Origin of the sequence: Microbacterium timonense (genome assembly GCF_900292075.1) — a bacterium.
Lineage (GTDB): Bacteria > Actinomycetota > Actinomycetes > Actinomycetales > Microbacteriaceae > Microbacterium > Microbacterium timonense.
Window position 1 is genome coordinate 689,247 of sequence record NZ_OLMV01000001.1, and the last position, 113,086, is coordinate 802,332.

112 protein-coding genes and 4 tRNA genes (2 of these 116 only partly in view) are annotated in these 113,086 nt (G+C 69.8%); 37 read left to right on the forward strand and 79 right to left on the reverse strand.

What is annotated here, in order from left to right:
- The 4 genes from C9992_RS03305 to rpsP form a co-directional block, all read right to left on the reverse strand.
- Positions 1-1,027 carry the start of a bifunctional nitrate reductase/sulfite reductase flavoprotein subunit alpha gene (locus tag C9992_RS03305; RefSeq protein WP_106814136.1) on the reverse strand. 3,017 nt of this gene lie to the left of the window's left edge, so only the first 1,027 of its 4,044 coding nucleotides appear in the window; the start codon lies at positions 1,025-1,027; its stop codon lies beyond the left edge, outside the window.
- A 101-nt stretch (positions 1,028-1,128) separates the two neighbouring features.
- Positions 1,129-1,719 carry a ribosome maturation factor RimM gene (rimM, locus tag C9992_RS03310; RefSeq protein WP_235008027.1) on the reverse strand — a complete coding sequence of 197 codons (591 nt, stop codon included), beginning with the start codon at positions 1,717-1,719 and terminating at the stop codon, positions 1,129-1,131.
- A gap of 82 nt (positions 1,720-1,801) precedes the next feature.
- On the reverse strand, positions 1,802-2,032 hold the full coding sequence (locus C9992_RS03315; protein WP_106814138.1) for an RNA-binding protein: 231 nt from the start codon (positions 2,030-2,032) through the stop codon (positions 1,802-1,804).
- A 4-nt stretch (positions 2,033-2,036) separates the two neighbouring features.
- Positions 2,037-2,468 carry a 30S ribosomal protein S16 gene (gene rpsP / locus C9992_RS03320; RefSeq protein ID WP_106814139.1) on the reverse strand — a complete coding sequence of 144 codons (432 nt, stop codon included), beginning with the start codon at positions 2,466-2,468 and terminating at the stop codon, positions 2,037-2,039.
- Between the two features lie 230 nt (positions 2,469-2,698).
- Here rpsP and C9992_RS03325 point away from each other — a divergent pair, with 230 nt between their 5' ends.
- The gene (locus C9992_RS03325; protein ID WP_106814140.1) at positions 2,699-3,862 is read left to right on the forward strand and encodes a glutamate--cysteine ligase; all 1,164 of its coding nucleotides are present in this window, start codon (positions 2,699-2,701) and stop codon (positions 3,860-3,862) included.
- A 57-nt stretch (positions 3,863-3,919) separates the two neighbouring features.
- Here the strand turns inward: C9992_RS03325 and ffh are convergent, their stop codons facing one another.
- Both ffh and C9992_RS03335 read right to left on the reverse strand, forming a co-directional pair.
- Positions 3,920-5,479: a signal recognition particle protein gene (gene ffh, locus C9992_RS03330; protein ID WP_106814141.1), complete on the reverse strand. Its 1,560-nt coding sequence runs from the start codon at positions 5,477-5,479 to the stop codon at positions 3,920-3,922.
- 81 nt (positions 5,480-5,560) lie between these two features.
- Complete coding sequence (locus tag C9992_RS03335) at positions 5,561-6,619, reverse strand: TetR family transcriptional regulator (RefSeq protein WP_106814142.1); 1,059 nt, start codon at positions 6,617-6,619, stop codon at positions 5,561-5,563.
- 105 nt (positions 6,620-6,724) lie between these two features.
- Between C9992_RS03335 and lipB the strand changes: the two genes are divergently transcribed.
- Positions 6,725-7,363 (forward strand): lipoyl(octanoyl) transferase LipB, encoded by a 639-nt coding sequence (lipB, locus tag C9992_RS03340; protein WP_106814143.1) that lies wholly within the window; start codon positions 6,725-6,727, stop codon positions 7,361-7,363.
- Complete coding sequence (lipA, locus tag C9992_RS03345) at positions 7,360-8,391, forward strand: lipoyl synthase (protein WP_106814144.1); 1,032 nt, start codon at positions 7,360-7,362, stop codon at positions 8,389-8,391. Before lipB ends, lipA begins: the two co-directional genes overlap by 4 nt.
- An 88-nt stretch (positions 8,392-8,479) precedes the next feature.
- Here the strand turns inward: lipA and C9992_RS03350 are convergent, their stop codons facing one another.
- The 3 genes from C9992_RS03350 to smc all read right to left on the reverse strand — a co-directional run bounded on the left by C9992_RS03350 (position 8,480) and on the right by smc (position 13,547).
- Positions 8,480-8,980, reverse strand: a complete 501-nt coding sequence (locus C9992_RS03350) for a DUF2004 domain-containing protein (RefSeq protein ID WP_106814145.1) — start codon at positions 8,978-8,980, stop codon at positions 8,480-8,482.
- 70 nt (positions 8,981-9,050) lie between these two features.
- Entirely contained in the window at positions 9,051-9,923 is an 873-nt protein-coding gene (gene ftsY / locus C9992_RS03355; RefSeq protein WP_106814146.1) for a signal recognition particle-docking protein FtsY, read from the reverse strand.
- Positions 9,924-9,938: 15 nt separating this feature from the next.
- Positions 9,939-13,547: a chromosome segregation protein SMC gene (gene smc, locus C9992_RS03360; RefSeq protein ID WP_106814147.1), complete on the reverse strand. Its 3,609-nt coding sequence runs from the start codon at positions 13,545-13,547 to the stop codon at positions 9,939-9,941.
- Positions 13,548-14,038: 491 nt separating this feature from the next.
- On the opposite strand from smc, the gene C9992_RS03365 reads away from it, so the two are divergent.
- The 3 genes from C9992_RS03365 (at position 14,039) to C9992_RS03375 (ending at position 16,551) form a co-directional block, all read left to right on the forward strand.
- Complete coding sequence (locus C9992_RS03365) at positions 14,039-14,293, forward strand: hypothetical protein (RefSeq protein WP_106814148.1); 255 nt, start codon at positions 14,039-14,041, stop codon at positions 14,291-14,293.
- A gap of 82 nt (positions 14,294-14,375) precedes the next feature.
- Entirely contained in the window at positions 14,376-15,458 is a 1,083-nt protein-coding gene (locus C9992_RS03370) for a GNAT family N-acetyltransferase (protein ID WP_106814149.1), read from the forward strand.
- The gene (locus C9992_RS03375) at positions 15,451-16,551 is read left to right on the forward strand and encodes a GNAT family N-acetyltransferase (protein WP_106814150.1); all 1,101 of its coding nucleotides are present in this window, start codon (positions 15,451-15,453) and stop codon (positions 16,549-16,551) included. The genes C9992_RS03370 and C9992_RS03375 overlap by 8 nt, the downstream gene beginning before the upstream one ends.
- Here C9992_RS03375 and mutM read toward each other — a convergent pair.
- The 7 genes from mutM to C9992_RS03410 form a co-directional block, all read right to left on the reverse strand.
- The gene (mutM, locus tag C9992_RS03380) at positions 16,541-17,488 is read right to left on the reverse strand and encodes a bifunctional DNA-formamidopyrimidine glycosylase/DNA-(apurinic or apyrimidinic site) lyase (RefSeq protein WP_106814151.1); all 948 of its coding nucleotides are present in this window, start codon (positions 17,486-17,488) and stop codon (positions 16,541-16,543) included. The genes C9992_RS03375 and mutM overlap by 11 nt on opposite strands.
- Positions 17,481-18,182, reverse strand: coding sequence for a ribonuclease III (rnc, locus tag C9992_RS03385; protein ID WP_106814152.1), 702 nt, complete (start codon positions 18,180-18,182; stop codon positions 17,481-17,483). The genes mutM and rnc overlap by 8 nt, the downstream gene beginning before the upstream one ends.
- 16 nt (positions 18,183-18,198) lie before the next feature.
- Positions 18,199-18,408, reverse strand: coding sequence for a 50S ribosomal protein L32 (gene rpmF / locus C9992_RS03390; protein ID WP_050721097.1), 210 nt, complete (start codon positions 18,406-18,408; stop codon positions 18,199-18,201).
- A gap of 32 nt (positions 18,409-18,440) precedes the next feature.
- The gene (locus C9992_RS03395) at positions 18,441-18,923 is read right to left on the reverse strand and encodes a YceD family protein (RefSeq protein ID WP_407662218.1); all 483 of its coding nucleotides are present in this window, start codon (positions 18,921-18,923) and stop codon (positions 18,441-18,443) included.
- Positions 18,924-19,018: 95 nt separating this feature from the next.
- On the reverse strand, positions 19,019-19,516 hold the full coding sequence (gene coaD / locus C9992_RS03400) for a pantetheine-phosphate adenylyltransferase (RefSeq protein ID WP_106814153.1): 498 nt from the start codon (positions 19,514-19,516) through the stop codon (positions 19,019-19,021).
- A gap of 42 nt (positions 19,517-19,558) precedes the next feature.
- Positions 19,559-21,721, reverse strand: a complete 2,163-nt coding sequence (locus C9992_RS03405; RefSeq protein WP_106814154.1) for an ATP-dependent DNA helicase RecG — start codon at positions 21,719-21,721, stop codon at positions 19,559-19,561.
- Between the two features lie 98 nt (positions 21,722-21,819).
- A complete protein-coding gene (locus C9992_RS03410) occupies positions 21,820-22,413 on the reverse strand; it encodes a DUF3558 domain-containing protein (RefSeq protein ID WP_106814155.1) in 594 nt (197 codons plus the stop codon).
- An 89-nt stretch (positions 22,414-22,502) separates the two neighbouring features.
- Here C9992_RS03410 and rsmD point away from each other — a divergent pair, with 89 nt between their 5' ends.
- Positions 22,503-23,066, forward strand: coding sequence for a 16S rRNA (guanine(966)-N(2))-methyltransferase RsmD (rsmD, locus tag C9992_RS03415; RefSeq protein WP_106814156.1), 564 nt, complete (start codon positions 22,503-22,505; stop codon positions 23,064-23,066).
- A gap of 18 nt (positions 23,067-23,084) precedes the next feature.
- On the opposite strand, the gene thiL is transcribed toward rsmD, so the two are convergent.
- Positions 23,085-24,080 (reverse strand): thiamine-phosphate kinase, encoded by a 996-nt coding sequence (gene thiL, locus C9992_RS03420; RefSeq protein ID WP_106814157.1) that lies wholly within the window; start codon positions 24,078-24,080, stop codon positions 23,085-23,087.
- Positions 24,081-24,167: 87 nt separating this feature from the next.
- On the opposite strand from thiL, the gene C9992_RS03425 reads away from it, so the two are divergent.
- Entirely contained in the window at positions 24,168-24,665 is a 498-nt protein-coding gene (locus C9992_RS03425; RefSeq protein WP_407662206.1) for a DUF3515 family protein, read from the forward strand.
- An 11-nt stretch (positions 24,666-24,676) separates the two neighbouring features.
- Here C9992_RS03425 and C9992_RS03430 read toward each other — a convergent pair whose 3' ends face one another.
- The 8 genes from C9992_RS03430 to C9992_RS03465 form a co-directional block, all read right to left on the reverse strand.
- On the reverse strand, positions 24,677-25,768 hold the full coding sequence (locus C9992_RS03430; RefSeq protein WP_106814158.1) for a D-alanine--D-alanine ligase family protein: 1,092 nt from the start codon (positions 25,766-25,768) through the stop codon (positions 24,677-24,679).
- The gene (locus C9992_RS03435) at positions 25,668-26,804 is read right to left on the reverse strand and encodes an NAD(P)H-dependent glycerol-3-phosphate dehydrogenase (protein ID WP_106814159.1); all 1,137 of its coding nucleotides are present in this window, start codon (positions 26,802-26,804) and stop codon (positions 25,668-25,670) included. The genes C9992_RS03430 and C9992_RS03435 overlap by 101 nt, the downstream gene beginning before the upstream one ends.
- Positions 26,794-27,558 (reverse strand): lysophospholipid acyltransferase family protein, encoded by a 765-nt coding sequence (locus C9992_RS03440; protein WP_106814160.1) that lies wholly within the window; start codon positions 27,556-27,558, stop codon positions 26,794-26,796. Before C9992_RS03440 ends, C9992_RS03435 begins: the two co-directional genes overlap by 11 nt.
- Positions 27,559-27,562: 4 nt before the next feature.
- A complete protein-coding gene (gene murA / locus C9992_RS03445; protein WP_235007955.1) occupies positions 27,563-28,945 on the reverse strand; it encodes a UDP-N-acetylglucosamine 1-carboxyvinyltransferase in 1,383 nt (460 codons plus the stop codon).
- A gap of 74 nt (positions 28,946-29,019) precedes the next feature.
- Positions 29,020-29,640 (reverse strand): 3-isopropylmalate dehydratase small subunit, encoded by a 621-nt coding sequence (gene leuD / locus C9992_RS03450; protein WP_106814161.1) that lies wholly within the window; start codon positions 29,638-29,640, stop codon positions 29,020-29,022.
- A gap of 1 nt (position 29,641) precedes the next feature.
- The gene (gene leuC / locus C9992_RS03455) at positions 29,642-31,123 is read right to left on the reverse strand and encodes a 3-isopropylmalate dehydratase large subunit (protein WP_106814162.1); all 1,482 of its coding nucleotides are present in this window, start codon (positions 31,121-31,123) and stop codon (positions 29,642-29,644) included.
- A 171-nt stretch (positions 31,124-31,294) separates the two neighbouring features.
- Positions 31,295-32,038, reverse strand: coding sequence for a hypothetical protein (locus C9992_RS03460; protein ID WP_106814163.1), 744 nt, complete (start codon positions 32,036-32,038; stop codon positions 31,295-31,297).
- A gap of 50 nt (positions 32,039-32,088) precedes the next feature.
- Entirely contained in the window at positions 32,089-33,120 is a 1,032-nt protein-coding gene (locus tag C9992_RS03465) for a TerC family protein (protein WP_106814164.1), read from the reverse strand.
- 237 nt (positions 33,121-33,357) lie between these two features.
- On the opposite strand from C9992_RS03465, the gene C9992_RS03470 reads away from it, so the two are divergent.
- Genes C9992_RS03470 through C9992_RS03485 form a run of 4 tightly spaced genes read left to right on the forward strand, consistent with a single transcriptional unit; the run spans position 33,358 to position 35,846 of the window.
- Complete coding sequence (locus C9992_RS03470) at positions 33,358-33,927, forward strand: RNA polymerase sigma factor (protein ID WP_106814165.1); 570 nt, start codon at positions 33,358-33,360, stop codon at positions 33,925-33,927.
- A complete protein-coding gene (locus C9992_RS03475; protein WP_106814166.1) occupies positions 33,924-35,093 on the forward strand; it encodes a DUF4349 domain-containing protein in 1,170 nt (389 codons plus the stop codon). Before C9992_RS03470 ends, C9992_RS03475 begins: the two co-directional genes overlap by 4 nt.
- A gap of 31 nt (positions 35,094-35,124) precedes the next feature.
- Entirely contained in the window at positions 35,125-35,487 is a 363-nt protein-coding gene (locus C9992_RS03480; RefSeq protein ID WP_106814167.1) for a YidH family protein, read from the forward strand.
- The gene (locus C9992_RS03485; protein ID WP_106814168.1) at positions 35,484-35,846 is read left to right on the forward strand and encodes a DUF202 domain-containing protein; all 363 of its coding nucleotides are present in this window, start codon (positions 35,484-35,486) and stop codon (positions 35,844-35,846) included. The genes C9992_RS03480 and C9992_RS03485 overlap by 4 nt, the downstream gene beginning before the upstream one ends.
- Before the next feature lie 44 nt (positions 35,847-35,890).
- Here the strand turns inward: C9992_RS03485 and C9992_RS03490 are convergent.
- Positions 35,891-35,963 (reverse strand) — tRNA-Glu (locus tag C9992_RS03490).
- Between the two features lie 43 nt (positions 35,964-36,006).
- A tRNA-Glu gene (locus tag C9992_RS03495) sits at positions 36,007-36,082 on the reverse strand.
- Positions 36,083-36,200: 118 nt separating this feature from the next.
- On the opposite strand from C9992_RS03495, the gene C9992_RS03500 reads away from it, so the two are divergent.
- Complete coding sequence (locus tag C9992_RS03500) at positions 36,201-36,839, forward strand: MBL fold metallo-hydrolase (RefSeq protein ID WP_106814169.1); 639 nt, start codon at positions 36,201-36,203, stop codon at positions 36,837-36,839.
- A 105-nt stretch (positions 36,840-36,944) separates the two neighbouring features.
- Here the strand turns inward: C9992_RS03500 and C9992_RS03505 are convergent, their stop codons facing one another.
- The 4 genes from C9992_RS03505 to C9992_RS03520 form a co-directional block, all read right to left on the reverse strand.
- The gene (locus tag C9992_RS03505) at positions 36,945-37,214 is read right to left on the reverse strand and encodes an HPr family phosphocarrier protein (RefSeq protein WP_106814170.1); all 270 of its coding nucleotides are present in this window, start codon (positions 37,212-37,214) and stop codon (positions 36,945-36,947) included.
- A 63-nt stretch (positions 37,215-37,277) separates the two neighbouring features.
- Positions 37,278-39,326 carry a PTS fructose transporter subunit IIABC gene (locus tag C9992_RS03510; protein WP_106814171.1) on the reverse strand — a complete coding sequence of 683 codons (2,049 nt, stop codon included), beginning with the start codon at positions 39,324-39,326 and terminating at the stop codon, positions 37,278-37,280.
- Between the two features lie 41 nt (positions 39,327-39,367).
- Positions 39,368-40,312 (reverse strand): 1-phosphofructokinase family hexose kinase, encoded by a 945-nt coding sequence (locus C9992_RS03515; protein ID WP_106814616.1) that lies wholly within the window; start codon positions 40,310-40,312, stop codon positions 39,368-39,370.
- The gene (locus tag C9992_RS03520; protein ID WP_106814172.1) at positions 40,309-41,088 is read right to left on the reverse strand and encodes a DeoR/GlpR family DNA-binding transcription regulator; all 780 of its coding nucleotides are present in this window, start codon (positions 41,086-41,088) and stop codon (positions 40,309-40,311) included. Before C9992_RS03520 ends, C9992_RS03515 begins: the two co-directional genes overlap by 4 nt.
- Positions 41,089-41,161: 73 nt before the next feature.
- On the opposite strand from C9992_RS03520, the gene C9992_RS03525 reads away from it, so the two are divergent.
- Positions 41,162-42,088, forward strand: coding sequence for an aminoglycoside phosphotransferase family protein (locus tag C9992_RS03525; protein WP_106814173.1), 927 nt, complete (start codon positions 41,162-41,164; stop codon positions 42,086-42,088).
- A 73-nt stretch (positions 42,089-42,161) separates the two neighbouring features.
- On the opposite strand, the gene C9992_RS03530 is transcribed toward C9992_RS03525, so the two are convergent.
- From C9992_RS03530 to C9992_RS03540, 3 genes are all read right to left on the reverse strand, one after another.
- Positions 42,162-42,233: transfer RNA gene (locus C9992_RS03530), tRNA-Gln, on the reverse strand.
- Positions 42,234-42,302: 69 nt separating this feature from the next.
- Positions 42,303-43,832, reverse strand: coding sequence for a glutamate--tRNA ligase (gltX, locus tag C9992_RS03535; RefSeq protein WP_106814174.1), 1,530 nt, complete (start codon positions 43,830-43,832; stop codon positions 42,303-42,305).
- An 11-nt stretch (positions 43,833-43,843) separates the two neighbouring features.
- A complete protein-coding gene (locus C9992_RS03540) occupies positions 43,844-44,833 on the reverse strand; it encodes a LysR family transcriptional regulator (RefSeq protein WP_106814617.1) in 990 nt (329 codons plus the stop codon).
- Between the two features lie 81 nt (positions 44,834-44,914).
- Here C9992_RS03540 and C9992_RS03545 point away from each other — a divergent pair, with 81 nt between their 5' ends.
- Positions 44,915-45,982 carry an aminotransferase class V-fold PLP-dependent enzyme gene (locus C9992_RS03545; protein WP_106814175.1) on the forward strand — a complete coding sequence of 356 codons (1,068 nt, stop codon included), beginning with the start codon at positions 44,915-44,917 and terminating at the stop codon, positions 45,980-45,982.
- Positions 45,983-46,011: 29 nt separating this feature from the next.
- Here the strand turns inward: C9992_RS03545 and C9992_RS03550 are convergent, their stop codons facing one another.
- The 5 genes from C9992_RS03550 to C9992_RS03570 all read right to left on the reverse strand — a co-directional run bounded on the left by C9992_RS03550 (position 46,012) and on the right by C9992_RS03570 (position 51,854).
- Positions 46,012-47,316 (reverse strand): MFS transporter, encoded by a 1,305-nt coding sequence (locus C9992_RS03550; RefSeq protein WP_106814176.1) that lies wholly within the window; start codon positions 47,314-47,316, stop codon positions 46,012-46,014.
- Positions 47,309-48,076 carry a fumarylacetoacetate hydrolase family protein gene (locus C9992_RS03555; protein WP_106814177.1) on the reverse strand — a complete coding sequence of 256 codons (768 nt, stop codon included), beginning with the start codon at positions 48,074-48,076 and terminating at the stop codon, positions 47,309-47,311. The genes C9992_RS03550 and C9992_RS03555 overlap by 8 nt, the downstream gene beginning before the upstream one ends.
- A 9-nt stretch (positions 48,077-48,085) precedes the next feature.
- Complete coding sequence (locus C9992_RS03560; RefSeq protein ID WP_106814178.1) at positions 48,086-49,192, reverse strand: branched-chain amino acid aminotransferase; 1,107 nt, start codon at positions 49,190-49,192, stop codon at positions 48,086-48,088.
- A 63-nt stretch (positions 49,193-49,255) separates the two neighbouring features.
- Positions 49,256-50,308: a 3-isopropylmalate dehydrogenase gene (locus C9992_RS03565; protein ID WP_106814179.1), complete on the reverse strand. Its 1,053-nt coding sequence runs from the start codon at positions 50,306-50,308 to the stop codon at positions 49,256-49,258.
- A gap of 7 nt (positions 50,309-50,315) precedes the next feature.
- On the reverse strand, positions 50,316-51,854 hold the full coding sequence (locus C9992_RS03570; protein ID WP_106814180.1) for an MFS transporter: 1,539 nt from the start codon (positions 51,852-51,854) through the stop codon (positions 50,316-50,318).
- A 66-nt stretch (positions 51,855-51,920) separates the two neighbouring features.
- Here C9992_RS03570 and C9992_RS03575 point away from each other — a divergent pair, with 66 nt between their 5' ends.
- Positions 51,921-52,466 carry a TetR/AcrR family transcriptional regulator gene (locus tag C9992_RS03575; RefSeq protein WP_106814181.1) on the forward strand — a complete coding sequence of 182 codons (546 nt, stop codon included), beginning with the start codon at positions 51,921-51,923 and terminating at the stop codon, positions 52,464-52,466.
- A gap of 574 nt (positions 52,467-53,040) precedes the next feature.
- Positions 53,041-57,216: an AfsR/SARP family transcriptional regulator gene (locus C9992_RS03580; RefSeq protein WP_160150822.1), complete on the forward strand. Its 4,176-nt coding sequence runs from the start codon at positions 53,041-53,043 to the stop codon at positions 57,214-57,216.
- A gap of 38 nt (positions 57,217-57,254) precedes the next feature.
- Here the strand turns inward: C9992_RS03580 and serA are convergent, their stop codons facing one another.
- The 11 genes from serA to C9992_RS03635 form a co-directional block, all read right to left on the reverse strand.
- A complete protein-coding gene (serA, locus tag C9992_RS03585; RefSeq protein ID WP_106814183.1) occupies positions 57,255-58,859 on the reverse strand; it encodes a phosphoglycerate dehydrogenase in 1,605 nt (534 codons plus the stop codon).
- 140 nt (positions 58,860-58,999) lie between these two features.
- Complete coding sequence (locus C9992_RS03590) at positions 59,000-59,365, reverse strand: bacitracin resistance protein (RefSeq protein ID WP_106814184.1); 366 nt, start codon at positions 59,363-59,365, stop codon at positions 59,000-59,002.
- Entirely contained in the window at positions 59,362-59,913 is a 552-nt protein-coding gene (locus C9992_RS03595; protein ID WP_106814185.1) for a DNA polymerase III subunit gamma/tau, read from the reverse strand. Before C9992_RS03595 ends, C9992_RS03590 begins: the two co-directional genes overlap by 4 nt.
- A gap of 20 nt (positions 59,914-59,933) precedes the next feature.
- The gene (locus C9992_RS03600) at positions 59,934-60,647 is read right to left on the reverse strand and encodes a copper homeostasis protein CutC (protein ID WP_106814186.1); all 714 of its coding nucleotides are present in this window, start codon (positions 60,645-60,647) and stop codon (positions 59,934-59,936) included.
- Positions 60,648-60,656: 9 nt separating this feature from the next.
- On the reverse strand, positions 60,657-61,508 hold the full coding sequence (locus C9992_RS03605; RefSeq protein WP_106814187.1) for a copper homeostasis protein CutC: 852 nt from the start codon (positions 61,506-61,508) through the stop codon (positions 60,657-60,659).
- A complete protein-coding gene (locus C9992_RS03610) occupies positions 61,505-62,845 on the reverse strand; it encodes an alpha-L-fucosidase (protein ID WP_106814188.1) in 1,341 nt (446 codons plus the stop codon). Before C9992_RS03610 ends, C9992_RS03605 begins: the two co-directional genes overlap by 4 nt.
- On the reverse strand, positions 62,842-64,419 hold the full coding sequence (locus tag C9992_RS03615; RefSeq protein ID WP_106814189.1) for a M81 family metallopeptidase: 1,578 nt from the start codon (positions 64,417-64,419) through the stop codon (positions 62,842-62,844). The genes C9992_RS03610 and C9992_RS03615 overlap by 4 nt, the downstream gene beginning before the upstream one ends.
- A complete protein-coding gene (locus C9992_RS03620; RefSeq protein ID WP_106814190.1) occupies positions 64,403-65,377 on the reverse strand; it encodes an ROK family protein in 975 nt (324 codons plus the stop codon). Before C9992_RS03620 ends, C9992_RS03615 begins: the two co-directional genes overlap by 17 nt.
- Positions 65,374-66,315 (reverse strand): carbohydrate ABC transporter permease, encoded by a 942-nt coding sequence (locus tag C9992_RS03625; protein ID WP_235007957.1) that lies wholly within the window; start codon positions 66,313-66,315, stop codon positions 65,374-65,376. Before C9992_RS03625 ends, C9992_RS03620 begins: the two co-directional genes overlap by 4 nt.
- Complete coding sequence (locus tag C9992_RS03630) at positions 66,305-67,210, reverse strand: carbohydrate ABC transporter permease (RefSeq protein ID WP_106814191.1); 906 nt, start codon at positions 67,208-67,210, stop codon at positions 66,305-66,307. Before C9992_RS03630 ends, C9992_RS03625 begins: the two co-directional genes overlap by 11 nt.
- Before the next feature lie 44 nt (positions 67,211-67,254).
- On the reverse strand, positions 67,255-68,514 hold the full coding sequence (locus C9992_RS03635) for an ABC transporter substrate-binding protein (RefSeq protein ID WP_235007959.1): 1,260 nt from the start codon (positions 68,512-68,514) through the stop codon (positions 67,255-67,257).
- Positions 68,515-68,702: 188 nt separating this feature from the next.
- On the opposite strand from C9992_RS03635, the gene C9992_RS03640 reads away from it, so the two are divergent.
- Positions 68,703-69,857 (forward strand): ROK family transcriptional regulator, encoded by a 1,155-nt coding sequence (locus C9992_RS03640; protein ID WP_106814192.1) that lies wholly within the window; start codon positions 68,703-68,705, stop codon positions 69,855-69,857.
- 15 nt (positions 69,858-69,872) lie between these two features.
- Here C9992_RS03640 and C9992_RS03645 read toward each other — a convergent pair whose 3' ends face one another.
- The 7 genes from C9992_RS03645 to C9992_RS18175 form a co-directional block, all read right to left on the reverse strand.
- Positions 69,873-71,135, reverse strand: coding sequence for an alpha-L-fucosidase (locus tag C9992_RS03645; RefSeq protein WP_106814193.1), 1,263 nt, complete (start codon positions 71,133-71,135; stop codon positions 69,873-69,875).
- A gap of 150 nt (positions 71,136-71,285) precedes the next feature.
- Complete coding sequence (gene ilvC / locus C9992_RS03650) at positions 71,286-72,311, reverse strand: ketol-acid reductoisomerase (RefSeq protein WP_106814194.1); 1,026 nt, start codon at positions 72,309-72,311, stop codon at positions 71,286-71,288.
- 90 nt (positions 72,312-72,401) lie between these two features.
- Positions 72,402-72,911: an acetolactate synthase small subunit gene (ilvN, locus tag C9992_RS03655; RefSeq protein ID WP_106814195.1), complete on the reverse strand. Its 510-nt coding sequence runs from the start codon at positions 72,909-72,911 to the stop codon at positions 72,402-72,404.
- 3 nt (positions 72,912-72,914) lie between these two features.
- Positions 72,915-74,723, reverse strand: coding sequence for an acetolactate synthase large subunit (locus C9992_RS03660; RefSeq protein WP_106814196.1), 1,809 nt, complete (start codon positions 74,721-74,723; stop codon positions 72,915-72,917).
- Between the two features lie 43 nt (positions 74,724-74,766).
- Entirely contained in the window at positions 74,767-76,485 is a 1,719-nt protein-coding gene (ilvD, locus tag C9992_RS03665) for a dihydroxy-acid dehydratase (protein ID WP_106814197.1), read from the reverse strand.
- A gap of 59 nt (positions 76,486-76,544) precedes the next feature.
- Positions 76,545-77,327 carry a trehalose-phosphatase gene (gene otsB, locus C9992_RS18170; protein ID WP_200826211.1) on the reverse strand — a complete coding sequence of 261 codons (783 nt, stop codon included), beginning with the start codon at positions 77,325-77,327 and terminating at the stop codon, positions 76,545-76,547.
- Entirely contained in the window at positions 77,324-78,787 is a 1,464-nt protein-coding gene (locus tag C9992_RS18175; RefSeq protein WP_200826212.1) for an alpha,alpha-trehalose-phosphate synthase (UDP-forming), read from the reverse strand. Before C9992_RS18175 ends, otsB begins: the two co-directional genes overlap by 4 nt.
- 135 nt (positions 78,788-78,922) lie before the next feature.
- Here C9992_RS18175 and C9992_RS03675 point away from each other — a divergent pair, with 135 nt between their 5' ends.
- A complete protein-coding gene (locus C9992_RS03675) occupies positions 78,923-79,189 on the forward strand; it encodes a hypothetical protein (RefSeq protein WP_106814198.1) in 267 nt (88 codons plus the stop codon).
- 74 nt (positions 79,190-79,263) lie between these two features.
- Here the strand turns inward: C9992_RS03675 and C9992_RS03680 are convergent, their stop codons facing one another.
- From C9992_RS03680 to C9992_RS03690, 3 genes are read right to left on the reverse strand one after another with little or no spacing between them, the layout of a single operon-like run.
- A complete protein-coding gene (locus tag C9992_RS03680) occupies positions 79,264-80,448 on the reverse strand; it encodes an acetyl-CoA C-acetyltransferase (RefSeq protein WP_106814199.1) in 1,185 nt (394 codons plus the stop codon).
- Positions 80,445-81,143: a CoA transferase subunit B gene (locus C9992_RS03685; RefSeq protein WP_106814200.1), complete on the reverse strand. Its 699-nt coding sequence runs from the start codon at positions 81,141-81,143 to the stop codon at positions 80,445-80,447. The genes C9992_RS03680 and C9992_RS03685 overlap by 4 nt, the downstream gene beginning before the upstream one ends.
- A 1-nt stretch (position 81,144) precedes the next feature.
- Entirely contained in the window at positions 81,145-81,918 is a 774-nt protein-coding gene (locus tag C9992_RS03690; RefSeq protein ID WP_106814201.1) for a CoA transferase subunit A, read from the reverse strand.
- A gap of 181 nt (positions 81,919-82,099) precedes the next feature.
- On the opposite strand from C9992_RS03690, the gene C9992_RS03695 reads away from it, so the two are divergent.
- Positions 82,100-82,888: an IclR family transcriptional regulator gene (locus C9992_RS03695; protein WP_106814202.1), complete on the forward strand. Its 789-nt coding sequence runs from the start codon at positions 82,100-82,102 to the stop codon at positions 82,886-82,888.
- A gap of 96 nt (positions 82,889-82,984) precedes the next feature.
- On the opposite strand, the gene C9992_RS03700 is transcribed toward C9992_RS03695, so the two are convergent.
- From C9992_RS03700 to C9992_RS03740, 9 genes are read right to left on the reverse strand one after another with little or no spacing between them, the layout of a single operon-like run.
- Positions 82,985-83,935, reverse strand: coding sequence for an alpha/beta hydrolase (locus C9992_RS03700; RefSeq protein WP_327316770.1), 951 nt, complete (start codon positions 83,933-83,935; stop codon positions 82,985-82,987).
- Positions 83,932-84,684, reverse strand: a complete 753-nt coding sequence (locus C9992_RS03705; protein WP_106814204.1) for a 3-hydroxybutyrate dehydrogenase — start codon at positions 84,682-84,684, stop codon at positions 83,932-83,934. Before C9992_RS03705 ends, C9992_RS03700 begins: the two co-directional genes overlap by 4 nt.
- Positions 84,684-85,355: a TetR/AcrR family transcriptional regulator gene (locus C9992_RS03710; protein ID WP_200826213.1), complete on the reverse strand. Its 672-nt coding sequence runs from the start codon at positions 85,353-85,355 to the stop codon at positions 84,684-84,686. Before C9992_RS03710 ends, C9992_RS03705 begins: the two co-directional genes overlap by 1 nt.
- Positions 85,355-87,016, reverse strand: coding sequence for a class I adenylate-forming enzyme family protein (locus C9992_RS03715; RefSeq protein WP_106814205.1), 1,662 nt, complete (start codon positions 87,014-87,016; stop codon positions 85,355-85,357). Before C9992_RS03715 ends, C9992_RS03710 begins: the two co-directional genes overlap by 1 nt.
- Positions 87,013-88,122: a branched-chain amino acid ABC transporter permease gene (locus tag C9992_RS03720; protein WP_106814206.1), complete on the reverse strand. Its 1,110-nt coding sequence runs from the start codon at positions 88,120-88,122 to the stop codon at positions 87,013-87,015. The genes C9992_RS03715 and C9992_RS03720 overlap by 4 nt, the downstream gene beginning before the upstream one ends.
- Positions 88,119-88,994: a branched-chain amino acid ABC transporter permease gene (locus C9992_RS03725; protein WP_106814207.1), complete on the reverse strand. Its 876-nt coding sequence runs from the start codon at positions 88,992-88,994 to the stop codon at positions 88,119-88,121. Before C9992_RS03725 ends, C9992_RS03720 begins: the two co-directional genes overlap by 4 nt.
- Positions 88,991-89,740, reverse strand: coding sequence for an ABC transporter ATP-binding protein (locus tag C9992_RS03730; RefSeq protein ID WP_106814208.1), 750 nt, complete (start codon positions 89,738-89,740; stop codon positions 88,991-88,993). Before C9992_RS03730 ends, C9992_RS03725 begins: the two co-directional genes overlap by 4 nt.
- Positions 89,737-90,552: an ABC transporter ATP-binding protein gene (locus tag C9992_RS03735; RefSeq protein WP_106814209.1), complete on the reverse strand. Its 816-nt coding sequence runs from the start codon at positions 90,550-90,552 to the stop codon at positions 89,737-89,739. Before C9992_RS03735 ends, C9992_RS03730 begins: the two co-directional genes overlap by 4 nt.
- A 19-nt stretch (positions 90,553-90,571) precedes the next feature.
- The gene (locus C9992_RS03740) at positions 90,572-91,774 is read right to left on the reverse strand and encodes a substrate-binding domain-containing protein (RefSeq protein WP_106814622.1); all 1,203 of its coding nucleotides are present in this window, start codon (positions 91,772-91,774) and stop codon (positions 90,572-90,574) included.
- A gap of 187 nt (positions 91,775-91,961) precedes the next feature.
- Between C9992_RS03740 and C9992_RS03745 the strand changes: the two genes are divergently transcribed.
- On the forward strand, positions 91,962-92,417 hold the full coding sequence (locus C9992_RS03745; RefSeq protein WP_106814210.1) for a MarR family winged helix-turn-helix transcriptional regulator: 456 nt from the start codon (positions 91,962-91,964) through the stop codon (positions 92,415-92,417).
- Complete coding sequence (locus tag C9992_RS03750) at positions 92,414-93,646, forward strand: MFS transporter (RefSeq protein WP_106814211.1); 1,233 nt, start codon at positions 92,414-92,416, stop codon at positions 93,644-93,646. Before C9992_RS03745 ends, C9992_RS03750 begins: the two co-directional genes overlap by 4 nt.
- Before the next feature lie 49 nt (positions 93,647-93,695).
- On the opposite strand, the gene C9992_RS03755 is transcribed toward C9992_RS03750, so the two are convergent.
- Positions 93,696-93,771, reverse strand: a tRNA-Lys gene (locus C9992_RS03755).
- Positions 93,772-93,898: 127 nt separating this feature from the next.
- Between C9992_RS03755 and C9992_RS03760 the strand changes: the two genes are divergently transcribed.
- The 6 genes from C9992_RS03760 to C9992_RS03785 all read left to right on the forward strand — a co-directional run bounded on the left by C9992_RS03760 (position 93,899) and on the right by C9992_RS03785 (position 98,106).
- The gene (locus C9992_RS03760; protein ID WP_106814212.1) at positions 93,899-94,693 is read left to right on the forward strand and encodes an inositol monophosphatase family protein; all 795 of its coding nucleotides are present in this window, start codon (positions 93,899-93,901) and stop codon (positions 94,691-94,693) included.
- 37 nt (positions 94,694-94,730) lie between these two features.
- The gene (locus C9992_RS03765) at positions 94,731-95,309 is read left to right on the forward strand and encodes a hypothetical protein (protein ID WP_106814213.1); all 579 of its coding nucleotides are present in this window, start codon (positions 94,731-94,733) and stop codon (positions 95,307-95,309) included.
- A gap of 61 nt (positions 95,310-95,370) precedes the next feature.
- Complete coding sequence (locus C9992_RS03770) at positions 95,371-95,910, forward strand: YaeQ family protein (RefSeq protein WP_106814214.1); 540 nt, start codon at positions 95,371-95,373, stop codon at positions 95,908-95,910.
- A gap of 10 nt (positions 95,911-95,920) precedes the next feature.
- Complete coding sequence (locus C9992_RS03775; RefSeq protein ID WP_106814215.1) at positions 95,921-96,139, forward strand: putative acetyltransferase; 219 nt, start codon at positions 95,921-95,923, stop codon at positions 96,137-96,139.
- A gap of 115 nt (positions 96,140-96,254) precedes the next feature.
- Positions 96,255-97,193 (forward strand): SDR family oxidoreductase, encoded by a 939-nt coding sequence (locus C9992_RS03780; protein ID WP_106814216.1) that lies wholly within the window; start codon positions 96,255-96,257, stop codon positions 97,191-97,193.
- A gap of 67 nt (positions 97,194-97,260) precedes the next feature.
- Positions 97,261-98,106 carry a helix-turn-helix transcriptional regulator gene (locus C9992_RS03785; RefSeq protein ID WP_106814217.1) on the forward strand — a complete coding sequence of 282 codons (846 nt, stop codon included), beginning with the start codon at positions 97,261-97,263 and terminating at the stop codon, positions 98,104-98,106.
- A gap of 78 nt (positions 98,107-98,184) precedes the next feature.
- On the opposite strand, the gene C9992_RS03790 is transcribed toward C9992_RS03785, so the two are convergent.
- The 3 genes from C9992_RS03790 to C9992_RS03800 are packed head-to-tail and all read right to left on the reverse strand — an operon-like array spanning position 98,185 to position 100,339.
- Entirely contained in the window at positions 98,185-98,598 is a 414-nt protein-coding gene (locus C9992_RS03790; protein ID WP_106814218.1) for a sigma-70 family RNA polymerase sigma factor family protein, read from the reverse strand.
- Positions 98,595-99,500 (reverse strand): RNA polymerase sigma-70 factor, encoded by a 906-nt coding sequence (locus C9992_RS03795; RefSeq protein ID WP_106814219.1) that lies wholly within the window; start codon positions 99,498-99,500, stop codon positions 98,595-98,597. The genes C9992_RS03790 and C9992_RS03795 overlap by 4 nt, the downstream gene beginning before the upstream one ends.
- A gap of 44 nt (positions 99,501-99,544) precedes the next feature.
- Positions 99,545-100,339, reverse strand: a complete 795-nt coding sequence (locus C9992_RS03800) for an SDR family oxidoreductase (protein ID WP_106814220.1) — start codon at positions 100,337-100,339, stop codon at positions 99,545-99,547.
- Positions 100,340-100,571: 232 nt separating this feature from the next.
- On the opposite strand from C9992_RS03800, the gene C9992_RS03805 reads away from it, so the two are divergent.
- Positions 100,572-101,516 (forward strand): alpha/beta fold hydrolase, encoded by a 945-nt coding sequence (locus tag C9992_RS03805; protein ID WP_106814221.1) that lies wholly within the window; start codon positions 100,572-100,574, stop codon positions 101,514-101,516.
- On the opposite strand, the gene C9992_RS03810 is transcribed toward C9992_RS03805, so the two are convergent.
- Positions 101,494-101,955: an SRPBCC family protein gene (locus C9992_RS03810; protein ID WP_106814222.1), complete on the reverse strand. Its 462-nt coding sequence runs from the start codon at positions 101,953-101,955 to the stop codon at positions 101,494-101,496. The genes C9992_RS03805 and C9992_RS03810 overlap by 23 nt on opposite strands.
- Positions 101,956-101,969: 14 nt before the next feature.
- Positions 101,970-102,704: a hemerythrin domain-containing protein gene (locus C9992_RS03815; protein ID WP_106814223.1), complete on the reverse strand. Its 735-nt coding sequence runs from the start codon at positions 102,702-102,704 to the stop codon at positions 101,970-101,972.
- 269 nt (positions 102,705-102,973) lie between these two features.
- Between C9992_RS03815 and C9992_RS03820 the strand changes: the two genes are divergently transcribed.
- Both C9992_RS03820 and C9992_RS03825 read left to right on the forward strand, forming a co-directional pair.
- Entirely contained in the window at positions 102,974-103,558 is a 585-nt protein-coding gene (locus C9992_RS03820; protein ID WP_146145286.1) for a hypothetical protein, read from the forward strand.
- A 205-nt stretch (positions 103,559-103,763) separates the two neighbouring features.
- Positions 103,764-104,489: an alpha/beta fold hydrolase gene (locus C9992_RS03825; RefSeq protein ID WP_407662207.1), complete on the forward strand. Its 726-nt coding sequence runs from the start codon at positions 103,764-103,766 to the stop codon at positions 104,487-104,489.
- A 366-nt stretch (positions 104,490-104,855) separates the two neighbouring features.
- On the opposite strand, the gene C9992_RS03830 is transcribed toward C9992_RS03825, so the two are convergent.
- Positions 104,856-105,095, reverse strand: a complete 240-nt coding sequence (locus C9992_RS03830) for a hypothetical protein (protein WP_106814226.1) — start codon at positions 105,093-105,095, stop codon at positions 104,856-104,858.
- Positions 105,096-105,220: 125 nt separating this feature from the next.
- Between C9992_RS03830 and C9992_RS03835 the strand changes: the two genes are divergently transcribed.
- Positions 105,221-105,895, forward strand: coding sequence for a hypothetical protein (locus C9992_RS03835; protein ID WP_106814227.1), 675 nt, complete (start codon positions 105,221-105,223; stop codon positions 105,893-105,895).
- A 104-nt stretch (positions 105,896-105,999) separates the two neighbouring features.
- Here the strand turns inward: C9992_RS03835 and C9992_RS03840 are convergent, their stop codons facing one another.
- Positions 106,000-106,500 (reverse strand): DUF805 domain-containing protein, encoded by a 501-nt coding sequence (locus tag C9992_RS03840; RefSeq protein WP_106814228.1) that lies wholly within the window; start codon positions 106,498-106,500, stop codon positions 106,000-106,002.
- Positions 106,501-107,904: 1,404 nt separating this feature from the next.
- Between C9992_RS03840 and C9992_RS03845 the strand changes: the two genes are divergently transcribed.
- The 5 genes from C9992_RS03845 to C9992_RS18475 all read left to right on the forward strand — a co-directional run bounded on the left by C9992_RS03845 (position 107,905) and on the right by C9992_RS18475 (position 111,623).
- Positions 107,905-108,897 (forward strand): helix-turn-helix domain-containing protein, encoded by a 993-nt coding sequence (locus C9992_RS03845; protein ID WP_106814229.1) that lies wholly within the window; start codon positions 107,905-107,907, stop codon positions 108,895-108,897.
- Between the two features lie 176 nt (positions 108,898-109,073).
- Positions 109,074-109,901 (forward strand): alpha/beta fold hydrolase, encoded by an 828-nt coding sequence (locus C9992_RS03850; protein WP_106814230.1) that lies wholly within the window; start codon positions 109,074-109,076, stop codon positions 109,899-109,901.
- 34 nt (positions 109,902-109,935) lie between these two features.
- Entirely contained in the window at positions 109,936-110,781 is an 846-nt protein-coding gene (locus C9992_RS03855; protein ID WP_106814231.1) for an alpha/beta hydrolase, read from the forward strand.
- Between the two features lie 180 nt (positions 110,782-110,961).
- Complete coding sequence (locus tag C9992_RS03860; protein ID WP_235008031.1) at positions 110,962-111,516, forward strand: Arm DNA-binding domain-containing protein; 555 nt, start codon at positions 110,962-110,964, stop codon at positions 111,514-111,516.
- Positions 111,489-111,623 (forward strand): hypothetical protein, encoded by a 135-nt coding sequence (locus tag C9992_RS18475; protein ID WP_268807166.1) that lies wholly within the window; start codon positions 111,489-111,491, stop codon positions 111,621-111,623. Before C9992_RS03860 ends, C9992_RS18475 begins: the two co-directional genes overlap by 28 nt.
- Before the next feature lie 670 nt (positions 111,624-112,293).
- Here C9992_RS18475 and C9992_RS03865 read toward each other — a convergent pair.
- On the reverse strand, positions 112,294-112,866 hold the full coding sequence (locus C9992_RS03865; protein ID WP_106814232.1) for a helix-turn-helix domain-containing protein: 573 nt from the start codon (positions 112,864-112,866) through the stop codon (positions 112,294-112,296).
- A gap of 64 nt (positions 112,867-112,930) precedes the next feature.
- Positions 112,931-113,086, reverse strand: the 3' portion of a protein-coding gene (locus C9992_RS03870) for a hypothetical protein (RefSeq protein ID WP_106814233.1). The gene runs 150 nt beyond the window's last position; the window shows 156 of its 306 coding nt (coding positions 151-306); its start codon lies beyond the right edge, outside the window — the gene reads right to left on this strand; its stop codon occupies positions 112,931-112,933.

Consider the following 113,086-nt stretch of genomic DNA (forward strand, 5'->3'; position numbering starts at 1 on the left):
TGGGCTGGCCGGTGAGCGAGAATGGGCCGCTGCCCGGCCGGCAGATGGCTCCGGTGGCCAGGTGGAGATTGCAGATGGCGTTCGTCGACCACGTGCCGTGTGTGGACTGGTTCAGGCCCATCGTCCACAGCGTCATCCACTCGCCTGCTTCAGCGATCCAGCGGGCGGCGGTGCGGATGTCGGCCTCGTCGAGACCCGTCAGCTCGGCGACGCGGGCCGGCGGGTACTCGGCCAGGAGCGGAGCCATGTGCTCCCATCCCTCGGTGTGGGCGGCGATGAACTCCTCGTCGATGTCGCCGGCAGCCACCAGAAGGTGCAGCAGGCCGTTCAGAAGCGCCAGGTCGGTTCCCGGGGTGATCTGCAGGAACAGGTCGGCCCGGTCGGCTGTCGCGGTGCGCCGGGGATCGACGACGATGAGCTTCGCGCCCTGCTTGAGACGATCGAGCATGCGCAGGAAGAGGATCGGGTGGCAGTCCGCGGTGTTCGAGCCGATGACGAAGAACAGGTCGGCGCGATCGATGTCGTCGTACGATCCGGGAGGGCCGTCGGCCCCCAGCGACTGCTTGTAGCCGGTTCCCGCCGACGCCATGCACAGGCGCGAGTTCGACTCGATGTGGATCCCGCCCAGATAGCCCTTCACCAGCTTGTTCGCCAGGTACTGCGCCTCCATCGTCATCTGTCCCGAGACGTACAGGGCGATGGCATCGGGCCCGTGCTCTTCGAGGATCGCGCGCAGCCTGGTGGCGGCATCCCTCACCGCGTCCTCGAGCGGGACGGGCGAGGTCGGCTCTCCCCGGCCGGCACGCACATGGGCGGAGATCATGCGGCCCGGCGCCCGCATGAGCTCGGCGTGGGTGGCGCCCTTCGTGCACAGTCGTCCGCCGTTGGTCGGATGCGCGCGGTCGCCGGCCACCTTGGCGATGGCGAGCGGATGCCCCGGCTCGGCATCGGTCGTGGTCACCGAGATGCCGCAGCCGACGCCGCAGTAGGAGCACACGGTGCGAACCGGGGATCGAGCATCACCCATGTCCCCGATGATCCGGCAGGCAGATTCCGGGACGTTTCCCGCCGTGTTTCCCGCAGATCACATCTGCTGCACGCCCGAGCGCGCGGTCTCGTGATGCGGTGTCAGTCGGTGGTGCCCGCGTCTCGCGGAGGCTCGTCGCGATCGGCGTGGACGTCGCCCTCAGCCCCACCGGTGTCGTCGGGCAGCTCCTCGAAGAGCCCCGCGGGCGGGGTGACGATGACGCGGCCCGCCGCGATGTCGACCTCCGGCACGATCGCCTTCACGAAGGGCACGAGCACCTCTTCGTCGCGGACCTTGACGATGAGGAGGTCCTGGGCGGGCAGGTGGTCGACGCGCGCGACCTTGCCGATGGACTCACCGTCGCGCACGACGTCGAGGCCGACGAGCTGGTGGTCGTACCACGCGTCCTCCTCCGACGAGGCCTGCTCCTCCTCGTCGACCCAGAGGATCGCCCGGAGGAGTTCTTCGGCCGCGGAGCGGTCGTCGACGCCGTCGAAGAATGCGACGGGGTGGCTGTTCATCCACTTGAACTCGCGCACGGTGAGGCGCTTGCCGTGCCACGGGGACGATTCCGGTACCTGCAGCGTGAACGTGGCACCGGGCACGAACCGCCCATCGGGATCGTCGGTGTACAGCTCGAGCTTGATCGCGCCCTTCAGTCCGTGCGCCTTGACGAGACGTCCGACACGCAGCTGCGTCTTGCCCGAGGGCGGGGCGGCGTTGACGGGCTTGCGCGCGTCTGCGCCCGAACCCGAGGGTGTTTTGCCTGCCACCTCAGTCGTCCGCGACGTCGACGCGCACGCGGCGTCCGTCAGCGAGGGCCGAGATGAGGGTACGCAGGGCTTTGGCCGTGCGGCCGCCGCGCCCGATCACGCGACCCCGGTCTTCGGGGTGGACGTGCACCTCGAGCACGTCGCCGCGGGGCGACGTGGACGAGTCGATGCGGACATCGTCCGGGTGATCGACGATCCCCTTGACGACGTGTTCGAGCGCGGCGGCGAGCAACGGATTACTCGGCGGAGTCGGCGGCCTCGTCGGCCGTGTCGGTCGCCTCGTCGGCGGGAGCCTCGACGGGCTCCTCAGCCTTCTTCTCTGCCTTCGGCTTGATGACCGACTTCTTCGAGGTGTCGGCCTCGAACGCGGTCTTGCCCTCGGGCGTCTTCACGGTCGAGACCGCGTTCTTGTCGCCCTTGAACTGGCCCCAGTCGCCGGTCAGCTTGAGCAGCGCGAGCACCTGCTCGGTCGGCTGCGCACCGACGGACAGCCAGTACTGCGCACGCTCCGAGTCGACCTCGATGAACGAGGGCTGCTCGGTGGGGTGGTACTTGCCGATCTCCTCGATGACACGGCCGTCGCGCTTGGTGCGCGAGTCGGCCACGACGATGCGGTAGTAGGGCGCACGGATCTTGCCGAGGCGCTTGAGACGGATCTTGACAGCCACGATTCTCCTGAATGTGTGGAAAGTGATTGAACCGATCGCCTGGAGCGTGGGGTGCACACCCGGCGGAAGCTCTGAAGGGAGGATCGCCGCGCTGGATAGAGGGTCGAGCGGGTGATCCAGCCCTCTATTCTGCCAGAACGCAGGAGCACCCGCGAACACCCCGCCCACCAGATGACAACGCGTGCCGTGAACAACGCGGAGCCGACGACTGCACATGCCAGACTGTGCGCATGACGGTGCCCTTCGCGACATCCACCCGTTCCTCCGTCGGGCTCGAGTGGGAGCTGATGCTCGCCGACCGCGACACCGGGGACCTGGTGCCGCGCGCTCCCGAGCTGCTGTCGAGCCTCGAGGAGGAGTCGACGCTCGAGCGGTACTCGGTGACCGGAGAGCTGCTGACCAACACCGTGGAGGTCACCAGCGGGATCGGCGCAACCGTGGCGGCGGCCGTCGACGACATCGCCGACGCGATCGCACAGGTGCGCACCTACACCGATCCGCACGGCGTCGACCTGCTGTGCGCGGGAAGTCACCCGTTCGCGCAGTGGTACGACCAGAGCGTCACCGACAAGACGCGCTACCACAAGCTCATCGAGCGAACCCAGTGGTGGGGACGCAACATGATGATCTGGGGCATCCACGTCCACGTCGGAGTGGATGACGTCAACAAGGTCTTCCCCATCATCAACGCTCTGGCCGTCTACCTGCCGCACCTGCAGGCGCTGTCGGCGTCGAGCCCGTTCTGGGCGGGTGAGCGCACCGGCTACGCGTCCAATCGCGCTCTGGTGTTCCAGCAGCTTCCGACGGCGGGACTGCCGTGGCCGCTGCACGACTGGGGCGAGTTCGAGGGCTACCTCGACGACATGGTCCGCACCGGGGTGATGGAGGATGCCACGGAGGTGCGGTGGGACATCCGCCCCGCCCCGCGCTGGGGAACGATCGAGGTGCGAGCCTGCGACGGGATGTCGACCCTCCCCGAGCTCGCCGCCGTCGCCGCACTGGTGCAGGTGCTCGTGGAGCATTTCTCGCGCCGTCTGGATGAGGGGCTCCCCCTCGAGACCATCCAGCCGTGGTTCATCCGCGAGAACAAGTGGCGCGCCGCCCGGTACGGGCTGGACGCCCGGGTCATCGTGGATCATGCGGGCACGCAACGACTGGTGACCGAGCACCTGCGTGAGACCCTCGACGAGGTCGCCGACATCGCTGTCGAGCTCAAGTGCGTGCGGGAGCTGGCGGGCATCGATGCGATCCTCAGCGGGGGCGCGAGCTACGCACGCCAGCTCGCGGTGGCCGACGCGGCCGACGGAGACCTCCGCGAGGTCGTCCGCCACCTGGTGGGCGAGTTCCGCTCGGGGCCCACACTCCGGGAGCACCTGGCGAGCTTCCGCCCCTGACGCGCGGCGCGCCGGCGCGCAGGAAGGCGACGATGCCGCAGCATTCTGCCGCTGATGTCAGCCGCGGCCGAGCATCTTCTGCAGCTCGGCGAGGTCAGCCTCGCTCGGGGCGCCCTTCGCTCCCCCGAGCCCGAATCCCGACCCCGTCGGTACCTGCGCGGCCTGAGCGGCCAGTCCCGCATTCTCGGCGGCCCGCTTGGCCGGGTTGCCCGACCGCGAGCCCTTGGACTTCTGCTGCTTTCCGCGCTTGGACGACGCGCCCGGCTTGCCGGCGCCGGGAATCGGCCCCATGCCCGGGATGTTCGGCACGCCGCCGCGGGCGACGGTCTTCATCATCTTCGCGGCCTGCTCGAACCGCTGCACGAGCTGGTTGACATCGGTGACGGTCATTCCCGACCCGCGCGCGATGCGCAGGCGCCGCGAGCCGTTGAGAAGCTTGGTGTTGCGCCGTTCCGCGGGCGTCATCGAGCGGATGATCGCCTCCGTGCGGTCGATCTCCCGCTCGTCGAAGTCGTCGAGCTGCTGCTTCATCGACCCCATGCCGGGAAGCATCCCGAGCATCTTCTTCATCGAGCCCATCTTGCGCATCTGCTGCATCTGCTCGAGGAAGTCCTCGAGCGTGAACTGCTCGCTCGCGAGCTTCTCGGCGACCTTCAGCGCCTCGGCCTCGTCGAAGGCCTGCTGCGCCTGCTCGATGAGGGTGAGGATGTCACCCAGGTCGAGGATGCGCGACGCCATGCGGTCCGGGTGGAACGCCTCGAGGTCGTCCAGCCCCTCGCCGGTCGACGCGAAGATGATCGGGCGGCCGGTCACCGAGGCCACCGAGAGCGCTGCGCCGCCTCGCGCATCGCCGTCGAGCTTGGAGAGCACGACACCGGTGAAGTCGACGCCCTCCTGGAAGGCCTTGGCCGTGTTGACGGCATCCTGTCCGATCATCGCGTCGATGACGAACAGCACCTCGTCGGGATCCGTCGCCGTGCGGATGTCGGCGGCCTGCTTCATCAGCTCGGCGTCGACGCCGAGGCGCCCCGCGGTGTCGATGATGACGATGTCGTGCTGCTGGCGCCGGGCGACCTCGACGCCGTCTCGGGCGACCTTCACAGGGTCGCCCACGCCGTTGCCCGGCTCGGGCGCGTAGATGGCGGCGCCCGCGCGCTCCGCGACCACCTGCAGCTGGTTGACGGCGTTGGGGCGCTGCAGATCGGCGGCGATGAGGAGCGGCGTGTGGCCGTCCTTCTCGAGCATCTTGGCGAGCTTTCCGGCGAACGTGGTCTTACCGGATCCCTGCAGACCCGCGAGCATGATCACGGTCGGCGGGTTCTTGGCGAACTGCAGCCGGCGCTGTTGACCACCGAGGATCGCGACGAGCTCCTCGTTGACGATCTGGACGACCTGCTGGGCAGGGTTCAGCGCGCGATTCACCTCGTCGCCGAGCGCGCGCTCGCGCACCTTCGCGGTGAAGTCCTTGACCACCGGCAGCGCCACGTCGGCGTCCAGGAGCGCGCGACGGATCTCGCGGACGGTCCCGTCGACGTCCGCCGGGCTGAGCTTGCCCTTGGTGCGGAGGTTGCGGAAGGTCTCGGTGAGCCGGTCGGAGAGAGTGCCGAAAGTCGCCATGATGCCCCGATTCTACGCGTGATCCACGCACGCGCCCGGCTGCGGGCCCCCGTCGGCGATGCGCTCCCGCCGGGTCCCGGCTCAGTCCTGGTCGGGTGCGTCCGGTCCGAGCTCCTGGAACAGCGTCAGCTGCAGAGCGGCGGGACCCCGCAGGCGGGCGTTGAGCGATCGCCAGGGGGTCTGGCGCACGGATGCCTCGACCGCCGCGCCGCCGGCGGCCAGGCGCGCCTGCGCGGCGGCGGTGTCGTCGACCTCGAGCGCGATCCTGATGCGGTCGCTCGGGGCGTCGCCGTCGGTCTCGACGCGGTCGATGAAGGCGACCTGTGCCGGGTTGGAGAGCTCGAGCGTGGCACGCCCGGCCTCCAGGATGGCCACGCGTGCGCCGCCCTCGGCTTCATACGCCTCGGACTGCGGCATCCCCACGACGTCGCGGTAGAACGCGAGTGCCTGCTCGAAGTCCGCGGCCTCGGCGACCACGCGGAGCTGACGCACTTCGCCCACGGGGGAGGTGCGCACCGCCGCGGCAGCGTCGGCCGCTCGTGTCAGGAACCGGGTCAACGAGGTTCGCCCGGCTCCGTCATGGGCCCACGCCTCGATCGCCGCGAGCACAGCGCCGCCCCACGCCGCACCCGCCACCTCAGCGCGCAGTCGATCGGCGCCGCCGCGCACCAGGCGTGCCGCGACCGCACGAGCCACACGCGAGCGCCGCACCGCGGCATCCCGTTCCAGCTCGGCTTCCAGCCCCATGGCCGCGGCGTTGACGATGCCGAGGGCGAGGCTGTCCGGCGCGAAGTCGTCCGCCACGGCGAGTACGGCCGCACGCACAGCCGGGAGGGCAGGCGCCGTCCAGCCGGCGCTTTCGGCCGCGGCGGCGCCGCCCGCGATCGCAGGCTGGGGTGCTGTCCCGGTGGCCAGGCGCCGCTCGAGTTCTGCCAGCCGTTCGTCCAGTCCCGCCCACAGGACGTCGGACTTCGACGTGAAGTAGTTGAAGAAGCTCGATCGACTCACCCCGGCGCGACGGGCGATGTCGACGATGGAGGTCTGCTCGTACCCCTGCTCGAGGAACAGCTCGCACGCGGCCTCGGCGATCGTCTCGCGCGATGTCGCCTTGGGTCTTCCTGCTCGCGGCTCCACGGACATGCCCCCACCCTATGGCTGCCGGCCGAGCGCGCGCTCGCGGCCGGACGGATGTATTGTTGGACGCGATCCATCAATCGCCATAAGCGTTCACCACGAAGGAGCGCGATGCTCGACATCCAGACGGTCGGCCTCTCCCCCGACTACGTGCCGTACCTCGAGGGCTGGGAGCTGCAACGGCGCATCCACGCCGAGGTGGTCGCCGGTGAGCGCCCCGACACTCTGCTGCTGCTGGAGCACGAGCCCGTCTACACCGCCGGCGCGCGCACGGCCCGTCACGAGCGTCCCACCGACGGCACGCCCGTCGTCGACGTGGACCGCGGCGGCAAGATCACCTGGCACGGGCCGGGCCAGCTCGTCGGCTATCCCATCGTGCGGCTGGCCGAACCGGTCGACGTCGTCGCCCACGTGCGCCGCCTCGAGCACCTGCTCATCGAGGTGCTGCGGCAGCACGGCGTCGACGGGTACCGGGTCGAAGGTCGCAGCGGGGTGTGGGTGCGACGACCCCTCGGTGAGGACAAGGTGGCGGCGATCGGCGTGCGCGTGCAGCGCGGGGTGACCATGCACGGCTTCGCGCTGAACTGCGACAACTCGCTGGCAGGCTTCCGCGGCATCATCCCCTGCGGCATCACGGATGCCGGAGTCACCACGGTCAGCGAGATCGTCGGCGACGATGTCTCCCCGGCCGACGTCATCGACAGCGTGAGCCGCGTCTTCGCGAGCGACTTCGCCGGGGTCGCGGTATGAGCGCCTGCGGCACGCCGGGTGCGGCATCCGCCCCCGCCACGGGGCCCGAAGGTCGCAAGCTCCTGCGCCTGGAGGTGCGCAACGCCCAGACGCCGATCGAGCGCAAGCCCGAGTGGATCAAGACCAAGGCGAAGATGGGCCCCGAGTATCAGGCGCTGCACACGCTGGTGAAGACGGAGGAGCTTCACACCGTCTGCCAGGAAGCCGGCTGCCCGAACATCTACGAGTGCTGGGAGGACCGCGAGGCGACGTTCCTCATCGGCGGCTCGCAATGCACCAGGCGCTGCGACTTCTGCCAGATCGACACCGGCAAGCCCGCCGCGTACGACACCGACGAACCGCGCCGCGTCGCGGAGAGCGTCGTCGCGATGAACCTGAGGTATGCGACCGTGACCGGAGTCGCCCGCGACGACCTCCCCGACGGCGGCGCATGGCTGCACGCCGAGACGGTCCGGCAGATCCATGCGATGAACCCGAACACGGGCGTCGAGATCCTCGCCACCGACTTCAACGGCGACTCCGCGCTGCTCGGCGAGGTGTTCGACAGCCGGCCCGAGGTGTTCGCGCACAACGTCGAGACGGTCCCGCGCATCTTCAAGCGGATCCGCCCGGCGTTCCGCTACGAGCGGTCGCTCGACGTCCTGACACAGGCACGCGACGCCGGCCTGATCACCAAGTCGAACCTCATCCTCGGCATGGGCGAGGAGCCCGAAGAGGTGGTGCAGGCCCTCCAGGACCTGCACGCGGCGGGCACCGACATCATCACCATCACCCAGTACCTGCGCCCGTCGCCGCGGCACCTGCCCGTCGCACGCTGGGTCAAGCCGGAGGAGTTCGTCGCGTTCAAGCAGGAGGCGGAGCGCATCGGCTTCCTCGGGGTGCTGGCCGGTCCGCTGGTGCGCTCGTCGTACCGGGCGGGGCGCCTCTGGGCGCAGTCGATGGTGTCGAAGGGGCGTCAGATCCCCACCCACCTCGCGCACATCGCGGAAGACGTCCACGTGGAGCGCGGGTTCGCCCAGGCGGTATGACGGCCGTTCAGGGGTCACGACACGCCGCATCCGCGATGGCGATGCCGCGTGTCGTGACACCCGAACGCGCCCAGGGCGGCGGCAGAGGCTAGTCGGCGCTCGTCACCGACAGCACCGCGCCGTCCGAGTCGAGGTTGACCAGCAGCACGTCGTCGGTGGCATCCGGGTCCAGCGCGTACTCGAGGACGGCGAACGGGTCGCTGCCGCCGTGCTCGTCAGCGAGGATCGTCATGCTCATCAGCTGCAGGGAGCGGATGACGTCGATGTGGACGTCACCGGAGATGTCGACCAGCGCGTCCTCCAGCGACTCGCCCAGTGCCTCCTGCTGCTGGAGGATGTACTCGGTGACCTCGCTGGTGCGGTCGTTCAACTCGCTCACCATCGCGTTGCGGGCGCTGCGGTCGATGTCTTCGAGCGAGGAGATGAGAGCTGCGGCGACGTCGAGCGCGGCCTCGGACACGTCGTCCTGATCCGGTGCGGTCAGATCCACCGTGACGGACTGGTCGCCCAGCTCGACGTTCTCCGACCAGAAGATCGATCCGTCAGGCCCCGATTCCAGGAGTCCGAAATAGTCGTGCTCGATCGCCATGTCCCCATGAAACCGCAACGCGAGGTCCGGCGATAGTCCGAAGCTGGCGTGGCGGCGATCCCGCCCGGATTCAGTCGACCAGGGATGCCGCGAAGACGTGCGGCGTGAAGCCCGTGAGGTCGCCGATGCCCTCGCCCTGACCCAGCAGCTTCACCGGAATCCCGGTGCGCTCCTGCACGGCCAGCACGAACCCGCCCCGGGCTGAGCCGTCCAGCTTGGTGATGACCAGGCCGGTCACACCGGCGTGCTCGAGGAACGCCTGCGCCTGCATGACGCCGTTCTGCCCGGTGGTCGCATCCAGCACCAGCAGCACCTCGCTGATCGGCGCCTGCTTCTCGATGACACGGCGGATCTTGCTCAGCTCATCCATGAGACCGCCCTTCGTGTGCAGGCGGCCGGCGGTGTCCACCAGCACGATCTCGGTGCCGGTCTGCTTGGCGTACTCGATCGTCTGGAAGGCGACGGATGCCGGATCCTGGCCTTCCTGCTGCGGCCGCACGATCGCGGCGCCGCCGCGCTCGGCCCAGGTGGCGAGCTGATCGACGGCGGCCGCCCGGAAGGTGTCGGCCGCGCCGACGACGACGGAACGGCCGTACCGCTGGAGGAACTTCGCGAACTTGCCGATCGTGGTGGTCTTCCCCACACCGTTGACGCCCACCACGAGCACGACGGCCGGGCGCTCGGTCAGCCGCAGCGTGGTGTCGAACTTCGCGAAGTGCTCCTCGAGGGTCTCCTTGAGCATGCGCTGCAGATCGCGCGGGTCGGTCGTGCGGTAGCGATCGACCTTCTCGCGCAGCTCGTCGACGATCCGTTCCGTGATGTCGGGGCCGAAGTCCGCCGTCAGCAGCGCGGTCTCGAGGTCGTCCCACGTGTTCTCGTCGATCGTGGGTTTGACGAACATGCCGCGCAGCGCACGGCCGAGCGACCAGGAGCTCTCTGCCATTCCTCCAGCCTAGGGTCAGGAGGCCACGCGCTCCGCGATGCGCTGACCGACGACGGCCGAGACGCCGTCCTGTCGCATCGACACGCCGTACAGCGCGTCCGCGATCTCCATCGTGCGCTTCTGGTGCGTGATGACGATGAGCTGACTGGAGGCGCGCAGCTGCTCGAACACGCCCAGCAGACGTCCGAGGTTCGCGTCGTCCAGCGCGGCCTCCACCTCGTCCAGGATGTAGAACGGGCTCGGCCGTGCTTTGAAGATCGCCGTCAGCAGAGCGACGGCCGCCAGCGACCGCTCGCCGCCGGAGAGCAGGGAGAGGCGCTCGATCTTCTTGCCGACCGGGCGGACCGACACCTCGATCCCCGTGGTGAGCGGCGAGTCGGGGTCGGTGAGGGCGATCGAACCGGTACCCCCGGGGAAGAGGATCGGGAACACCTCCCCGAACGCCGTCTTGGTGTCTTCGAACGCGGCCAGGAAGATCGTCTGCATGCGCTCGTCGAGCTCTTCGATGATCGTCAGCAGATCCTTGCGGGTCTGCGTCAGATCGGCGAGCTGCTCGGTCATGAACTTGTGCCGCTGCTCCAGCGCCGCGAACTCCTCCAGAGCCAGCGGGTTCACCCGACCGAGTTGGGTCAGCTTCCGCTCGGCCTCCTGCAGGCGCCGACGCTGCTGCGCGCGGTCGAACGGGATCGTGGCCGCCGGCCGCGCGCCCGCCGCGCCGCGGCCTTCGTCACTCCCGTCCTCGGCGTCGCCATCAGGCGAGGCCACGCTCGCCTCCTCGGACACGTCCGGCATCGCCGATTCGACGGGAACCGGCTGGTCGGGGCGATATTCCGAAACGAGAATGTGCTCGTCGAGGCCGAGCTCGGACTGCACACGTTCGAGCACACCGGTCACGTGCAGCCGCTTCTCGTGGATCTGCAGCTCGAGGCTGTGGACGCTCTCGGTGAGGCCCGCGAGACGCTCGCGCACGGCCGTCTCCTGCGCGCGCAGTTCGGCCAGCTCGGCGGTGAGCGCGGTGCGTTCGGATTCCGCGGCACTCAGCTCCGCGCGCGCTTGCGCGAGCGACCGGTCCACGGAGTCGATCACCGCCGGCAGCTGCCCTGCGACGCCGGCGGCGATCTCCCGCTGCGCCCGGCGGATCACCGCCCGTCGCGCCGCCTCGGCGGCCGCCTCGCGCTCGCGCTCGCGCTGACGCTCCAGGGCGATCACGCGCGCCTCGCCGGCGCGGATCCGCTCGCGCAGCGTCTCGACCTCGAGCCGCGAGCGCATCTCCCCGTCGCGTGCCTCCTCGAGCGCGGCCAGCATGCCTTCGCGGGCCGAGGCGTCGAGGATGGGTCGGGGGGCCTCGAGAGCGGCGGTGAGCTGATCCTCCGCCGAGCGGGCCGAGGCCTCCGCATCCTCGACGGCCGCCTCCGCCTGGGCCAGTCCGGCGGCCAGGCGCTCGCATTCGGCGACGGCCGCCTCGTGGCGCACGGTGGCCCGGTTGACCTGCTCGGCGTGCGCGGCCAGCGCCGCATCGTGCTCGCGCAGCGTGGTGAGCGCCGCCTTCGTGCGCTGCCGCGCCGACTCCAGCTCGCCCGTCGCGTCGGCGAGGGCCTCCCGCAGGGAGTCGGCCACGACGGCGATCTCATCGCGGCGTTCGGCGGCGGCATCCCGTTCGGCGGCGAGTTCGAGCCGGCTGCGGGACGACCCCGTCCCCGCTCGCAGCGAGTACGCGGTGTACACCTCGCCGCGCCGGGTCACGAGCGTCACCAGGCCGCCCGCGTCGGCGTCGGCGAGGGCCGCCCCTGCGCGGCGGGCCGCTTCCAGGTCATCGGCGACCACCACGTGAGAGAGCAGTCCCAGCACGCCGGGCGGTGCGGTGACGACGTCGCTCGCCGCGACCACACCGGGAAGCGGCGGACGCGCGGGCGCCGTCGTGCCGGCCGCGGCGATCACGATGTCGACGACGCCGGCGTCCGCGTCGCGGGCGGCCTCGGCGACATCGAAGGCCGCATCGCGGTCCTCGACGAGGATGCCCTCTGCCACCGGGCCCAGAACGGCGGCGATCGCGGCCTCGAAACCGGGCTTGACCTGCACGGCGTCGCCGACAAGTCCGCGCACGCCGGGTCGGCCCTGCGCGATGAGTGACGAGGCGCCGTTCTTGACATCGAGCGCGCGGCTCAGGGCGGAGGTCTGCGCCGTGAGCGCCTCCCGCTCGCGCTCGGCGGCGTGCAGGCGTTCGCGAAGCGACGCGACCGCCGCCTCGGCCTCGGTCGCCTCGCGCTGCGCGCGTTCGTACGCCGCGGCGTGATCGGCGGAGGACTCCTCGGGCACCAGATCCGGGTCGACGCCGGCGAGGATCTCCTCCGCCTCCGCGCGGCGAGCGAGCGCGGCATCCAGCGCCTTCTGCTGGCGCTCCACCGCCGTCCGCACGGCGGCGAGCGCGGATGCCGCCGCCTCGGCCGTGCCGCGCAGCGCGGTGATGCGCATGTCGTGCTCCGAAACGAGCGCGCTCTGCGCAGAGATGTCCGCGTCCAGCGCATCGAGTTCGGCCCGGGCGCGGATGACCTCCCGCGCCGCTTCGGCCGCGGCATCCTGTGCAGCACCCAGCCCGTCGGAGACCTCGTCGATCTCGGCCCGTGCCTCGTCGATCATCGCCTGCGACACCGTTGTGAGCTCGATGCGCTCCTCGTCCTCGGCATCGCCCAGGAGGGCCAGGCGCTGGCCCGCGAGGGCGTAGAGCCCGCGCAGTCGCTCCTGCACCCGCTCCAGCCCGTGCGCGGCCCGGCGTGCGCGATCCACGGTCTCGGAGCGCTGGTCGTTCTCGAGCTGCTCGATCCGCACCCGCGCGTTGTCGAGGCGTTCCTGCAGCACCATCCGCTCGGCGTGGCGCTCCTGCTCGCTCTGGGCGTACGACGCGAGCTCCGCGCGCAGTCCGACGATCTCGTCGGCGTACAGCCGCGCCTTGGCGTCCCGCACGACCGCGGCGATCGTGGCGGCCTCGCGGGCGATCTCAGCCTGGCGTCCCAAAGGCTTCAGCTGACGCCGGAGCTCGCCTGCGAGGTCGCTCAGGCGTGTCAGGTTCGCCTCCATCGCCTCGAGCTTGCGAAGTGTCTTCTCCTTGCGACGGCGGTGCTTGAGGATGCCCGCCGCCTCCTCGATGAAGCCGCGACGGTCCTCAGGCGTCGCCTGCAGAACGCTGTCGAGGCGGCCTTGGCCGACGATGACGTGCATCTCGCGACCGAGGCCGGAGTCGCTCAGCAGCTCCTGCACGTCCAGCAGACGGCAGGACTCGCCGTTGATCGCGTACTCGCTCGTGCCGTTTCGGAACAGCGTCCGGCTGATCGTGACCTCGGAGTACTCGATCGGAAGAGCGCCGTCGCTGTTGTCGATGGTCAGCTGCACCTCGGCCCGCCCCAGCGGCCCGCGCGTCGCGGTGCCGGCGAAGATGACGTCCTCCATCTTGCCGCCGCGCAGGGTCTTGGCCCCCTGCTCGCCCATCACCCATGCCAGGGCGTCCACGACATTGGACTTGCCCGAGCCGTTGGGTCCGACGATGCAGGTGACGCCCGGCTCCAGCGCGAACGTCGTCGGCTGGGCGAACGACTTGAACCCCTTGAGCGTCAGGCTCTTCAGGTGCATGGATGCGCCCTCCACCCCGGTCGATTACCCGCCTACGCTACCCGAGCGCCGGGCCGTATCCCGGCCGACCGGCCGAGTGCGCGGCGATCGCGCGACACGCCATGGGATCACCGAATCTGCGAATCAGCTTGACGCGGGTATCCGGAACACGGTAGCGTCACTCTCCGCGTCTGAAGTCGAGAAAGGAGGTCCACCGATGATGCACATGAACACCACCGGAATCGTCGCCCGTGATGGCGGCGCGATTCTCGTCTGCGCGTCGGGGACCGACTCCTTCAGCGCTGTGCTGAGCGGCCGCTTCCCCGCCGCCATCTGATCCCCGCAGGGGACGAGTCTGCCCACTTCCGGGCGACATCCGTCTGCTGCGCCGCACCCGCTTCCGGGTGCTGAGCGCGCGCCTCCTCCCCTGCACTCCCGCCCGTCGTGCTGCGGCACGGCATCTCCGCCTCCGGCGTCCGCCCGAGGCATCCCTCCCTCACGAAAGAGAAATCATGAACACTCTGCTTGCGCCGCAGCGCCCCTCGGGCGTCCCCGATACGCTGCGGCTCCCCAGCCGCGACCCCCGCACCTCGCTGGTGGACCGTGTGGCACTTCGCCTCGGTCTGTGGCTTCTGCTGTGGAGCACCCGCTCCCCGCGGCTGGCGGATGACCGCCTCCGGCACGCGCAGGCGTACCGGCATCAGGAGGAGAGGGCACGCCGCGAGCGCGCCTATCTCCGCGAGGCCAGCCTCGCTCCCCGGCCGTGACGGCCAACGGGTCCGCCGCCCGACCGCGGGCGGCGGACCCCCTCGACCCCCTCCCATCCACGAAACGCAAGGACGCATCGACATGACCACCCTGACCGGGCTGGAATTCCGCCCGCTGCCGATCCCCGACTCCATCTCCGCACCAGAGGCCGCCGACTTCGTTGAGATGGTGCGCGTGCGCAACGAGATCTACCGGCAGATCTCCGGACACGACGACCACCGCATCACCGCCGACGAGCTGCTCCCCCACTACCGCCCCAACGAGTACGAGACCCGCCTGTGCTGGGTGGTCGTCGACGACGGCCGGATCATCGGTCGCGTCGGCGTCGACATCCCGCACGAAGAGGGCTCCAACGCGGTGTTCTGGCTGATCGAGCTGCTGCGCGAGACGTGGGGACGCGGCATCGGGTCGGCGGCGCACGAGCTGGTCGAACGCACCGCACGCGAGCACGGCCGAACCGTGCTGCAGTCCTGGGCCGAGCACCCTGCCGCTCCGGGACCCCAGCTGGCACCGCCGACCGGATTCGGGGTGATCCCCGAGGACCACATCGCACGGTTCTACCTCCGCCACGGCCACACCCTGGAACAGGTGGAGCGCAACAGCGCTTTCGACCTCACCGGTTCGTTCGATGGAGTCGAACGGCTGCTGGCGCAGGCGCAGGCCGCATCGACGGACTACCGCGTCGTGCAGTGGTTCGCCCCCACCCCGGAGGAGTTCGTCGCCGGCTACGCGTGGATGAAGTCCCGCATGTCGACGGACGCACCGGTGGCTGCGCTCGAGTTCGCCGAGGAGAGCTGGGATGCCGCGCGCATCGCGGAACACGACAGCCGGTACACCTCGGCCGGCCGGACCATCCAGGTCACGGCCGCGCAGCACATCGAGACGGGCGAGCTGTGCGCCTTCAACGAGCTGGTCATCGGCAAGGACCGCACCGAAGCCTCGCACCAGGAGGACACGCTGGTGCTCAAAGAGCACCGAGGACACAAGCTGGGCACGCTCGTCAAGTGCGCGGGACTGCTGTCGTGGCGCGACGTCGCGCCGCAGTCATCGCGCGTCATCACCTACAACGCAGAGGAGAACAGACCGATGCTCGACATCAACGAGGCGATCGGCTTCGTCCCCATCGCCTACGAGGGCGCATGGAAGAAGGTGCTCGATGTCTGAATTGACCGCAACCGACGTGCTGACGGTGCAGCGCATCACCGTTCCCGAGACGACGGAGTCCGACGACGCGCGGATCTTCCTCGAGATGGTGCGCATCGCGAACGCGCTGTGCCTGCACGACACCGGGCACGACTACCTGCACGAAGAGCCGGGCGAGATGCTCCCCATGTGGCAGGACCAAGCCGACTGGACGCAGCTCGGATTCGCCGTGCTGAGGGGCGACGAGGTGCTCGGCGCCGTCAAGGTCGTGATCGCGAACCAGGACGACGTGAACTCTCTGGAGTTCGACCTGATGGTCGACCCGCCGCACCGCGGTATCGGCGCGGAGGAGCTGCTGCTCGCCGAGGTCGAGCGCGAAGCGCGCGAGCGTGGGATCGCCACCATCCAGACGTGGACGCTCCACCGCCCCGACACGCCGGGCGAGCGCCTGGCCCCGGCGACGGGGTGGGGCACCATCCCCGCCGAGGACGCGCAGACGCGAACCCAGGTCGACAACGGCTTCACGCTCGAGCAGGTGGAGCGGAACAGCGTGTTCGACCTGACCGGGTCTTTCGCCGAGGTGGAGCGCATGCTCGCCGAGGCGGTCGAGGCGGCCGGCACTGACTACCGACAGGTCGCGTGGACGTCGCCGACGCCCGACGAGTACGTCGACGGCTTCGCCTACGCTCTGTCTCGCATGTCCACCGACGTGCCCTCGGGCGATCTCGTCATCGACGAGCAGCACTGGGACGCGGCGCGCGTCCGGCGCCGCGACGCACGCTTCGCCGCCCAGGGTCTGACGGTGTCGGTGGCGGCGGCGATCCACATTCCGACGGGACGCGTCGCGGCGTACAACGAGCTGACGATCTCGGAGGACCGCACCGGCGCGACACAGCAGTTCGGCACCCTCGTGCTCAAGGAGCACCGCGGGCACCGGCTCGGCACGATCGTGAAGTGCGCCAACCTGCTGCGCTGGCGGGAGCTGGTGCCCCAGTCGCCGCGCGTGTCGACGTTCAACGCCGAGGAGAACCGGCACATGCTCGACATCAACGAGGCCATCGGCTTCGTGCCCGCCTCCTACGCGGGTGCGTGGAAGAAGGTGCTCACGGTGTGAGTGCAGCGGCGGTCCGCGTGGTCGCCCGACCTCTGCGCTGGCAGTGCGCGCAGAAGTGGCTCGAGCGGTTCGTGAACGACACGCGCACCAACGGCCGGCCGCACCGGGGACACGGCTCCCCGGTGCGGCCGTACGCGTTGAGCGAGTGCGCGAAGTATCCGGCTTGGCCGTTGACGTTCACGTACTGGGCGTCGAAGCTCGTCCCGCCCTCCGCCAGCGACTTGTCGAGCACATGACGGATCTCGGCGAGCAGGCGGTTCACCGCACGTGTCGACAGGGCGCTCGACGGTGTCTCGGGATGGATCCGCGCTGCCCACAGCGATTCGTCTGCGTAGATGTTGCCGACGCCGCTCACCACCGTCTGGTCCAGCAGCACGCGCTTGATCGCCGAGTCCTTGCGGGCGAGCACCCGGCGGAAGGCCGGGTCGGAGAAGGCGGGGTCGAGCGGATCGCGAGCGATGTGGCGCACCTGCGTCGGAACGGATGCCTCGGCCCAGCCGTGTCCGCCGGCGGCACCGTCCGGGGTGGGCACCAGCTCGTCGACTGCGAGGGAGCCGAACGTGCGCTGATCGGCGAAGACGACCGACAGCTCGCCGTGATCAGGATGCGTCAGATCGACCCGGATGCGCTCGTGACGCTCGGGCGCGGCGCCGGGCGCGCGCAGCAGCATCTGGCCGCTCATACCGAGGTGCCCGACGATGGCTTCGGCCCTGTGCCCGGTCGACGGGCCGGAGGCCAGCGGCATCCACAGGAACTTGCCACGGCGGACCGCGGCATCGATCCGGCGTCCCGTGAGGCGCGCTTCGAAGTCGGCACCATCACCCGCGTGCCGGGTGAGGGCCCGTTCGTCGAGCACGGTCACCGCCGTCACGGTGGCACCGCTCACCGCGGGCGCGAGGCCGGCGCGGACGACCTCGACCTCGGGCAGCTCAGGCACGCCCGCTGAGTTCCCGCCATGCGGTCAGCGCGGCGGCCATCTCGGCCTGCTTCTTGCTCGTGCCCAGTCCCTCGGTGGTGAGCTCGCCTACCGTCACCGTCGCAGTGAACCGGCGATCGTGGTCGGGGCCGGTCGAGGTCACGGAATACGCGGGCGGCTGCAGCGCGCGGCGCGCGGCGAGCTCTTGCAGCGCGGTCTTCGGGTCCATCGCCGCCCCGTACCGTTCGGGGTCTCCGAGCAGCGGCTCCACCAGCCGCAGCACCAGGCCGGTGGCGGCGTCCGCGCCGGCCGAGAGGTATGCGGCGCCGAAGACGGCCTCCATGGTGTCGGCGAGGATGGAGTCCTTGTCACGCCCGCCGGTGAGGATCTCACCCCGACCGAGCAGGAGGTGCTCGCCCAGTCCGATGCCGCGGGCGATCTCGGCAAGGGCGACGGTGGACACCACACTGGCGCGCCGCTTCGCGAGGGCGCCCTCGTCGAGGTCCGGATGCCCCGTGAACAGGCGCACGGTCACCGCGAGCCCGAGCACCGAGTCGCCGAGGAACTCCAAGCGCTCGTTGTGCGGAACCTGCCCGTTCTCGTAAGCCCACGAACGGTGCGTGAGCGCCAGCGACAGAAGCTCGGGGTCGATGTCGACTCCGAGCTTCTGTGCGAGGTCTGCGAGCGTGGCACGCCCGGCAGCGACGTCGGTCACGTCAGATGCGCGACGATCAGACGTCGGCGACCTTGCGGCCCTTGTACTCGAGGAACAGCTCCGTGCCCTGCGAGTCGGTGACGACCTTCGCCTGGTGCGGACGGCTGTAGACGACCTTGCCGTTCTCGACCGTCTTGACGAGGGCGGGCGCCTCGGCCTTCCACTGCGCGCGACGCGAGCGCGTGTTGGAACGGGAGACCTTCCGCTTCGGGGGGTTGCCTGCCATGGCTTGCTCTCTTCTGTGTTCGCGATGCCGGATCAGCCGCGGGTGCGCGGTGATTCGTCGTCGTTGGTCGTGGTGAAGTCCTGGAGCGCGGCCCATCGTGGATCGAGAGGCTGGCTCTGCTGCGGTCCGGCGCCATCGGCCAGCCGCTCGCCCGTGACCGGGTCGAGGCCGGGGCAATCCGGCTGACACACCGGTTGAAACGGAAGCGCCAGGACGAGCGCCTCCCTGACCAGAGTTTCAAGATCCACGTGGTCGTCTTGAACCTCGAAGTCAGTTTCTTCCTCCCCAGGATACGCGAAAAGCTCCTGAAACTCGACTTGGAGGTCCTCGGCGATGTCTCTCAGACAGCGGCTGCACACGCCTGTGAACCGCGTGTCGACCTCACCCGTGGCCAGAATCCCCTCGTGGACGGACTCCAGGCGCACATCGACCACGACGGGTTCACCCTGGTCGACGGCCACAAGACCCTCGCCCCATTTCTCCGGCGCGGCCACCTCGATGGTGTGCTCGCGCATCTCGCCCGGCCGGTGGACGAGGTCGCGGACCGGGAGGACGAAGGGACCCGTCACATGCTTTCTGACCACGACTCCAGCCTAGCCGCGGCCCGGAGTCAGATGCCCCGCGCGCCGGTGTCCAGGAAGCGGGCCACCGCACCGGGCACGAACGGCGACACATCGCCGCCGAGCGACGCGACCTGCCGCACCAGCGAGCTCGACACCAGCGCGTGGGCCGGGTCGGGAAGCAGGAACACCGTCTCGATGTGAGCGAGATGGCGGTTGACGATCGCCATGGGGGTCTCGTAGGCGACGTCGACCTGCGACCGGATGCCCTTCACCAGCACGCTCGCGCCGACGTCGGTGGCGTAGTCCACCAGGAGCCCCATGCTCCAGGAGGCGACGACCACGTCGCCGTCGATGTCGCTCTCGGCGATCGACTGCTCCAGCAGCGACTGGCGCTGCGCGATCGGGAGCATCGCCTCCTTGCCGGGGTTGTGGACCACCAGCACGTGCAGCTGGTCGTACAGCGCCGCCGCGCGGCGGATGACATCGAGGTGACCGAGGGTCGGCGGATCGAACGAACCAGGGACGACGGCGATCCGGCTGCTCATGGCACCAGCCTACTGGGGCGGCGTGAAGCCGCCCGTCGCAGGTCAGTTCTTGGCCAGCGCCGCGCGCTCGGCCATGCCGACGCTGCGCTCGAGGGCGGCGGACAGTCCGGGATGCCGCAGCAGCGCCGGATCGTCCGCGAGCACCTGCTCGGCAGCCACCCGGGCCTCGGAGATGATGTCGGCGTCCTTCACCACCCGCAGCAGGCGCAGCGACGACCGGGCGCCGGACTGGGCGTCGCCCAGCACGTCGCCCTCGCCACGCAGCTCCAGGTCGACCTCGGCCAGGGCGAAGCCGTCGAGCGTCGACGCGACCGCTTCCACGCGGTCGCGTGCCGGCGTGCCGAGCGGCGCCTCGGTCACGAGCAGACACAGTCCCGGCACACCGCCCCGGCCCACCCGGCCGCGCAGCTGGTGCAGCTGCGAGACGCCGAAGCGGTCCGCCTCGAGGATCGCCATCGTGGAGGCGTTCGGCACGTCAACGCCCACCTCGACCACCGTGGTGGCGACCAGGACGTCGATGTCGCCGCGCGCGAATGCCTGCATGACGGCATCCTTCTCATCCGAGGGCATCTTGCCGTGCAGGATCTCGACGCGGATGCTCTCGAATGACGGATGCCGCGACAGCAGGTCCGCGACCTGCACGACGCCCCAGCGAGTGCGCCCGGCCTCACCGGTGGCGTCGCCGGCGGGCTCGTCGGCGGTGTCGTCGACCGCCCGCGCCTCCGCGTCGATGGCGGCGCACACCACGAACGCCTGGCGGCCTGCACCGACCTCTTCGGCGATGCGCTCCCACACGCGCCCGAACCACCCCGGACGCTCGGCCAGCGGTGCGACGAACGTCTCGATGCCGGCCCGGCCGGCCGGCATCGTGCGGATGGTGGACACGTCGAGGTCGCCGAACACCGTCATCGCGACGGTGCGCGGGATCGGGGTCGCGGTGAGCACGAGCGCGTGCGGGGATGATCCTTTGGCGCGCAGCGACTCGCGCTGCTCGACGCCGAACCGGTGCTGCTCGTCGACGACCACCAGACCGAGATCGGCGAAGGTCGTGCTCTCGCTGAGGAGGGCGTGGGTGCCGACGACGATCCGCGCCTGTCCGGAGGCGGCGCGCAGCGCGGCCTTGCGGCGTTCGGCGGCCGGCAGCTGACCGGTCAGCAGCGTGGGCATGAGCTCCGGGGCGAGCTGGGGTCCCAGCATCCGCGCGATCGAGCGGACATGCTGAGCGGCCAGCACCTCCGTCGGTGCGATGAGGGCGGACTGGCCGCCGTCCTGCGCGACCTGCAGCATCGCGCGGAGAGCGACGAGCGTCTTGCCCGATCCCACCTCTCCCTGCACGAGCCGGTTCATCGGCCAGTCGCCCTGCAGATCACGGGCGATGTCGTCTCCGACGCTGACCTGGTCGGGGGTCCGTGGGAACGGGAGGGCCGCGTCGAAGCGCTCGAGCAGATCGCCCGCCACCCGCCGCGTCGCCGACAGCGCGCGCACGAACTGACGCTGCTGCAGAAGGGCGACCTGGAGCACGAACGCCTCCTGCACCCGCAGTGTCTGGCGCGCCGGCTCGATCTGCCCGAAGGACGCGGGACGGTGGATGTGCTCGATCGCCGCCCGCGCATCGAGGAGCCCGTGGCGCACGCGCAGATCATCGGGGAGCGGCTCGGGCACGTCGCCGAGGCCATCGAGCACGAGCGCCATGATCTTCTGCAGCTGCCAGCTCGCGACCGCGCTGGTCGCCGGGTAGATCGGGATCGGCAGGTTCGCTTCTGCTTCCGCCTGCAGCCTCGCCGTCTCCTCGTCCTCGAAGAGCTCGTAGTCCGGGTGCGCCAGCTGCTTGGCCCCGCGGTACTCCCCCACCTTTCCCGCGAAGATGCCGCGTCGGCCCGGACGAAGGTCGCGCACGCGCCATGCCTGGTTGAAGAACGTCAGCGACAGCTCGCCGTTGCCGTCGCTGATGACGACCTCCAGCAGCGAGCCGTTGCGATTGCGCATGCGGCGCTCGTTCACGCGCCGCACCTCCGCGACGATCGTCACCGGCTCGCCCACCGGCAGCGACGAGATGGGCGTCAGCTCGCCGCGGCGCGCGTAGCGGCGCGGGTAGTGCGCGAGCAGGTCGCCGACCGTCGTCATGCCGAACGCGCGCTCGAGCGCTGTCGCCGTCTTTCCGCCGATCGCGCCACCCAGGCTCGACTCGAGCGTGAAGGAGGCCACGAGTCGAGTCTAGGTTCGGCCGGCGACGTCCTCGCGCGTGGTGACGGTGCGTGCGTCATCGTGGTGCGGGCGACGGCCGATGCCCGGCGGTCGGCGGCTCAGACGAAGATGGACTGCACGATCTCGGAGAGCAGTGCCCGCCCGTTGCGATTGGCCGTCGACATGTAGATCCACACGCCGTCGCGGGCGACGATCATCTCCTCGGTGTCCTGGCCGGACCCCGGCAGGACGCAGAACTCGGCGCCGAAGTCGTCCGAGACCTGGCAGGTGTATCCCTGCGCGGGCAGCCCGGCGACGGCCGCGTCCACGGCGTCCGGCGTCGCGGTGCTGATGAGCAGGAGCACGCCCGTGGCGTCGCCCACGATCCAGTCGCAGCCCAGCGCGAGGGCGGCACCATCCGGCGCCGGCCGCACGAACCCTTCGCCGTCGCTCTGCAGCGTCATGTCGCCCACGGTCTGCTGCCAGGTCTCGGGCGTGCCGAGGTTCGCACAATCGGTGGGCAGCGTGGGCTGGGTCGAGCCGGTCTCGATCGGGGTGGGCGAAGCCGTCGACGTCGAGCTCGGCTGCGGCGCCGGCTCCACGGTGGCCGTGGCGGTCGGCGATCCGCCGCCGGTCGAACATGCCGAGAGCACGAGGACTGCCGCCACCAGCGCCCCCAGCGCCGTCGAGACCGTCATGCCGCTGCGATTCACCGTGGACTCCTTCCGAACGACTCCCCCGCCGCTGATCCTAGGGGTGCGCGCGGCCAGGCCACCCGCGCGACGAGCGATATCGTGAGAACGTGACGCGCATCATCGCGGGGAAGGCGGGCTCCCTTTCGCTCGACGTGCCCGATGCCGGCACCCGCCCGACCAGCGACCGCGTCCGCGAGTCGCTCTTCGGCGCGCTGGAGTCGGCGGACGCGGTACGCGGTGCGACGGTGCTCGACGTGTACGCCGGATCGGGGGCGCTCGCCCTCGAAGCGGTCAGCCGGGGCGCGACCCGCGCCGACCTCGTCGAGAAGTCCGCACGCGCGGCCACGGTCGCTCAGCGCAACGCGGCGCGGGTCGCCAAGGCGGTCGGTGCCGCCGCGACCATCCGGGTGCATCGCAGCTCGGCCGACGCCTTCCTGCGCACGGCATCGGGGCCGTGGGACCTCGTCTTCCTGGATCCGCCGTACGAGCTGGGCGAGACGGAGCTGACGGCGACCCTCGCTCTGCTGGCCCCGCTGCTGGCCCCGGCCGCGCATGTCGTCATCGAGCGCGCGGCGCGCTCCCCCGGGCCCACCCTTCCGGCAGGTCTCGTGCCGACGCGTGACAAGCGCTACGGCGACACCGCACTCTGGTGGGCGACGACGGCGGACTGAGCTGCGGAGTCGCGATGCTCACCCGGTGCGTGCGTCCCAGTCGCGGTAGGGATCCCACCCGCCACGCCCCGTGAACGGCTGCCCGTCGATGAGCACCGCCTCATCGCCGCGCGCCAGCATCCTGCCGATCGCACGGAAGCCGCGCGGCGGGGTCCGCTCCGGCGGGAAAGTGGCCAGCAGCGCATGGTCCTCCCCGCCGGTCAGAGCCGATTCCGCATCCGGCCGCAGCCGTGCCGAATCGATGGCCACCGTCACTCCGGATGCCGCGGCCAGGCGGGACGCATCGAGCACGAGCCCGTCGGACACGTCCATCATCGCCGTCGCGCCGGCGTCTGCGGCCTCGGGGCCCAGCCACACGGGAGGCGCCGGGCGCAGCTGACTGGCCACGGCGGCGCGCTCACCGGGATCGAGGCGGCTCTCGTCGACGGGGACCGGGTGACCGTCGGCATCCGTGAACCGCTCGAAGAGGATCCGCAGCCCGCGCGCCGCCGCGCCCAGCTCGCCGGCCACCGCCACGACATCGCCCGCGCGCGCCCCGGACCGCAGCACCGGCGTGCGCCCGGCGAGCGCGCCGAGAGCTGTGACGGCGATCGTGAGGGTGTCCGACACGGTGAGGTCACCGCCCTCCACGCGGCACCCGGGCGCGAGATCCCGGCAGGCAGCTCGCAGGCCGTCCGCGAGGCCGTTCACGAACGACAGCCGTGTCGCATCCGGCATCGCGAGCGCGACCAGCAGCGCCGTCGGCGTCGCGCCCATCGCGGCGACGTCAGCGAGATTGACGGCGGCCGCCTTGTACCCGAGGTCGAACGGGCTCGACCACGCGAGGCGGAAGTCCGGGCCGTGCACGAGCGTGTCGACCGTCGCGACGATCCGACCATCTGCGGCGGCGATCACCGCGGCATCGTCGCCCGGGCCCACCAGGGCCTGCGAATCGCCGAGCCTGTCGAGGATGCTGCGCAGGATGCGCCCTTCGCTGAGCTCGCCCACCGTCGGGTCGCTGTTCTGGTCGGCCACGCCACCAAACTACCGCCGGAGCCCGCCGGCCCACCGCCGGCGCCCGCCGGCGACGGCCCGCCGATCATCGGAGGTTAGCCTGGAGGGGTGCGTGTGCTCCCGCTTCTCCTGGTCGCCGGTCTCGTCTCGGTCGCCGCAGGCCTCAGCGGCTGCGCGACGACCGTCGACCTGGATGCGGCACCGGATGCAAACGACCCCGCGTGCGCGGAGGTGAGCGTGCGCCTGCCCGGCACGGTCGACGGTCAGCCCCGCCGCTGGACCGATGCGCAGGCGACCGGAGCGTGGGGCGACCCGTCGGCCGTGCTCCTGCGCTGCGGCGTCGCAGCGCCCGGGCCGACCGAGGCGAAGTGCATCACCCTGGGCGGCGTGGACTGGATCGTCGACGAGTCGCGGGCGCCGCGGTATCTCGTGACCACCTACGGCCGCACACCGGCCGTCGAGGTGTTCATCGACAACGAGACCGTCTCGCCCAACGAAGTGCTCAGCCAGCTCGGCCAGACGGCGGTGCAGAACGGGACGACCGTCGAACGCACCTGCACGCTCACCGAGGAGCTGCTGCCGGACGCCACCGCGTCGGGCGGCTGATCGCGCCGCGCTCAGGCCGCGCGCTCGAGCGCCGTGTCGATGAGCTCGCTGATGAGCTGCGGGTACGACATGCCCGACGCGAGCCAGCACTTGGGGAACATCGAGATGGGCGTGAATCCCGGCATCGTGTTGAGCTCGTTGACGTACAGCCCCTCGGACGTGAGGAAGAAGTCCACCCGCGCGAGCCCCTTGCCGTCCACGGCCTCGAAGGCGCGGACGCCCAGCTGCTGGATCGCGGTGATGTCGGCGTCCGACAGGTCCGCCGGGCACACCACGTCGGCGCCGTCGCCGCCGAGATACTTGCCCTCGAAGTCGTAGAACTCCCGGGTCGTGAGCACGATCTCGCCCGGCAGCGACGCCCGCGGCGCCGCCCCGCCGCGGCCCTCCAGGATGGCGACCTCCACCTCGCGGCCGATGATCGCCGACTCGATGAGGACCTTGTCGTCCTCCGCGAAGGCGAGAGCCAGTGCGGCGTCGAGCTCGGACGCGTCATGCACCTTCGAGACGCCGACGCTCGAGCCGGCGCGCGCGGGCTTGACGAACGACGGCTCACCCAGCGACGCGGCATCCGTCCGGACGCCCTCGGGGTCGCTCTCCCACCGCGCGCGCGTGACCGTCACCCACGGCGACACCGGCACTCCGGCGGCGGCGAGGACGATCTTCATGAAGTGCTTGTCCATGCACAGCGCCGAGTCCAGCACGCCCCCTCCGGCGTAGGGGATGCCGAGGGTGTCGAAGAAGCCCTGCACCGTGCCGTCCTCGCCGTGCAGGCCGTGCAGGATGGGCAGCACGACGTCCAGGCGCCCGAGCTCGTCGACCGTCCCGTCGGCGCGCCGTACCCGCAGCGTGCGATCGGCGCCTCCTTCCGGCCACAGCACGCGGGTGCCGTTGTCGACCACCTCAGGAAGGTGCTGTGCGTCCAGCCCGAACTTGTCGGGCTCGTCGTCCTCCAGGACGAAGACGCCGTCGCGGGTGATGCCGACCGGAATCACCCGGTAGCGGTCACGGTCGATCGCCCGCAGCACCCCGCCCGCCGTTGCGGAACTGATCGAGTGCTCGCTGGATCGACCGCCAAAGAGCACCGCCACCGCCGGCTTGTCCATTCGTCGTCCTCTCGCCCTGGGGGGTGTCGTCGTCGGTCGTGAGATGGGGAGCGATGTCGCGCGGGTTCATCGTGCCGTCCAGCACCATCTTCACCTGCTCCACGATGGGCATCTGCACGCCCACTTCGCGCGCGAGCTGCAGGATGGGCGCGACGGACGCCAGTCCCTCCGCCGTCTGGTTCATCTGCTTGACGACGTCGTCGAAGCGATATCCCTGGCCGAGCAGGCGTCCTGCGGTGTTGTTGCGGCTGAGCGGCGACTGGCACGTGGCGATGAGGTCGCCGAGGCCCGCCAGTCCCTGGAGGGTCTCGTGCTGTGCGCCGAAGGCGACCGCGAAGTCGGTCATCTCGACCAGACCGCGCGTGATGATGGAGGCCTTGGTGTTCTCGCCGTAGCCGACGCCGTCGACGATGCCGATGGCGACGGCGATGAGGTTCTTCAGGACGCCGCCGAACTCCGTGCCGATGACGTCGGTGTTCACGAACGTGCGGAAGTAGCGGTTGCGTGCCCGGCGGGCGACGGCGTCGGCCGTCTCCTGGCTCGTGGACGAGATGACCGCGGCGGTGGGCTGCTCGCGCGCGATCTCCAGAGCGAGGTTGGGTCCCGAGGCGACCGCGATGCGGGCCGGATCGCAGTGCAGCTCCTGCTCGATGACCTGGCTCATGCGCAGTCCGGTGCGGCGCTCGACCCCCTTCATGAGGGACACGATCGGCACATCGGTGTTCGCGATCAGCGGCCGGACGGCCTTGAGGTTCTGACGCACCGCCTGGCTGGGGATCGAGAGGTAGATCTGCTCGGCGCCCTCCAGCGCTTCGGACAGATGGTGCGTGGCGTGCATGCCGCGCGGCAGGTTGATCCCGGGCAGGTACTCGGTGTTGCGCTTGCCCTCCTGGATCTCGGTGGCCAGCTCGGGTCGACGCGCCCACATGGTGACGTGGGCTCCCCCGTCGGCGAGGATCTTGCCGAACGTGGTGCCCCAGCTGCCCGCGCCGACGACGGCGACGCGCGGGCATGCGGCATCCTGCCTACGACTCAAGGCGACCCGTCTCCTTCTGGCCGTGGTCGGCGGGGTTCCAGCGCTCGGCCGGAGCCGGCTCGCCGCGCAGCTGCGACAGCAGCCCCGCGATCTCCGCCATCACCTTGTCGGTCGCCTGGACCAGGGCGGTCTGGGAGGAAGCCCGCCCCTCGTACGCCGACAGGTCCACGGGGTCGCCGACGAGCACCCGCACGCGGCGGCGCAGCGGCCAGAGCTTGAGCTTGCCGTAGCGCGGCAGCACCTGCTGAGAGCCCCACTGCGCCATGGGGATGATCGGGATGCCGCCGGCCAGGGCGAGCCGCACCGCGCCGGTCTTGCCCCGCATCGGCCACAGATCCGGCTCCCGCGTCAGCGATCCCTCGGGATACACGATCACGCCCCGGCCGTCGCGCGCGAGCGTCTGGGAGGCCTGCAGTGTCGCCTTGGCCGCTGCCGCCGATGTGGCGCGGGCCACCGGAACCATGCCGGTGGCCCGCAGCGCCCAGCCGAGGACCGGCACGCGGAACAGGCTCTCCTTCGCCATGAATCGCGGTGCGCGACCCAGCCGCCAGACCGCGAGGGCGACCACCAGCGGATCGATCTCGCTGAGATGATTCGGGGCCAGCACGTACGCGCCGGTGCGCGGCAGCTTCTCGCCCCCCTCGATCTCGACCTTGAAGATCAGACCCATCAGGGGCACCACGATGGCCGCAAGCGGCCAGAAGGCGCTGGGGCGCGTCTTCTCGGCGGACGCGCGCGGGCGAGGCGAGGTCACCGGCTCATCCGATGACGTCGAAGTCGGCGCCGAGCATGTCGAGCTTGGCGAAGAACTTCTCGTAGCCTCTGCGGATGATCCCCACGTTGCGCACGATCGACTCGCCCTCGGCAGCCAGCGCGGCGATCACGTAGCTGTAGCCACCTCGAAGGTCGGGCACCACGACGTCGGCACCTCGCAGCGGAGTGGGCCCGTCGATGACCGCGGCCTGCTCGAGCGCGCGACGGGCGACGCGGCGGCCCGGGGTGTCCAGGCCCTGAGCGTGGACGACGATCGCGGCGCCCATCTGGTTCAGCGCGGCGGTGAATCCGAGCCGGTTCTCGTACACCGTCTCGTGCACGATCGAGGTCCCCTCCGCCTGGGTGAGCGCCACGATGAGGGGCTGCTGCCAGTCCGTCATGAACCCGGGGTGCACGTCGGTCTCGACCATCACGGACTTCAGCGGGCCGCCGCGGCGGAACTGGATGCCGTCCTCGCGGACGTCGAACCATCCGCCGGCCTTGCGGAACACGTTGAGGAAGGTCAGCATCTCCTGCTGGCGAGCCCCGCCGACGAAGATGTCGCCGTCGGTGGCCAGGGCCGCGCACGCCCAGGACGCCGCCTCGTTGCGGTCGAAGATCGCCCGGTGGTCGTAGCCGCGCAGAGAATCGACGCCCTCGATGAAGATCACGCGGTTGGGCTCGTACGAGATGATCGCGCCCATCTTCTGCAGCACGGCGATGAGATCCATGATCTCGGGCTCGATGGCCGCGTTGCGCAGCTCGGTGACGCCCTTCGCACGGACAGCCGTGAGCAGCACCTGCTCGGTCGCGCCCACGCTGGGGTAGGGCAGCTCGATGTTCGCGCCGTGCAGCCCGTTGGGCGCGGTGATGCGAATGCCCTCGTAGCTCTTGTCGACGACCGCGCCGAAGGCGCGCAGCGCGTCCATGTGGAAGTTGATCGGACGGTCGCCGATCCGGCATCCGCCGAGGTCGGGGATGAGCGCCTCGCCGAGCAGGTGCAGCAGCGGCCCGCAGAAGAGGATCGGGATGCGCGACGCGCCGGCGTGGGCGTCGATCTCCTCGAAGTGCGCCGCCACCGCGCCGCTGGGGTCGAGGTGGATGGTCCCCTCTTCGTCGCCGTCCCAGACCCGCACGCCGTGGACCTCGAGGAGCGAGCGCACCACCTGGACGTCGCTGATGTCGGGGACATCGCGCAACGTGCTCGTCGTCTCGCCCAGGAGAGCGGCGACCATGGCCTTGGTGACGAGGTTCTTGGCGCCCTTGACCTCGACCCGCCCGGTGAGCGGGCGCCCACCCCGGATCGCCAGCACTTCACCGGTCACTTCCTGGTCTCCCGCCTTTGCAGTTGCGCTTTCGCCCGCGGCGACGTTCAGAAGTGGCTTCATCCGGTGATCCTCACTTGGTGTGCACGAGGTGCTCTGCGGCGGTCGGGTCGCCCTCGTGGGGCGCCCGGCCCGGCTTACGGAACGGGGAGCGTCCGCGGCCGCCACGCCTCTCGGCGAGCCTCGAACTGCGCGATCTTGTCTTCGTCGCGCAGCGTGAGCCCGATGTCGTCGAGCCCTTCGAGAAGCCGCCACCTAGTGTAATCGTCGATCTCGAAAGCGAATTCCATGACGCGGCCGTCCGGACCGGACGGGTCTGCGAGCCTCGCGGTCCGCTCGTGGAGGTCGACGGTCATCGACGTGCCGGGATCGGCCTCCAGCGCCGCCCAGATCGCCTCGAGGTCGGACTCGGAGATGACTCCCGCCACCAGCCCCTGCTTGCCCGCGTTGCCGCGGAAGATGTCTGCGAAGCGAGGGCTCAGCACGACCTTGAAACCGTAGTCGCGCAACGCCCAGACCGCGTGCTCGCGGCTCGAGCCGGTGCCGAAGTCGGGGCCGGCGACGAGAATGCTCGCCCCGGCGTAGACGGGCTGGTTGAGCACGAACTCGGGGTCCTGACGCCAGCTGGCGAAGAGGGCGTCCTCGAACCCGGTCTTGGTGACCCGCTTGAGGTACACGGCGGGGATGATCTGGTCGGTGTCGACGGCGGACCGCTTCAGCGGTGCCGCGATACCGGTGTGCGTGGTGAACTTCTCCATGTCAGGCCTCCGCCCCGCCTGCCGCGACCGCGACCGGCGCGGGAAGATCACTGGGGCTGGCGAGACGTCCCATCACGGCGGTTGCCGCGGCGACGACCGGCGAGACCAGGTGGGTGCGTCCCCCCTTGCCCTGACGGCCCTCGAAGTTGCGGTTGCTCGTGGAGGCGCACCGCTCCCCCGGCGCCAACTGGTCGGGATTCATGCCGAGGCACATCGAGCAGCCGGCGAACCGCCACTCGGCGCCGAAGTCCTGGAACACCTTGTCCAGACCCTCCGCCTCGGCCTCCAGACGGACCCGCGCCGACCCGGGAACGACCATCACCCGCACGCCGTCGGCCTTCTTGCGCCCGGCGATGATCGAGGCGAACGCGCGGAGATCCTCGATGCGGCTGTTGGTGCACGAGCCCATGAACACCGCGTCGACCTCGACCTGCTTCAACGGGGTGCCCGGCTGCAGGTCCATGTACTCCAGCGCACGCTCGGCGGCGGCGCGCTCGTTCGGGTCCGCGAAGTCCTCCGGGCTGGGGACGGTGTCGCTCAGCGACACGCCCTGGCCCGGGTTCGTGCCCCACGTGACGAACGGCTCCAGCTCGTTCGCATCGAGGAAGACCTCGGCGTCGTAGACGGCGCCCTCGTCGCTGGGAAGGGTGCGCCAGTATGCGACGGCGTCGTCCCAGTCCTTGCCCTTGGGGGCGTGCGGCCGGCCCTCCAGATAGGCGAAGGTCGTCTCGTCCGGGGCGACCATGCCCGCCCGTGCGCCGGCTTCGATCGACATGTTGCAGATCGTCATGCGGCCTTCCATCGACAGCGATCGGATCGCGCTGCCGCGGTACTCCAGCACGTACCCCTGACCGCCGTTGGTGCCGATCTTGGCGATCACGGCGAGGATGATGTCCTTCGCGGTGACACCGGGCTTCAGCTCGCCTTCGACGGTGATGGCCATCGTCTTGAAGGGCTTCAGCGGCAGCGTCTGGGTCGCCAGCACGTGTTCGACCTCGCTCGTGCCGATCCCGAACGCCATGGCCCCGAATGCGCCGTGGGTGGAGGTGTGCGAATCGCCGCAGACGACGGTGATCCCCGGCATCGTCAGTCCCAGCTGCGGGCCGACGACGTGGACGATGCCCTGCTCCTTGTCGCCGAGGGAGTGCAGGCGCACCCCGAACTCCTCGGCATTGCGTCGCAGGGTCTCGATCTGCGTCCGGCTGGTGAGATCGGCGATCGGCTTGTCGATGTCGAGCGTCGGGGTGTTGTGGTCCTCGGTGGCGATCGTCAGGTCCAGGCGCCGGACGGGGCGGCCCTCGGCACGCAGGCCGTCGAAAGCCTGGGGGCTGGTCACCTCGTGCACCAGGTGCAGGTCGATGTAAATCAGGTCCGGCTGACCGTCCGCGCCGCGGACGACGACGTGGTCGTCCCAGACCTTCTCGGCCAGGGTGCGGGGGCGGTCGGGGATGTCGGCGATACGGGGCGCATCGGTCGTGCTCATTGCTTGTCGTTCTCCTCTGTGGGTCATTGCCCGCAATGGGTGGGGCCCGCGACGAACTCCGCGACGAGTGAGGCCTGGGAACTAGGACTCGTCGCGGCCGCTAAGGAGAAGGCGAGCGATCCGCACGAGGCCAGGCTACCACCGCGCGGCGGGGAGGCTGCCTCCGGAGCGTCACATGCCGCCGCTCCCGCCGGCGGGGCGCCGCACCGCGTGGCCCTCGTAGATCCAGACGTCGACGGTGTCGCCGACGAGCACGAACCGGACGGCGGTGCCGGTGGGGAACTGCTTGGTCCACTCCTCGTTCCAGGCCACCGGCACGTCGTAGATCTCCACCATCGGCTGCGCGGGCGGCGGGACGCACGCCACCCCGATGAGGTCGTCGGTGAAGGGCTCGAACACCAGCAGACACGAGTTGCCCAGGACGCTGTCCGCAGAGAACACCTCGAGGCCCAGCACGCGGTCGAACGCGCGCAGGGTCGATTTCATGACCAGCTGCCGTCGCGCGTAGTCGGTGAGTCGCAGCACCTGCTCGCTGGGCGCGGCGCCCGTCTGGTGCAGCGTCACAGCGGGTCGCGGGGCGGTCCACGCCGTCCAGCCGACGATACCCAGGGCGACGATGGTGGCGGCGATGACGCCGGCGAGGAACGCACCGAGTCTGCTGCGGCGCCACCATGGTCGGGTCACGGGAGGGGCAGCCGGCGGTGCGGGCGTCCGCGTCGGCGCGGATCCCGCCCGCCCGCCGGCGTCGGGCGCCGGGTGCGCCGAGGCGGCGAGGTGGAGCGCCTCGAGCTCGGCCAGCCGGGCGGCTGCGACGGGGTCGACGTCGATGTCGGCGTCCACCCCGTACGCACGAGCCCGGAGGGCGGTCAGCTCCGCATCGAGAGCGCCGTCCGCGGGGAGTTCCCCGCTCCGCATGGCGGCAGTATCGCACCGCGCCCCGCCCCGGGCAACGGGCTGTCGCCGGATCAGCTCCGGGCGTCCGGAGTGCCGGTGGAGGGGGCATCCGTCACGGCCTGCCGGCGGTCGCGCGCCGACGCGATGAGGCTCGCGATCGTGGCGACGGCCATCGACACGACGATCACGCCCAGCGACATCCAGGTCGAGATCTCGGGAGCCCACTCGATCGGCTCTCCGCCGTTGATGAAAGGCAGCTCGTTGACGTGCATCGCGTGGAACACGAGCTTCAGGCCGATGAAGGCGAGGATGAAGGCGATGCCGTAGTGCAGGTATCGCAGCCGGTCCAGCAGGTCGCCGAGCAGGAAGTAGAGCTGGCGCAGACCCATGAGCGCGAAGATGTTCGCGGTGAACACGATGAACGGGCTCTGGGTGATGCCGAAGATGGCCGGGATCGAATCGATCGCGAAGAGCAGGTCCGTGACGCCGATCGCCGCGAACACGATGATCATGGGCGTCCAGATCTTCTTGCCGTCCACGACCGTGCGGATCTTCGCGCCGTCGTAGTGGTCGCTGATGTCGATGGTGCGGCGGAGCACGCGGACGATGAAGTTCTCCTGCTTCACCTCTTCGTCGTGGTCGCCGCCCGGGAAGGCCTGACGCCATGCCGTCCACACGAGGAATGCCCCGAAGATGTAGAAGACCCAGCTGAACTGCTCGATGATCGCCGCACCGAGCAGGATGAACAGGCCGCGCAGCACGAGGGCGATGATGATGCCCACCATCAGCACCTCCTGCTGATACCGACGTGGCACCGCGAACTGCGACATGATCAGCACGAAGACGAAGAGGTTGTCGATGGAGAGGCTGTACTCCGTCAGCCAACCGGCGACGAACTGGCCGGCGTACTCACCCCCGGCGAAGATCCACATCAGCCCAGCGAAGATGAGCGCGAGCGTGACGTAGAACACGACCCACAGGGTCGACTCCCTGGCCGACGGGATGTGCGGGCGCTTCAGGATGAGCAGCAGGTCCGCCAGCAGGATGAGGGAGAGGATCACGAGCGATCCGATTTCGAACAGCAGGGGGAGTTCGAGGTCCATGCAGGGCCTTTCGGGTGCGAACGAGGGGTCGGTGGAATCCGAAAGTCTCTCCCCCGCCGGCCGTCCTGCCTGCGGTGCGCACCCGGGGTCGTGGACCCGTGATGACGGATGCGCGATACCGGGATACTCCCTCTCGCTCGCATCAGGATACAGGCTCGGGATGCCGCCTCCGCGCGCTGTGAGACGATTCCCGCGATGCGCACACTCACACGGTGAGAGATGATTCGGAGGATGGGGATGACAGCCGACGACACGCCGGAGGGTGCCTCCGGGGACGCCGCGCTGGTGGCATCGGCCGCGAGCGGGAGCGAGCGCGCCTTCCGCACGCTGTATCGCGCGTACGTGCGGCCGGTGTACTGGCTGGCGCACGGCCTCGTGGGCAATCCCGCCGACGCCGAGGAGGTCACACAGGAGACGTTCCTCGTCGCCTGGCGCAAGCTCCCCGGCTTCGAGCTCGCCGGTGAATCGCTGCTGCCGTGGCTGGCCACGATCTGCCGTCTGCAGTCGGCGAACCGCGTCCGCCGTCAGCGCCGTGACCGCGAGCACACCGCGGCGGCGGCCGACGAGAGCCTCCCGGCGACCGTCGACGTCGAGCAGCAGGTGATCGACGGCACGCTGGCCGAGCTGATCCTGACGGAGGTGGCGGGTCTCAGTGAGCTGGACCGGGCGATCTTCCGGCTGTGCGCCACAGAGGGGTACGGCTACCAGGCCGCCGCCGACGAGCTCGGCGTCGCGCACGGCGTCGTCCGCAATCGTCTCTCCCGCATCCGCACGCGCCTGCGGACCGTCGTGAAGGAGAGCACATGAACACGCATGTCCCGGGCGCAGGCGCGACGAGCGCTCTGCCCGAGCTGAGCGAGAAGCGGATCGACGAGATCGAGGAGGCGGTGTTCGCAGACATCGCCCGCGAGCGCAGCCGGGACGCGGCCCGCCAGCGCCGGCGTCGGCGCGCATGGATCGCGAGTGGCGCCGCTGCCGCCGTCGTGGCCGTCGCCGCCGTGATCGCCCCGGCGGTCGGGGGTCTGGTCGGCGGCACCGCCGGCTCCAGCCAGGACGCAGCGGTCGCGCCCGTCGCGCCGGCCGATTCCGGGCAGGGCTCGAGCGGCACGGAATCGGCCACCACGGACTCGCGCGGTGCGGCTCCCCTGTCTCTGGCGCCCGATGCCGCCGACGGCGCAGCGGGGTCGCTCCCCTCGGGTCGCGACATCATCACGACGGCGACGGCGACGGTCGCCGTGGACGACGTCGACGATGCCACCGGAGCCGTCGCGGAGGCCGCGACCGCCCACGGCGGCTACGTCGAGTCGATGAACGTCGGCTCCCGCGGCGCGGTGCAGCCGGTGACGCCTGCGGAGGGGGGCGTCGTGTACGACACGATGCCCTACCCCGTTCCCACGGACGGCGCGTGGATCTCCGTCCGCGTGCCCGCGGACCAGCTGTCAGTGGTGATGGACGGGCTGTCAGCGATCGGTGAGGTGACCGCGACGAACGTCAACCGGCAGGACGTCACGCAGCAGACGGTGGACCTCGAGGCACGCATCGACGCGGCCGAGGCGTCGGTGCAGCGCCTCACCGAGCTGATGAGTCAGACGCAGAGCGTCGCGGACCTCATCGCGGCCGAGTCGGCGCTGTCGGAGCGTCAGGCCCTGCTGGAGTCGTACCAGCAGCAGCTGGAGGCCCTCGACGACCAGGTGGCGATGTCGACACTGTCGGTGACCGTCCAGCCGCGCATCGAGACCGTCACCGCTGATCCCGCAGGGTTCGGCGACGGGTTGGCGGCCGGCTGGAACGGCCTGATCGCCACCCTGAACGGCATCGTGGTGGCGATCGGCTTCCTCCTCCCCTGGCTCGCCGTCGCTGCGGTGCTCGCGGTGATCGTCTGGGCGATCGTGCGCCTGCTCCGGCGCCGGCGCACGAGCCGGCGGTCGCGTCCGGCGGAGGCGGCGGCATCCGACCGCGACACGACCGACTGAGCAGGGTCTTCGCCCTCGATACTGTGGGACGGTGACTTCGCGCAGATTCCCCCGGTCGGTGTACGGCACGGGCGAAGAGCCGGACGCTCGATTCAGCCTCGCGAATGAACGCACGTTCCTCGCCTGGAACCGGACGGGCCTGGCCCTCATTGCCGGCGGCGTGGCACTGGAGGCGCTGGGGCTCGACCTCCAGCCGGGGCTGCGACTGGCCGCCTCGCTCGTGCTCATCGCCGCCGGCCTCGTGGTGCCCGTCCTCGCCTGGCTGGAGTGGGCGCGCACCGAGCGCGCGTTGCGGGTCGCCGCGCCGCTGCCGGGCTCGGCGACGAGCCTGGCGCTGGCGGCGACCATCGTGCTGGTCGGCGTGCTCGTGCTCCTCGGCGTCGTGCTGCGATGACCGGGCGGCAGCTGTTCGATCCCGGGCTTCAGCCCGAACGCACCGTGCTCGCCTGGCGTCGGACGGCCCTCGCGATCGGCGTCGGATCGCTCCTGGCGCTGCGGATCCTGCCCGCACTCGCACCGGCTCCCAGGTGGGGGCCGCTGTGGCTGCTGCCCGGGATTGTGGGACTCGCGTTCGCCGTGCTGCTCTGGACGCGCTCGCAGGCCCGGCATACGCGGATCACCCGCGCCCTTCTCGACGGGCGCCCCGCCGACCTCCCGGGTGCGGGGCTCCTGCTGCTGGTCACCCTGTTCGTCGCCGGCTGCGCCGTCGTGTCGGGTGTGGTCGTGCTGTTCGCCCTCGTCGGCAACGGATGAGCCCCCGCATCCTGGTGGACACGGGGGCTCATTCATCTGACGGGTGACCCCAGCGGGATTCGAACCCGCGTTACCGCCGTGAGAGGGCGGCGTACTAGGCCGCTATACGATGGGGCCGTACAGCTGTCGACAGCGGGTGCTGCGACCGGTGTTGCCTGACTGGTGACCCCAGCGGGATTCGAACCCGCGTTACCGCCGTGAGAGGGCGGCGTACTAGGCCGCTATACGATGGGGCCGTTCAGGCAACCGTTCGATTATGCCACGCGCCGTCTGCCCGCTCCAAATCGGCGGGAGGGCGGCGGGATGCCGCGCGGGCGGCTTGCCCGCCCGTCGCCGGGACGGTTGACTCGTGGCATGCGAGTCACCAAGTTCGAGCACGCCACGCTGACCATCCAGGACTCGGGGAAGACGCTCGTCGTCGATCCGGGGTCGTTCACTGCGCCGCTGGGCGAACTCGAGGGCGTCGTCGCCGTCGTCATCACGCACGAGCACGCGGATCATTGGACGGCGGATCATCTCGACCGCATCCTGGCGAAGTTCCCCGGCATTCCGATCTTCGGCCCGGAGGGTGTGGCTGCGGCGGCGGCGGACTACGACGTGACGGTCGTGCACCCGGGCGACGTCGTAGACGTCGACCCGTTCCGCCTGGAGTTCTTCGGCGGACGTCACGCGGTGATCCACGAGTCGATTCCTGTGGTCGACAACGTGGGCGTGATGGTCAACGACGCGTTCTACTACCCGGGTGACTCGTACGCCGTGCCGGAGGGCCGCGAGGTCAAGCTGCTGGCATCGCCGGTCGGGGCGCCGTGGCTCAAGATCGGTGAGGCGATGGACTTCGTGCTGGCGGTGGCGCCGCGCCGCGTGTTCGGCACGCACGACATGACGCTGTCGGTCGCGGGCCGCGACTCGGGACGAGCCCGGCTGCGGTGGGCGGCAGAGCAGCACGGGGGCGAACTGGTCGTGCTCGACCCGGGCGACGGCACGGACGTCTGACCGCGGCATCCGCGGGAACGTGGACGACGGATGCCGCAGCGGCTTCGATCCGCGGCATCCGTCGTCACATCTGCGCGGTCCGGTGCACCGGACCGGGGAAACGGCTTACTGAGCGTCGAGGTCGGTCTCGAGGAGCGTGACGAGGGCGTCCAGCGCCTCCTCGGCCCCCTCCCCCTCCGCCTTGAGCGTGACCACGGTCCCCTGCGAGGCGCCCAGGCCCATCAGCGACAGGATGCTGCCGGCGTTCAGGTCGGCGCCGCCCTCGACCGAGATGGTCACCGGCACCGACTGCTCCTGCACGGCCTGCACGAAGAGCTTCGCGGGGCGTGCGTGCAGCCCCGAGCTGCTGGCGATGGTCGCCTGACGTTCTGCCATGGTTCTCTCCTGTCTGCGTCGGACCGCGGCCGGTCGACGTCTCGATTCTGTCGGACGACGGCCTCACACCGCCACGGGTACCGCCGACTCGGCCTCTTCGAGCTCCTTGCGCGCCACCCACTTCTTCAGGGCGATCACCGCGAGCGCCGACACCACCGTCCCGGCCGCCAACGCGATCAGGAACCCCCAAATGGGGTCGATCGCGAAGAGCACGAAGATGCCGCCGTGCGGGGCCAGCGACTGCACGCCGAACGCCATGATCAGCGCACCGGTGACGGCGCCGCCGACCATCGAGGCGGGGATCACCCGCAGCGGGTCGGCTGCGGCGAACGGGATCGCACCCTCACTGATGAAGGAAGCGCCCAGCAGCCACGCCGCCTTGCCGTTCTCGCGCTCCACCGGCGGGAACAGGTCGCGCGCGAGGACGGTGGAAGCCAGCGCCATCGCCAGCGGCGGCACCATGCCCGCTGCCATCACCGCAGCCATGATGAGGTACGGCGTCGGGTTGTCGGCCGAGCCCGCGCTCAGCCCCGCCACCGCGAAGGCGTACGCGACCTTGTTGACCGGTCCGCCCAGGTCGAAGCACATCATGAGTCCGAGGATGACGCCCACGACGATGATCGCGTCGGTGGCGGCGAGGTCGGTGAGCCAGGCGTTCAGTCCCTCCATGAGTGTCGCGATGGGCCGTCCGAGGAACAGGATCATCAGCCCCGAGGCCACGATCGACGCCAGCAGCGGGATGATGGCGACGGGCATGAGGCCCCGCAGCCAGCGCGGCGCTCGGAACGTGCCGATCCACCACGCCACGACACCGGCGAGAAGACCGCCGATGATGCCGCCGATGAAGCCCGCGTTCATGAGCACGGCCACCGCCCCGGCGACGAAGCCGGGAGCGATGCCCGGGCGGTCGGCGATCGCGAAGGCGATATAGCCGGCGAGGGCCGACACCAGGAATCCCATCGACGTCGCTCCGATCACGAACGCGACCGACCCCAGATACTGAGCCAGACCGCCGGCCGGGAGGTCCCACAGCGCGTTTTCGACGATGACGGTGAACGCGTGGTTGTCCGCGTTGACGTTCACTCCGCCGATGAGGAAGCCGAGCGCGATGAGCAGGCCGCCGCCCGCGACGAACGGGATCATGTAGCTGACGCCGGTGAGAAGGATCCGCTGGATCCGTGCGCCCCACGACAGCTTGTCCGCCGATGCCGGCGCCGCCGCGGCGGCGTCGCCGCCGACTCGCGTGGCGTTCGGGGCTGCGGCGGCGGCGAGCGCCTCGGCGATGAGCTGATCGGGCTGCTCGATGCCCCGCTTGACACCCGAGCGCACGACGGGCTTGCCGGCGAAGCGCTGGGGCTCGCGCACATCCACGTCGGTCGCGAAGATCACGGCGTCGGCGCCGGCGATGACCTCCGGCGGCAGCGCCTGGTAGCCGCTCGAGCCCTGCGGCTCGACGACGAGGTCCACGCCGGCGTTCCTGCCCGCGGCGGTGAGCGCGTCGGCCGCCATGAAGGTGTGCGCGATACCGGTCGCGCATGCGGTGACCGCCACGATGCGGCGGGGCGCACCGCCGGAGACGTCCGGCCCTGCCGCCGGCGCCTCGGGGCCGGGAGCGGGTGTCGCCGGCGCGGTGGGCGCGGCGGCTCGGGGCGCCGCATCCCGCTCTCCGATCGCCTCCTCCACGATCGCCACGACGTCGTCGGCGGTTCCCGCCGCACGCAGGCCCGACGTGAAGTCCTCCTGCATGAGGCTGCGCGCGAGCCGGGAGAGCACGGCCAGGTGCGCCTCGGCGGCATCGGCGGGGGCGGCGATGAGGAAGACCAGGTCGGCGGGCCCGTCGGGTGCGCCGAAGTCGACGCCGGGCGCGAGCCGCGCGAACGCGAGCGACGGAGTGGTGACGGCCGGGCTCTTGGCATGCGGGATCGCGATCCCGCCGGGCAGACCCGTCTCATCCTTCTCTTCTCGGGCCCAGGCGTCGGCGTAGAGCGCGTCGGCGTCGTTCGCGCGTCCCTGCGCCACCACGCGGGCCGCGAGGGCGCGGATGACGGTGGACTTGTCGGTCCCGAGTGGGACGTCGAGGCTGACCAGGCCGGGGGTGATGGTCTCGGACACGGTGTCCTCCTGCGGTCGTGAGGGAAAAGGGGTGGCGGGGATCAGAACAGGCGCGTGATGGGCACGTCGCCATCGGGCAGGTCGTCGGGTGCGGGCGCCTGGGTGCCCGGGAGGGATGCCGCCGCCGCGCCGTAGCGCATGGCGAGGCGCAGCCGGTCCTCAGGGCCGGCCCCGCGGCTGTGGGCGAGCACATATCCGGCGAGCGAGCTGTCGCCGGCGCCGACGGTGCTCACGACGTCGATGGGCGGCGGCGTGGCGCACCACGCTCCCCCGTCGGCGACGAGGACCGCGCCGTGACCACCGAGGGTCACGAGCGCCGCACCCACACGCGCGGGCACGAGCGTGCGCACGGCCGCCAGAGCGGCGGCGACCACGTCGGTGCCGACGACGGCGGCACCGGTGAGCTCCTCGAGCTCGGTGTCGTTCGGCTTGATGAGATCGGGACGCGCGCGTTCGACGACTTCGGCCAGCGCCGCTCCCGAGGCGTCGACGGCGATGAGGGGGGCGAGATCACCGTGCGCGGCGCGCACGGCCTCGATGGCCCGCGCGTAGAGGTCGGGTGAAGCGCCTGGCGGCAGTGAGCCGGCGAGGACCAGCCAGCGGGCGTGCGCACTCGCGGCGACCACCGACGCGATGAGCTGCGACTCCTCGGCGCTCGTGAGATGTTCACCGGCGACATTGAGCTTGGTGGTCACCCCGTCGGGGTCGGTGATGGCGAGGTTCACGCGCACGCGCCCACCGATCGCCACAGGCCGAACAGTCAGCCCTGACGCGCGCAGCAGGGCGCCGAAGGGATCGTGGGAGGCCAGCGGAACGATCGCCGTGCAGTCCTGGCCGGCAGCCGCCACCGCACGGGCGACGTTGATGCCCTTGCCGCCGGCATCCTCTCGCGAGGAGAGCACCGTCTGCACCTCGCCGACCCGCAGTGGCGCGGTCAAGGCGATGGTGCGGTCGAGAGCCGGGTTGGCCGTGAGCGTCACGATCACGCGATCCACACCTCCACCTCGGCGTCGGCCAGAGCGGAGGCCAACTCCGGGTCGGGAGCGGCGTCGGTCACCAGGATGTCGATGTCGCCGAGCGCGGCGAAGCCGACGAGCAGCTCGGCGCCGTGCTTCTCGGCGTCGGCGACGACGACGACACGGCGCGCGGCCTGCACGATGGCCCGCTTGACGGCGGCCTCGTCGGGATCCGGGGTGCTGAGCCCGAATCCGGCGGACACGCCGTTGGTGCCGATGAACGCCACGTCCGGCCGGAGTCCCTCAATCGCACGGACGGTGTCGGCGCCGACAGCGGCGGCCGTGATGCCGCGAACGCGCCCACCGAGCAGGGTGAGCGATGCGCCCCGCACGCCGGCCAGCGCGTGCCCCAGGGTGAGCGAATGGGTGACGACCTCGATGCGGTCCGTGGCGAGGCGAGGTGCCAGCTGCGTCGCCACGGCGGCCGTCGTGGTTCCGGCGTCCAAGAAGACAGAACCGCTGAACCCGTCCGTGAGGGCGTCGAGCGCGCGCGCCGCGATGGCGGTCTTGGCCTCCCCGTGCCGCAGGAGCCGCTCCGTCAGCGACGGCTCACGGGTGCTCGCACGGTCCGCTGGGACGGCACCGCCGTGCACGCGGCGCAGTGCCCCCAGGGACTCCAGATGGTCGAGGTCGCGGCGGATCGTCTCGGTGGTGACATCGAATCGCTCCGCGAGTTCCACGACGCTGACCCGGCCCGCTTCCGCCAGCCGGCGCTCGATCTGCTCCTGGCGCTCCGTCGCGTACATGTGACAACCCCTCGTTGGATTCCCACACAGTACAACACACTCCAACATAAACACAACCCGATATCGTCGGAATGTGCCCGACAAGCCTGCCGCCGAGGTCGACATCGATGCGCATCTCATCCGCGCCCTGCTCGCCTCGCAAGCCGACGACGCCTTGCCTGGCGCGTCGACGCGCAGCCTCCGCAAGATCGCCGAGGGGTGGGACAGCGAGGTGTGGCGACTGGGCTCGGCTCATGCCGTCCGGCTTCCTCGGCGGGAGCTCGCGGCGCCGCTGGTCCTTCACGAGCAGCTCGCTCTGCCGAGCATCGCCGCCCGCCTCAGTCCGACAGGGGTGCAGGTGCCCGAGCCGCTCGTGGCCGGGAGGCCGGCGCTGGGCTATCCGTGGTCATGGTCGGTCGTGCCGTGGATCGACGGCGTGCGCGCTCTGGACGTTCCGCGGATCCAACGTGCGCCATGGGCCGCGACGCTTGCTCGCGCCCTGGATGCGCTGCACGTCGAAGCGCCCGCCGATCATCCCGTCAACCCGTTCCGCGGGCGCCCCCTCGCCGCGCGCGCCGGAGCGATCGATGAACGGCTGGAGGCCGCCAGGGCGTCCGGCGGCCTGGACGCCGCGAGTGCGCGTGCTCTGGAGACGGTATGGCGGGCCGGCGTGGACGCCGCCGCCTGGGACCGGCCGCCGGTGTGGATCCACGGCGACCTCCATCCCGGCAATCTGGTGGCACACGGCGACGCCTTGGCCGGCATCATCGACTTCGGCGACGTCACCGCCGGCGACCCGGCCTACGACCTCGCCGTCGCGTGGCTGGCCTTCGACGGCGGCGGCCGCGCGCGGTTCGTCACGACCGCCGGATCGCGCTACGACGACGCCATCTGGATCCGCGCCCGGGCGTGGGCAGCCGCGATCGCGATCATGCTGCTCACGCACAGTGACGACAACCCGGACTACTTCGCGCTCGGCAAGGCGTCCGTAGCCGAGATCCTCCTCGATGAAGGGCCGTGACGCCCTCGATGAAGGCCCGTGACGTCAGATGCACCTACGCAAAAACCCCCGCTGAGCGGGGGTTTTTCTACTGCTGGGGTACCTGGACTCGAACCAAGAACAACTGAACCAGAATCAGCCGTGTTGCCAATTACACCATACCCCAAGGCTGTCAGCCGAAGCCGTGCCGAGGAACGAGTCTACGCGACCGCGGGACGTCGTCCAAACCGAGCGGTCACCCGCGCGCGTCGACGAGGGCACCCAGACGCCGGATGGTCTCGGTCTTGCCGAGCAGCTCCATCGACTCGAACAGCGGCGGTGAGACCCGGCGCCCGCTGAGAGCCACACGCAGCGGACCGTAGGCGATGCGGGGCTTCAGCCCCAGGCCACCCTCTTCCACCGGAGAGACGAGCGCGCCCGCGAGCGCCTCCTGCACCGCAGCGGCTGTGAACTCGGATTCGGGTACCACCTCCAGCGCACCCACCGAGGCGACCAGCACCTCGGCGGCGTTGGCCGGCAGGGATGCCAGGGCATCCTCCTGGTAGCTGATGGAGCCCGTGAAGAGGAAGCCGAGCAGACCCGGCGCATCGCCGAGCAGCTGCATGCGCTCCTGCACCAACGGCGCGGCCGCCGTCAGCATCGCCTGCTGAGCGGGCGTCGGCGTCTCGTCGACGACGCCCGCCGCCGCGAGGTACGGCACGAGCCGCGCGGCGAAGTCGTCGGGTCGCAGCATCCGGATGTGGTCGCCGTTGATCGACTCCGCCTTCTTCTGGTCGAACCGCGCCGGATTGGGGTTGACATCCACGATGTCGAACGCCGCGACGAGCTCCTGCAGCGAGAACACGTCGCGGTCGGGCCCGATCGACCAGCCCAGCAGCGCCAGGTAGTTGAGAAGGCCCTCGTGGATGAAGCCCTTCTCGCGCTGAAGGAACAGGTCGGCCTTGGGATCACGCTTGGAGAGCTTCTTGTTCCCCTCCTCCCCCAGCACCAGCGGCATGTGCGCGAAGCGCGGGATGAACGTCGTGATCCCCGCGTCGACGAGGGCGCTGTACAGCGCCAGCTGCCGCGCGGTCGAAGGCATCAGATCCTCGCCGCGGATGACGTGCGTGATGCCCATGAGAGCGTCGTCGACGGGATTGACGAATGGGTACAGCGGCACGCCGCCCGCGCGCACGAGCACGAAATCGGGGAACGACCCTGCCGGGAAGGTGACCTCACCGCGGATGAGGTCGACGTAGGTGAGGTCCTCGTCGGGCACGCGCAGGCGCCAGGCCGGCTCCCGTCCCTCTGCCCGGAAGGCCGCCTTCTGCTCCTCGGTGAGGTTCCGGTCGAAGTTGTCGTAGCCGAGCTGCTTGGCACGGCCGTTGGCCTCATTGCGGGCGTCGATCTCCTCCGGCGTGGAGTAGCTCTCGTACACGGCGCCCGCCGCGATGAGCTTGTCGAGGATCTCGCGATAGATGTGGTGCCGCTGCGACTGGCGGTACGGCGCGTGCGGTCCGCCCACCTCGACGCCCTCGTCCCAGTCGATCTTGAGCCAGCGCAGCGCCTCGAGCAGCTGCTGGTAGCTCTCCTCGCTGTCCCGCGCCGCGTCGGTGTCCTCGATGCGGAAGACGAGCTTGCCGCCGTTGTGCCGCGCGTACGCCCAGTTGAACAGCACGGTGCGGATGAGACCGACGTGCGGAAGGCCGGTGGGTGACGGGCAGAAGCGCACGCGCACGTCCGCTCCGGTCGCCGTGGTGGTGCGGGGGTCAGGCGAAGAAGACATCGCCAGCCAGTCTAGTTGCGGGATGCCGCAAGCCCGGGCCCGCCGGCGGCGGACGCCGCGCGCCCTGTGCGTTGCGCGACGACGCGCAGCAGCGCGTCGAGAGTGGCGCGCACGGCGGGCACACGGTCGGCGCCGCGTGCGGTGACGGCGTGGAGCGTGCGCTGCTCCCCCGGCGGCAGGGGCACCACCGCCACTCCCGGCAGCTGCGGGAACGACTCCACCGCCATGCGAGGAAGAATGGCGACACCGATGCCCTGGGCCACAAGACCTTCGACGGCGACGAAGTTGTCGGTCTCGAAGGTGATCGCCGGCGCGAAGCCGGCGCGATCGCACAGCTCGAGCAGGTGCCCCCGGCAGCGTGGACAGCCCGCGATCCACTTCTCGCCGGCGAGGTCGGCCACCTCGAGCGTCGCGGCGCGTGCCGCGGGGTGCGCCGCGGGCAGCACGGCCAGCATCTCGTCCGTCCCGACGATCCTCACCGACAGGCCGCGGGCGCTCGTGCCGTGCGGATCATTCCGGTCGCCCGGGTAGCTGAAGGTGAGCGCGATGTCGGTGCGGTCCTCCCGCACCGCCGCGACCGCCTCGGGCGGCTCGGCCTCGACATACGTCAAGGCGATTCCCGGATGCCGGTCGCCGAGGTCCGCCAGGAGCCTCGGCACGATCGTTGGAGAGGCGGACGGGAAGGCCATCAGCCGCACGCGGGCGGACTGCAGACCCCAGAGCTCGGCGAGCTCGCCGGCGGCGGCATCCAGCGCGGTCGTCACCGCGGATGCGTGACGAGCAAGGATGCGACCGGCCTCGGTGAGGCGGACGCGGCGACCGACACGCTCGACGACGGCGACCCCCAGTCGCTGTTCGAGCCGTTTGAGCTGCTGGCTGATCGCGGGCTGGCTGTAGCCCAGTTCTCGTGCGGCTGCCGTGATCGAGCCCGTGTCGAACACGGCCTTCACCACCCGCAACTCCCGCGCATCGAACACGGGGTCATCGAATGGATCGGTCACGGCTGAAGCATAACTGCCCGTTATGTCTTCGATGGCGAACGTGCCGTAGATCTGCGGGGACGATGCGCGCAAGCTTGATCCATGACCGCGATCGCCTCTCCCGCCGCTCTGGCGGACGCGCGCGGCCAGTTCCCCGGCGGGCGCGGCTATCTCGCGGCCTGCACCGTCGGCCTCCCCCCGCGCGCCTCGCACCAGGCTGTGATCGCCGATCTGGATGCCGCCGCGGCGGGCCGGCCCGACATCACGGCATACTGCGCAGCAGCCGAGCAGTCCCGGGCTCACTTCGCGTCGCTGGTGACGGTGGACGCGGCGCGGGTGGCCATCGGCTCCCAGAGCTCGGTGGCGGCAGCGCTCGTCGCCGGCGCCGTGCCCGACGGGTCCGAGGTGCTCGTTCCCGACGGCGAGTTCTCGTCGATCGTGCTCCCCTTCGTGCATGCGGGCCGAGGTATCCGCGTGCGAACCGCACCGCTGTCCGATCTCGCAGCGCACATCGGACCGCAGACGCGATTGGTGGCGTTCTCACTGGTCCAGTCGGCGACCGGAGAGGTGGCCGATGCCGCCGCGATCGCGACCGCCGCTGCCCGGCACGACAGCCTCACGCTGTGCGACGCGACGCAGGCCGTCGGGTGGCTGAAGGTGGACGCCGCCATGTTCGACGCGGTGATCTGCCACGCGTACAAGTGGCTCTGCGCTCCGCGCGGGGTGTCGTTCCTGGCGGTGTCGGACCGCCTCGCGGAGCGGATGCGGCCGCTGTACGCCGGATGGTACGCGGGCGAGGACCCGTGGGCCTCGTGTTACGGGGCAGAGGTCGAGCTGGCCGCCGACGCGCGCCGCTTCGACGTCTCGCCCGCGTGGCAGGCGTTCGTGGGCGCCGCCCCGGCGCTCTCGCTGTTCGCGGCCCTGGACCCGGCGGACCTGTACGCGCACTCGGCGAGGCTCGCCGCCGCGTTCCGCGCCGGCCGAGAGCTGACCGAGCCGCCGCGTGCCTCGGCGATCGTGACGTGGGCCGATCCCGACGGCTCGGATCTCGCGCGTCTGACCGCCGCCGGCATCACCGCCTCCGGACGTTCCGGCCGGGCGCGGGTGGCGTTCCACCTGTTCAACGATGATGACGACGTCGACCTCGCGCTGGCGGCACTCGATCGCTGACGGCGCGGGGGCGCGCTGGGGTGGGCTTTTCAGCCCTCCGCCGACGAACCGGCGGCCGGTCGTGCGGCGGAGGCGCGCCACCCCAGTGGAGCCAGCACCACCGAAGCGACCACCAGCACCATCACCACGAGCGCAAGGCCGCCGTACCCAATCCAGCCGAGCACGCCGCCGGCCAGGATCGCGCCGATGCCGCCCACGATGCTCATGGTGAAGTCGCTGAGGCCCTGACGCCGGGTGCGCAGCTGTTCCGACGAGGACTCGGTGAGCAGCGTCGATCCGGCGACCGTCGAGGCGCTCCAGCCCAGGCCGAGCAGAACCAGGGCCACGGTGACCGAGGTCGTCGATGCCTGGCCGAAGGACGCCGTCAGCAGAGCCGCGGCCAGCAGCGCCTGACCGACGAGGATGGTCGGCACACGCCCGATGCGGTCGGCGAGGATGCCGAACACCGGCGACAGCAGGTACATGCCGGCGATGTGGAGGCTGATAGTCAGGCCGATGATCGACAGCGTCGCCGCGTCGGACTCGCCATGGGTCAGGTGCGTCAGATGCACGGGCGTCATCGCCATGATGGAGACCATCGTCCCGTGCGCCGCGGCGATGGCGAAGATCGCGTAGCGGGCGGCGAGCGGGCGGTCTGCGCGTGCGATGGGCCGGCTCTCGGCGGGCGTCCCGGCGACGACGCGCTGCGCGAGCAGCAGCGGGTCGGGGCGCATCGCGACCAGGTACAGCACGATGGCCAGCGCCTGGGCGACCACCGTGAACAGGTACGGACCGGTCAGCGGAGGCATGCCCACGGCGTCGCCCAGGACCTCCCCCGGACCGGTCAGATTCGGTCCCAGCACCGCGCCGACGGTGGTCGCCCACACCACGATCGACAGATCACGCCCTCGCGTGGCATCCGTCGCGAGGTCTGCGGCCGCGAAGCGTGATTGCAGGTTCGCCGCCTGGCCTGCGCCGATGATGAGGAAGCCGACCAGCAGCAGCGGGAACGCGCGCAGCGCCACCGCGAGGATCACCAGCCCCACGCCCGCGAGAGCCACCGCCATGCCCGTCGTCAGCGACACGCGCCTCCCGCGGCGCCGCGCGATCGCGGCCAGTGGCACCGCCGTGAGCGCTGTCCCGAACGTCACCGCCGCGGCCGCGAGGCCCGAGAACGCCTCCTCGCCCGACAGTTCCGCCGCCAGCACTGCCCCCAGCGACAGCGTCGCACCGAACGCCAGGCCGCCGAGCACCTGACCGAGCGAGAGCACGGCGACCGTGCGGCGCTGGACGCCCGCCACCGCTGCGGCGGTCGGCACGACGCCCGCCGCCTGAGGAGGCTCGGTGTCAGGCATCGCGGGCGGGGTTACGCAGCGTGCCCAGCCCGGTGATCTCGACCTCGACCGTGTCGCCGGCGGTGATCTGGCCGACCCCGGCGGGAGTGCCCGTGAGGATCACGTCGCCGGGCAGCAGCGTGAAGGCCGCCGACGCGTAGGCGATGACGTCGGCCAGCGAGAAGATCATGTCGCTGATCGGCCCCTGCTGCCGCACCTCGCCATTCAGCCGGGTGGTGATGACGGCCGGGCCGTTCACATCGAACTCCGTCTCGATGGCCGGTCCGAGCGGGCATGACGTGTCGAAGCCTTTCGCTCGCGCCCATTGGCCGTCCGACTTCTGCCAGTCGCGCGCGGTGAGGTCGTTGGCGATGGTGTAGCCGAAGACGTAGTCCAGCGCGTTCTCGGCCGGCACGTTCTTCGCGATGCGACCGATGACGGCGGCGAGCTCGCCCTCGAAGCTGATGAAGTCGGAGCCGCTCGGAAGCACGATCACGTCGCCGGGTCCGATCACCGCCGTGTTCGGCTTGAAGAAGAGCATCGGCGCGGCGGGGACGTCGTTACCCAGCTCGGCGGCGTGGTCGCGATAGTTCCGTCCGACCGCGACGATCTTCGAACGCGGGATCACGGGCGCGAGCAATGCCACATCGGCCAGCGGCACCCGCTCCCCCGTGGTCTCGTATCCGGCGAACATGGGGTCGCCGGCCAGCACCACCAGCTCCCCTTCGTCGACGATCCCGAACCTGATGGCGTCGTTGTGGCTGAAGCGCGCGATCCTCACCGGATCACACTAACCGTCGAGGCGGACGAGCCAGCCGTGCTTGTCCTCGCGGCGCCCGTACTGGATGTCGGTCAGCTCTTCGCGCAGCGACAGCGCCAGCTCACCCGTCGGCTGCTCGTCGAGGAAGTCCTTGCCCTTGAGCAGGCCGATGGGGGTGACCACAGCGGCCGTGCCGCAGGCGAACACCTCGACGATGTCGCCCGACGCGACGCCCTGGCGCCACTCGTCCAGCGACACCGGGCGCCCCTCCACCTTGTGGCCGCGGTCACGGGCGAGCTGGAGGATGGAGTCGCGGGTGATGCCTTCGAGGATGGAGTCGGATTCGGGCGTCACGACGGTGCCGTCCTTGTAGACGAACACCACGTTCATGCCGCCGAGCTCCTCGACGTTGCGGTCCTGATCCAGGAAGACGACCTGGTCGCACTCGTTCTCGTACGCCTCGGACTGCGGGAGCAGGCTGGCAGCGTAGTTCCCACCGGTCTTCGCGGCGCCCGTCCCGCCCTTGCCGGCGCGGGAGAAGTCCTCGCTCAGCCAGATCGACACCGGCTGCACACCGCCCTTGAAGTAGGCGCCCGCCGGCGACGCGATGACGTAGTAGCCGACCTTGTTCGCCGGGCGCACGCCCAGGAACGCCTCCTTCGCGAACATGAACGGCCGCAGGTACAGGCTCTGGTCCTCGCCGGACGGAACCCAGTCGCCGTCGACGGCGATCAGCTCACGCAGCGACTGGATGAAGTAGCTCACGGGGAGCTCGGGAAGGGCCAGACGCCGCGCCGAGCGCTGCAGTCGACGACCGTTCTGATCCGGCCGGAACGTGTGGATCGAGCCGTCCGCGTGCCGGTAGGCCTTGATGCCCTCGAAGATCTCCTGCCCGTAGTGCAGGACCGCCGCGGCCGGGTCCAGTGCGATCGGTCCGTACGGCTGCACGCGCGGGCGGTGCCATCCGCCGTTCACGGACCAGCAGATGTCGACCATGTGGTCGGTGAAGCTGGTCCCGAAGCCGGGATTGGCGAGGATCTGCTCGCGCTCCTGCACGGAGCGTGCCTGCAGGTTGCGGTTGACCGTGAACTCGAGAGGGGCGAGTCCGGTATCGGGGTCGGAATCGATGAGGGTCATGACGGGCCTGTGCTTTCGTGCGGTGACGTTCCGCTGGGTGGAGAGGCGCTTGCCGGTTCCAGGTTACGCCGAGAGCCGGGCGGCGATCGCGTCGCCGATCTGCGCGGTGGTACGGGATGACGCGCCCCGCGCCGCCAGATCCTCCTCGACGGCGGTCGTGATGCGCTGCGCCTCGTCCCGGAGCCCGAGGTGGTCGAGCAGCAGCGAGACGGAGAGGATGGCGGCCGTGGGGTCGGCCTTCTGCTGGCCTGCGATGTCGGGCGCCGAACCGTGCACGGGCTCGAACATCGAGGGGAACGCGCCGTCGGGGTTGATGTTGCCCGAGGCGGCGAGGCCGATGCCACCGGTGACGGCGCCGGCCAGGTCGGTCAGGATGTCGCCGAAGAGGTTGTCGGTGACGATCACATCGAAGCGGCCCGGGTTCGTGACCAGATAGATGGTGGCCGCGTCGACGTGCACATAGTCTACGGTCACGTCGGGGTGCTCCTGCGCCACCGCGTCGACGACGCGCTGCCAGATCCCGCCCGCGTGCACGAGCACGTTGGTCTTGTGCACCAGCGTGAGCTTGCGGCGACGGCGTTCGGCGAGGTCGAACGCGTAGCGCACGACACGCTCGACGCCGAACGCCGTGTTCACCGACGTCTCGTTGGCGATCTCGTGCGGGGTGCCCGTGCGGATGGACCCGCCGTTGCCCACGTACGGCCCCTCTGTGCCCTCTCTGACCACGACGAAGTCGATGTCGCCGGGCTCGGCGAGCGGTCCGGGGACGCCCGGGTACAGTCGCGACGGCCGAAGGTTGACGTAGTGATCGAGCTCGAAGCGGAGCTTCAGAAGCAGCCCGCGCTCGATGTTCGCGTTCTTCAGCCGCGGGTCACCGGGCACACCGCCGACCGCACCCAGAAGGATCGCGTCCTGCTCCTTGATCGACTGCAGGTCCGCATCGGTCAGCGTGTCGCCGGTCTCGAGGAACCGGCCTGCGCCCAGCGAGAACGTCGACTTCTCGAACGCGACGTCACTGGCCGCCGTCACGGCGTCGAGGATCTTCTCCGCCTCGGCGATGACCTCGGGACCGATGCCGTCACCCGGAATGACGGCCAGCTTCACGACACGCGACATGGTGCTCCTACGACTTCTGGCGGGACCCTCCCAGGGTAGTGGCCGCGATGACCCCGGCGAGGACGACCAGGACGGCGCCGATGAGGGCGGTCACGGTGACGCCCGCGTCGAAGGCGATCGCCGCCGCCTCCTGCAGCGCGGCCCCCGCCTCGCCGCCCACCCCGTGCGCGGCGTGGACCGCACCGGCGAGCGTCTGTGCTGCGGCCGCGGCTGCGGCATCCGGGACGCCGTCCGGCACCGCGAGGTTGGCGCGGTAGAGAGCGGTCAGGATGCCGCCCAGCACCGTCGTACCGAGCACGGCGCCGAGCTCGTACGCCGTCTCGGAGACCGCGCTGGCGGCGCCCGCCTTCGCCGGCGGGGCGCTGGCGAGCACGAGCTCGTTCGAGACGGTCTCGGCAGCGCCGATGCCGATGCCGAGCGAGATGAACGCGGCCACGAGGACGCCGACGCTGTCGGGCCCGGTGGCGAATGCGACCGTCACATAGCCCGCGAACGAGAAGACGAGTGCGACGGGGACCACCACACGGGCAGGCCACTTCTTGGCGATCGGCACGACCGCCAGTCCCGCCAGGATCATCATCGCCAGGCCCGGCACGAGAGCGAGACCGGCCTGCATCGGCGTGAGCCCCACGATGAGCTGGAGGTGCTGAGCGACGAAGAAGAGGAAGCCGACGAGGGCGATCACGCTCAGGAGGTTCACCAGAAGAGCGCCGGTGAAGGAGCCCCGGCGGAACAGCCGCATGTCGAGCATCGGCGTGCGGGCCTTCAGCTGGCGCCGCACGAACAGAGCACCGAAGCCGAGACCCACCAGCACCGGCAGCCACGCGGTGATCGCCAGACCGTGCACTGCAAGCTCCTTGATGCCGTAGACGATGGGAAGCATCGTGGCCACCGACAGCAGGATGCTGAGCGGGTCGATGCGCCCGGGGTGCGGATCGCGGCTCTCCGGCACGAGCAGGGGCGCGAAGACGAGGAGCGGTATCAGCACGGGCACCGACAGCAGGAACACCGATCCCCAAGCGAAGTGCTCCAGCAGCAGCCCGCCCACGATCGGCCCGAGTGCTGCGCCCGCCGAGAACATCGCGGCCCACACCGCGATCGCCAGGCGCCGCTGATCGCGGTCGGTGAAGATGCTGCGCAGCAGAGACAGCGTCGAGGGCATCAGCATCGCGCCGAACACTCCCATGGCCGCGCGCGCGGCGATGAGCCACGCCGCGCCGGGCGCGAAGGCAGCGAGCACCGATACGGCCGCGAACCCGGTGGCGCCGATGAGCAGCATCCGTCGCCGTCCGAAGCGGTCCCCGAGCGTGCCCATCGTGACCAGGAGCGCCGCCAGGACGAGCGGGTAGGCGTCGATGATCCACAGCTGCTGGGCGCTGGTGGGACCGAGCTCGAGGGCGATGGCCGGCAGCGCGAAGCTCAGCACGGTGTTGTCGACCGACACCAGCAGGACCGGCAGCATCAGCATCACCAGCGCCGCCCAGCCGCGCCAGCCGACCTTCCGGCCTCGGGCGTCGGCGAGCGAGAGTTCTTGCGTCAGTGTCATCGTTACTATACCGTCCAGCCGGTATAGTAACAGGGTGTCTTCCGCCGTGTCGATACGATCGAGGCCATGAGCCGCCCTCCCCTGGCCCGCGAGAAGGTGCTGGACGCCTTCGAGCAGATCCTCATCGAGGACGGGGAACGCGCGGCCACGATGGATGCCACAGCGAAGGCGGCCGGCGTGTCCAAGGGCGGCCTGCTCTATCACTTCGGCACCAAGGAAGCGCTCGAGGCGGCGGTCGTGGACCGGATGCGCGAGCTCGTCGACGCCGATGTCGCCGCGATGGCGGCGGCACCCGAGGGTCCCATCGCGTACTTCCTGCGGTCGTCGGCGATGGAGAACGACCCCCTGGATCACGCGGTGCTCGCGGTGTCGCGACTGGCGCAGGGCGGCAGCTCGGCAGCGGCCGAGGCGCTCCGCGGCATCCGTGAGCGATGGGCCGACGCGCTGCGGCATCGGACCAGGGACGACGTCGCCCTGGATCTCGTCATGCTCGTCAGCGACGGGCTCTATTTCAACAACGCGCTCTCGGGCGGTGCCATCCCCGGCCCCGTGCCCCGCGGACCCGCTATGGACGCCCTCATCGCCCTCGTGGAGCGCGCCGCACGCGGCTGACGAAGGATCGCCGGGCTCTTCCGGCGGCGCGCCATCAAGCAACACGCTGAGGACTTGGGATGCCGGCAGCCGAGCGATGACGGGTCCTCGATGTCACCGGTAGAGGTGGATGGTCCCCATCATGCACAGTTCGCGCACCTGCTTGACGGAGAAGCCGTACTCGCGAGGCAGGCGCTTCATGCACTCGCGCCGCGCCGCAACGGCGCGGGGTGAGAGCTTGGCCGGCCCGTCCGAGGACGTCGTCGCAACGGATTCGACTTTTCCGTGCGCCGTGGGTCTCGGAAGCGCCGACGGCGACGGAGTCGGGGCGGGGCCCTTCGGCGGAGCAGGTGCGTAGGTCTGAGTCGGATTCGGGGACGGCCGTGTCGCAGCGGAAACGTGACATGCCGTAAGCGGAGATGTGAGCGCGAAGGCGATCACGACGATCGTCGCGGTGCGCCGGCCCGTGGTGTGTGTGTTCATGAGTCCACCGTCGAATCGTCGGATACTCGGCCGGACGCCAAGACATACTCGCCGGATACTCCCCGTGCGCGTGCCCGTTGACGACGGCAGCAACCGGGCGGACACTGCAGGCATGGGCGTGGAGGTGCTCGGCCCGCTCGAGACGGGAGCGGTCTCGCTTCGGCCGCGGGAGCGAGCAATCCTGAGCGCGCTGATCGTCCGACTCGGCGCGTCGTGCAGCCTGGCAGAGCTTGCCGACGCGTACTGGGGCGACCAGGCACCGACGACGTGGGCCCAGCAGATCCGCACATCGGTCGCCCGTGTTCGGGAGCACCTGGGAAAAGACGCCGTGCTGACGACGACGTCGGGATACGCCTATGGTCTCGACGCGCAGACCGTGGACGCCGCGCGTTTCGAAACCGGCATCGCCCGCGCCCGCGAACAACTCCTTCAGGGCGAGGCGCCGCGCGCCGCTGAGACCTACCGCCGCGCTCTGGCCCTGTGGCGCGGGCCGCCATACCCCGATCTCGCCGAGTGGCCCCCCGCGGCGGCAGAAGCGCAGCGGCTGACGGAGATCCGGCGCAGCGCGGACGAGGAACTGCTCGAGGCGCGCCTGCGATCGGGCGAGCATCGCGCCGTCGCTGCCGACGCCGAGAGGTTGGTGCGCGAGGATCCACTGCGAGAGGAGCGCTGGGCGCTGTGGGCGCTCGCCGACTACCGCTGCGGTCGTCAGGCCGATGCGCTCGCGGTGTTGCGACGCGCCAGGGAACATCTGCGCGACGAGCTCGGCATCGAGCCCGGAGAACGGCTGACCTCCCTCGAGTCGGCCATCCTGCGCCAGGATCCGGGGCTCTCTGCACCTACGACCAGCAGCGCGACGAGCGCCGTCTGTCCCTACCGCGGGCTGCAGGCTTTCGGCCCCGACGACGCCGACGACTTCTTCGGACGGGATGCGGACATAGCGGCACTCCTGGATCGTGCACGACCCGGCGCGGTGGTCGTCGTGGTGGGTTCGTCGGGTTCTGGGAAGTCGTCGCTCGTGTACGCGGGTCTTCTGCCGCGCCTGCGAGGCCGCGAATGGCACGCCGTCATCGCCGGCTCGGGTCCGGCCACCATGGCCTCCATCCGAGTGTCGGTCGGCGGGCGCGGGGTGCTCGTGATCGATCAGGCGGACGCGCTGGTCGGCGTTCCCGGGGCCGACATGGACGAACTGGGTGAGCTGCTCGTCCGCCACTGCGAGGCAGGGGGCACGGTGGTGATGACGCTTCGATCGGATTTCCTCGATGCAGCGACGTCGTTGCCGGGAATCGGCCACCGGATCGCGCAGGGACTCTACGCGGTGGGGCCGCTCTCGCCCGACGGTCTCCGTGACGCGCTCGTGGAGCCGGCGCGCCGATCCGGGCTCACGCTCCAACCAGGCCTCGCCGAGATCGTCCTTCGCGACGCCGGTGACCGGCGGTCCACGCTGCCGCACGTCTCTCATGCCCTGATGGAGACATGGGCACGTCGTGAGGGCATCACGCTGACGGTCGACGGGTACGAGGCGGCTGGTGGCATCGCGGGCGCGATCGCGCAATCGGCCGAGTCGGTGTTCCTCTCGCTCTCCCCGCCCGATCAGCTCATCTGCCGTGACTTGATGCTCCGCCTCATCGCCCGTGGGACTGACGGCGCTTCGCTCCGGCATTGGACGCTGCTCGCGCCACTGGCCGAGGATCCGGCACGGCGACGGGTCCTCGAGCGGCTCATCGGTGCGCGGCTGGTGTCGGTCAACGGCGACGAGGTGACCGTGGTGCACGAGGCGATCGCCACGGCGTGGCCGCGACTCGATGCCTGGTTGGAAGAGGATGCGACGGGTGCGCGCGTGCTCGCGGCCCTCGCATCGAGCGCCCAAGCCTGGCAAACCGCGGGGCGCAGAGACGACGATCTGCTTCTGGGCGCCCGACTCACCATCGCGCTGGAGTGGCGCGATGCGGGTCCCCGTGACCTGACGACGATCGAGGCCGACTTCCTGCAGCAATCCGCAGCGCGGCAGGAGGACGAACGCCGAAGCCTCCACGAGCGGGCGGAGCGCGACCGGCACCAGAACCGCCGACTGCGCCGCGCTCTCGCGGGTGCCGGCGCGCTCCTGGTCGTCGCACTCGCCGCGGGCGGGTTCGCGGCGGTCCGCAGCGCTCAAGCCGTCGCCGCCGCCGAGGACTCCTGGACGGAGGCCCTTACCGCGACGGCAGTGGGCGTGCGAACCGAGGACCCAACGTTGTCGGCCCTCCTGGCGGCGGAGGCGTATCGCCGATGGCCCCTCGACGCCCGCACACGCCGAGCGCTGATGACCGTCATGGATGCCCCGGTCGCCAGCGTCTGGTCCGCCCCGATCCCGGAAGGCATCTACTCCGGCGCGTTGATCCCAGGATCCAGCGAGGCACTCGTCGTGACGAAAGGGCGCGTCGCTGTCACCTACGACGTCGAATCGGGCCGCCCGAACAACCGGCTCCAGATCGCCCTCGATCGGGTGGAGACCGGTTCGGGATACTCCGCGGTCACCACCGTCAGCCCCGACGGCCGCGTGGCCGTCGTCGCGGACTCCTTTCCGCGGGAGGCGAGGATGGCGTGGGAGTGCTGTGCGACCTCGCTGGCTTTCCTCGATCTGGTCGCCGGCGTGCCGATCGGTCCGCCGGTGCAGATCTCGCAGCATCTGCACCGGGTGGTGCGCTTCTCGGAGGATGGCAGTCTGTTGTATGCGACGGACTACGAGACCGGCGAGCTGCTGGCGGTCGACGTCTCCTCGGGGCTCGTCACCGGACGCGCCTCGGTCCTGCGCGACGGCGACCACGCCGCGCTGACCGGCAGCTTCCTCAGCAGCGTCACCCCGTGGGGGACGGATCGCATCGTCGTCGGGAGCGCACTTGCCGTCTCGGTGCTGAGGGCTGTCGACCTCTCTGTCGTCGCACGATGGGATGTGCCGGTCGCCACTGCGAACGAATCCGTGCTGCCCGTCGGAGAAGACACCCTGATCGGACTGGGTGGCGCGGGGGTGACGGCGGTGGACATGACCAGCGGCGGCGTGCTCTGGTCGCGCCCCCTGGCACCCTCGGCCTGCCAGTGGATCGTGGCCGCGCCAGAGCACAGAGTGTTCTTCTGCGGTGAGAATCTGGGGCGGATGACCGAGTGGCTCATCGCTACCGGCGAACCGACGGGGCGGGTGCTCGACGCGGGGGCCGGCGCCGTCAGTCCTCTCGGATACTCTGCCGACACTTCGCAGCTCGTCGTGGCTGACGCTTCGGACTCGACGCTGGTCGCCTGGCCCGTGGGCGGTTCGGGCCCCGCCTCTGAGGTCGTCGCAGCGCAGCGCTCGCTGATAGGCGGGTACGAACCGGGCGCTGGACGGTTCGTCGTCAGCGGGCGGACCCCGCAGGAAGCGGCACAGGTCATGTCCACGACGGAAGGAGGATCCGGCGAGTGGTCGCCCCTGCCGTCCGACAGAAGACCGGTGGGCTGGTCAGGTGCGGGCGCGATTGCGGCGCAAGATCCGTCAGGACGATTCGGGATACAGGTACTGGGCGGACGCTGGACCGTCATGTCCCGCGGTACGGATGCGATATGGCCGGGCCGAGATGGCGACCTCGCGTACGTCGTTCGTGCCAGGCAGCCGGGATCCGCCGAGGAGACGCAGGTCGCAGTCGTCGATCAATCCGGGCGAGAGACAGGGGTCTTCCTGTCCGCGGGGACCCGCGTCATGTCGATCTCGGACTCGGCCGCACTCGACCTCGTCGTCGTGACGACGTGGGCTCAGGCTCAGAACAGGTTCGAGACCCGCGTCTACGAGCGGAGCACCGGCCGGGAGTTGGCCCGAGGGCTCTTCGGCGCTCGCGTCACGGTGCTCGCGCCGACCGGCCAGGTGATGAGCACCGCCGGACGCGACCTCACGGTGAGCGAGGCCCGCACGCTGGCGCCGATCAGCGTGGTCGCCCTTGCAGGTGGCAGGCATGACGCCCTCCAGGTGAGCGACGACGGACGGACGATCGTGGCCGTGGATGCCGACTCCGCCCTCCTGTATGACCTGGCTGGGCGGATCGCCCTGGCGGACCTCGCCGTCGCGACGGAGGAAGGGGCGGCGCACGCCGTCCTCCGGCACGACGGCGCCGAGGTACTCCTGGATTCCCCGGCGGGGGTCGTGGCGTGGAACCTCGACCCGGCGGCTCAGTTCCGAGCGGCGTGCCGGGCGGCCGGACGCGAGTTGACAGCGGTGGAGTGGGCGACCCATGTCGGAACTGAGCCGCAGACCGCCACTTGTCGCTCGGTACTGAGGCGTTGAGGAATCGACTCGCGAGCGCTTCCCGCGCGCCGCACGGCTCACTCCTCGGTGAGCTCGATCCGACGGAACAGGTCGGCGCCGACGGACTCGCGCATCTCGTCGAGGAGGTCATCCGGCACGGGCGAGTCGACGGTGAGCACCGAGAGCGCACGACCGCTGGCGTCGGCCTGGGCGACCTGGAGCCCTGCGATGTTGATGCCGGCGCCGCCGAGCTTCTGGCCGTAGATCGCGACGATCCCGGGACGGTCGGCGTAGCGCATCACCAGGTGGTGACGCTCCATCGGAACCTCGATCTCGTAGCCGTTGATGCCGACGACCTTGGGAACCATCCGCGTCCCCGCGAGGGTGCCGGCGACGGTGAGGACCGTGCCGTCGGCCAGTGTCCCCCGCAGGATCGTGATGTTGCGGTAGAGCGGGCTCTCCGCCTCGACGATCAGTCGCGTCTCGATGCCGCGCTGCTCGGCGAACAGGGGTGCGTTCACGTACGACACGTTCTCGCTGACGACGTTCGCGAGGATGCCCTTGAGAGCCGCGAGCCGGTAGACGCTGACGTCGTAGGCGGCCAGCTCGCCGCGCACCTCGATGTCCAGGTTCGTCAGCGCGCTGTGGGACAGGCCGGTGAAGAACTGGCCGAGCTTCTCGACCAGGGCGATGCCCGGGCGAACGAACGGGTCGATGACACCGCCGGCGACGTTGACGGCGTCCGGCACGAGGTCGCCTTCGAGTGCGAGCTTGACGGACTTGGCCACCGAGACGCCGGCCTTCTCCTGCGCCTCCTCGGTGGACGCGCCGAGGTGCGGCGTCACGATCACGTTCGGCAGGCTGAGCAGCGGGAACGCGGTGCCCTCAGGAGCAGGCGGCTCGCTCGTGAAGACGTCGAGGCCGGCCCCGGCGATCTCGCCCTCCGACAGTGCCGTGTAGAGCGCCGCTTCGTCGATGAGGCCGCCGCGGGCGACGTTCACGACGTACGCGGACTTCTTCATGCGGCGGAACTGCTCGGCCCCGATCATCCCGGTCGTCTCGGGCGTCTTCGGCATGTGGATCGTCACGAAGTCGCTCTGCGAGAGCAGGTCGTCCAGTTCCAGCAGCTGCACGCCGAGCTGCTGCGCGCGCGCGGGCGTGACGTAGGGGTCGTAGGCGACGACCGTCACACCGAACGCCTGCAGCCGGGCGGCGATCAGCGCACCGATACGCCCGAGCCCGATGATGCCCACCGTCTTCTCGAAGAGCTCCGTGCCCGTGAAGGCGCTGCGCTTCCACGCCCCGCCGGCGAGCGAGGCGTGGGCGGCGGGGATCCGCCGCGCGAGGCTCAGGATGTGCCCGATCGTGAGCTCCGCCGCCGAGATGATGTTCGACGTCGGCGCGTTCACCACCATCACTCCGGCCGTGGTCGCCGCCTTGATGTCGACGTTGTCGAGGCCCACGCCCGCGCGGGCGACCACCTTGAGGACGGGGGCGGCGGCGATCGCCTCGGCATCCACCTTCGTCGCGGAGCGGATCAGCACCGCGTTCGCGTCGCCCAGCGCCGACAGCAGCGCCGGCCGGTCGGTGCCGTCGACGTAGCGCACGTCGAAGTCCGGACCGAGGGCGTCGATCGTGGCGGGTGAGAGCTCTTCGGCGATGAGGACGACAGGCTTCGGCACGGGTGTTCCTTCGGGGGCGGTGCGCGAACGCGCGGAGCAGGCCAGGATGCCGCGCCGCACGCCGTCGGGGGCGAGGCCTGTGCCAGCCTATCGCGGGTCCGCCGCCGTCCCCGACCGTGTGACGGCGCTCGAGCGCCGTCTCAGGCGAGGAACGACGCGGAGTTCAGCGTGGTGTACGCCACCACGTTCAGCCAGAAGACGGCGACCACGGCCAGCCCTGTGATCATGACGAGGAACAGCTCGTGGGCGGCACGGCGGTAGCCGATCGCGAAGGCCCCTCCCCACACCAGCAGGGGGAACAGAGCGGCGAAGATCCAGATGAACCAGCCGAGCGGGTTGAGGGTGAGGCCGGCGTCGGCGAAGACGCCCAGTGTGGCCACGAGATTCCCGATCGCGTTCCACACCGCGTAGGCGTAGAAGAGCCCGACGGCTCCGGAGATGGTGGCCACCAACCAGGTCGGCGTCGCCGCCTTGTTCGCCGTGACGGGGCGGGCGTTCTCGCTCATTGCCCGACCGCCCCGATCATCACGAACGGCCACGGGAGCAGCACCACGACCCCCGCCGCCAGCCACGCGAACCGCACCCACGGCCGACTGCGTCGCGTGAGGACGAACGCCGAGACGAACCACAGGACGGGCGCGAGGACCGCGAGCCACAGACTCCCCTGATACATGACGTCCAGCACCAGATACTGCGCCCGGCCCTGCAGGCGGAGGCCGCCGATCAGCCACCCGATCGCGTAGAGCGCGTAGACACCACCCAGGACACCCAGGGCCACCAGCGCGCCGTTGCCCAGCGGCGGCCGTTGCGGTGCCGGGACATCCCGCTCGGTGGTCTCTGCCTCGGATGCCGACGCACCCGCCTCCGCCGCGTTCAGGCCCTCACTGCCCCGGCCGACCGCGGTGAAGCCCGCCGGAAGGTCCACCGGCTCGGCGACCGGGTCAGGCGCCCCCTCGGGCGATGGCCGGTCATCCGAGGCGCCGGAAGACCGCAGGTCGAGTGTGGGATCGTCGTCGCCGTCCCACGTCAGGGCGTCGTCGTCGCGGCCGGTCACGGTCCCAGCGTAACGCCGGCTCAGCCGGCGGCCGCCACCGCCTGGGCGACGACGGCAGGATCGGTCGCATCGTGTCCGGCGGATCCGCCGCCCGGCCCGGAGGGGGCATCCGTGCCCACCCGCGAGCGCGCTGACAGGTGCACCGCGTCGACCCCGACGGCGAACAGCGCGGGGATGTCGGCCGGGCGCACGCCGCCCCCGGCCATGACCTCGGTCTCACCCGATCGTGCCGCGAACTGCCTGAGCAGTCCGAGGCCGTCCACGGACCGGGCGGCTCCCCCCGACGTCAGGACGCGGTCGACGCCTTCGGCCACGAGCACGTCGAACACGGCGGAGGGATCCGCGGCGGCGTCGATGGCCCGGTGGAACACGAGCGCGGCCGGCCCCGCGGCATCCCGCCACCGGCGTAGGGCGTCGAGGTCTGCGCGGCCCTTCTCGTCGAGCGCACCGACGACCACTCCCCCGGCCCCGCGGGTCACGCAGGCCCGGATGTCGGCCGCGACCAGCGCGACCTCCTCCGGGTCGTAGACGAAACCGCCGCCGCGCGGGCGGACCAGCACGTTGACCGCCGCCGGGTCGACGGCCGACAGCACGCCCTCCAGCACGGCGAGGGAAGGCGTCAGACCGCCGACCTCGAGCGCCTGGCAGAGTTCCAGACGGCTGGCGCCCGCGGCCATCGCCGCCCTGGCACCCGCAGGGTCCTGGACGGCGATCTCGACGGTGCGCGCAGGCATGACGTGAGCCTATCCCCCACTCACACACCCGTTTGTGCGGAGAACACGCCGTTCCGCGCGCGACGACAACGGCGTGTTCTCCGCACAAACCGACGCAAGAGGTTTGGGAGCGGAGTCCTGCGCTCCGGTGGCGTTCGCCCGGGCCGCGGCCGCCGCTGCGGCGACCGCTTCGGCGACGATGACGGGGGCGGTGACGTCGTGTCCTTCCGCGCCGCCGCCGGGTCCGGACGGATGCTCCGTTCCCGTGCGGCGACGGGCAGACAGGTGCACCGCTCCGGCGCCGGCGAAGACGAGGTGCGGGATGTCCTGCGGGGTCACCCCGCCGCCCGCGACGACCTGCGTTGTCGAGCCGGACAGCCGCGCGTAGGCGGCGAGGCGCTCCACGCCGTCGATGGTCCTCCTCGCACCGCCCGAGGTGAGCACCCGGTCCACCCGTTCCTCCAGGAGCGCGTCGAACACCTGCGCACTGCGGGGTGAGGCGTCGATGGCGCGGTGGAACACGAAGGCCGCGGCGCCGGCGGCATCCCGCCACCGGCGCAGGGCATCCACGTCCGCATCGCCGTGACGATCGAGCGCGCCGACGACGACACCTCCCACTCCCCGTTCGACCAACGCGCGGATGTCGGCGGTGACGACCGCGACCTCGTCGGCGTCGTACACGTAGCCGCCGCCGCGCGGACGCACGAGCACGTTGACGCGCGCCGCGCCGATCGCGGAGCACACCGCCTCCACCTGCGCGATGGACGGGGTGAGGCCGCCCACCACGAGGGCCTGGCACAGCTCGACGCGGTCTGCTCCCGCGTCGACAGCGGCGCGAGCGCCCGCCGCGTCCTGCACCGCGATCTCGACCGCGACCGTCACAGCACCACGCGGAGCGCCGCCGCCGCGTCGCCCCGCAATCCCTCGGGGACCACGGCCCTGGTGCCACCGTCCGGCCGCGTGTCGGCCTCGGCCTCGCCGTCGGCCCAGTAGGCGCGCGCGCCAGCCAGCTCGTGCGGCAGGTCGATGATCCCCGCGCTCGGATCCAGCGCGATGACGTTCACCACGCCCTCCGCGGCCGTGTACGCACGCGGCGCACCGGTCTGCTCGCACGCGCGGATCCACGGCCGGGTTCCGTAGACGGCAGCGCCGTCGCGGCGCAGCCAGGCACCGAGCTCACGCATCGCCGCCGCCTGCAACTCCGGGATGGAGCCGTCGGCACGCGGTCCGACGTTGATCAGCAGGTTCCCGTTCTTGCTGACGACGTCGGCGAGGAGGCGGATGAGAGCGGCCCCCGAAAGGGAGTGCCGGGCGTCCTCTGCCTGGTTGTAGCCGAAGGAGTACCCCAGTCCCCGCGTCGACTCCCACGGGTGCTCGATGATGTCGGCGACGTGTGTGTATTCGCGGGTGAGGAAGCCGTGCCGCGGCACGCCCCACCGGTCGTTGATCGCCCCGTCGGGCACGGCGTCGAAATAGCGCCGCAGCAGCGCGGCGACGCCGTAGTCCTCCCTGCCTTTTCCGCCGTCCGGCCACTCGATGTCGTTCCACAGCAGATCGGGACGGAACTTCTCCACGAGTTCATCCAGCTGCGCGGCCGCGTATCGCGAGAACCACTCGTCGGCGCGCCGGAAGCGGAACAGGTCGGTGTCGGACTGGATCGGCGGGAAGTCGCTGACATGCCAGTCCAGCGCGCCCGAGAAGTACACCCCGAATCGCGCTCCCGCCTGGCGCGTCGCGTCGTGCAGTTCTGCGATGAGGTCACGGCCGGGCCCGCGGCGGGATGCCGTGAAAGTCGTGGTGGCGGTGTCCCACAGGCAGAAACCGTCGTGATGCTTGGTCGTCGGGACGACATACCTCGCACCGGCGTCGACGAGCGCGTCCACGAAGGCGTCGGCGTCGAACGCCCCGGGGTCCCAGAGTTCGGCCAGGTCCTCATAGCTCGTGCCCGTGCCGTAGAGCCGCTGGTGGCGCTCCCACGTCGGGCTGCCGGGGATGCGCACCGTGTTCGCGTACCACTCGGCGTACTGGTGGTGAGCGTACGCATCCTCCGCCGGGACACCGCCCGGCGGGTGGGCGGGCGCCCAGGCGGGCACCGAGTACAGGCCCCAATGGACGAAGAAGCCCAGTTTGGCGTCGCGGTACCACTCGGGCACGGGCGCCTCCGGGTATTCGGGCGCCGCGTCGCCGAGGTCCGGCCCGGTCCGCGTCTCGAAGTTCATGAGCGTGCCTCCGCGCCGCGCCGCCGCGTGACCAGGGCGGTGAGATCGGGCTCCTCGTCCGTCACGTCGAACGGATAGGTCCCCGGCCGAAGCCGCGAGTGTCCCAGGCGCAGCAGATCCTGGTCGACTCCGCCCGGGGTGAGCGCCAGCGCCCAGCCGCGGGCCAGATCGTAGAGCTCCGGTTCGAGATACCCGATCTTGACGATGAGGATGTCGGCGGCGTGGGGATCCAGCCCCAGCATGCGGAAGTCGTCCAGGTGATGGAAGGGCTTGCGCCGCTCGGTGACGATGGCGTGGACGGCGCCGCTGCGGATCACGATCTGGGTCCCCGCGACCGGATCGCCCTCGGTGATCGAGAAGACCTCGCCGGTGACCGCCACAGGACCGCGCGGCCCGGCATCCACTCGGCCCCCCACCTCCACGGTGACCGTCGCACCGGCGCCCGCCGTCCGCGCGGCCTTCACGGCGTCGGGATCGAAGACGGATGCCGCGATGACGGTGCGCGCGGGATCGACGAGGTCGGCGCGCTCGAGCAACCTTCCGAGCGACCAGGAGACGTCCCCCGCGCCTCCGGCGGTGGGATTGTCGCCGGAGTCCGAGATCACGTAGGGGCGCGGCGCACCCGCCGCCAGCGCCGCATCGAGCGCCTCGTCCAGCGTCGCGGTCGGACCGACGAATGCGAAGTCGGCACGGGCGTCCCAGTAGCCGCGCGCCAGACGCTCGGCCTCACGGGCGACCACGTCCCGATCGTCGCCCGTGACGATGACGGTCGCGTGGCAGCGCGGTTCGTCCGCCCACGCGTACCCGACCCAGACCGCGGCGTCCGTGACCCCCTCGAGCTCTTCGACGTCGGGGACGGCGGCGTACAGACCACGGGCCGGCTCGAGGCGCGTGCTCGTCTTCTCACCGGGTAGCAGCACAGGCACCCGCACCCAGGCCTTCAACGGGCGGCGAGCGTCGGGGTCCGAGCCGGCAGGCCCTCGCAGACGCTCGAGCAGGTTGTGCACGGCGCGCTGCTTGGTGTTCAGCCAGTCCTCATGCGGCGCCATCCGGTAGCAGGTGAGCAGATCCACGGCGTCGAACAGCGCGTCCGAGACGTTGCCATGCAGGTCCATCGACGTCGACACGAGAGTGTCGGGACCGAGCGCGTCGCGCACGGCCTCGGCCAGGTCGCCCTCAGCGTCGTCCATACCGACCACGCTCATCGCGCCGTGGATGTCGAAGAAGAACCCGTCGAACGGACCGTGGGCACGGATGCCGTCCACGATCGCGGACTTCATGCGGGCGTAGGTCTGCGGGTCGACCGCGCCACCGGGCAGCGACCGCCCGTGCGTGAGCGGCACCCAGTCGGCGGCCTCCCGCAACTCCTCCCCCTCGGCGAGGAACGGGTAGTACGCCAGCAGGTCGGCGCCGGTGCGGATGGTGAACGCCTCGTCGCCGGAGACATGCGGGGAGAACGTGCTGGATTCGATGGAGATCCCGCCGATGCCGATGCGCGGCCGCGCGAGGCCGGCGGGATGGAGGGCGCCCAGCGGGCCCTTCCACACCTTGTCGTGATCAGGACGCGACGTCACGGAGCAGCTCGCTTTCTGGGGAGGAGATGGAGGAGAGGGAATGGTCGGATGCCGCAACCAGCGCCGCAGCGCCCAGCACCACGGCATCTTCGCCCAGCGATCCCGGGACGATTCGCAGCGGCGCTCCCGAGACCGGTGGATCGGACGCGAGCACCGCCGCCACGGCCGGGGCGAGGAGGTCCCATGCGGAGGCGACCCCGCCGCCCACCACGGCCAGCGGCACGTCGACCAGACTGGCCGCCGACACGCAGGCGAGCGCCACGGCGCGACCCGCGTCGGCGAAGACCTCGGCGGCGGCGGGGTCACCGGATCGCGCGCGTTCGGCCACGACGCGGGCAGAAGCCACCCCGTGCCCTGTCGCCGTCGCATACCGTCGGACGATCGAGGTGCCGGAGGCCAGGGTCTCGAGGTGCCCCCGCTGACCGCACGTGCAGACCAGGTCGCCGTATCCCGGCGTGTGGCCGATCTCGCCGGCCGCACCGTGAGGGCCGTGGCGGAGCGCGCCGTCGAGCACGAGCGCGCCGCCGACGCCGGTGCCGAGCATCAGGCCCAGCACATCGCGGCCCCGCCCCGCGCCCCAGGCGGCTTCGCCGAGAAGGAACGCGTTGACGTCGTTCTCGACCCGCACCCGCAGCTCGAGCCGTTCGGCCAGGTGCCCGCCGAGAGGGAAGCCCGCCCAGTCGACGAACATGTCCGACGCCGCTCGGATGGCGCCGCTGTCCGGGTCCACGACACCGGCGGCGCCCACGCCCACCGCCTGCGGCTGCACGCGCGCCTTCTCGGCAAGCTCCTCGACGAGCCGTGCGGCCGACTCCGCCATGGCCTGTCCCCCCTGACGCGCGGGGGTGTCGCACGTGCCGCGCGCCAGCACGCTGCCGTCGTGCGCCACCAGCGCGCCGGCGGTCTTCGTGCCCCCGATGTCGACGCCTGCGACGACGGAAGGTCTGGAGCCGCTCATCGGCCGCCCAACCCGGCCATCGCGATGCCCTTGACGAGGTGCTTCTGCAGGGCGATCACGAGGATCGTGGTGGGGATCATCGAGATGATGGCAGCCGCCATCTGAAGATCCCACCGCGTACCGGTCAGGCCCGAGAAGCTGGCGAGCCCGACGGGAAGGGTCCCGAGCTTCGCGTAGTCCACCGTGACGATGAGCGGCCACAGGTAGCTGTTCCAGAACGACAGGAACGTGAACACCGCCAGCACCGCGACGGCGGACTTCGACAGCGGAAGGATGATCTGCAGGAACGTCCGCACGGCACCGGCACCGTCGACGCGGGCCGCCTCCTCCAATTCGAACGGGATGCCGCGGAAGAACTGGCGCATGAGGAACGTGCCGAACGCGGTGAAGGCGAACGGGAAGATCAGCGCCTGGTACGTGTTCACCCAGCCGAACCACTGCATGACCTGGAACATGGGGATCACCAGGACCTCGGCCGGAACCATGAGGGTCGCCAGGAACAGCACGAAGACGGCGTCGCGCCCCTTCCAGCGCAGCCGCCCGAACGCGTAGCCGGCGGTCGTCGAGACGATCAGCACCACCAGGGTGCCGGCCACCGCGACGAACAGCGAGTTGGCGATGTACGTGACGAACGGCCCGTACGCGAAGACCTCGGCGAAATTGCCCCATTTCACCTGCGAGCCGACCAGGGTCGGCGGCATCGAGAAGATCTCCTCGTTGGGCTTGAGCGCCGAGAAGAACGCGTACACCAGGGGCGCGACGAAGATGAGCGCCGCCAGGTAGACGGACACGTGCGCGACGATCAGTCTGATGCGCTCGCCCCGGGTGCGCGGAGCTGTCCGCCGGCGCCGTGGCTCCTCGGCGACGAACTCGTCATCGGAGGTCATCAGAAGGGTCTGCTCGACGGCGGTGTCGAGATCTTCGACGTCAGTGCTCATAGTGCACCCACTTCCGCTGCGCGGCGAACTGCACGCCGGTGATGGCGATGATGATCGCGAAGAGGATCCATGCGGCCGCGGCCGCAAGCCCCAGGTCGCCGAAAGTGAAGCCCTGCTCCCAGATGAACATCACGAGCGGCTTGGTCGCGTTTCCCGGGCCGCCGCCGGTCAGCAGCTGCGGCTGGGCGAAGACCTGCAGCGCGGTGATCATCGTCATGATCGTGGCGAAGAAGATGGAGGGCGAGATCATCGGGATCATCACGCTCCACGTCAGCCGGAAGCCGCGCGCGCCGTCGATGCTCGCAGCCTCCAGCACGCTCTCGGGCAGCTGCTCGAGGGCCGCTGAGAAGATGAGCATGTTGTAGCCGAGTCCCTGCCACACGCTCATCGCCACCACCATGACCATCGCCCAGTACGGGTCGGCGAGGAAGTTGGGCAGCGTGATCCCGAACCAGCTCTCAGCGAGGCCGTTGAACAGCCCCTGTGGCTGCAGCATCATCTTCCACACCAGCACGTTCGCGACCATCGGCACGACGACGGGGATGAAGAAGAGCACTCGGAGGGCGCCGCGGCCGCGGATGCGCGGACCCAGCCCGATGGCGAGCACGAGCGAGAGCGCGATGCTGCACGGCACATACAGCAGCGTGTACACCGCGGAGTTGCGCAGCGCCGGCCAGAAGTCCGGGCTCTCGGTGAACAGCTTGGCGTAGTTGTCGACGCCGTTGAAGCTGCGGTCGCCGAACGTCGGCCAGTCGAAGACGCTCATCACGATCGACAGGCCGACGGGCACGATCGTGAACAGGGCCAGGCCCACCAGGGCTGGGCTTGCGAAGCCCAGCGCCTGGCGGGCCTCAGCCCTGGCGAGCGACCCGCGACGGGTGGTCGTGGTCGTCATTGCTCTGCTCTCTTGCTCCTGCGGGGACTCGTCACCGAGTCCGGTCACTCACCGAACTGCGCCTGCGCGTTGGCCAGCAGCTCGGACATCTCGAGCTGCCCGTTGTAGACGCTGACGAGGTTCGGCTGGACATAGCTGTCGAGCTTCTCCCAGTTCTTGGTCATGTACAGCGGCACGGTGGTCGCGAAGGCGGACTCGAAGACCGACTTCACCTGGTCGCGGTACTGCTCGTCGATCGAGTCGAAGTACAGCGGCTGCGACTCGGTGCGAGCCGGGTACGAGCGACCGGAGGACGCGATGTAGTCCTGAGCGTCCTTGCCGAGGAGGGATCCCATGACCTTCAGCGCCTCCTCCGGGTGATCGCAGGTCTTCGAGATGCCGTAGCCGGAGCCGAGGATCGGGCCGGCGTTGCCGTGGTCGCCGGTGGGAAGCGGCGCCATGCCCGCGGCGAAGCCGGACTCGTTGTTGAGGTAGCTCACGGCGTTCCAGGTGCCGTCCACCGCCATCGCGGCGTTGCCGCCGGTGTACTGGTTCTCACCCCAGCCGGTGTCGGACGCCGAGGCGACCGGCGCGGCGACTCCGAGGTCGGTGACGAGTCCGGCGTACCAGGACGCGGCATCGACGAAGTCGGGGTCGTCGATGTGCAGGGTTCCGTCCTCAGAGGCGGGCTGCTGACCGGAGTACGCGATGGGCATCGACATCCACTGGTATCCGCCCATCCCCATGCCGAAGCCGAACTTGCCGGCGGCGGTGGCGGTGGTCGCGATGTCTTCGAAGTCGTCGAACGTCCACCCGATCTCCGGCGTCTGCGCGCCCGTGGCCGTGAGCATGTTCTGGTTGTAGTAGACCAGCATCGTCGCCACGTCGAACGGAACGCCGTAGAGCGCGCCCTCGAAGCTCAGGATCCCGTCGGCACCGGGGTTGAAGTCGCCCAGGTCGATGCCCGCCGTCTCGAGGTCATCGGCCGTGAGCTCGCGGAACCCGTCCGTGAAGCCGCCGAGCTGCGCTCCGCTCATGCCGGTGACACAGGCCATGTTGCCACTGGCCATGTTGGTCGTGAGCTTGGTGAAGAAGTCGTTCCACGGCGCCGTCTGGAGCTTGATCTCCACGTCCGGGTTCTCCTTCTGGGCGATCGCGACCTGCTCCTCGAGCGCGGTCGTGTCAGCCTCGCTGCCCGACCACATGTCGACGACGATGGTCGGCTTGCCGTCGGACGAGTCGCCTCCGCTCCCGCTGGCGCACCCCGTCAACACCACCGCGACTCCGGTGGCCGCGGCCACCGCGCCGACGCGCATCTTCTTCATTGAATGCCTCCTCTGGCAGCCGGTCCCAAGAGGTTATTTCGATTGTCGAAACAACTTTGTACTCTTGTGTCGCAAGTCACCCTCGCAGGTTTCGATCGGTGACGCAACCTGAACATCGGATGTTTATCGACGTGTGATACTTCGTCACGTCCCGGAAACACCCCTCCCCCACAGACGCGAGAAGGAACATGACCCCGGACACCGACCGCCCCTCGCCGGACGAGGCCCTGTCCCGCCGCATCATCGATCTCATCTCGGCGGGTCGGGCGCGTTCGCGCACGGAACTCGCCGCCGCACTCGGACTCGCACCGTCGACCGTGAGCCTGCGTGTCCAGTCGCTCATCGACGCCGGACTGGTGACAGAGCGCGGGGAGGGCACGTCGCGCGGCGGACGCCGGCCGCGCCTGCTGGGCATCGACGACACGTCGGGCGTCATCCTCACGGTCGACCTCGGCGGCGGCCACGCGCGCGTCGGCGTGCACTCCCTCAGCGGCGCGCTCCGGGAGACCCGATCCATCCCCGTGACCCTGACCGACGGACCAGAACCCACCATGGCCGCCGTCTGCCGGCTCTTCGACGAGGTCAGCGGCGGGCGCCCCATCCACGCCATCGGCATCAGCCTTCCGGGACCGGTCGACATCGCGACCGGCTCGGTCACACAGCCGTCGCGGATGCCCGGCTGGCCGGGCTTCCGCGTCGGCGAGCACGTGAGACAGCGGTACGGCGTACCGGTCGCCGTCGACAACGACGCCAACCTGGCAGCCCTGGGCGAACACCGGGCGCAGTTCGGGGCGACCGGCCACAGCATCACGGTGAAGGCGGGTACCGCCATCGGCAGCGGCATCATCGTGGACGGGCATATCCATCGCGGCGCGACCGGCGCAGCCGGTGACATCACCCACACCCGCATCGACGGAAGCGGCGACATCCCGTGCTCGTGCGGAAACACGGGATGCCTGGAGACCGTCGCCAGCGGTGCGAGCCTGGTGCGTCAGATGCGCGAGCGCGGCCGCACCGAGGTGCACACCACCGCGGACGTGCTCGCTCTCGCGTTCGACGCGGAACCGGAGGCCACCAGCATCGTTCGCACGGCCGGGACGCACCTCGGGCAGGCGCTGTCGGGCGTCGTCAACTTCTTCAACCCGCACGCTGTGTTCTTGACGGGCAGCATGAGCGCGTCCGAACCGTTCATCGCCGCGGTGCGCAGCCGGGTGTACGAGGCCTGCCACCCGCTGGCCACCCAGCAGCTGCGCATCGAGGCCGCGCAGACCAGGGCCGACGCGATCCTCCACGGGGCGGCGCGCTGGGCGCTGGACAACCTGGAGCTCCCCACGGCGGCCTGACGCCGCCGGACCGACTCACGGGGCCGACAGCGTCAGCTCGATCACCGGTACCAGCACGTCGGGTCGCACCACGGGCAGATGCACCGTCAGCGTCCCCTCCGCCTCGCCGGCGGGCACCATGTTGCTCGGCACCTGTTCGGGATCGGTGACGGAGGTGCGCAGCCAGGATCCGTCATGAAGGAACCGTGCGTACGAGACCTTGCCCGCCAGTTCGGGCAGATGCACGAAGCCGAGCGGCCACGAGAAGAGGTGCAGGTAGAGCCGGTCGCCTCGCCGGGTGTACACCCCTTCCCGAGGCGGTGTGAGTCCGGCATGGCCGGCGCCCACGATCGCCGCGCGGTGCAGCCGCATCCACTCCCCGATCTCCGCGAGCGTGCGCTCGTCGCGAGGCGCGATCGCGCCGCGCCCGTCGGGGCCGATGTTCAGCAGCATGTTGCCGTCCATCGAGACCGAGTCGGCGAGCATCTGCACCAGCAGCGTCGCCGACTTCTGCTCGGTGTTGTCGCGGTGATAGCCCCACGAGCCGTTCATCGTCTGGCAGGCCTCCCACACCTGCGGCACGCCGTCGAGCAGCAGCGGCGACGTCGGCTGGTACTGCTCCGGCGTGACGAAATCCCCCGGGATCCCCAGGCGATCGTTGACGAGCATGCGCGGCTGCAGCTCGCGGCACATCGCCAGCAGCCGCTCCGCGTCCCAGTCCGCCGGGCCCTTACCGAGAAGGCCGTCCGCCTCCTCGGGATACGTGAAGTCGAAGAACAGGTAGTCGATGTCGCCGTAGCCCGTCAGCAGCTCCCGCACCTGGGCGTGCAGGAACTCGCGGTATCGCGCCATGTCGCGGCCTGCGTTGAGCGCCGCGACGTCGTCCCCGCGCCGCGGGTGGTTCCAGTCGACCGTGAAGTCGGGGTGATGCCAGTCGATCAGCGAGTGGTACAGGCCGACGCGCAGACCCTCCTCACGCAGCGCCTCCACGTACTCCCGCACGAGATCCCGGCCGCACGCGGCGACCGAGTGGAAATCGCTGACGGCGGTGTCCCACAGGGCGAAGCCGTCGTGGTGCTTCGTCGTGAGCACCACATAGCCCATGCCGGTCTGCTTCGCGCGGCGGGCCAGGGCGCGGGCGTCGAAGAGGTCGGGATCGAAGTGCTCGAAGTACTGGCGGTAGTCCTCGTCGGTGAGGCGCTCATAGTTCTGCACCCACTCATGCCGCGCCGCCGCGCTGTACAGACCGAAGTGCACGAACATCCCGAACCGCGCCTCATCGAACCACTGCTGCCGCATCCTGCCCCACTCGCCTCTCCGTTGCTCTCGCTCCATCCTGGCATAGACATCGGATGTCTGACGGCGTGCGGGACCGCGCCGGCGCAACGGAAGAGCCCGACCCCGCGAGGGGCCGGGCTCTCACGATGACTCTGGAGCGAGGTGATCAGATCAGCGCGCCGCGCTTCCCTCCACGTAGTCCTCGTCCTGCTGCTTCCAGGCGAACAGCGCGCGCAGGTCCTTGCCGACCGACTCGATCGGGTGCTGCGCGGCCTTCTCGCGGAGCTCGTGGAACTCCTTGGCGCCGTTGTCCTGGTCGTCGATGAAGCGCTTCGCGAACGCGCCGGACTGGATGTCGGCGAGGACGGCCTGCATGTTCTCCTTGACGTGGGGATCGATGACGCGGGGCCCCGAGACGTAGTCGCCGTACTCGGCGGTGTCGGAGACCGACCAGCGCTGCTTGGCGATCCCGCCCTCCCACATGAGGTCGACGATGAGCTTCAGCTCGTGCAGCACCTCGAAGTAGGCGATCTGCGGCTGGTAGCCCGCCTCGGTGAGCGTCTCGAACCCGTACTGGACGAGCTGCGACACGCCGCCGCACAGTACGGCCTGCTCACCGAACAGGTCGGTCTCGGTCTCCTCGGTGAAGGTCGTCTTGATGACGCCGGCGCGCGTGCCGCCGATGGCCTTCGCGTACGAGAGCGCGGTCGCCCACGCCGTGCCCGAGGCATCCCGCTCCACCGCGATGATGTCGGGGATGCCGCGCCCGGCGACATACTCGCGACGCACGGTGTGACCGGGGGCCTTGGGGGCGACGAGGATCACGTCGACGCCCTCGGGCGCCTCGATGTAGCCGAAGCGGATGTTGAAGCCGTGCGCGAACGCGAGGGTCTTGCCGGGAGTCAGCTTGTCCTTGATGCTCTCGTTGTAGATCGAGCGCTGGTGCTGGTCGGGGGCGAGGATCATGATGAGGTCCGCCCATTCGGCGGCGTCGGCCACCGACTTGACCTCGAAGCCCTCGTCCTGTGCCTTCTCGGTCGACTTCGAGCCCTCCTTGAGCGCGATGACGACCTCGACACCCGAGTCGCGAAGGTTCTGGGCGTGCGCGTGGCCCTGCGAGCCGTAGCCCACGATCGCCACCTTCTTGCCCTGGATGATGCTCAGGTCGGCATCGGCGTCATAGAAGATCTCAGCCATCTTCGTGTTTCTCCTTGTGTGTTGCCGGTCGTTGCGTTTCGTCTCGCTTCGCTCGCTCAACGACCGGTGAGCGGCACGCGAAAGGGGATGTCAGCCGCGCAGCACGCGTTCGGTGATGCTCTTGCCGCCGCGGCCGATCGCGACCAGGCCCGACTGGGCGAGCTCCTTGATGCCGAACGGCTCGAGCGCGCGCAGGAAGGCCTCGACCTTGCCCTTGTCGCCGGTGACCTCGACCACCAGCGCGTCGGGCGCATAGTCCACGATCTGCGCGCGGAAGAGGTTCACCACCTCGAGCACGTTCGAGCGCGTCTGGTTGTCGGCACGCACCTTGATCAGCATGTGCTCGCGCTGCACCGAGGCCGCCGGGTCGAGCTCGACGATCTTGATGACGTTGATCAGCTTGTTCAGCTGCTTCGTGACCTGCTCCAGCGGGAGCTCGTCGACATCGACCACGACGGTGATGCGCGAGAGCCCCGGAACCTCGGTCACACCCACCGCGAGCGACTCGATGTTGAAGCCGCGACGCGCGAACAGCCCGGCGACGCGGGTCAGCAGGCCCGGCTTGTCCTCCACGAGAAGACTCAGCACGTGACTGGACATCGTTCAGTCCTCCTGCTCTGCGAAGGCGGGCGAGTGATCGCGCGCGTACTGCACGTAGCTGTTGCTGACGCCCTGCGGCACCATCGGCCACACCATCGCGTCGGCGCTCACGACGAAGTCGATCACCACGGGGCGGTCGTTGGTCTCGAGCGCCGTCTTGATGGCGGCATCCACGTCCTCCGCCTTCTCCACGCGCAGCGCGAGGCAGCCGTACGCCTCGGCGAGCTTGACGAAGTCGGGGATGCGCACCGTGCCGTGTCCGGTGTTCAAATCGGTGTTCGAGTGGCGGCCGTCGAAGAAGAGCGTCTGCCACTGACGCACCATGCCCAGCGACGAGTTGTTGATGATCGCCACCTTGATCGGGATGTTGTTGATGGCGCAGGTCGCGAGCTCCTGATTGGTCATCTGGAAGCACCCGTCACCGTCGATCGCCCACACCACGCGGTCGGGTTCGGCGACCTTGGCACCCATCGCGGCGGGCACGGCGTAGCCCATGGTGCCGGCGCCGCCGGAGTTGAGCCATGCGTTGGGACGCTCGTACTTGATGAACTGGGCGGCCCACATCTGGTGCTGGCCGACGCCCGCGGCATAGATGCCTTCCGGACCCGTGAGCTCGCCGATCCGCTGGATCACGTGCTGCGGGGCGAGCAGCCCGTCCGTGGTCGGGGTGTAGCCCAGCGGGAACTCGTCGCGCAGGCCGTCCAGGAACGACCACCACTCCGAGATGTCGGGGGCGGTGCCGCCGGTGACCGCGCGGAAGGCCGCATCCAGGTCGACCAGCACGTCCTTCAGATCGCCCACGATCGGCACGTCGGCGGTGCGGATCTTCGAGATCTCGGCCGGGTCGATGTCGACGTGCACCACCTTGGCATGCGGAGCGAACTGGCTCGCCTTGCCGGTGACGCGGTCATCGAAGCGCGCGCCCAGGGCCACGATGAGATCGGACTCCTGCAGCGCCAGCACCGCCGGGACGGTGCCGTGCATGCCCGGCATGCCGAGGTGCTGCGTGTGCGAGTCGGGGAACGCGCCGCGGGCCATGAGCGTCGTCACGACGGGTGCACCCGTCGACTCCGCCAGGGTGCGCAGCTCCTCGGCGGCCCGGGCACGCACGACTCCCCCACCGACGTACAGCACGGGCTTCTTGGACTCGGCGATCAGCTGCGCCGCCGCCTGGATCTGCTTGCCGTGTGCCTTGGTCACCGGCCGGTATCCCGGCAGGTCGATCCTGGGCGGCCACACGAAGGGCGCCTCCGCCTGCTGGGCGTCCTTGGTGATGTCCACGAGCACCGGACCGGGGCGACCGGTCGAGGCGATCTCGAACGCCGCGGCGATCGCACCGGGGATGTCCTCGGCGCGCTTGACCAGGAACGAGTGCTTGGTGATCGGCATCGTGATGCCCACGATGTCGGCCTCCTGGAAGGCATCCGTCCCCATCAGGGTCGAGAAGACCTGGCCGGTGATGCAGACGATCGGCACGGAGTCCATGTACGCGTCGGCGATCGCCGTGACGAGGTTCGTCGCGCCGGGGCCCGAGGTGGCGATCGCCACACCCACGCGGCCGGACGCGGCGGCGAAGCCCTCTGCGGCGTGGCCGGCACCCTGCTCGTGCCGCACCAGGATGTGGCGGACGGACTCGTCGTCCATGAGCGGGTCGTAGACGGGCATGATCGCTCCGCCCGGGAGGCCGAAGACATCGGTCACCCCGAGCAGGTCGAGCGAACGGACGACCGCTTCGGCGCCCGTGAGCACGGGCGTCGAGGCGGTGCGGGCTGGTGGCCGCGGGATGGCCGCGGCAGCGGTGTCGGTTGACATAGGAGATCCTCGGAATCAGTCGGAGGGATGCCGGAGGCCAGGCTCAACCGGTGGTCGCGCCCTCCGCAGCGGAGCGCACGAGTCGGGAGTACTTGGCAAGGACGCCACGGGTATAGCGCGGAGGAAGCGGCTCCCAGCCAGAGCGGCGGGAGCTCAGCTCGGCCTCGTCGACGAGTAGGTCGAGAGTGCGAGCCGCGATATCGACCCGTATCAGATCACCATCGCGCACGAAGGCGATGGGACCGGCGTCCACCGCTTCGGGTGCTATGTGGCCGATGCACAGGCCGGTTGTGCCGCCTGAGAATCGTCCGTCCGTCAAGAGTAGTACATCTTTTCCGAGCCCCGCGCCCTTGATGGCGGCCGTGATCGCCAGCATCTCGCGCATGCCGGGGCCGCCCTTGGGCCCCTCGTAACGGATGACGACGACGTCGCCCTTCTGGATCTGCCCGGCCTCGAGGGCATCCATCGCCGCGCGCTCGCGCTCGAAGACGCGAGCGGGGCCTTCGAAGACGGCCGCGTCGAAGCCGGCGGTCTTCACGACCGCCCCTTCGGGTGCCATCGAGCCGTGCAGGATCGTGATGCCACCGGTCGCGTGGATCGGGTCGTCGAAGGTGTGGATGACCGTGCCGTCCACCGGGTCCGGGTCGAGGTCGGCGAGATTCTCCGCGAGGGTCTTGCCGGTGACCGTGAGCGCGTCGCCGTGGAGCAGGCCCTCGTCGAGCATCGCCTTCATGATCACGGGGATGCCGCCGTGGCGGTCGACGTCGTTCATGACGTACTTTCCGAACGGCTTCATGTCGGCCACGTGAGGCACCTTGTCGCCGATGCGGTTGAAGTCGTGGAGGCTGAGGTCGACGTCGGCCTCGCGCGCGATGGCGAGCAGGTGCAGCACGACGTTGGTGGAACCGCCGAGCGCCATGGCGAGGGCGATCGCGTTCTCGAACGCCTCCTTGGTGAGGATGTCTCGCGTCGTGATGCCCAGCCGCAGCAGGTTGACGACAGCCTCACCCGAACGGTGCGCGAAGTAGTCGCGGCGGCGGTCGGCCGAGGGCGGCGCGGCGGACCCTGGCAGGCTCAGCCCGAGAGCCTCCGCCACCGATGCCATGGTGTTCGCGGTGTACATGCCGCCGCAGGCACCCTCACCGGGCGCGATCGCACACTCGATGCGCTTGAGGTCGGCCTCGCTCATCTTGCCGGCCAGGCAGGCGCCCACCGCCTCGAACGAGTCGATGATCGTGACGTCCTTCTCCGTGCCGTCCGAGAGCTTGACCCAACCGGGGGCGATCGAGCCGGCGTAGAGGAAGACGCTCGACAAATCCAGACGGGCGGAAGCCATCAGCATGCCGGGGATGGACTTGTCGCACCCGGCGAGAAGCACCGAGCCGTCCAGGCGCTCGGCCATCATGACGGTCTCGACGGAGTCGGCGATGACCTCTCGGGAGACCAGCGAGAAGTGCATCCCCTCGTGTCCCATCGAGATGCCGTCCGAGACGGAGATCGTGCCGAACTGCAGCGGGTAGCCGCCGCCGGCGTGCACGCCCTCCTTCGCGCCCTGCGCGAGACGGTCGAGGCTCAGGTTGCAGGGGGTGATCTCGTTCCAGCTCGAGGCGATGCCGATCTGAGGCTTGTCCCAGTCCTCGTCGCCCATGCCGACGGCGCGGAGCATTCCGCGCGACGTGGTGGCTTCGATGCCGTCGGTGACGACACGGCTGCGGGGCTTGATGTCGATGGAGTTGTCAGCGGTCGAATCGGGCTGGGCCATTGACTCAGTGTATTCCCGCGGGAACACCCGCTCGGCCCGCGTGACGGCGGCGCCGACGCTCACCGGAGAGCGTGCGAGCGCTCCGTCGCGAGCCTGCTCAGCAGGGCCGCCAGTGCCGCGATGTCGGGTACGCGCACCGTCGCGGCGGTCGGGCCGTCGCCCACGCGGATGCCCACGTCCGCGGACCTGAGGCTCGCCAGCGCGTCCTCGTCCGTGACATCATCGCCGGCGAAGAGCACCGCGCTCGCGCCCGTGCGCTGCCGCAGCTCGGCGATGGCGGAGTCCTTGCCCTCGTGCCGGAAGGCGTACTCCACGATGTTGTGCCCGGTGCGCCGCCGCCATTGCGGCGCCTCGGCGGCGACGATGTCGTCCACGAGGCGGTTCGCCTGCGCGGCGGCCTCGCGGGTCGCCCGCCGGGTGTGCACGCCGAAGCCGAAGGTCTTCGGTTCGATCCACACGCCGTGCAGCGACGCCGTGGCCTGCTCGGCGTGTGCGCGCAGCTGGTCACGCAGCGCGGCATCCGCCTCATCCTCGCCGTGGCGGATCACGCCCTCGCCGGGAACCCAATACTCGGCGCCGTGCGATCCAGCCAGCCACACGCGCGAGTCGCCGTCGTGCTCGGCGATGAGGCGGAGGTCCACGAGGCTGCGCCCCGACACCAGCGCGACGACGGTGGCGGGCGCGGCGACGAGCGCCTCGACGGCATCCCGCGCAGCCGGCAGCATGCGGGCCGCCATCGGGTCGTCCTGCAGCGGTGAGAGGGTGCCGTCGAAGTCGAGGGCGACGAGCAGCGCATCGGATGCCGCGAGCCGCGCGATCGCGGCGTCCGCGTCGTCGGTCACGCCTGCGCCCTTTCCCCGTGGCGCTGGCGGCGGGCGTCGTCCAGGGCATCCAGGAACGAGCGCGACCAGCGCGCCACGTCGGCCTCGATCACCTTCTTGCGCAGGGCTCGCATGCGTCGGCCCTGCTCTGCGGCCGGCATGTCGATCGCCCGCATGATCGCATCCTTCATGCCGTCGATGTCGTGCGGGTTGATCCGGATGGCGCTGGGCAGCTCGTCGGCCGCACCGGCGAACTCGCTGAGCACCAGCACGCCACGGTTGTCGATGCGCGAGGCGACGTACTCCTTCGCGACGAGGTTCATCCCGTCGCGGAGGGCGGTCACGAGCATGACGTCGGCGGCGAGGAACAGCGCGACCATCTCCTCGCGTGGGTACGCCTGGTGCAGGTACCGGATGGCGGTGTGGTCCATGGTGTCGAAGTCGCCGTTGATGCGGCCCACCGTGAGCTCGATCTCGTCGCGCAGCTGCATGTACGCCTCGACCCGTTCGCGGCTGGGGCTGGCGACCTGCACGAGAGTGACGTCCTCCACCGAGATGCGGCCGTCCTCCAGGAGTTCGCCGAAGGCCTTCATGCGGTGACGGATGCCCTTGGTGTAGTCCAGGCGGTCCACGCCGAGCAGGATCTTCTTCGGATTCCCCAGGCTCTCGCGGATCTCCTGCGCTCGAGCCCTGACGTCGGGGCGCCGCGCGAGCTCGATGTACGAGCTGGCGTCGATCGAGATGGGGAAGGCGCGCGCCAGCGCCCGCCGGGTCGATCCGTCGGGGTTCGGCACGGTGATGCCGCTGGCCTTCGTCTCGTAGCGCAGCTGCCGCCGCACGGCGCGCGCGAAGTTGCCGGCATCCGCCACCCGCTGGAACCCGATGACATCGGCGCCGAGCAGACCCTCCAGGACCTGTCGTCGCCACGGGAGCTGGGAGTACAGGCCGTATGCCGGGAACGGAATGTGGTGGAAGTACCCGATCGTGAGGTCGGGCCGCGCGTCGCGGAGCATCTGCGGCACGAGCTGCAGCTGGTAGTCCTGCACCCAGACGGTTCCGCCGGGAGCGGCGATGGCGGCGGTCGCCTCGGCGAACCGGCGGTTCACGCGCACGTAGGCGTCCCACCAGACCCGTCGGTAGCGAGGCTCGGCGATGACGTCGTGGTACAGCGGCCAGAAGGTGTCGTTCGACATGCCCTCGTAGTACTTCTCGACCTCGTCGGCACTGAGCGCGACGGGCACGAGGTGGGTTCCCTCGAACTCGAACGGCTCGACCTCGATGTCGGGCTGACCCGGCCAGCCCACCCACGCCCCGTCGGCACGGCGCATCACCGGCTCCAGAGCCGTCACCAGTCCCCCGGGCGAGCGCCGCCATCCCCCCTCGTCGTCGCCGTCGGCGATGCGGTCGACCGGCAGACGGTTCGCGACGACGACGAGCTCGGCGGTGCGATCGCGTTCGGCGGGTGGGTGCGGCTCTGTCACGCGGCCTCCAGACGGTTCGTGGACTCGGCACGCTCAGGCTAACAGCGCGGGGTCGCCGGCCGAGCGCCCTTGACGGACGAGGACCTGTCATGTCAAGGGGGACGGCGCGAGCGGCCCGCGCGCTAACGTGGGCCCATGCGCAAGTACCTCTTCGGCACCGGCATCCTGACCGCCTTCACGGGCGGGCTGACGCTCCTGCGGGGGCTGCGCGAGCACGAGCCCTTCACGTGGCGTCAGGCGCTGGCCTGGCTGAGCTGGGGCATCTCGCTGGCCCTCGCGATCGGCGCCATCGTCGATGTGCGTCGGGCCTCGCACGGCGCGACGGTGGACAAGGACTCCCCCGTCCACGGGCGCGAGAGCAAGCTGCGTCGCCGGCGCATCGCGCGACAGCTCGAGCGCTGACCGGACGCACCGCAACGAAGGACAGGCCTCCGTGCGGAAGGAGGCCTGCCCTTGCGTCGAGGAGAGCGCTCGGCTCAGCGAGTGAGGATGAGTGCGTCGCCCTGACCGCCTCCGCCGCACAGGGCGACCGCCGCGGTGCCGCCGCCGCGACGGACGAGCTCATGCACCGCGTGGACGACCAGACGGTTGCCGGAGGCTCCGATCGGGTGCCCGATCGCGATTCCCCCACCGTGCGGATTGACGACGTCGTCGGCGAGGCCGAGCTCTGCCTGGGACCGCGCCACCACGGCACCGAACGCTTCGTTGATCTCGACGACATCCAGATCGGCGGGGGTGATGCCCTGCTTGCGGCAGGCCTTCTCGATGGCCCGTGCCGGCTGAGCGTGCAGCGAGTTGTCGGGACCGGCGACCTGCCCGGAGGCGCCGACGACGGCCAGCACCGTCCAGCGGTTGGCGTCGGCATGGGAGCGCGTCGTCAGCACGACCGCCGACGCACCGTCGGAGATCTGCGATGAATTGCCCGCGGTGATGGATCCGCCCTGCGCGAAGGCGGGGCGCAGGCGGGCGAGCGTCTCCACGGTGGTCTCGGGTCGAACGCCCTCGTCCCTCGTCACGACGACCGGGTCGCCCTTGCGCTGCGGGATCTCCACGGGCACGATCTCGGCGTCGAAGACCCCGTCGGCCTGCGCGGCCGCGGCGCGCTGGTGCGAGCGCGCGGCCACGGCATCCTGGACCTCCCGGGTGATCTCGAACCGCTCGTTGTGACGCTCGGTCGAAGCGCCCATGCTCTCACGGTCATACGCGTCGGTGAGCCCGTCGTACGCCATGTGATCGAGAACCTCGATGGAGCCGTACGACCACCCGTCGCGGGAGCCCATCAGCAGGTGCGGAGCCCGCGTCATCGACTCCATGCCCGCCGCGACGACGACCTTCGCGTCACCGAGCGCGATCATCCGAGCGCCGTCGATGACGGCCGTGAGACCCGAGAGGCACACCTTGTTGACCGAACTGGAGTGGACGTCCCACGGAATGCCGGCGCCCACGGCCGCCTGGCGCGCCGGATTCTGCCCGGCCCCGGCGGGCAGCACCTGGCCCGCGAGGACGGCGTCGACCGCGTCGGCCGGGATGCCGCCCTTCTCGAGCGCGCCCTTGATCGCCGCGCTGCCGAGCTGCACCGCGGTCAGCGCAGCCAGCTGGCCCTTCAGCCGCCCCTGTGGCGTGCGCGCGGCGGCGACGATGACGATGTCGTCGTGGTTCATGCCTCCACCTCCATCTCGAGGGCCACTCGGTCCGTGAGGTCGTCCGAGGGCGCGGTCAGGCCCGGCGCGAGGAGGAGCGGCGGCTCCGTGGCCGCCACGACCTCGTCCACGGTCACGCCGGGTGCCGTCTCGACCAGCACGAGTCCAGCATCCGTCACATCGATGACCGCGAGGTCCGTGATGATGCGATCGACGACGCCCCGCCCGGTGAGCGGGAGCGAGCACTCGTCCACGATCTTGGCCGAGCCGTCCTTGGCCACGTGCTCCATGAGCACGATGACCTTCGCGGCGCCGTGCACCAGGTCCATCGCGCCGCCCGGGCCCTTCACCATCTTGCCGGGGATCATCCAGTTGGCGAGGTCGCCGGTGGCCGACACCTGCATGGCGCCGAGGATCGCCGCGTCGATCTTGCCGCCGCGGATCATGCCGAAGCTCGTCGCCGAGTCGAAGAACGCGGCGCCCGGCAGCGTCGTGACCGTCTCCTTGCCGGCGTTGATGAGGTCGGGGTCGACGTTGTCCTCGGTCGGGTACGGTCCCACACCCAGGATGCCGTTCTCGGACTGCAGCACCACCGTGACCCCGTCGGGCACGAAGTTCGGCACGAGCGTGGGCAGCCCGATGCCGAGGTTGACGTAAGCGCCGTCGTACAGCTCCCGCGCTGCGCGCGCGGCCATCTCGTTGCGGGTCAGTGCCATGTCAGTTCGCTCCCTGCGAGACGGTGCGCCGTTCGATGCGCTTGTCGATGTCGGTGCCGACCTCCACGATGCGGTGCACGTAGATGCCGGGCAGGTGGATGCTGTCGGGATCGAGCTGCCCGGGCTCGACCAGTTCCTCGACCTGGGCGATGCAGACCCGCCCTGCCATCGCGGCGAGCGGGTTGAAGTTGCGCGCGGCCTTGTTGAAGACGAGGTTGCCGTGACGGTCGCCTTTCAGCGCGTGGACGAGCGCGAAGTCCGTGACGATCGCCTCTTCCAGGACGTACTCGCGCGGCGTGCCGGCGACCTCGAAGGTGCGCACGTCTTTGACGGGCGAGGCCACGGCGACGCTGCCGTCGGCCGCGTAGCGCCGGGGCAGCCCGCCCTCGGCGACCTGCGTTCCGACACCGGTCTGCGTGTAGAAGGCGGCGATGCCCGATCCTCCCGCCCGCAGCTTCTCGGCAAGGGTCCCCTGCGGCGTGAGCTCGAGCTCGAGCTCGCCCGAGAGGAACTGGCGCTCGAACTCCTTGTTCTCACCCACGTACGACGAGGTCATCTTGCGGATGCGCTTGGCGTTGAGCAGAACGCCCAGTCCCCAGTCATCCACGCCGCAGTTGTTGCTCACGATGCTGAGGTCACTCGTCCCCTGCGCCAGCAGCGCCTCGATGAGCGCGATGGGGTTGCCCGACAGGCCGAATCCCCCCACCGCCAGCGACGCGCCGTCGGGGATGTCGGCGACGGCCTCGGCCGCCGAGCTCCAGGTCTTGTCGATCACGTGCACTCCTTCGTGTCAGGCACGAACTCCTCATCTGCGGCCGCAATCCGCGGGGCTGCGGCATCCGAGAGGGCTTGGCATGCCCTTCTTGAGGAGTTCGTGCACCATCCTGCGGCGGATCCCGCCCGTGCTCCGAGCGCATGCTTGCGATGTGGCTACGGCGCGCCGTACCGTCCATATTGTGGACACCTCCAGAAAGCGCACGGTTCCCGGTGCGCAATCGATCGCGCGCGCGGCACACCTGCTGCGGCTCGTGACGGCAGGGGGCGAGGCCGGGATGCCGGTGGCCGATCTCGCCCGGCGCGCCGACCTCACCCGCCCGACGACGCACCGCCTGCTCACGGCGCTCCGTGAGGAGGGATTGGTGGACCAGGACGAGCACACGGGACGGTGGATGCCGGGACCTGAGCTGTATCTGATGGGCAGCGTCGCGGCATCCCGCTACGACATCACGGCCATCGCGCGCGACATCGTGCGTTCGCTCGCGGTGCGGACGGAGGAGAGCGCCTTCCTCTCGGTGCGCCGCGGGGACGAGACCGTGTGCCTGCTCCGCGAGGAGGGCAGCTTCCCGATCCGGTCCTTCGTGCTGTCGGAAGGCGTGCGTTTTCCGCTCGGCGTGGCCTCGGCGGGGCTCGCCATCCTCGCATTCCTCCCGCCTCACGATGTGGACGCGTACTTCGAGCGCCACCGCGGTCTGGGTGAGGAGTGGGGCATCTCGCACAGCGAGGCGCGCCTGCGCGTGCGGCTGCGCGAGACGCAGGAACGCGGCTACGCGATCAACCCTGGACTCATCGTGGAGGGCTCGTACGGCCTCGGGGCGGCGGTCTTCACGCGGGAGGGCCATCCGCAGTGGGCCTTGAGCCTGACCGGGGTGCAGTTCCGGTTCGGACCCGACCGCCTGCCCGAGCTGGGTCGCACGCTCCTCGCGCACGCCCATCAGCTGACCACGCGCATCGCCGCCTCCCGTTAGTCCGGCATTCCGGTCGGTCGGCGAGCGAGGACCTGCCCGGGATTTCGGACGCTGAGCCAGCGACGAACGAGCGAGACGAAACGCCTCGGATCGCTTTCACACCTCGGCGACGGCAAGCTCCTCGCGTGCCGCGGCGGCGACCACCTCGGCACCGCCGGGCGACATCACGATCGTGTAGTGGTTGAAGCCCTCCACGCGCTCGTGCCGGACAGCGGGGTCGGCCGCGAGCAGGCGTTCCAGGTGCTCCGGCGCGTACAGCCCCGGCGGCTCATCTTGAAGACCACGGGGCACGGTGATGAGGCGGGTCGGATGCCGGAGCCTGGCCAGCGCGTCCGGCAGCGCGGTACCGGGGTTCATGTCGACCGTGTCGTCGGCCGGCGTGGCGGAGCTCGTCGCCGGCCGCAGCGCGCCCGTCCCGTCGGGCACCAGATCGTACGCGAGGTACCGCTCGAGCTCGGGAGTCCACGCGTCGGCGAAGGCGGGATGCCGGCGCCAGAAGTCGAGGTACTCCCCCACGTCGGCGAACCGCATCGACAGCCGTGCCGCAGTGGGTCCGAGGATGCCGGCGACCAGTTCGTCGGTGGTGAGGCCGGCCGGCACGTCCAGCGGAAGCCCGCCGTCGACCAGCAACAGCCGCGAGACGCGGGCGGCGTGGCGATCCGCGAGCACGACGGACGCGAATCCGCCCATCGAATGACCCACCACGACGACGCGCTCCGCAGCCGACGCGTCCAACACGGCTGCCAGGTCGTCGGCATGCGCCGCCATGCCCGACGGCCCCTCGACGCCGTTGCTGCGGCCGCGACCCCGCAGGTCCGGCGCGATCACGCGCACACCCGGGAGCCGCTCGACGACGAACGGCCAGGCCAGGTGGGACGAGGTCACCCCGTGCACGAGCAGCACGGTGGGGCTCGCGGCCAGGACCCCACGGTCGAGTGCAGCAGGCCCGTCGCCTCCGACCGGCTCCCAGACTGCGGCGCGCAGCAGCCCGCCGCGCACCGGCACATCGATCTCTCGGTACTCGTGCGTGGGCGCGTGGCGGGTCACCGGGCCGTCCATCCGCCGTCGATCGTGTAGGACGCACCGGTCACCATGCCGGCCTTGTCCGATACCAGCCACCCCGCGAGGGAGGCGACCTCGTCGGCTTCGACGAGCCGCTTGACGGCGCTCTCGGTGAGCATGATCTTCTCCACCACCTCGCTCTCGGGGATGCCGTGCACCTTCGCCTGGTCGGCGATCTGCTTCTCGACCAGCGGCGTGCGCACGTAGGCCGGGTTGATGCAGTTGCTCGTGACCCCGTGCGGCGCGCCTTCCAGGGCGGTCACCTTCGACAGCCCCTCGAGCCCGTGCTTGGCGGCCACGTACGCCGATTTGAAAACGCTCGCCCGCAGCCCATGCGCGCTGGAGATGTTGATCACGCGTCCCCAGCCGCGCTCGTACATCCCCGGAAGGGCCGCACGGATCAGCAGGAACGGCGACTCCAGCATGAGCCGGAGGATCAGCCGGAACGCCTCGGGATCGAACTCCGGGAGGGGGGCGACGCGCTGGATGCCGGCGTTGTTGACGAGGATGTCGATGTCGAGGTGCAGATCATCCAGCGCCGCGGTGTCGGACAGATCGACCGCCCAGGACTCGCCTCCGACGGCGGTCGCGGCATCCTCCGCGGCATCCGCGTTCAGGTCGGCGATGATGACATGCGCACCCCGGGAGGCGAACTCCCGGGCGCAGGCCAGGCCGATGCCGCTCGCACCGCCCGTGACCAGCGCCCGCCTCGCGGACAGATCCTGCTCGGTCATCACAGTTCCTCCCCCGCCCGCGGCGCGAGCGCGTTGTCGATGAACCTGGTCATCCCCGCGAACACGGTGGGGTCCAGCTGAGCGGGCGGCTTGCCGTCCGCGTCGCGCTCCCACAGCAGGAACCGCATGCCGATCAGCTCTCCCATGCCCATGAGCGCCCACGCGGTCGTCTCGGGATCCAGCGCGCGATCGACGTCGCCCGCCTCCTGCGCGGCACGAAGGCCCGCCTCGTACCCCTCCACGATGCGCGTGTAGTGGGTGCGCAGCACCTCGGGCGAGACGAACTCCGCCTCACGCACGACGCGGTACAGCGCGGGATGCTCGGCGGTGAAGCGGAAGAACCCGCGGAAGCCCGCCCGCTCTGCCTCCAACCGCGACGTCGCGCCCGCCATGGACTCCGACATCGAATGCCGTACCCGGCGGTTGAGATCGAGGACGAGCGCCTCGAAGATCGACTGCTTGCTGTCGAAGTAGAGGTAGAAGGTCCCGAGGCCGATGCCGGCCCGTTCGGTGATCTTGACGATGGATGCCTCGTGGTAGCCCAGATCGGCGAACACGACCTCCGCCGCCTCGAGCAGCCGGCGACGCGTCGCCTCACCCCGCTTGGTCAGAGGCCGGCCGGTCGCCGACGACACCAGATCGCTCTCGACGAGCTCGTCGGACATGCTCATCAGGACTCCCTTCCCTGGGGGCGCGCATCGGCCCGGTGATCCCGTCCCGCGTCGCTCGCGCTGCGACGTGCCCGATCACGCAGGCGGGAGCGGGCGAGTTTCTCGATCGTGGAACGAGGAAGACTGTCGACGAACTCCACGCGCACCGGGATCTTGAACGCCGCCAGGTTGCGGCGAGCGTGCGCGAGGAGCTCATCCTCAGACAGGACAGCTCCCGGCGCGCGCACGACGAACGCCACGCCGCGCTCCCCCCACACGTCATCAGGAATCCCGACGACCGCCGCCGACTCGACGAGGGGATGCAGGCAGAGTGCGTACTCGACCTCGGCGGGCGCGACGTTCTCGCCGCCGGAGATGAAGATGTCCTTGATCCGGTCGACCACGCGGAAGACGCCCGCCGCATCGCGTGACACCAGGTCCCCGGTCCGCAGCCACTCGCCGCGCATGGCGCGCCCGGTGGCGGCGTCATCACCGAGGTAGCCCGCGAAGACGCTGGGACCGCGTACCCACAGCTCGCCGGTGGCCTCGCCCTCGAGGGGGAGCTCCGACTGCGGGTCCACCACGCGTACCGACACGTGCGGATACGGTCGCCCGACGGCGCCGGGCCTGCCGGAAGCCTCCTCGGCAGGCAGATGGAGCACATTGGGCCCCGCCTCGGTGAGCCCGTAGCCCTGGGTGAGGGCGACACCGCGCGCGGCCCACTTCTGCTGCAGCGCCTCGGGCATGGTCGCACCGCCCACCAGCGCGAGTCGCAGCGACGACACCGAGCCGCTGCCTTCGTTCCATGACGGGTCCTCCGCCAGCAGGGCGTACTGGGTCGGCACCCCCATCATCGCGGTCACACCGCGCTCCGCGATGAGCTGCAGGATGCGCGCCGGCTGGAACGAGCGCTCGAGGACGACCGTCGCGCCCACCCACCACGCCAGCAGCGGCTGGCAGTTCCATGCCGCCACGTGGAACTGCGGCAGCATCGCCAGGACGACATCGTCCTCATGCAGCGGCAGCGCCTGCGCCAAGGCGAGGTTGTTCCAGAAGCAGTTCGCGTGCGTGAGGACGACGCCCTTCGGGGCTGCTTCGCTGCCGGAGGTGAAGATCACCAGCAGTGGGTCGTCGTCGCGCACCGGGCGGTGCACGCGTTCCCGCGCGGGCCGCGCGGTCTGCGAGCCCTCGTCTTCGGCACCTCCCCCATCACGTGGAGCCGTGCGCGCCGGGGGCGCGGACTCCACACCGGTCGTGCCGAGCACGGCGACTGCCGCCGCGGTCCTCGCGATGCTCAAGGCCTCGCCGGCGAGCGCGGCGTGCTCATCCTCGATCAGCACCAATGCCGGGTCCGAGCGGCGGAGCACGTCGGCGAGCTCGCGCGGTGTGAGCCGCCACGACAGCGGAACGAACGCGATCCCCGCGATGGCGCACGCGAAGAAGGCCACGACGTGATCGGTGGAATTGCCCGACACGGTCGCGATCCGCTCGCTCGGACCATAGCCGCCCGCCCGCAGGCGGTCCGCCAGGCGCATGCTGCGTTCGGCCAGCGTCCCATAGTCGGTGGTGACTCCTCGGTCGTCGATGGCGATGCGGTGAGGAGAGCGAGCGGCGCGATCGATGAGCCAGCGGCCGATGGTGTGCGGACCGTCGTCGAGATCGGGCTCGGCCACCCAGCTCACGCGCGCACCTCGACCGTCTCAGCGGACTCCGCGGCGTCCTCGGCGTCGTCGAGTCCGCGCAGCGCCCCGCGCGTCTTCTCGCCGCGGCGACGACGGACGGCCCCCTCGATGGTGCCCGCGATACCGCCCGGGAGGAACATCACGACCACGATGAACAGCACGCCGAACAGGAACAGCGGTTCGGACAGCGGGATGCGCAGCACGTCCGGCAGGCCGGCGATGGCATCGGAGCCGGCGAGCACCGTGAGCCGCTGGTCGAGCAGCGTGTAGAGCACACCGCCAACGATGGCACCCCAGCGGAAGCCGACGCCACCCAGTACCACCATGACCAGTACGGTGATGGTGAGGTCGGCCGACACGGAGCGCGGGACGGTGCCGGACTGCAGCAGCATGTACGCGACGCCGGCGAGGCTGGCCAGCACCGCCGCGATGACGAAGACGGTCAACCGTACGCGGTAGGGCGAGAGCCCCAGCACCCGGACGCGCTGCTCGTTCTCGCGTGTGGCGCGCGCCAGGTGCCCCAGCCGCGATGTGTCGACCCACAGCGTGACGAGGTACACCACCACGAGTACGGCCAGGGTGAACCAATAGAGGTTGCGGGTGTTGATCACCCCGACGAGGAAGTCCGGCACCTGCTGAGTGTTCAGGCTCAGCCCTTCCTCACCACCGGTGATCTGCGAATTGCGCCGAACCAGCACGGAGCCCGCCTGCGCGAACGCGAGCGTGACCATCGCGAACGGGATGCCCGAGACCCGCATCGACACCGCACCGGTCACGAGCGCGATCACCATGCCGCCGATGAGGGCGATGAACACCCCTGGCCACAGCGGAACGCCGAAGTGCTCGAGCGCGATCCCCAGACCATAGGCGCCGGCGCCGAAGTACAGGGCGTGCCCGAACGACAGCATCCCGCCCGAGCCCAGCAGGAGGTTGTACGACAGCGCGAACGCGGCGAACACCATGCACAGCGACAGCAACGCCAGCGTGCCCGGCAGATAGGTGGGAGTGGGAAGGATGCCGGGAAGCGACAGGTTCAGCAGCGGCAGCACCGCCATGAACACGACGAGCGCAGCGCCGACGGCGGCGGGGATGTAACGGCGCGTCATGCCTTCCTCCCGAGGAGTCCGGTGGGCCGCACCAGCAGCACCAGAGCCAACAGGATCACGACGATGAAGTCGCCCGTGCCGCCGAGGTAGGAGTTGGCGAACTGCTGAAGCACCGCGACCAGGACCGACGCGACCGCCGCACCCGTGAGCGAACCGAGACCGCCGACCACGGTCACGATGAACGCGAAGATGAGCAGCGTCTGCCCGAGATGCGCCGATACGAAGGTGGAATAGTGCATGGCCAGCACGCCGCCGATGCCGGCGGCAGCGCCCCCGATCGCGAAGACGAGCGTGAACGAACGCCGCACGTCGATTCCGAGCGCGGTGACCATCGACCGGTTCTCGACGCCCGCGCGGATGATCATGCCGTAGCGGGTCTTCTGCAGGAACAGCACGAGCGCGGCGAGCACCAGCACGGCGGCGATCATGAGCACCCAATACGTGTTCGGGATGCGAGCGCCCAGCACTTCGGTGGTCTGCTTCAGCCATGCCGGTCCGGAGATGTGGATGGGATCCGTGCCCCAGATGCCTTCGAACAGCGCCACGGCCGCGAACGACAGGCCGACCGTGACGAGCACCTGCTCGATGTGCCTCTCGTAGAGAGGCCGGATCAGCACGAGCTCGGTGAGTGTCGCGAATGCGGCTCCGACGCCGGCGCCGACGAGCACCGAGAGGAGGAACGATCCCCATGAGTCGGTGCCCAGCGCCTGCGCGACCATCCATCCCAGGAAGGCGCTCAGCGTCAGAAAGGCGCCGTGCGCGAAGTTGAGCACACGCATGAGCCCGTAGATGAGGCTCAGGCCGCTCGCGACGAGGAAGTAGAGGGCGCCGAGACCGACGCCGGTGATGAGGGTGAGGACCAGGGTGCTCATTTCGGCTCGCTCCGCTCGCTCAGTGCATCGCGTGCGTCTTCATGCTCCACGTGAACGCCCAGGAGGCGACGGGTGAGGTCTTCGTCGTCGAGGATGTCGCGGGCCATGCCGACATGCACGACGCGTCCGCCGGCGATGACGATCGCGTCGTCGGCGAGCCGGCGCACGACCTCGAGGTTCTGCTCTACGAGGAGGATGGGGACCGTCTTGGATGCAACCTGCAGCGCATCGGCGACCTCGGTGACGATCTTGGGCGCCAGACCTTTCGTCGGCTCGTCCACGAGCAGCAGCCGGTTGTCGTTGAGGAGCGCCCGCGCGACCGACACCATCTGCTGCTGGCCGCCCGAGAGCGTGCCCGCCTGCTGATCGCGCCGCGCGACGAGGTCGGGGAAGAGCTCGGCGACGAACTCACGCCGCGGATTCTTCTGCCGCTCGGCCAGCGCCAGATTCTCGGCGACCGTGAGCTTGGAGAAGACCTCGCGATCCTCGGGCACGTAACCGACGCCGCGGCGCACGATGCGGTGGGTGCTGAGTCCGTCGACGCGTTCGCCGGCCAGCCGCACCTCGCCGCGGCGCGAGATCAGGCCCAGGATGCCGCGGAGCGTGGACGTCTTGCCCACGCCGTTGCGGCCGAGCACTGCGGTGATGCCGGTGGGCGGGACGTCGAACGAGACGTCCTCGACGACCTGCTGCCCGCCGATCGAGCAGCGCAGGCCGCGCACGGTGAGGATGGCGTTCCCGCTCATGCCGCCTCCGTCCCGGTCGAGCCCGTACCGAGGTATGCACTCTGCACCAGGGGGTTCTCCATGATCCGCTGCGGCGTGTCGTAGGCGATGATCGTCCCCGCGTACATCACGGCGACCTTCTCGACCAGCCCCATCAGCACATCGATGTGGTGCTCGACCATGAGGAGCGTGCATCCCTTTTCGCGCTGCATGTCGCGGATGTTGCCCACGAGCCCGGCCACGTCGCCCGAGGCGACACCGGCCATCGGCTCGTCCAACAGCACGATGCTCGCCTCGGTCGCCAGCAGCACGGCGATCTCGAGCTTGCGCTTGTCGCCGTGCGAGATGTCACCCGCCATCGCGTCGCGCATGTGCGTGAGCCCGACGATGTCGAGCTTCTCGAACGCGCGCAGGGTTGCGGCATCCGTCTTCCTGGGGAAATGCAGCAGCGAGCCGGAACCGCCGAGCGACACCTGAGCGGCCAGTCTCACATTCTCGAGCACCGACAGCTTCGGGAAGAGGCTCGATGTCTGGAAGGTCCGCCCCAGTCCCGCCCGCGCTCGGGCGGGCACCGACGCCGCCGTGATGTCGCGGTCGTCCAGGACGACGCGGCCCGCGGTGGGCTTCAGGAGCCCCGAGATCACGTTGAAGAGCGTGGTCTTGCCGGCACCGTTCGGACCGATGACGCCCACGAGAGAGCCGGCGGCGACGTCGAGCTCGACATCCTTGAGGATCGTCGCGCCGCCGATCTGCAGGCCGAGACCCTCGATCTTCAGCGGCGAGCCGCGGCGGGAGGTCTGTGCCGTGGGCGCAGACGGGACTGGGGTGTTCATTGCGTCCGGATGCCTCGCGTCACTTCGCCTCGGCGGGCGCGACGTCGTCGGCCGAGACCGTGTCGACGAGCTCGGGCACGAACGTGCCGTCCTTCGCGACGAGCTTCGCCTGATACATCTCCTGGATGAGGGCGTGGTCGCTCGCACGGACCGTCATCGAGCCCTTCGGGCCGTCGAACTCGAAGCCCTCGAGTGCGGCGACCATGGCGTCCACGTCGCCCCGGCCCTCTTTGATCGCGTGGACGATCATGATCGCCGCGTTGAACCCGTCGGGGCTGAACAAGTCGGGGGTGCCACCGGCGTCTTCGATCGCCTCGACCATCGCGGTGTTGATGTCGTTGTCGGGCGCGCCCGGGAAGTAGTGGTTCAGGAAGTTGATCTTCTCGGATGCCTCGCCGTAGGCGCCGAACGTCGCCGCGTCGCCGAGGCCGGTCACGACCGGGATCTCGTCTAGCACGCCCTGCTGGCTCATCGCCTGCCACATCGCGCCGGAGGTGGCCCCGGCCCACGCCACGAACACCAGATCGGGGTTGCCGGCCAGCACCTGCTGGGCGAAGGGGGTGAACTCCGTGGCATCCTCGGCCACGAGGACCGAGTTCACGGTCGCGCCCTTGCCGCCGAGGATCGCCTCGACGGCGGCGACGTTGCCTTGGCCGAACGCGTTGTCCTGCGCGAACACCGTCACCGTCTTGCCTTCGATGTCATCGAGGAACGTTCCGGCGGTGGCGACGTCCTGCGCGCTCTGACGGCCCGAGCGGAACGTGTAGTCGTTGATGCCCGTGATCGCGTCAGCGGCGGCCGGCCCCGAGATGTAGAGGACCTTGTTCTGCTCGGCCTGCTCGGCGACCGCGAGGGCCACGCCCGACGATGCGGTGCCGGCGATGATGTTCACGCCCTCGCCGATGAGCTCCTTCACCGCGGTGACCGCCTTGTCGGGGTCTCCGGCGTCGTCACGGTACTCGACGTTGATCGTCGTCCCGTCGATCTCACCCGTGCCGTCGGTGGCGTAGTCGAGGCCGGCCTTGAACGCGTCGAGGTACTGCTTCCCATAACCGGCGAGGGGGCCCGACTCGCTCGTGACGATCCCGACCGTCACCTCGGACGGACCGCCGCCCTCGGTCGAACCGCCCGACGGCGTCTGCGTCGACGGCGCGCAGGCCGCGAGAGCGAGTGCGGCCGCGACGGCCACCGAGCCCAGGAGCAACTTCTTCGTAACCCGCATGTACGTGCCTTTCCCCATTGGAAGGTTGGTGCATCGGATGAACATGAAATCCGATTCAGGTTATTGCAATCTAGGAAACGCGAGGGCATCCGGTCAAGTCCGCGCCGCATCCCCTCCGCGCTCGTTATCGAATCGCGATCCGGTGGCTTTACATGCCCTCGTTATATATCGGCGGTATACTTTTGGGGTGACACACGATCAGGACATCGAGACGCTCATCGTCGCCGCCCACGCGCTCACGCGCGTCGCGGCGCTCGAGACCACGAACGAAACCCCCTCCGCCCAATGGCGCACGCTCACGATCCTGCGCGACCACGGCCCGCTCCGGATCGGCGAACTCGCCCGGCTCAGTCGCGTGACCCAGCCCGGCATGACCAGGCTGGTGGGCCAGATGGCGGAAAGCGGGCTGGTGGCCAAGAAGGCGGATGCCGCCGATTCCCGGGCCACGATGGTCGAGGTCACCTCCCTCGGCCTGGAGGCGCTTCACACCTGGCTGCTGCAGCTCACCGCCGCGCTCGCGCCCCACTTCGACGATCTGGACGCAGAGGAATGGGGCGCGCTGCGCATCACGGCACAGATCCTCACGCGCAAGCTCGACCGCACCCGCACCGCCGAGGCGCAGACGACGGGAGCGGCCCGGTGAGCGCGCACGCGTCCTCGACCGGCTCGGTCTGGCGGCAGCCCGCACAGGTGTGGGCGGTCGCCTTCGCGTGCGTCGTCGCGTTCATGGGCATCGGCCTGGTCGACCCGATCCTTCCCGCCATCGCCGAGTCGCTGCAGGCGAGCCCCGTGCAGACGGAACTGCTCTTTACCAGCTACCTGCTTGTGACCGGTCTCGCGATGCTCATCACCAGCTGGATCTCCAGCCGCATCGGCGCGAAAGCGACGCTGCTCACCGGCCTCGCCCTCATCGTCGTCTTCGCGCTGCTGTGCTCGCTCAGCGGCAGCGTCGACGCGATCATCGGCTTCCGCGCGGGCTGGGGCCTGGGCAACGCGCTTTTCATCTCCACCGCGCTGGCCACCATCGTCGGCGCGGCAGCGGGGGGCAGCGGTGCGGCCATCGTGCTCTATGAGGCCGCCCTCGGACTCGGGATCGCGGTGGGACCGCTGCTGGGGGGCCTGCTCGGCGAGATCAGCTGGCGCGGCCCGTTCTTCGGCGTGGTCGTGCTCATGGCCATCGGCTTCGTGGCGGTGCTGGTGCTGCTGCGTGGTCCGAAGGAGAAGCCCGTCCCCGTGCCGTTGTCTGCGCCCTTCAAGGCGCTGCGCATCCCGGCGCTCGCCGTGCTCGCCGTCGCCGCACTGTTCTACAACATCGGGTTCTTCGTGCTGCTCGCCTTCTCACCCTTCCCCCTCGGGTTCGGTGCGATGGGCATCGGATTCACCTTCTTCGGCTGGGGCGTGGCTCTTGCGATCACGAGCGTCTGGGTGGCTCCCCTGCTCCTGCGCGTCATGGCTCGCAGCACCGTGATGCTCCTGACGCTGCCGCTGCTGGCGGTCGACCTGATCGTGGCCGGCATCCTGGTGGCGGATGCCACGGCTCTGGTCGTGTGCATCATCGTCGGCGGCCTGCTGCTCGGCGTCATGAACACCGTCCTCACGGAATCCGTGATGGAGGCGACCGATCTCCCGCGGGCGGTCGCCTCATCGTCGTACTCGGCCGTGCGCTTCCTAGGTGGTGCGGCCGCGCCGCCGATCGCCGCCCTGCTGTGGCACCTCTACGGTGCGACCGTGCCGTACCTGTTCGCCGCGGCATCCGTCGTGGTCGCCACGCTGACGATCCTGCTCGGCCGTCGAGCCCTCGCGCGCATCGATGCACGTGAGGCGGATGCTGCCGAAGAGGCCGCAGCCGTCCTCGTGGGTGACGCGACCTGACACGCGCGGAAACCACGAAGGGCGGTCCGTCTGGACCGCCCTTCTTTCATGGTGCGCCCCCAGGGACTTGAACCCTGAACCCACTGATTAAGAGTCAGTTGCTCTGCCGATTGAGCTAGAGGCGCATGATCCGCGTCGTGGCGAACCGAGGGTCAACGTTACCATCACGATCCCGCATCATGAAATCGGCGCGGGGGGTGCCCGGGTATCCTTGATCGCGTGACAGCCCCCTCCCCTGCCTCGACATTCGACATGCCGTTCGACGGGGATCTGAAGGCTGATCTGGACCTTGCTCTGCGCCTCGCCGATGCGGCGGATGCGGTATCGATGTCCCGCTTCGACGCCGCGGATCTCGACATCCGACTCAAGCCCGACGCCAGCCACGTCACCGAGGCGGATCTGGCCACGGAGCGTGCGATCCGCGCGCTGCTGGAGGACGAGCGGCCTCGTGACGGCATCTTCGGCGAGGAGTACGGCATCACGGGCGACTCCTCACGTCAGTGGATCATCGACCCGATCGACGGGACCGCGAACTATCTCAAGGGCATCCCGATGTGGACCACCCTGATCGCCCTCAGCATCGACGGGGTGCCACGCGTCGGCGTGGCGAGCCAGCCGGCGATCGGCAGGCGCTGGTGGGCGGCCACGGGGCTCGGCTCCTGGACTCGCACCGCCGCCGGACAGACCCAGCGTCTGCGCGTCTCGGACGTCGACTCGATCGCGGAGTCCAGCGTCAGCTTCCAGAGCATCGCGCAATGGCGCGACGCCGGAAAGCTCGCCGCCCTCGAACGCCTGACGTCATCGGTGTGGCGCGACCGCGGGTACGGCGACGCCTGGCCGTACATGCTGCTCGCCGAAGGCCGTCTGGAGCTGGTCGCCGAGTTCGATGTCAAGGAGTACGACATCGCGGCGCTCGTCCCGATAGTCACGGAGGCCGGCGGCAGGTTCACCTCGTTCGACGGGAACGACACGCTGTCGGAACGCTCTTCCCTCGCCACCAACCGAGTGCTCCACGACGCATATCTCGAGCTCCTGCACGCCACCTGACGACTTGACCGCCTCCCCTTCCCCACGGAGACTCTCGATGCCCGCTCCCCGCGTCCTCGGTACCGCCACCGCGCTGGTCCTCGCTGCCATCCTGCTCACCGGCTGCGGCGGCACGCCCGCACCGGAACCCGAAGACACCGGTGCCGCCGCCGCACCGACGCCCGCAGCGCCCGAGCCGACCTCGTCTGCGACCCCCGAGCCGACCGCAGCCGCCGATCCGACCTGTGAAACGCTGATCAGCGAATCGGTCGTCGCCGACTACGAGAGCGTCGGCTGGACCGCACAGGAGTCGCCGCTGTACATCGGCAGCACGCAGATCGAAGACGGCATCCAGTGCATGTGGGCGAACTTCAACGGCCCCGCGGGCGACCAGGGTCAGATGTTCGGGTGGGCGACCCTGCCCGACGACGAGGCCGTCGACGTGCAGGAAGAGCTGCTCTCCCAGGGCTGGATCCGCGAGGAGTCCGCGGAGGGCGTGTACATCACCGAGAGCGCCGACACCGCCATCGCCACCGACGAAGAAGGCTACGGGATGACGTACCTCTTCGCGGACGGCCACGTGAAGGCCTCCGACACGAAGCAGGGCATCCTGCTGATCGAGTGGCCCAAGCCCTGACCGCGGACGCGACGTGCCACGATCGCAAAGGCTCACTGCCTACCGCGTAGGCTCGAACGCTATGGCGATCGGCGCGACGATGTACACCTTTGCGGTCCAGCTGGCCGATGTCGACCGCGGCGTCTACGAAGAGTTGGCGGTGCGTGTGGCGCGGCATCCGTCCGAGACCGATGCGTTCATGCTCACCCGCGTGCTCGCATACTGCCTGGAGTACGAGGAAGGGATCTCCTTCAGTGAAGGAGTCTCGGCCACAGACGAGCCGGCCGTCCTCGTGCGGGACCTGACCGGTGCGCTGGTGGCCTGGATCGAAGTCGGAGCGCCGGATGCCGCGCGCCTGCACTCCGGGAGCATGCAGGCCTCGCGCGTCGCGGTCTACACCCATCGCGACCCGGCGAAAGTCGCCGCACCGTTGGCCGGCAAGCGCATCCACCGGGCGGAGCAGATCTCGCTTCACTCCTTCGACCCGCGGTTCGTCGAGGCCGCGACCGCGCTGCTCGAGCGCCGCAACACGATGGTGGTGTCGGTCACCGAGCGACGGATCTACCTCGACCTCAACGGCACGACTCTGGAGACCGACATCCGCACCCGAGCCATCGTCTGATGCCTTCCCGATGATCGACCTCCCCGAGCCCGGCCACCGCGTGGTCGTGCGATACCTCCTCCCCTCCGGTCAGGCGACCGACGCGCTGGGTGACCTGCTCAGCGCGGACGAGACGACCATCGTCGTCGACGGCAAGCGCGGTGTCGAACGCATCGCGCGGTCGGCGATCGTCGCGGCCAAAGAGGTCCCCCCGCCGCCTCCGCCCCGCACCGGACGCCCGCGCGGGTGACGGGCGCTACATCGTCGATCGCCTAACCACGGATCGGCAGTCCGTGGACGAGCGCGCCCTGAATCGCGCTCGCGGGAGTGCGCAGCATGGAAGCTCGACCGACAGGAGCAGAGACATGACGAACACCCTCGACATCCCCGTCCCGGATCTCACTGGAAAGCTGGCACTGATCACCGGAGCAAGCGACGGTGTGGGATTCGAGATCGCGGCCCGCCTCGCCCGCGCGGGAGCCGCGATCGTCATGCCCGTGCGCAACCAAGAAAAGGGCGCGTCGGCGGCCGCGAAGATCCGCGAGCGGACGGGGAACGCCGAGGTCACCGTCCGGCAGCTGGACCTCTCTTCGCTGGACTCGGTGACGGCGCTCTCCGACGAACTCATTCGGGAAGGACGCCCGATCGAGATCCTCATCGCCAACGCCGGCGTCATGAACCCACCGACCCGTCGTCTCAGCGCGGACGGATTCGAGTTGCAGCTGGCCACCAATCACCTCGGGCACTTCGCCTTGACCGCACGGCTGCTTCCGCTCCTGCGCGCCGGAGGGGCCCGCGTGACGAGCCAGATCAGTGTCGCCGCGGACCAGGGGCAGGTGAACTGGACGGACCCGAACTGGGACAGTGGGTACTCGCCGATGAAGGCGTACAGCTCCTCGAAGATCGCGCTGGGGCTTTTCGCGATGGAGCTGCACCGGCGTTCCGAGGCCGAGGGCTGGGGCATCCGGAGCAATCTGTCGCATCCCGGTGTCACGCCGACGAACCTGCTCTCGGCTCAGCCCGGCATGGGCCGTCCTCGCGACACCGTCGCCGTCAGAGTCATCCGGGCGCTTTCGCGGCGCGGCATCCTCGTCGGCACCCCCTCGTCGGCGGCGTTGACGGCGGTGTACGCGTCGACGAACCCGGCAGCAGAGGGCGGTCGCCTGTACGGCCCGAGCGGGTTCCGTCATCTCGGGGGTCTTCCCGGCGAGCAAGCGGTCTTCTCTCGGCTGCGGAGCGAAGCGGATGCTCGCCGCGTGTGGGAGCTCTCGGAGCAGCTCACCGGCCTTCGCGTGGCGGTGTGAGGCGGAATCCGGACAGAGGGATCGCTGGTCCCTGGATGCGCGCCGGTTCGTCGTCGAGACTCGGACGATGGACAGGGCACAACTAGCGGACTTCCTGCGTCGTCGCCGTGGCGCGCTGCAGCCGGAGGACGTCGGCCTCGGCCGTGGACCTCGCCGCCGCACACCAGGCCTGCGCCGGGAGGAGGTCGCGGCTCTCTGCGACATGTCGGTGGACTACTACAGCCGTCTGGAACAGGCTCGAGGTCCGCAGCCGTCGGAGCAGATGCTCGCCGCGATCGCACGGGGCCTGCGCCTCACACTCGACGAACGCGACCACCTCTTCCGGCTGGCCGGGCACACGGCTCCGGCGCGTGCGCTGCGGGACGAGCATGTCTCCCCCGGCCTGATGCGCGTTCTCGACCGGCTCGCCGACACGCCCGCGCAGGTCATGACCCCGCTCGGCGAGACGCTCGCCCAGACCGCGGCTGCCCAAGCGCTCTTCGGCGACGAGACCCGCTTCACCGGGTTCATGCGAAGCGTCGGCTACCGATGGTTCATGGATCCGGCCAGTCGCGCGGTCTACCCCGCCGAGGATCACCACCAGCACTCACTCGCCTTCACCGCCGACATCCGCAGTGCCTACGTGATGTTCGGCGCCCGCTCCCGTGCCGGAGCGATGGTGGACGCGCTTCTGGCCGGAAGCGGCGAGTTCGCCGGACTGTGGGAGGCCCACAACGTGCGCCGCGAGCACCCTCGCGAGAAACGGCTGCAGCACCCGGAAGTCGGCGTGATGCGCCTGCAATGCCAGCTGCTCATCGATCCGGACCAGGGGCAGACCCTGCTCGTCCTCACGGCGACCCCCGGCACCGAGGACCATGATCGCCTGCAGCTGCTGACGGTCATCGGCAGGCAGGCGGTCGCGCCGGGCCGCTGACCTCGGCATGTCCAGCGTGCCGACGGCGACACGACCCACGCGATCTCCCCGTCGGCGTCGTGCTCACTCGGGCTGGGGTCAGTTAGCGTTCCAGCGCGTCAGCTTCTCCGGGTTGAGCACCAGCCACGCCTCGACGATCCGGCGGCAACGCACCCTGACGGCCAGCACACCGGTCACCCTCCCCTCCCGGCACAGCACGATGCCGGGAAGGCCGTTCACCGACTCGACCCTCAATGACCCGGCGGACTCTCGCAGCGCTCGGAAGAGGTATCCGCCGACCTCCGAAGCGCCCTCCAGCGCCGCTCGGGGCGCCGCCACCACCCCACCTCCGTCGACGATGAGTCTGACGGCGGGATGCAGCATCCGCTCCACGCCGGACGAATCCGCGGATGCCGCGGCCGCCGCGAGCGCACGCGCGACATGGCCGTGTTGCAGAGTGGTCGACCTCGAGCTCGGCGACGGCATGCGGGAGCGGGACGCGCGGCGGATCACGCGCCCACCCGGGTGGCGTGCCCGAGCTTGTCCGGGCTCATCACCCACAGGAGCTGGCGGATGCCGTCCTCACCGGCCGTGAGGGTGACGACCGTGGTGACCTCGCCGTCCTGCGACAGCGTGGCGGCGGGCTGACCGTTGACGTCGACCCACTGGATGGTCTTGCCTGTCCAGAAGTGGCTCGAGAACGCCGCGATGAACTTGGCGACCCGGCTGCGACCGGCAACCGGCACACGAGCGGCCAGTTTCACGCCGTTGCCGTCGGTGTAGCTGACCACATCCTCGGCGAACAGACGCTCCAGATCGGTCACGTCGCCCTTCTGAGCGGCGACGAGGAACGCCTCCAGCAGGCGCCGTTGCTCCGTCGCGGCCACCTCCGCCTTGCGCGCGGACGCCAGATGCTTGCGCGCGCGGCTGACGAGCTGGCGGGCACTCGTGACCGTGGCGCCGATGACCTCGCCGATTCGTTCGTACGGGTAGTCCAGAGCCTCCCGCAGGATGTACGCGGCCCGCTCGGTGGGCGTGAGCTTCTCCAGCATCAGCAGGATGGCGAACTGCAGCGCCTCTCCGCGCTCGGCGCCCAGGGCCGGGTCGGCGTCGGTGTTCACCGGCTCCGGGAGCCATGGGCCGATGTACGTCTCGCGCCGCGCATGCGCGGACTGCGTCGCGTTGATCGAGAGCCTCGTGGCGATGGTGGCGAGGAACGCCCCCGGCTCATGGATGTCGGCGCGGTCGGTGTTCTGCCACCGGATCCAGGTCTCCTGCACGATGTCCTCGGCGTCGGCGACGGTGCCGAGCATCCGGTAGGCGATGCCGAAGATGCGACGCCGATGCTCGTCGAAGGTCGTGATGGCCCGTGCGATGTCGCCTGCCTCGGCTGCGGCATCCGTCGCCCGAGCCATCGCGCCCGCTGGTGTTTTCGGGTTCTGCTCTCCCATTGCGAGGCTCAGCGTACGCCTGCGATCGACGGCAGCAGCGCGCCGTCTGCCTCCTGGACCGCCACCTGCCAGTCGTGGAAGCGGGTGGGAGCGATGACCGCGTCGACGTCGGGAAGCAGCTCCCAGCGGTCGAGCCGCGCACCGAAATAGGTGGCGAGCGCATCGGCGATGACCTCGCGCTCGTCACGGCGGAATCGCAGCTCCCGCTGGGCGAGGAAGCCCAGCTCGAACACTTCGGGCCCAGCATGCTCCGTGATGCCACCGGTCGGGCGGGCGACTGCGGCGCGGGCGACGGCTGCCGCCACGTCGTCGGCGGCCATCGGCTGGATCAGGGCATCGGCCACGTGCGCGATGCCGCTGCGGGTCGCGGCATCGGTGATACTGCGGATGAACTCGAAGAACTGCGTCGCGTGCACGATCGAGAACGGCCGACCGGATGCCGCCAGCAGGCGCTCCTGCTCCGCCTTCGCTTGGAAATACCCGCCCTCGGAGCGTGCGAGCCGGTCGGTGCCGACGACAGAGAGCACGACATGGTGGCGCACTCCGGCGTTCGCGCCGTAGGTCAGCAGATTGAGCGTCGACCCCGAGAAGAACTCCCGGGCGCCCTCCTCATCGGTGTACGAGGAGTTCGAGACGTCGACGATGGTCTCGACCCTGTCGAGGGCCTCCTCGAGTCCCTCGCCGGTGAACGAGTCGACGCCCACCGCGCGCGCGACCACGACCACATCGTGCCCGGTCGCTTCGAGCGAGGCGACGACTCTCGAGCCGATCAGGCCGGTTCCCCCGATGACAGCGATCCTCATGACGAATCCTCTCTGCTGGATCGCACGCGGAAACGCGCGCGTCTCCAGCTGAGACCGGATACCCCGCCGCGATGTGACAGGAATCGCGAAGTTCCTCACCCGCCGGCCGAGCGGGAGGAACGAGTGTATCGAGACCACCACCGCATGACCGGAACCCCGTCACAACTTCGGCCACCGCCCGGTCCTCCCTGTCAGCACCACCGCGCACACCACCCAGGCCGAAAGGGCCGCAATGCTCACCTCCTTCACCGCTCCACCTCGCACGATCGACGCCGGCGAGCTCACCGTCGGCTACATCGACGCGGGCGATCCCAGCGCCCACCCGGTCGTGCTGCTCCACGGCTTCCCCTACGACATCCACAGCTTCGTCGATGTCGTGCCGCTGCTGACGGATGCCTGCTTCCGGGTGCTGGTGCCCTACCTCCGCGGGCACGGACCGACGAGATTCCGCGACGAGCGGATCGTGCGCTCAGGCCAGCAGGCGGCGCTCGGCGCCGACCTCCTCGCATTCATCGACGCGCTCGAACTGCACGAGCCGATCCTCGCGGGGTACGACTGGGGCGCCCGTGCAGCGTGCGTGGTCGCAGCGCTCTGGCCGGACCGGGTCGGCGGCCTGGTGTCGGTCAACGGCTACCTGATCCAAGACATCGCCTCCGCCGGCATCCCGCTGCCCGCTCACCTGGAGGCGGGGTTCTGGTACTTCTGGTACTTCGCCACGGAGCGCGGGCGCGCCGGTCTGTCGGGCGACGCACGCGCGATCGCCGACGTGATCTGGCGGCGCAACTCCCCCGCATGGCGCTTCGACGACGCCCTGCTGGCGCGCGCCGCCGCGGCGTTCGACAATCCCGACTACGTCGACGTCGTGATCCACTCCTACCGGCACCGGCTCGGTCTCGAACCGGGTGCGCCCCAGCACGTCGAGGTGGAGCGGCGCCTCGCCGACCTGCCCGTCATCGCCGTCCCGACGATCACACTCGACGGCACGGCCGACGGCAACTTCCCGGCGACCGACGGCTCGCAGCACGACCGCTTCTTCACCGGTCCCCGCACCCATCGTCAAGTTCCCGGAGCCGGACACCACTTGCCCGCCGAAGCGCCGCACGCGTTCGCCGACGCGATCTTCGACGTTTCCGTGAACGAGATCCTCGTCCGGCCTACCGAACAGTCTCGCTCGTGATCGCGGCTGCAGTCAGAACCCTGCGGAGTCCCCGGAAGTCGCGCATCAGGATCCGAGCGAGCACGAACGTCGGCAGCATCGCGACCAGGCGAAGCCAGCCGGCGACGTCACCTGCGTAGTCGGCGATCACCCGCGTCCCGGTGTGGTCGGCAAGGCACACGTACTCCACCCGCGAATTCCAGGGAGCCGTCGAGTGCCACACCACACGCCGGGGCGGCTCGAGGCACTCCAGCTCGTCGGCGAACCGCACCTTGAAGGGACCGAAGATCCGGTCGACCGCCCACCATCGGCTTCCGGCATCGGCATCGCCTTCACCGATCCGCTGCCGGAACTCCACCGCAGGCGCGAACTGCGGCCAGCGCGCGGGGTCGGCGAGGTAGGGAAAGACGCACTCCGGTGGGAAGGGCAGCTGGACTTCGAGGTGAACGCGCCGCCACATGCCCGTCCTCCCCGTCAGACCATCGCCGGCACGGGGCGGTCCGGATAGAGCTCTCGCATGGCCCGGTCGTAGTGGCGCTTCATGAGAAGCAGGTACAGCAAGCGGATGGGAGCGGGGATGTTCCTGCGCATCCACTCGTCACGCTCGCCCGGGGGAACGCTTGCGATCAGAAGTCCGAGTTGAAGAGAGAGCACGTCCTTCCCGAGCGTCTTCCTGTCCGCGGCGAGCGTCGCCCGCGTGTGCTCCTCCATCCAGTCCCATTCCTGCTGCGAGAGGACGGCGCTCGCGACGGGCATGATGTCGTCCTCCTCCTGGCGCAGATGCGCCTGCAGCGTGTCGCGCAGGGCTTCGATGTCGCCGGCGAACCCGTCGCGCAAGCGCGCGTCGGCTGTGGCGACCCACGGATCCAGCTGGGGCTCGAGCCGGGCGAGTTGCGCGGCGACCTCGGCGTGCTGGCTCTTCATCTGTTCGACATGCAGCGCGCAGGCGGGCTGCCTCGACGTGAGCCTGTCCCACAACGCGATGTCCTCGGTGTGGTGGTGAAGATGGAGAGCGTAGAAGTCGAGGTGGGCGTAGCGGCCGACGACCGCGGCCCGTGAGAGGTCGCCGTCGTCGACATCCCTGACCAGCAGAGGCAGCTCCCGGTAGAGCCAACGGAAGATCCGATGCACGAGGACGAGCCCCGACGTGTCGCAGCCGGCGTGCTGACCTTCGGGCAGCTCACCGGACGACGGCAGTTTGGTTGCCATGGCGACCCCCAGATCTCACCATCCGGCCGCACCGCCCCGCACCGCGGCGGCGCGCACAGCCGCACGATACACCCGCCGCGGATCGCGCAACATCCCACCGAGAACATGCGTACGGTGGTCTCTTGTCGCGGCCCCCGCGAGAGGGCCGGATCCAGCCGGATGCGCCCAGCGCACCCTTTACGCACGGCGGTGCGTTCCGCTGAACTGAGACCATGCGTTCCGTCGTACCGATTCCCGGTGACCCGTGGCCGCACGATATGCAGATCACTGTGGAGGATCGGCCACATCAGCTTCGCGACCTGCTCTGGCTGCGGGAAGCGCATGGTCTGCACCCCGAAGGCGCCGATCTTCCTCCTCTGCTGGTGGACACACCTGAGCCCGCGACGGTCGGCGTGGACGAGGCGACGCGAGCCCTGTGGGAGGCGGCGTGGGTGCGCATCTGGCAGGCGGTGGCCGGTCACGCCGCCCAGGAACCCGACAGGCGACTTTACGAAGAGCTCCATAAGACACCGGCAGGATCGGCTCAGCGAGAGGCGCTCCTTCGCCAGATCGTCGGCCCCGATTGGGGAGACGAGTTCGATCAGGCGGTGTTTCGGGATCCTTCGCACGTGAACTGGGAGGAGCGCGACATGGCCGCGTTCCTCGCCTCCCGTCCGCACGCGCTCGAGAACAGCCCGGAACCGCGGGACCTCGAAGCGCTGATCGACGCCTGGCGATCGGGCCTCACGAAGATCGTGACGATCCCCTGCCGCGGCGAGTACACCCGGAGGCTGGGGCCTCACTCGCTACTCGTCACCGACGCCACACGCGCCGACAGCGACAGCTACAGAGCCGCCCTGGCTTCATTCGGCTGACGCAATCACCCGCGATCCCTTGGCATAGGTGCCGTCGTCCTCCCGCGTCCGCGCCGTGCTCGGACGCCGGCCAGCCGCTGGGTCGTCCCAATGGCGACCCTTCGGCGTCCGCCGAAGCGTCCCAGGCGAGGGATACCGTGGTGGGATGATCGGCCGTCCTCGAGGAAGCACCGCTTCGAGGAACACCGACCGCGATGAGTGGCGGGTGAACGAGGACGGACTAGCGTTCCGTGTCCTTTCGTCGTCGCCCGCGGTCGCCAGCCCGCGCCCGGCCATCGTTCTCATTCACGGGATCGGCATGTCGCACCGGTATCTTTCCCGCTTGCACGATGTGCTCGCGCAGCATCGAGCGGTGTACTCGATCGATCTGCCGGGTTTCGGAGGGCTGCCGAAGCCCGGTCGCGACGTCAGCGTCTCGGCAATGGCGTCCGCGCTCGGCCGTGTCATCGGATCGCTGAACGCCGGACCTGTCGTGCTGGTCGGGCACTCGATGGGTGCCCAGTGGGTGGTCGAGCTGGCCGCAGAGCGACCGGGGAATGTCACGGATGTCGTGGTCATCGGCCCGGTGGTTGACGCGGCGCACCGTTCGCTCGCGTCGCAGACGGTCGCCCTCGCAAGGGACACGCTTGGTGAGACGCTGGCGATCAACGCGATCGTCTTCACCGACTACCTGAGGTGCGGAGTGCCCTGGTACCTCGCGCAGGTCCGCCACATGCTGACCTACCGTATCGAGGACCGCGTGTCGGCCCTGGCCGTGCCTCTGATCGTCATTCGAGGCTCGCGCGACCCCATTGCTGGGCTGGAGTGGTGCCGCCGATTGCGAGATTCCGCAGTCCGATCGCACCTCGTCCTCATACCGGCTCATCACCATGTCGCCCAGCAATCCGCGCCGAAGGCCGTCGCCGCCGCCATCCTCGCCCATGTCGCCTGACCATTCCGAAGACTTGCGACCAGCAGACCAGCCGGCCGAGCTGGCTGTAAAAGTGACCGGCCCGCCTCGGAGAGCTGCCACCCATCGTTCATGCGGGGATCATCCGCCAACGTCGACTCGTTTGACGCGTGGACCGTCCAGCGGTGCTGGCTCTAGGGCTGTCAGTCCCAATATGGTGTCGACATGAACCTCGCCGGCAGGGCATCGCGGCCGACGGCCGGACGATGTCTCTGATGCCGATTGTCACCGCCAGGCATCCGTTGCCGCTGAGCTTGGCGATCGCCGCAGCGTCGAAGGCGTCCCTGCGCTCTTCGCGCACCTGACCCGCCCCAAGGCATCGTTGGTGGAGCTGAACGCTGTCGCGGGTCAGTCGCCCCCAACTTGGAACATACCGATCCGGGTTTCGCCGTCGGACTCGTAGACAGGGATGTAGCGGACGATGCCGGCATTCCGTTCCTGCCACCGGAGAGCATCTTCGGGTGACTTGAACGACTCGGCCGCGGTCGTTCCGTCGGCGTCGTTCAGGTCGTCCCGCCGCACGTAGCCGGGTTGGTTGTCGGTGCTGATGACGGCGATGAGATCCGGCTCGCCGCTCTCGTTGATCACCCGTATGTTTCTCCGCTGTTGTTGACGCCCCAGGGGGTGTCCTCTACCTGCACCCAGGTGGCGGTGAGCGTCCAAGGTCGCCGGATTAACCCCGTACGAGCAAGCGAAGCTGCTCGACAGTTGGTGTGCCTTTTTTCGCCGCCGGACCGACTGACATATGGGACCTGACCTTCTCGATGAGAATGCCGAGGCGGCTGTTCGACTCCCTCGCATCGCAGACTCAGTTGCGTCGCCTGGCCGTCGATTGGGGCGTTTTCGACGACTTCCGCCCGCTTGAGTCGATGAGCGAGCTGCGCGAACTGGAGGTGCAGTCCGCGACCTCGGTTACCACGCTGGACCCTCTGCGAGCGCTGCCGGATTTCGAAACGCTGGAGCTCGGCGGCGCTTGGCGTGTTTGCGACTACTCGGTAGTCGGCGAGCTGATACGACTGCGGCAGCTGCATCTCGGGGGCGGCTCTGAAAAGCGGCAATATGCCGACTCGTTATCCTTCCTGCCGAGCCTCCACGACCTCAAGCAGCTCAGCCTCAGTCTGATCCCGAGCGACCTCGACTACTCGCCGCTGCTGGAGATGACTTGGGTGGAGGAGATAAGCGTCTGGAATCTGGAGACTCACCGTAAACGCATGATACCGAGCATGCTGGACCTCGAATGGGCCCTACCCGGCATGCAGCGGCGGCGCTCGGACGTGCAAGCCAATCGATCGTACGTGTGGCAACGTGGGGAGCGGGTCGGTGAGCACCGGCGCAACGCCGCCGGCGAGTGGTACGTGCACCGATACGACATCGCCGAAGGCGAGTAAGTCCCACCGGGGACGGTGTAGCCGCGCACGAACGCTTACACCCACTCGAGAACCAAGCGGGTCTGCCTCGCCCGCAGGACGACCGGGTTTCGCGCACAGGAGTTCTAATCGAAGCGCGCGCCATCGGCCCGAGGACGGCGCATCGCGAGGAGCAGGACCACGATGCCGCCGGCTGGTACGAACGCCAGCAGTGCCCACCAGCCCGACACGTTCGAATCGTGAAGTCGTCGCACCGCTACCGTCACGCCGGGGATGACGGTGGCAAGCATCCACAGCCCGGCGAATAGGAGAGCGAAGGACGCGACGGGGTTGCTGGGCACAGCGCCCTCGGCCCAGTGGAAGATCTCGAAGTGCGCGTAGAAGAGTGAGCCGAACGGTCCGAGGGCGATAGTCGGTTCCGGAGTCTCGCCCGTGACCAGGACGGGGACGCCGATCTGCGCGATGCCCAGTACGACCACGTTGACGAGGATCCACCACCAGTACTCGCTACGACTGGCGCGGCCTCGCAACCGAAACGCGTTGCGGACGAATCGCTCCATCGCCATAAGAAGTGAGGCGCGGCGGAGCGGCACGCTGGTCGGAAGGATCACATCTGCGTAGGCCATCGCCGCGATCCTAGCGGGAGCATTGTGGCGGTCGCGTTGTGCGTCAGAGCGCCCGCTGGCCGACCGCTGAACGCGCCACCAGGAGTCACGGTCTCCACTTTCGACCTGGGCGGGTCAAAGCCGCGAGTACGGCATCTGCCCCACGGAGCTGCGGTACGCGTTCCGATCCGACTGGCGACGCCAGTTGCTGCAGCGGCGGCGGCCCCTACGGCTGCGCCCAACGTGGAGTTCTCGGAGGTGGCCGCCGTAACGCGGTGGAGATCGTGCCATAGAGGAGCAGTTCCGTCACCGCGCTCTTCGCCGCGCGTTGCTTGCGACCAGACAGCTCCCCCCTCTGGATGCGGCCGACCTCAGGTTGGAAGACATCGTTTGCGCGCTCCTCTAGATCTTGAGGATTATCCGCGCTCGTCTCACGGGCGAACTCGCACAACCTGGCACGCCAGTTCGCGAAGTCCGATGAAGAGGCTGGAATGCTCGCTGCCTCTCGGCTGAGGGACCGGCTTTCGGCCGCCCAGCGCTCTACCGTGTGCTTGCTCTAGCGCTCGTGATTGAAGCCCGCGTCTCCGCCATCACCTTCGTGCGGCCGTTCTCAGACGCGCGAACGCCGCCCAGCCGACGCGAGCTGATCAGGGCTCATCACGCCATGAGAGTTCTCGCCACGGCCATGGCTCTCGTCGAGCTACTCAGACTGAGCGACCGGATCGTTCCGACAGCCACGACCCGCGCCGCCTCGAACGTCTCTGACGCTGCATCAGCGACACGAGTATCCGACACGAATCATCGCGCGGGCCTCCACAAGTGAACGGACACGCGCTCTGAGCGACATAGATGGACCGGATGCCCGCATGGGTGCGCTCATCGCTTGCCGCTCCGCTCGTAGCTCGAGTGGCCCGACGCGAGACGCTCAGTCGGCTCGGGCCCACGACCACTGCTCATGCCCCGTGAGCGTGCTGCTCTCGTTCATCGCCCGCTCGAGGATCGATCGGATCGGTGCGCCAACCGGCAGCCCGCGCTCGCGATCCGGCTGAACGCTGACATGTTCCTGTCGAAGCGTGGGTCTCTCGACATGTTTCGCGGTTCGGGCCCAATGACGTGTGGGTGTCGTCAGTCTCCTATCCGGCGGACGGATACCTCGAGGATCGCTATGAGCCGATCTACTCCGTGAACTTCCCTTTCAGCGACGCGCCAATCGATCAGAGCGCCGGGGAGTTGCAGCCACCCCGGCCCATGCTCGCCGGCGAGTGACGACGCTCGCGTGACCGAGAACGAGCAACTGAGGAGAGACGTCGCATTTCAGCAATTGATGCTTGCGCCCATCAACCACCGACTTCTACGCTGGCGCCCAGCGGATATCCGCCCTCTCGTGCCCCTGCTTCCTTAACGGAGTGTGGCGTGGTTTTTCGAATGGATCTCGCGGAGACACCCGCGAACGATCGGGAAGAGTATCTCGACTTCCTGACTACGAACTGCGCCGTGCCCTTCCGCTCGCGCACCGCGCACACCGAACAGCCGATGACGTTCGTGCACATGCACCGCGAGATCGGCAGCATGACGGTGTTCGAGAACACCTACTCGAACTACTCCGGCGTGCGCCCGCTCGGCATCGCCCGCTCGAGCGACGAGAAGATGATCACGATCGGCATGCCGATGGGGCCCATGGGCTTCGCGCAGGGCGACAGCCAGGTGCAGGGCGCCGCCCGGTCGATGGTCGCGTTCTGGGGACTCGCGCCCTACGGCGCCGAAGTGCGCCAGGAGATCTACTACAGCGCGCTCGTCGCGCCGATCGAAGACCTCGGTCTGCCGACGGTACTGGTCCGCAACATCACCGGCATCGAGCTCGGCTCGAGCCCGCTCGCGACGGTGTTCGCGAGTCACGTGCGCACGCTGCTGGCCCTACCCGAGATGACGCTCGAAGAAGAGGCGGCGCTCGCCGGGCCGACCCTCGAGCTGCTGCGCGCCCTGCTCGTGACGGCGGCGGGCGACGAGTTCGAGGCCCGCGAGCCCCTCAACCGCACGCTGATGCTGCGCGCGATGTCATTCCTCGAAGCGAACTTCGCCTCGCCCGAGCTGTCGGTCGCGCAGCTCGCGACGCACCTCGGCGTCTCGCGTACGCGTGCCTACGCGCTGCTGTCCGAAGCGGGCATCGGCTTCACCGAGTGGCTCCGCGAGCGCCGGCTCGAGCGCGCCGTGCAGATGCTCGAATCGCCGAGCTCCGGACTCATGTCGATCGGTGAGATCGCCCGCCAGGTCGGCTTCCGCGATCACGCGACCTTCACCCGCGCCTTCCGCGCCCAGTACGGATCGGCGCCGACCGAGTGGCGAGCGCGGGTGCGCGGCAACGTCGACGAACTGCCGCTCACCACCGCGGCATCCGTCTCTTCCGATTCATCCATCTGACCGCGGCGCGCCGCCGCCGACGCAGCGCCCGCAATCTCGCGCGCCGGCGTGCCGCGGCATCCGCGAGCGCCTTGGACGCATCGTCAAACGCGGCGGACACGTCGTCAAGGCGCGCGCGGCACCCGCCCGGCAAGCTTCTCGCCAGAGGACGGACGCCGCACACGAAGGAGACCGGAATGCCCTATATCGATCTGGCCGACGGAGCCCGCATGTTCTACAAGGACTGGGGTCCCAGCATCGGCACCCCGGTTCTGCTGAGCCACGGGTGGCCCCTCAACTCCGACGCGTGGGAGGCGACCGCCCTTTTCCTCGCGGAGCACGGATGCCGTGTCATCGCACACGACCGCCGCGGGCACGGCAAGTCGACGCAGACGTGGTCGGGCAACGAGATGGACACGTATGCCGACGACCTCGCGACCCTGCTCGAGACGCTCGACCTCCAGGGCGTGACCCTCGTCGGTCACTCCACCGGCGGCGGCGAAGTAGCGCATTACATCGGCCGGCACGGCAGCGCCCGCGTCGCGAAGCTTGTGCTGGTCTCGGCCGTGCCGCCGCTCATGGTGCGCACCGACGACAACCCGGGCGGCCTGCCGATCGAGGTGTTCGACAACATCCGCGCGGGGGAGGTGGCCAACCGGTCGCAGCTGTACCGCGACCTCGCCGACGGACCATTCTTCGGCAACAACCACTCGGGCGACGTTCCGCAGGGCACGCGCGACGCCTTCTGGCTGCAAGGACTCGCCTCGGGAACCCGCAACGCCTACGAGTGCATCGCCGCCTTCAGTTCGACCGACTTCCGCCCCGACCTCGCGGCGGTCGACGTGCCGACGCTCGTCATCCACGGCGACGACGACCAGATCGTGCCGTTCGACATCAGCGGAAAGCTCTCGGCCGAACTTGTCGACGGCGCCCGCCTGATCGTTTACGAAGGCGGCGCGCACGGGCTGCCCGACACCGATCGAGAGCGGCTGAACACCGACATCCTGACCTTCGTCACCTCCTGAGAAGCACCCGACGCACGACCGAAAGGACAACGATATGACCACCACCGACGCGCCCGACACCATCGTGCTCATCCACGGATTGTGGGTGACGCCCCTCAGCTGGGAGGAGTGGAAGGCCCACTACGAGGCCAAGGGCTACACCGTGATCACGCCCGCCTATCCCGGCTTCGAGATCGAGGTCGAGGCACTGCGCGAGAATCCTGACGTCATCGCGAACCTCACGGTTCCCGAGACCGTCGACCACCTCGCCGGCATCATCGAAGCGCTCCCAAAGCCGCCCATTCTCATGGGACATTCGTTCGGCGGCATCATGACGCAGCTGCTCCTGGCCCGCGGACTCGGCGCGTCCGCCGCGGTCATCGACTCGGCGCCCACGGAGGGAGTGCGCGTCACGCCGCTGTCGCAGGCGCGGTCGCTGTTCCCGGCGCTGAAGAATCCGGCGAACTTCCACAAGGCAGTCGGCTTCACGAAGGACGAGTGGCACTACGCCTTCGCCAACGTGCTGAGCCGGGAAGAATCGGATGCCGCGTGGGACCGCTACGCGATCCCCGCACCGGGCAACTGGGTGTTCGCCTACGGTCTGCTCGCGAACTTCCAGCCGGGACACCAGGCGACGTGGGTCGACTACTCCGTCGACCGCGCGCCGCTGCTGTTCATCGCTGGCGGCGAGGACCACATCATGCCGCCGTCGGTCAACAAGTCCAACGCCAAGCATTGGCGGAAGTCGCCTGCGCTCACGGAGTACTACGAGTTCCCCGGTCGCGGTCACTGGACGTGCGGCGAGCCGGGCTGGGAAGCCGTCGCCGACCACGCGCTGGAATGGACGGTCGCCAACGCGCGGCCAGCCCTGACCGGCTCCGGCAAGAGCGCTGACGTGTAGGGGCTCGCGGCAAGCGCTTCTGCGCAGCCAGGCGCGATGCAGATCCGACCGCACGCTTCCTCCCGTCAGCGTGCGTTGCCCGTTCAGGGATCCGCCTGCGCACCCGGAGTGAAACCGGACGCAAGTGCATCCACCGCGGGTCGCGTCGGTGCGGTGAGTTACTCTGACTGCGAGGTCAGCATGGGAAGCATCGCGGCGTATCAGGCAGCGGCGGGCTGCCGCTACCGGGTCCGCTGGCGCGACGACACCACGCATCGCCAGGTCGAGAAGCGCGGCTTCAAGACGAAGCGCGACGCAGAGCTCTTCCTCGCTCGACGGAGGTCGCCCGCTCCGACGGTTCCTACACGAATCCCGCGGCGGCCAGGGCTACTGTCCGCGAGCTCGGCACCGAGTGGCTGCGAAACAAGCGGCACTCGATCAAAGCCTCGTCGTACAGCTCGCTGGAGACGTCGTGGCGCGTGTACGTACTCCCCCGATGGTCACGACGAGGTCGTGCGTCTCGCCGAAGCGGCGTCGACGTCGACCTATCGAACGCTGATCCTGGTGCTGGCGTACTGCGGCCTGCGATGGAGCGAAGCGATCGGCATGCACGTGCGCGACATCAACTTCGAGCGCGACCGCATCCAAGTCAATCGCGCGGCCGTCGAGGTCGAAGGACGCATAGCCTCGCGATCTCGTCGGGCGCGAACGTCAAGGCGGTGCAGCGGATGCTCGGCCACAAGTCCGCGGCGATGACCCTCGACACGTACGCCGACCTGTTCGAAGACGATCTGGCCGACGTCGCCGCCCGGATGAACCAAGGCGGACTCGACGCCGATGTGACTCGGCTCTGGGCGATCTGACGCTGCGTTTCGTCTCGCTTCGCTCGCTCAACGACCGAAAGCCCACTCTCGCCGGGTGCGAGGACGCGTTTCGTCTCACTTCGCTCGCTCAACGACCGAGTGTCGCCCGGTCCGCGAAGCGACAGCAGATGTCGGCCAGCGCGCCCTCGCGACCCGCACTCCACCAGCGAAAAGGGCCCGAGATCCGCGGAATTACGCGGATCTCGGGCCCTCTTCTGTGACAGCGGATCGTGGAGATGGCGGGAATCGAAACCTGGCGGAGCGGAATCACGGCGATCCGTCTCGATCGGATTTCCCCGGATTTCCGCGGATTTTCGGGGACTCTGCACCCGTCTGAACCCGGCTCGATCTGCCTCGATCTCGACCAAGTGTGGGCAAATTGTGGGCAAATGGGATGCCGCGCAGCAGTCCCCCGCTCAGATTCCGCCGCTCCGACAACAGGCCGAGTTAGCGGTCGGCGTCGGTGGAGTTCCGCGGGGAGCGGTTGCTAAGCGGAGCGCGGAGCGCGGAGTCTGCAAAGAGCGAGCGGCGGGGACACAGCCGACGCGGACCGCTACCCTCTCGCCGTTGGAGTGGCCCGATCGCGATGCGTCATTTCGGCGATGATGCGGCTACAAATCGATGGGCCTGGGCGAAGGAACTCCTGCCGGCTGTCCGGGATGTCGACACGTCAGACGCTCGCAAAAGTGTCGCGCCACACGAGCACACGACGCTCGGCAAACTCCTCAGGCACCTCCGACGCAGGCGGCGTCGGGTCGGCCGGGTCGATCTGGAGGGTGGCGGGCACCTCAAGGTATCGGCTCGGATCGTTCACCCACTCGGGCGCAGGCAGCCCCTCCTCGTGCAGTCGCCATGCGACGAGGCCAGCAAGTGCTGCGTCCCAGGCGCGATGTCGCGTCGACTCCGGTTCGGCAAGTCCGAGAACGCCTCGGACCAGTCCTCGCTCCGCGACGAGGTTGTCGTTGAGCTGCAGCAGCGCGCGAAGGGCACGGTCTTTGTCACCGGCCGCGAGGTGCCCGCGGATCTCCTCGGCGACGGTCGCCGCGTCGTCGCGCTGAGTGGGAGCGGAATACAGTCGATGCCCGGCCCCCGCCATAAGTCGCTCGACCGTGCCGAACTCCGTGTCACGGCCGCGCTCCGATCGTGACACCCTGCTCTGATCGATGCGGGCGCGCTCTGCGAGCTGCTGCTGGGTAAGTCGACGACTCTTGCGAGCAGCTCGAATCAGCGTAGAAGCAGTCATGACCCCTCCTCCCACGCGCTTATGACTTCTAAGTCATATTGTAGCCGGCAAGAAGGCGGGGCAATCAGACGCGTTTCATCAGTGCCTGACGGCTGAGCTTCGTGCGAGCGCTCAGTGCGTTCCACGAACTGCCCGTCTCACGCAGCATCACGACCAGTTCGTCGCGCTCGCGCAGCAACGCCGCCTCCAGTTTGTGGAGCCGCTCGAGTTCGCTCGATAG

Coding starts and splice junctions, on each gene's coding strand:
- C9992_RS03325 (WP_106814140.1), top strand. CDS start 2,699: ATGACGGTGCCCTTCGCGACATCCACCCGTTCCTCCGTCGGGCTCGAG.
- C9992_RS03770 (WP_106814214.1), top strand. CDS start 95,371: ATGGCGATCGGCGCGACGATGTACACCTTTGCGGTCCAGCTGGCCGAT.
- C9992_RS03640 (WP_106814192.1), top strand. CDS start 68,703: ATGACCCCGGACACCGACCGCCCCTCGCCGGACGAGGCCCTGTCCCGC.
- C9992_RS03580 (WP_160150822.1), top strand. CDS start 53,041: ATGGGCGTGGAGGTGCTCGGCCCGCTCGAGACGGGAGCGGTCTCGCTT.
- C9992_RS03680 (WP_106814199.1), bottom strand. CDS start 80,448: ATGAACCACGACGACATCGTCATCGTCGCCGCCGCGCGCACGCCACAG.
- C9992_RS03430 (WP_106814158.1), bottom strand. CDS start 25,768: ATGGACAAGCCGGCGGTGGCGGTGCTCTTTGGCGGTCGATCCAGCGAG.
- leuC (WP_106814162.1), bottom strand. CDS start 31,123: ATGAGCACGACCGATGCGCCCCGTATCGCCGACATCCCCGACCGCCCC.
- coaD (WP_106814153.1), bottom strand. CDS start 19,516: ATGAGCAGCCGGATCGCCGTCGTCCCTGGTTCGTTCGATCCGCCGACC.
- C9992_RS18475 (WP_268807166.1), top strand. CDS start 111,489: ATGCTCGGCCACAAGTCCGCGGCGATGACCCTCGACACGTACGCCGAC.
- C9992_RS03465 (WP_106814164.1), bottom strand. CDS start 33,120: ATGGACCTCGAACTCCCCCTGCTGTTCGAAATCGGATCGCTCGTGATC.
- C9992_RS03350 (WP_106814145.1), bottom strand. CDS start 8,980: ATGGCGATCGAGCACGACTATTTCGGACTCCTGGAATCGGGGCCTGAC.
- C9992_RS03475 (WP_106814166.1), top strand. CDS start 33,924: ATGAACACGCATGTCCCGGGCGCAGGCGCGACGAGCGCTCTGCCCGAG.
- C9992_RS03725 (WP_106814207.1), bottom strand. CDS start 88,994: ATGAGCACCCTGGTCCTCACCCTCATCACCGGCGTCGGTCTCGGCGCC.
- C9992_RS03685 (WP_106814200.1), bottom strand. CDS start 81,143: ATGGCACTGACCCGCAACGAGATGGCCGCGCGCGCAGCGCGGGAGCTG.
- C9992_RS03570 (WP_106814180.1), bottom strand. CDS start 51,854: ATGACACTGACGCAAGAACTCTCGCTCGCCGACGCCCGAGGCCGGAAG.
- C9992_RS03865 (WP_106814232.1), bottom strand. CDS start 112,866: ATGACTGCTTCTACGCTGATTCGAGCTGCTCGCAAGAGTCGTCGACTT.
- ftsY (WP_106814146.1), bottom strand. CDS start 9,923: ATGGCAGAGAGCTCCTGGTCGCTCGGCCGTGCGCTGCGCGGCATGTTC.
- C9992_RS03775 (WP_106814215.1), top strand. CDS start 95,921: ATGATCGACCTCCCCGAGCCCGGCCACCGCGTGGTCGTGCGATACCTC.
- ffh (WP_106814141.1), bottom strand. CDS start 5,479: ATGGCGACTTTCGGCACTCTCTCCGACCGGCTCACCGAGACCTTCCGC.
- lipA (WP_106814144.1), top strand. CDS start 7,360: ATGAGCGCCTGCGGCACGCCGGGTGCGGCATCCGCCCCCGCCACGGGG.
- leuD (WP_106814161.1), bottom strand. CDS start 29,640: ATGGAGAAGTTCACCACGCACACCGGTATCGCGGCACCGCTGAAGCGG.
- C9992_RS03375 (WP_106814150.1), top strand. CDS start 15,451: ATGTCTGAATTGACCGCAACCGACGTGCTGACGGTGCAGCGCATCACC.
- C9992_RS03660 (WP_106814196.1), bottom strand. CDS start 74,723: ATGTCAACCGACACCGCTGCCGCGGCCATCCCGCGGCCACCAGCCCGC.
- C9992_RS03610 (WP_106814188.1), bottom strand. CDS start 62,845: ATGAACTTCGAGACGCGGACCGGGCCGGACCTCGGCGACGCGGCGCCC.
- C9992_RS03560 (WP_106814178.1), bottom strand. CDS start 49,192: ATGACCCTCATCGATTCCGACCCCGATACCGGACTCGCCCCTCTCGAG.
- C9992_RS03630 (WP_106814191.1), bottom strand. CDS start 67,210: ATGACGACCACGACCACCCGTCGCGGGTCGCTCGCCAGGGCTGAGGCC.
- C9992_RS03815 (WP_106814223.1), bottom strand. CDS start 102,704: ATGGCAACCAAACTGCCGTCGTCCGGTGAGCTGCCCGAAGGTCAGCAC.
- C9992_RS03625 (WP_235007957.1), bottom strand. CDS start 66,315: ATGAGCACTGACGTCGAAGATCTCGACACCGCCGTCGAGCAGACCCTT.
- ilvD (WP_106814197.1), bottom strand. CDS start 76,485: ATGGCCCAGCCCGATTCGACCGCTGACAACTCCATCGACATCAAGCCC.
- lipB (WP_106814143.1), top strand. CDS start 6,725: ATGCTCGACATCCAGACGGTCGGCCTCTCCCCCGACTACGTGCCGTAC.
- C9992_RS03545 (WP_106814175.1), top strand. CDS start 44,915: ATGACCGCGATCGCCTCTCCCGCCGCTCTGGCGGACGCGCGCGGCCAG.
- C9992_RS03765 (WP_106814213.1), top strand. CDS start 94,731: ATGCCCGCTCCCCGCGTCCTCGGTACCGCCACCGCGCTGGTCCTCGCT.
- C9992_RS03785 (WP_106814217.1), top strand. CDS start 97,261: ATGGACAGGGCACAACTAGCGGACTTCCTGCGTCGTCGCCGTGGCGCG.
- C9992_RS03500 (WP_106814169.1), top strand. CDS start 36,201: ATGCGAGTCACCAAGTTCGAGCACGCCACGCTGACCATCCAGGACTCG.
- C9992_RS03470 (WP_106814165.1), top strand. CDS start 33,358: ATGACAGCCGACGACACGCCGGAGGGTGCCTCCGGGGACGCCGCGCTG.
- C9992_RS03520 (WP_106814172.1), bottom strand. CDS start 41,088: ATGTACGCGACGGAGCGCCAGGAGCAGATCGAGCGCCGGCTGGCGGAA.
- C9992_RS03675 (WP_106814198.1), top strand. CDS start 78,923: ATGCGCAAGTACCTCTTCGGCACCGGCATCCTGACCGCCTTCACGGGC.
- C9992_RS03795 (WP_106814219.1), bottom strand. CDS start 99,500: ATGGCTCGGGCGACGGATGCCGCAGCCGAGGCAGGCGACATCGCACGG.
- C9992_RS03735 (WP_106814209.1), bottom strand. CDS start 90,552: ATGAACACCCCAGTCCCGTCTGCGCCCACGGCACAGACCTCCCGCCGC.
- C9992_RS03645 (WP_106814193.1), bottom strand. CDS start 71,135: ATGCGGCAGCAGTGGTTCGATGAGGCGCGGTTCGGGATGTTCGTGCAC.
- C9992_RS03505 (WP_106814170.1), bottom strand. CDS start 37,214: ATGGCAGAACGTCAGGCGACCATCGCCAGCAGCTCGGGGCTGCACGCA.
- rpmF (WP_050721097.1), bottom strand. CDS start 18,408: ATGGCAGGCAACCCCCCGAAGCGGAAGGTCTCCCGTTCCAACACGCGC.
- gltX (WP_106814174.1), bottom strand. CDS start 43,832: ATGTCTTCTTCGCCTGACCCCCGCACCACCACGGCGACCGGAGCGGAC.
- C9992_RS03590 (WP_106814184.1), bottom strand. CDS start 59,365: ATGAGCGAGAACGCCCGCCCCGTCACGGCGAACAAGGCGGCGACGCCG.
- C9992_RS03845 (WP_106814229.1), top strand. CDS start 107,905: ATGGATCTCGCGGAGACACCCGCGAACGATCGGGAAGAGTATCTCGAC.
- C9992_RS03635 (WP_235007959.1), bottom strand. CDS start 68,514: ATGAAGAAGATGCGCGTCGGCGCGGTGGCCGCGGCCACCGGAGTCGCG.
- C9992_RS03565 (WP_106814179.1), bottom strand. CDS start 50,308: ATGTCGCGTGTCGTGAAGCTGGCCGTCATTCCGGGTGACGGCATCGGT.
- C9992_RS03860 (WP_235008031.1), top strand. CDS start 110,962: ATGGGAAGCATCGCGGCGTATCAGGCAGCGGCGGGCTGCCGCTACCGG.
- C9992_RS03550 (WP_106814176.1), bottom strand. CDS start 47,316: ATGCCTGACACCGAGCCTCCTCAGGCGGCGGGCGTCGTGCCGACCGCC.
- ilvN (WP_106814195.1), bottom strand. CDS start 72,911: ATGTCCAGTCACGTGCTGAGTCTTCTCGTGGAGGACAAGCCGGGCCTG.
- C9992_RS03370 (WP_106814149.1), top strand. CDS start 14,376: ATGACCACCCTGACCGGGCTGGAATTCCGCCCGCTGCCGATCCCCGAC.
- C9992_RS03710 (WP_200826213.1), bottom strand. CDS start 85,355: ATGAGCATGTCCGACGAGCTCGTCGAGAGCGATCTGGTGTCGTCGGCG.
- C9992_RS03720 (WP_106814206.1), bottom strand. CDS start 88,122: ATGACGCGCCGTTACATCCCCGCCGCCGTCGGCGCTGCGCTCGTCGTG.
- C9992_RS03485 (WP_106814168.1), top strand. CDS start 35,484: ATGACCGGGCGGCAGCTGTTCGATCCCGGGCTTCAGCCCGAACGCACC.
- C9992_RS03395 (WP_407662218.1), bottom strand. CDS start 18,923: ATGCGCGAGCACACCATCGAGGTGGCCGCGCCGGAGAAATGGGGCGAG.
- smc (WP_106814147.1), bottom strand. CDS start 13,547: ATGCACCTGAAGAGCCTGACGCTCAAGGGGTTCAAGTCGTTCGCCCAG.
- C9992_RS03805 (WP_106814221.1), top strand. CDS start 100,572: ATGCTCACCTCCTTCACCGCTCCACCTCGCACGATCGACGCCGGCGAG.
- murA (WP_235007955.1), bottom strand. CDS start 28,945: ATGAAGCCACTTCTGAACGTCGCCGCGGGCGAAAGCGCAACTGCAAAG.
- C9992_RS03840 (WP_106814228.1), bottom strand. CDS start 106,500: ATGGCCTACGCAGATGTGATCCTTCCGACCAGCGTGCCGCTCCGCCGC.
- C9992_RS03620 (WP_106814190.1), bottom strand. CDS start 65,377: ATGAGCGGCTCCAGACCTTCCGTCGTCGCAGGCGTCGACATCGGGGGC.
- C9992_RS03855 (WP_106814231.1), top strand. CDS start 109,936: ATGACCACCACCGACGCGCCCGACACCATCGTGCTCATCCACGGATTG.
- ilvC (WP_106814194.1), bottom strand. CDS start 72,311: ATGGCTGAGATCTTCTATGACGCCGATGCCGACCTGAGCATCATCCAG.
- C9992_RS03810 (WP_106814222.1), bottom strand. CDS start 101,955: ATGTGGCGGCGCGTTCACCTCGAAGTCCAGCTGCCCTTCCCACCGGAG.
- C9992_RS03365 (WP_106814148.1), top strand. CDS start 14,039: ATGAACACTCTGCTTGCGCCGCAGCGCCCCTCGGGCGTCCCCGATACG.
- C9992_RS03850 (WP_106814230.1), top strand. CDS start 109,074: ATGCCCTATATCGATCTGGCCGACGGAGCCCGCATGTTCTACAAGGAC.
- C9992_RS03780 (WP_106814216.1), top strand. CDS start 96,255: ATGACGAACACCCTCGACATCCCCGTCCCGGATCTCACTGGAAAGCTG.
- C9992_RS03705 (WP_106814204.1), bottom strand. CDS start 84,684: ATGACCGAGCAGGATCTGTCCGCGAGGCGGGCGCTGGTCACGGGCGGT.
- C9992_RS03600 (WP_106814186.1), bottom strand. CDS start 60,647: ATGCCTGCGCGCACCGTCGAGATCGCCGTCCAGGACCCTGCGGGTGCC.
- C9992_RS03800 (WP_106814220.1), bottom strand. CDS start 100,339: ATGAGGATCGCTGTCATCGGGGGAACCGGCCTGATCGGCTCGAGAGTC.
- C9992_RS03760 (WP_106814212.1), top strand. CDS start 93,899: ATGCCGTTCGACGGGGATCTGAAGGCTGATCTGGACCTTGCTCTGCGC.
- C9992_RS03460 (WP_106814163.1), bottom strand. CDS start 32,038: ATGCGGAGCGGGGAACTCCCCGCGGACGGCGCTCTCGATGCGGAGCTG.
- C9992_RS03740 (WP_106814622.1), bottom strand. CDS start 91,774: ATGCGGGTTACGAAGAAGTTGCTCCTGGGCTCGGTGGCCGTCGCGGCC.
- C9992_RS03335 (WP_106814142.1), bottom strand. CDS start 6,619: ATGTCCGTGGAGCCGCGAGCAGGAAGACCCAAGGCGACATCGCGCGAG.
- C9992_RS03575 (WP_106814181.1), top strand. CDS start 51,921: ATGAGCCGCCCTCCCCTGGCCCGCGAGAAGGTGCTGGACGCCTTCGAG.
- C9992_RS03730 (WP_106814208.1), bottom strand. CDS start 89,740: ATGAGCGGGAACGCCATCCTCACCGTGCGCGGCCTGCGCTGCTCGATC.